General features: G+C 60.7%; 94 protein-coding genes and 6 pseudogenes. 53 read left to right on the top strand and 47 right to left on the bottom strand.

Annotation, left to right across the window (positions count from 1 at the left end; translation table 11 throughout):
* Positions 1-948 precede the first annotated feature (948 nt).
* The 3 genes from AB7535_RS26330 to AB7535_RS26320 form a co-directional block, all read right to left on the bottom strand.
* The gene (locus AB7535_RS26330) at positions 949-1,182 is read right to left on the bottom strand and encodes a YbdD/YjiX family protein (RefSeq protein ID WP_439035442.1); all 234 of its coding nucleotides are present in this window, start codon (positions 1,180-1,182) and stop codon (positions 949-951) included.
* Positions 1,175-3,262, bottom strand: coding sequence for a carbon starvation CstA family protein (locus tag AB7535_RS26325; RefSeq protein WP_354112641.1), 2,088 nt, complete (start codon positions 3,260-3,262; stop codon positions 1,175-1,177). The genes AB7535_RS26330 and AB7535_RS26325 overlap by 8 nt, the downstream gene beginning before the upstream one ends.
* 970 nt (positions 3,263-4,232) lie before the next feature.
* Positions 4,233-4,442, bottom strand: coding sequence for a hypothetical protein (locus tag AB7535_RS26320; protein WP_247458042.1), 210 nt, complete (start codon positions 4,440-4,442; stop codon positions 4,233-4,235).
* 182 nt (positions 4,443-4,624) lie between these two features.
* On the opposite strand from AB7535_RS26320, the gene AB7535_RS26315 reads away from it, so the two are divergent.
* Positions 4,625-5,047: a hypothetical protein gene (locus AB7535_RS26315; RefSeq protein WP_354112642.1), complete on the top strand. Its 423-nt coding sequence runs from the start codon at positions 4,625-4,627 to the stop codon at positions 5,045-5,047.
* A gap of 131 nt (positions 5,048-5,178) precedes the next feature.
* Complete coding sequence (locus AB7535_RS26310) at positions 5,179-6,120, top strand: IS110 family transposase (RefSeq protein WP_439035441.1); 942 nt, start codon at positions 5,179-5,181, stop codon at positions 6,118-6,120.
* A 321-nt stretch (positions 6,121-6,441) separates the two neighbouring features.
* Here the strand turns inward: AB7535_RS26310 and AB7535_RS26305 are convergent, their stop codons facing one another.
* From AB7535_RS26305 to AB7535_RS26285, 5 genes are all read right to left on the bottom strand, one after another.
* A complete protein-coding gene (locus AB7535_RS26305; RefSeq protein WP_247458040.1) occupies positions 6,442-6,843 on the bottom strand; it encodes a VOC family protein in 402 nt (133 codons plus the stop codon).
* A gap of 710 nt (positions 6,844-7,553) precedes the next feature.
* Positions 7,554-7,709, bottom strand: a complete 156-nt coding sequence (locus AB7535_RS26300) for a hypothetical protein (RefSeq protein ID WP_439037164.1) — start codon at positions 7,707-7,709, stop codon at positions 7,554-7,556.
* Between the two features lie 172 nt (positions 7,710-7,881).
* Complete coding sequence (locus AB7535_RS26295; protein ID WP_439035440.1) at positions 7,882-8,412, bottom strand: septal ring lytic transglycosylase RlpA family protein; 531 nt, start codon at positions 8,410-8,412, stop codon at positions 7,882-7,884.
* 283 nt (positions 8,413-8,695) lie between these two features.
* Positions 8,696-8,875 carry a helix-turn-helix domain-containing protein gene (locus tag AB7535_RS26290; RefSeq protein ID WP_439035439.1) on the bottom strand — a complete coding sequence of 60 codons (180 nt, stop codon included), beginning with the start codon at positions 8,873-8,875 and terminating at the stop codon, positions 8,696-8,698.
* Between the two features lie 80 nt (positions 8,876-8,955).
* Positions 8,956-9,165: a hypothetical protein gene (locus AB7535_RS26285; protein ID WP_439035438.1), complete on the bottom strand. Its 210-nt coding sequence runs from the start codon at positions 9,163-9,165 to the stop codon at positions 8,956-8,958.
* A 460-nt stretch (positions 9,166-9,625) separates the two neighbouring features.
* On the opposite strand from AB7535_RS26285, the gene AB7535_RS26280 reads away from it, so the two are divergent.
* Complete coding sequence (locus AB7535_RS26280; RefSeq protein ID WP_208088293.1) at positions 9,626-9,802, top strand: DUF2934 domain-containing protein; 177 nt, start codon at positions 9,626-9,628, stop codon at positions 9,800-9,802.
* Positions 9,803-9,854: 52 nt separating this feature from the next.
* Here AB7535_RS26280 and AB7535_RS26275 read toward each other — a convergent pair whose 3' ends face one another.
* The 3 genes from AB7535_RS26275 to AB7535_RS26265 form a co-directional block, all read right to left on the bottom strand.
* Entirely contained in the window at positions 9,855-10,235 is a 381-nt protein-coding gene (locus AB7535_RS26275) for a hypothetical protein (protein ID WP_208088292.1), read from the bottom strand.
* A gap of 245 nt (positions 10,236-10,480) precedes the next feature.
* The gene (locus AB7535_RS26270) at positions 10,481-10,786 is read right to left on the bottom strand and encodes a hypothetical protein (RefSeq protein ID WP_225005379.1); all 306 of its coding nucleotides are present in this window, start codon (positions 10,784-10,786) and stop codon (positions 10,481-10,483) included.
* Between the two features lie 79 nt (positions 10,787-10,865).
* On the bottom strand, positions 10,866-11,222 hold the full coding sequence (locus AB7535_RS26265) for a DUF1127 domain-containing protein (RefSeq protein WP_439035436.1): 357 nt from the start codon (positions 11,220-11,222) through the stop codon (positions 10,866-10,868).
* 171 nt (positions 11,223-11,393) lie between these two features.
* Here AB7535_RS26265 and AB7535_RS26260 point away from each other — a divergent pair.
* A pseudogene (locus AB7535_RS26260) lies at positions 11,394-11,912 on the top strand (winged helix-turn-helix domain-containing protein); the annotation flags it as partial.
* Positions 11,913-12,044: 132 nt separating this feature from the next.
* On the top strand, positions 12,045-13,022 hold the full coding sequence (locus AB7535_RS26255) for an ABC transporter substrate-binding protein (RefSeq protein WP_439037163.1): 978 nt from the start codon (positions 12,045-12,047) through the stop codon (positions 13,020-13,022).
* 372 nt (positions 13,023-13,394) lie between these two features.
* Here the strand turns inward: AB7535_RS26255 and AB7535_RS26250 are convergent, their stop codons facing one another.
* A complete protein-coding gene (locus AB7535_RS26250) occupies positions 13,395-14,618 on the bottom strand; it encodes a mannosyltransferase family protein (protein ID WP_439037162.1) in 1,224 nt (407 codons plus the stop codon).
* Positions 14,619-14,866: 248 nt separating this feature from the next.
* Between AB7535_RS26250 and AB7535_RS26245 the strand changes: the two genes are divergently transcribed.
* On the top strand, positions 14,867-15,262 hold the full coding sequence (locus AB7535_RS26245) for a hypothetical protein (protein WP_439037161.1): 396 nt from the start codon (positions 14,867-14,869) through the stop codon (positions 15,260-15,262).
* 281 nt (positions 15,263-15,543) lie between these two features.
* Positions 15,544-16,512, top strand: coding sequence for a c-type cytochrome (locus AB7535_RS26240; protein WP_439035434.1), 969 nt, complete (start codon positions 15,544-15,546; stop codon positions 16,510-16,512).
* A 1,768-nt stretch (positions 16,513-18,280) separates the two neighbouring features.
* On the opposite strand, the gene AB7535_RS26235 is transcribed toward AB7535_RS26240, so the two are convergent.
* Positions 18,281-18,490 (bottom strand): PRC-barrel domain-containing protein, encoded by a 210-nt coding sequence (locus AB7535_RS26235; protein ID WP_225005375.1) that lies wholly within the window; start codon positions 18,488-18,490, stop codon positions 18,281-18,283.
* An 857-nt stretch (positions 18,491-19,347) separates the two neighbouring features.
* Here AB7535_RS26235 and AB7535_RS26230 point away from each other — a divergent pair.
* Positions 19,348-20,067 (top strand): hypothetical protein, encoded by a 720-nt coding sequence (locus AB7535_RS26230; protein WP_439035433.1) that lies wholly within the window; start codon positions 19,348-19,350, stop codon positions 20,065-20,067.
* 210 nt (positions 20,068-20,277) lie between these two features.
* On the opposite strand, the gene AB7535_RS26225 is transcribed toward AB7535_RS26230, so the two are convergent.
* Positions 20,278-21,219 (bottom strand): GlxA family transcriptional regulator, encoded by a 942-nt coding sequence (locus AB7535_RS26225; RefSeq protein ID WP_208088285.1) that lies wholly within the window; start codon positions 21,217-21,219, stop codon positions 20,278-20,280.
* A 321-nt stretch (positions 21,220-21,540) separates the two neighbouring features.
* Here AB7535_RS26225 and AB7535_RS26220 point away from each other — a divergent pair, with 321 nt between their 5' ends.
* Both AB7535_RS26220 and AB7535_RS26215 read left to right on the top strand, forming a co-directional pair.
* The gene (locus tag AB7535_RS26220) at positions 21,541-22,386 is read left to right on the top strand and encodes a zinc-binding dehydrogenase (protein ID WP_439037160.1); all 846 of its coding nucleotides are present in this window, start codon (positions 21,541-21,543) and stop codon (positions 22,384-22,386) included.
* A 62-nt stretch (positions 22,387-22,448) separates the two neighbouring features.
* Positions 22,449-23,274: pseudogene (locus AB7535_RS26215) on the top strand (alpha/beta fold hydrolase).
* A gap of 90 nt (positions 23,275-23,364) precedes the next feature.
* Here the strand turns inward: AB7535_RS26215 and AB7535_RS26210 are convergent.
* Positions 23,365-24,228, bottom strand: a complete 864-nt coding sequence (locus tag AB7535_RS26210; RefSeq protein ID WP_208088282.1) for a LysR substrate-binding domain-containing protein — start codon at positions 24,226-24,228, stop codon at positions 23,365-23,367.
* A 99-nt stretch (positions 24,229-24,327) separates the two neighbouring features.
* On the opposite strand from AB7535_RS26210, the gene AB7535_RS26205 reads away from it, so the two are divergent.
* Together AB7535_RS26205 and AB7535_RS26200 are read left to right on the top strand one after the other, a co-directional pair.
* Positions 24,328-25,638 carry an aspartate aminotransferase family protein gene (locus AB7535_RS26205; protein WP_439035430.1) on the top strand — a complete coding sequence of 437 codons (1,311 nt, stop codon included), beginning with the start codon at positions 24,328-24,330 and terminating at the stop codon, positions 25,636-25,638.
* Positions 25,639-25,658: 20 nt separating this feature from the next.
* A complete protein-coding gene (locus AB7535_RS26200; protein ID WP_439037159.1) occupies positions 25,659-27,269 on the top strand; it encodes a gamma-glutamyltransferase family protein in 1,611 nt (536 codons plus the stop codon).
* Positions 27,270-27,369: 100 nt separating this feature from the next.
* Here the strand turns inward: AB7535_RS26200 and AB7535_RS26195 are convergent, their stop codons facing one another.
* Positions 27,370-28,155, bottom strand: coding sequence for an IclR family transcriptional regulator (locus AB7535_RS26195; protein WP_439035428.1), 786 nt, complete (start codon positions 28,153-28,155; stop codon positions 27,370-27,372).
* 108 nt (positions 28,156-28,263) lie between these two features.
* On the opposite strand from AB7535_RS26195, the gene AB7535_RS26190 reads away from it, so the two are divergent.
* The 3 genes from AB7535_RS26190 to AB7535_RS26180 are packed head-to-tail and all read left to right on the top strand — an operon-like array spanning position 28,264 to position 32,203.
* Positions 28,264-29,055 (top strand): enoyl-CoA hydratase/isomerase family protein, encoded by a 792-nt coding sequence (locus AB7535_RS26190; RefSeq protein ID WP_439035427.1) that lies wholly within the window; start codon positions 28,264-28,266, stop codon positions 29,053-29,055.
* A gap of 3 nt (positions 29,056-29,058) precedes the next feature.
* Positions 29,059-31,146, top strand: a complete 2,088-nt coding sequence (locus AB7535_RS26185; protein ID WP_439037158.1) for an acetate--CoA ligase family protein — start codon at positions 29,059-29,061, stop codon at positions 31,144-31,146.
* Positions 31,147-31,168: 22 nt separating this feature from the next.
* Complete coding sequence (locus tag AB7535_RS26180) at positions 31,169-32,203, top strand: tripartite tricarboxylate transporter substrate binding protein (RefSeq protein ID WP_439037157.1); 1,035 nt, start codon at positions 31,169-31,171, stop codon at positions 32,201-32,203.
* Here the strand turns inward: AB7535_RS26180 and AB7535_RS26175 are convergent.
* Both AB7535_RS26175 and AB7535_RS26170 read right to left on the bottom strand, forming a co-directional pair.
* Complete coding sequence (locus tag AB7535_RS26175) at positions 32,175-32,597, bottom strand: cobaltochelatase CobT-related protein (RefSeq protein ID WP_439035424.1); 423 nt, start codon at positions 32,595-32,597, stop codon at positions 32,175-32,177. The genes AB7535_RS26180 and AB7535_RS26175 overlap by 29 nt on opposite strands.
* A 163-nt stretch (positions 32,598-32,760) precedes the next feature.
* Positions 32,761-32,904: a hypothetical protein gene (locus AB7535_RS26170; protein WP_439035423.1), complete on the bottom strand. Its 144-nt coding sequence runs from the start codon at positions 32,902-32,904 to the stop codon at positions 32,761-32,763.
* A 6-nt stretch (positions 32,905-32,910) separates the two neighbouring features.
* Between AB7535_RS26170 and AB7535_RS26165 the strand changes: the two genes are divergently transcribed.
* Entirely contained in the window at positions 32,911-33,255 is a 345-nt protein-coding gene (locus AB7535_RS26165) for a hypothetical protein (RefSeq protein ID WP_439035422.1), read from the top strand.
* 149 nt (positions 33,256-33,404) lie between these two features.
* On the opposite strand, the pseudogene AB7535_RS26160 reads toward AB7535_RS26165, so the two are convergent.
* Positions 33,405-33,779, bottom strand: a pseudogene (locus tag AB7535_RS26160) (SOS response-associated peptidase family protein); the annotation flags it as partial.
* A 284-nt stretch (positions 33,780-34,063) separates the two neighbouring features.
* Here AB7535_RS26160 and AB7535_RS26155 point away from each other — a divergent pair.
* Positions 34,064-34,351, top strand: coding sequence for a hypothetical protein (locus AB7535_RS26155; RefSeq protein WP_439037156.1), 288 nt, complete (start codon positions 34,064-34,066; stop codon positions 34,349-34,351).
* Positions 34,352-34,554: 203 nt separating this feature from the next.
* Entirely contained in the window at positions 34,555-35,193 is a 639-nt protein-coding gene (locus AB7535_RS26150) for a hypothetical protein (protein WP_439037155.1), read from the top strand.
* Between the two features lie 520 nt (positions 35,194-35,713).
* Here AB7535_RS26150 and AB7535_RS26145 read toward each other — a convergent pair.
* The 4 genes from AB7535_RS26145 to AB7535_RS26130 form a co-directional block, all read right to left on the bottom strand.
* On the bottom strand, positions 35,714-35,953 hold the full coding sequence (locus AB7535_RS26145; RefSeq protein ID WP_439037372.1) for an ATP-dependent DNA ligase: 240 nt from the start codon (positions 35,951-35,953) through the stop codon (positions 35,714-35,716).
* A 32-nt stretch (positions 35,954-35,985) separates the two neighbouring features.
* Complete coding sequence (locus AB7535_RS26140) at positions 35,986-36,141, bottom strand: ATP-dependent DNA ligase (protein ID WP_439037154.1); 156 nt, start codon at positions 36,139-36,141, stop codon at positions 35,986-35,988.
* 1,061 nt (positions 36,142-37,202) lie between these two features.
* On the bottom strand, positions 37,203-37,364 hold the full coding sequence (locus tag AB7535_RS26135) for a DUF2934 domain-containing protein (RefSeq protein ID WP_439037153.1): 162 nt from the start codon (positions 37,362-37,364) through the stop codon (positions 37,203-37,205).
* 994 nt (positions 37,365-38,358) lie between these two features.
* Positions 38,359-39,477, bottom strand: coding sequence for an NAD(P)/FAD-dependent oxidoreductase (locus AB7535_RS26130; protein WP_439037371.1), 1,119 nt, complete (start codon positions 39,475-39,477; stop codon positions 38,359-38,361).
* Between the two features lie 394 nt (positions 39,478-39,871).
* Here AB7535_RS26130 and AB7535_RS26125 point away from each other — a divergent pair.
* Positions 39,872-40,471, top strand: a pseudogene (locus tag AB7535_RS26125) (SDR family NAD(P)-dependent oxidoreductase); the annotation flags it as partial.
* A 321-nt stretch (positions 40,472-40,792) separates the two neighbouring features.
* Here the strand turns inward: AB7535_RS26125 and AB7535_RS26120 are convergent.
* Together AB7535_RS26120 and AB7535_RS26115 are read right to left on the bottom strand one after the other, a co-directional pair.
* On the bottom strand, positions 40,793-41,149 hold the full coding sequence (locus tag AB7535_RS26120) for a PRC-barrel domain-containing protein (RefSeq protein ID WP_028160059.1): 357 nt from the start codon (positions 41,147-41,149) through the stop codon (positions 40,793-40,795).
* 219 nt (positions 41,150-41,368) lie between these two features.
* Complete coding sequence (locus AB7535_RS26115) at positions 41,369-42,253, bottom strand: hypothetical protein (RefSeq protein WP_439035421.1); 885 nt, start codon at positions 42,251-42,253, stop codon at positions 41,369-41,371.
* Between the two features lie 615 nt (positions 42,254-42,868).
* On the opposite strand from AB7535_RS26115, the gene AB7535_RS26110 reads away from it, so the two are divergent.
* A complete protein-coding gene (locus AB7535_RS26110; protein ID WP_439035420.1) occupies positions 42,869-43,264 on the top strand; it encodes a response regulator in 396 nt (131 codons plus the stop codon).
* 279 nt (positions 43,265-43,543) lie between these two features.
* Here AB7535_RS26110 and AB7535_RS26105 read toward each other — a convergent pair whose 3' ends face one another.
* Positions 43,544-43,951 (bottom strand): hypothetical protein, encoded by a 408-nt coding sequence (locus tag AB7535_RS26105; RefSeq protein ID WP_439035419.1) that lies wholly within the window; start codon positions 43,949-43,951, stop codon positions 43,544-43,546.
* A 754-nt stretch (positions 43,952-44,705) separates the two neighbouring features.
* Here AB7535_RS26105 and AB7535_RS26100 point away from each other — a divergent pair.
* From AB7535_RS26100 to AB7535_RS26085, 4 genes are all read left to right on the top strand, one after another.
* Positions 44,706-44,906, top strand: coding sequence for a hypothetical protein (locus tag AB7535_RS26100; RefSeq protein ID WP_354112643.1), 201 nt, complete (start codon positions 44,706-44,708; stop codon positions 44,904-44,906).
* Complete coding sequence (locus tag AB7535_RS26095; RefSeq protein WP_354112659.1) at positions 44,870-45,055, top strand: hypothetical protein; 186 nt, start codon at positions 44,870-44,872, stop codon at positions 45,053-45,055. The genes AB7535_RS26100 and AB7535_RS26095 overlap by 37 nt, the downstream gene beginning before the upstream one ends.
* Before the next feature lie 149 nt (positions 45,056-45,204).
* Positions 45,205-45,390: a hypothetical protein gene (locus AB7535_RS26090; protein ID WP_038934634.1), complete on the top strand. Its 186-nt coding sequence runs from the start codon at positions 45,205-45,207 to the stop codon at positions 45,388-45,390.
* Between the two features lie 948 nt (positions 45,391-46,338).
* Entirely contained in the window at positions 46,339-46,776 is a 438-nt protein-coding gene (locus tag AB7535_RS26085) for a YybH family protein (RefSeq protein ID WP_439035417.1), read from the top strand.
* Between the two features lie 173 nt (positions 46,777-46,949).
* On the opposite strand, the gene AB7535_RS26080 is transcribed toward AB7535_RS26085, so the two are convergent.
* The 4 genes from AB7535_RS26080 to AB7535_RS26065 form a co-directional block, all read right to left on the bottom strand.
* Positions 46,950-47,102, bottom strand: coding sequence for a hypothetical protein (locus AB7535_RS26080; protein ID WP_439035415.1), 153 nt, complete (start codon positions 47,100-47,102; stop codon positions 46,950-46,952).
* 315 nt (positions 47,103-47,417) lie between these two features.
* On the bottom strand, positions 47,418-47,591 hold the full coding sequence (locus AB7535_RS26075; protein ID WP_439037152.1) for a hypothetical protein: 174 nt from the start codon (positions 47,589-47,591) through the stop codon (positions 47,418-47,420).
* Between the two features lie 107 nt (positions 47,592-47,698).
* The gene (locus AB7535_RS26070; protein ID WP_439037151.1) at positions 47,699-47,929 is read right to left on the bottom strand and encodes a DUF6894 family protein; all 231 of its coding nucleotides are present in this window, start codon (positions 47,927-47,929) and stop codon (positions 47,699-47,701) included.
* Positions 47,930-48,272: 343 nt separating this feature from the next.
* A complete protein-coding gene (locus tag AB7535_RS26065) occupies positions 48,273-48,890 on the bottom strand; it encodes a LabA-like NYN domain-containing protein (RefSeq protein WP_439037150.1) in 618 nt (205 codons plus the stop codon).
* 124 nt (positions 48,891-49,014) lie between these two features.
* Here AB7535_RS26065 and AB7535_RS26060 point away from each other — a divergent pair, with 124 nt between their 5' ends.
* Positions 49,015-49,365 carry a hypothetical protein gene (locus AB7535_RS26060; protein ID WP_439037149.1) on the top strand — a complete coding sequence of 117 codons (351 nt, stop codon included), beginning with the start codon at positions 49,015-49,017 and terminating at the stop codon, positions 49,363-49,365.
* Positions 49,366-50,553: 1,188 nt separating this feature from the next.
* On the opposite strand, the gene AB7535_RS26055 is transcribed toward AB7535_RS26060, so the two are convergent.
* The 5 genes from AB7535_RS26055 to AB7535_RS26035 form a co-directional block, all read right to left on the bottom strand.
* Positions 50,554-50,766, bottom strand: coding sequence for a hypothetical protein (locus AB7535_RS26055; protein WP_439037148.1), 213 nt, complete (start codon positions 50,764-50,766; stop codon positions 50,554-50,556).
* A 322-nt stretch (positions 50,767-51,088) separates the two neighbouring features.
* Complete coding sequence (locus AB7535_RS26050; protein WP_439037370.1) at positions 51,089-52,285, bottom strand: MFS transporter; 1,197 nt, start codon at positions 52,283-52,285, stop codon at positions 51,089-51,091.
* A gap of 316 nt (positions 52,286-52,601) precedes the next feature.
* Positions 52,602-53,321 carry an SOS response-associated peptidase gene (locus AB7535_RS26045; RefSeq protein WP_439037147.1) on the bottom strand — a complete coding sequence of 240 codons (720 nt, stop codon included), beginning with the start codon at positions 53,319-53,321 and terminating at the stop codon, positions 52,602-52,604.
* 3 nt (positions 53,322-53,324) lie between these two features.
* On the bottom strand, positions 53,325-53,774 hold the full coding sequence (locus AB7535_RS26040) for a hypothetical protein (protein WP_439037146.1): 450 nt from the start codon (positions 53,772-53,774) through the stop codon (positions 53,325-53,327).
* Between the two features lie 30 nt (positions 53,775-53,804).
* Positions 53,805-54,173: a hypothetical protein gene (locus AB7535_RS26035; protein ID WP_439037145.1), complete on the bottom strand. Its 369-nt coding sequence runs from the start codon at positions 54,171-54,173 to the stop codon at positions 53,805-53,807.
* Between the two features lie 154 nt (positions 54,174-54,327).
* On the opposite strand from AB7535_RS26035, the gene AB7535_RS26030 reads away from it, so the two are divergent.
* Both AB7535_RS26030 and AB7535_RS26025 read left to right on the top strand, forming a co-directional pair.
* Positions 54,328-55,254, top strand: coding sequence for a non-homologous end joining protein Ku (locus AB7535_RS26030; protein ID WP_439037369.1), 927 nt, complete (start codon positions 54,328-54,330; stop codon positions 55,252-55,254).
* Positions 55,255-55,334: 80 nt separating this feature from the next.
* The gene (locus AB7535_RS26025) at positions 55,335-55,802 is read left to right on the top strand and encodes a metallophosphoesterase family protein (RefSeq protein WP_439037144.1); all 468 of its coding nucleotides are present in this window, start codon (positions 55,335-55,337) and stop codon (positions 55,800-55,802) included.
* Positions 55,803-55,897: 95 nt separating this feature from the next.
* Here AB7535_RS26025 and AB7535_RS26020 read toward each other — a convergent pair.
* The 3 genes and pseudogenes from AB7535_RS26020 to AB7535_RS26010 all read right to left on the bottom strand — a co-directional run.
* Positions 55,898-56,028, bottom strand: a pseudogene (locus AB7535_RS26020) (DNA polymerase IV); the annotation flags it as partial.
* Positions 56,029-56,105: 77 nt separating this feature from the next.
* The gene (locus tag AB7535_RS26015; RefSeq protein WP_283017360.1) at positions 56,106-56,741 is read right to left on the bottom strand and encodes a 2-hydroxychromene-2-carboxylate isomerase; all 636 of its coding nucleotides are present in this window, start codon (positions 56,739-56,741) and stop codon (positions 56,106-56,108) included.
* A gap of 18 nt (positions 56,742-56,759) precedes the next feature.
* A complete protein-coding gene (locus AB7535_RS26010; protein ID WP_439037143.1) occupies positions 56,760-57,491 on the bottom strand; it encodes a glutathione S-transferase family protein in 732 nt (243 codons plus the stop codon).
* Between the two features lie 215 nt (positions 57,492-57,706).
* Here AB7535_RS26010 and AB7535_RS26005 point away from each other — a divergent pair, with 215 nt between their 5' ends.
* Positions 57,707-58,957: a CaiB/BaiF CoA transferase family protein gene (locus AB7535_RS26005; RefSeq protein ID WP_439037142.1), complete on the top strand. Its 1,251-nt coding sequence runs from the start codon at positions 57,707-57,709 to the stop codon at positions 58,955-58,957.
* Here AB7535_RS26005 and AB7535_RS26000 read toward each other — a convergent pair.
* Entirely contained in the window at positions 58,954-59,925 is a 972-nt protein-coding gene (locus AB7535_RS26000) for a LysR substrate-binding domain-containing protein (RefSeq protein WP_283017357.1), read from the bottom strand. The genes AB7535_RS26005 and AB7535_RS26000 overlap by 4 nt on opposite strands.
* Positions 59,926-60,063: 138 nt before the next feature.
* Between AB7535_RS26000 and AB7535_RS25995 the strand changes: the two genes are divergently transcribed.
* The 5 genes from AB7535_RS25995 to AB7535_RS25975 all read left to right on the top strand — a co-directional run bounded on the left by AB7535_RS25995 (position 60,064) and on the right by AB7535_RS25975 (position 65,452).
* Entirely contained in the window at positions 60,064-61,347 is a 1,284-nt protein-coding gene (locus AB7535_RS25995; RefSeq protein ID WP_439037141.1) for a CaiB/BaiF CoA transferase family protein, read from the top strand.
* Between the two features lie 183 nt (positions 61,348-61,530).
* The gene (locus tag AB7535_RS25990) at positions 61,531-62,481 is read left to right on the top strand and encodes a tripartite tricarboxylate transporter substrate-binding protein (RefSeq protein WP_439037140.1); all 951 of its coding nucleotides are present in this window, start codon (positions 61,531-61,533) and stop codon (positions 62,479-62,481) included.
* Positions 62,482-62,572: 91 nt separating this feature from the next.
* A complete protein-coding gene (gene dctP, locus AB7535_RS25985; protein WP_441279802.1) occupies positions 62,573-63,595 on the top strand; it encodes a TRAP transporter substrate-binding protein DctP in 1,023 nt (340 codons plus the stop codon).
* Positions 63,585-64,175, top strand: coding sequence for a TRAP transporter small permease (locus AB7535_RS25980; protein ID WP_441279801.1), 591 nt, complete (start codon positions 63,585-63,587; stop codon positions 64,173-64,175). Before dctP ends, AB7535_RS25980 begins: the two co-directional genes overlap by 11 nt.
* Positions 64,175-65,452, top strand: a complete 1,278-nt coding sequence (locus tag AB7535_RS25975; protein ID WP_439037137.1) for a TRAP transporter large permease — start codon at positions 64,175-64,177, stop codon at positions 65,450-65,452. The genes AB7535_RS25980 and AB7535_RS25975 overlap by 1 nt, the downstream gene beginning before the upstream one ends.
* Positions 65,453-66,630: 1,178 nt before the next feature.
* On the opposite strand, the gene gor is transcribed toward AB7535_RS25975, so the two are convergent.
* Positions 66,631-67,998 carry a glutathione-disulfide reductase gene (gene gor, locus AB7535_RS25970; protein WP_439037136.1) on the bottom strand — a complete coding sequence of 456 codons (1,368 nt, stop codon included), beginning with the start codon at positions 67,996-67,998 and terminating at the stop codon, positions 66,631-66,633.
* 469 nt (positions 67,999-68,467) lie between these two features.
* Here gor and AB7535_RS25965 point away from each other — a divergent pair, with 469 nt between their 5' ends.
* The 3 genes from AB7535_RS25965 to AB7535_RS25955 all read left to right on the top strand — a co-directional run bounded on the left by AB7535_RS25965 (position 68,468) and on the right by AB7535_RS25955 (position 72,341).
* A complete protein-coding gene (locus AB7535_RS25965; RefSeq protein WP_354119693.1) occupies positions 68,468-69,706 on the top strand; it encodes an acyl-CoA dehydrogenase in 1,239 nt (412 codons plus the stop codon).
* 188 nt (positions 69,707-69,894) lie between these two features.
* Positions 69,895-71,550, top strand: a complete 1,656-nt coding sequence (locus AB7535_RS25960) for a thiamine pyrophosphate-binding protein (RefSeq protein ID WP_439037135.1) — start codon at positions 69,895-69,897, stop codon at positions 71,548-71,550.
* Positions 71,551-71,774: 224 nt separating this feature from the next.
* A complete protein-coding gene (locus AB7535_RS25955) occupies positions 71,775-72,341 on the top strand; it encodes an NAD(P)/FAD-dependent oxidoreductase (protein ID WP_439037134.1) in 567 nt (188 codons plus the stop codon).
* Here AB7535_RS25955 and AB7535_RS25950 read toward each other — a convergent pair.
* Entirely contained in the window at positions 72,319-73,188 is an 870-nt protein-coding gene (locus AB7535_RS25950) for a LysR family transcriptional regulator (RefSeq protein ID WP_439037133.1), read from the bottom strand. The two genes, AB7535_RS25955 and AB7535_RS25950, sit on opposite strands and share 23 nt — an antisense overlap.
* A 106-nt stretch (positions 73,189-73,294) precedes the next feature.
* Here AB7535_RS25950 and AB7535_RS25945 point away from each other — a divergent pair, with 106 nt between their 5' ends.
* Both AB7535_RS25945 and AB7535_RS25940 read left to right on the top strand, forming a co-directional pair.
* Positions 73,295-74,398: an HlyD family secretion protein gene (locus AB7535_RS25945; protein ID WP_439037132.1), complete on the top strand. Its 1,104-nt coding sequence runs from the start codon at positions 73,295-73,297 to the stop codon at positions 74,396-74,398.
* A 17-nt stretch (positions 74,399-74,415) separates the two neighbouring features.
* The gene (locus tag AB7535_RS25940) at positions 74,416-75,522 is read left to right on the top strand and encodes an FUSC family protein (protein ID WP_439037131.1); all 1,107 of its coding nucleotides are present in this window, start codon (positions 74,416-74,418) and stop codon (positions 75,520-75,522) included.
* A gap of 501 nt (positions 75,523-76,023) precedes the next feature.
* On the opposite strand, the gene AB7535_RS25935 is transcribed toward AB7535_RS25940, so the two are convergent.
* From AB7535_RS25935 to AB7535_RS25920, 4 genes are all read right to left on the bottom strand, one after another.
* Complete coding sequence (locus tag AB7535_RS25935; protein ID WP_439037368.1) at positions 76,024-77,685, bottom strand: thiamine pyrophosphate-binding protein; 1,662 nt, start codon at positions 77,683-77,685, stop codon at positions 76,024-76,026.
* A gap of 122 nt (positions 77,686-77,807) precedes the next feature.
* A complete protein-coding gene (locus AB7535_RS25930; protein WP_210192208.1) occupies positions 77,808-78,359 on the bottom strand; it encodes a UGSC family (seleno)protein in 552 nt (183 codons plus the stop codon).
* A gap of 21 nt (positions 78,360-78,380) precedes the next feature.
* Positions 78,381-79,505, bottom strand: coding sequence for a hypothetical protein (locus AB7535_RS25925; RefSeq protein WP_441279800.1), 1,125 nt, complete (start codon positions 79,503-79,505; stop codon positions 78,381-78,383).
* Positions 79,506-79,612: 107 nt separating this feature from the next.
* A complete protein-coding gene (locus AB7535_RS25920) occupies positions 79,613-80,524 on the bottom strand; it encodes a LysR family transcriptional regulator (protein WP_354119685.1) in 912 nt (303 codons plus the stop codon).
* Positions 80,525-80,625: 101 nt separating this feature from the next.
* Here AB7535_RS25920 and AB7535_RS25915 point away from each other — a divergent pair, with 101 nt between their 5' ends.
* From AB7535_RS25915 to AB7535_RS25895, 5 genes are all read left to right on the top strand, one after another.
* A complete protein-coding gene (locus AB7535_RS25915; RefSeq protein ID WP_439037129.1) occupies positions 80,626-81,843 on the top strand; it encodes an acyl-CoA dehydrogenase in 1,218 nt (405 codons plus the stop codon).
* Between the two features lie 7 nt (positions 81,844-81,850).
* The gene (locus tag AB7535_RS25910; RefSeq protein WP_439037128.1) at positions 81,851-83,260 is read left to right on the top strand and encodes a CaiB/BaiF CoA transferase family protein; all 1,410 of its coding nucleotides are present in this window, start codon (positions 81,851-81,853) and stop codon (positions 83,258-83,260) included.
* Positions 83,164-84,126: an ABC transporter substrate-binding protein gene (locus AB7535_RS25905; RefSeq protein WP_439037127.1), complete on the top strand. Its 963-nt coding sequence runs from the start codon at positions 83,164-83,166 to the stop codon at positions 84,124-84,126. Before AB7535_RS25910 ends, AB7535_RS25905 begins: the two co-directional genes overlap by 97 nt.
* A 575-nt stretch (positions 84,127-84,701) precedes the next feature.
* On the top strand, positions 84,702-85,484 hold the full coding sequence (locus AB7535_RS25900) for a 2-keto-4-pentenoate hydratase (RefSeq protein WP_439037126.1): 783 nt from the start codon (positions 84,702-84,704) through the stop codon (positions 85,482-85,484).
* 622 nt (positions 85,485-86,106) lie between these two features.
* Entirely contained in the window at positions 86,107-86,862 is a 756-nt protein-coding gene (locus tag AB7535_RS25895) for a response regulator (RefSeq protein WP_439037367.1), read from the top strand.
* 520 nt (positions 86,863-87,382) lie between these two features.
* On the opposite strand, the gene AB7535_RS25890 is transcribed toward AB7535_RS25895, so the two are convergent.
* Positions 87,383-89,941, bottom strand: coding sequence for an ATP-binding protein (locus tag AB7535_RS25890; RefSeq protein ID WP_439037125.1), 2,559 nt, complete (start codon positions 89,939-89,941; stop codon positions 87,383-87,385).
* Between the two features lie 603 nt (positions 89,942-90,544).
* Between AB7535_RS25890 and AB7535_RS25885 the strand changes: the two genes are divergently transcribed.
* The 5 genes from AB7535_RS25885 (at position 90,545) to AB7535_RS25865 (ending at position 95,426) form a co-directional block, all read left to right on the top strand.
* Positions 90,545-91,240, top strand: a complete 696-nt coding sequence (locus tag AB7535_RS25885; protein ID WP_439037366.1) for a response regulator — start codon at positions 90,545-90,547, stop codon at positions 91,238-91,240.
* A 92-nt stretch (positions 91,241-91,332) separates the two neighbouring features.
* Complete coding sequence (locus AB7535_RS25880) at positions 91,333-92,082, top strand: gluconate 2-dehydrogenase subunit 3 family protein (RefSeq protein WP_439037124.1); 750 nt, start codon at positions 91,333-91,335, stop codon at positions 92,080-92,082.
* Position 92,083: 1 nt separating this feature from the next.
* A complete protein-coding gene (locus tag AB7535_RS25875) occupies positions 92,084-93,862 on the top strand; it encodes a GMC family oxidoreductase (RefSeq protein WP_439037123.1) in 1,779 nt (592 codons plus the stop codon).
* Positions 93,863-93,944: 82 nt separating this feature from the next.
* A complete protein-coding gene (locus AB7535_RS25870; protein ID WP_223153872.1) occupies positions 93,945-95,105 on the top strand; it encodes a c-type cytochrome in 1,161 nt (386 codons plus the stop codon).
* Positions 95,106-95,174: 69 nt separating this feature from the next.
* Positions 95,175-95,426 (top strand): DUF6894 family protein, encoded by a 252-nt coding sequence (locus tag AB7535_RS25865; protein WP_071909879.1) that lies wholly within the window; start codon positions 95,175-95,177, stop codon positions 95,424-95,426.
* Here AB7535_RS25865 and AB7535_RS25860 read toward each other — a convergent pair.
* Positions 95,359-95,613, bottom strand: a pseudogene (locus AB7535_RS25860) (hypothetical protein); the annotation flags it as partial. The gene AB7535_RS25865 and the pseudogene AB7535_RS25860 sit on opposite strands and share 68 nt — an antisense overlap.
* Positions 95,614-96,170: 557 nt before the next feature.
* Between AB7535_RS25860 and AB7535_RS25855 the strand changes: the two are divergent.
* The 5 genes from AB7535_RS25855 (at position 96,171) to AB7535_RS25835 (ending at position 111,920) form a co-directional block, all read left to right on the top strand.
* Positions 96,171-105,173, top strand: coding sequence for a peroxidase family protein (locus AB7535_RS25855; protein WP_439037122.1), 9,003 nt, complete (start codon positions 96,171-96,173; stop codon positions 105,171-105,173).
* An 84-nt stretch (positions 105,174-105,257) separates the two neighbouring features.
* Complete coding sequence (locus AB7535_RS25850; RefSeq protein WP_063981733.1) at positions 105,258-107,015, top strand: type I secretion system permease/ATPase; 1,758 nt, start codon at positions 105,258-105,260, stop codon at positions 107,013-107,015.
* Positions 107,012-109,576 (top strand): calcium-binding protein, encoded by a 2,565-nt coding sequence (locus AB7535_RS25845; protein ID WP_439037121.1) that lies wholly within the window; start codon positions 107,012-107,014, stop codon positions 109,574-109,576. The genes AB7535_RS25850 and AB7535_RS25845 overlap by 4 nt, the downstream gene beginning before the upstream one ends.
* 9 nt (positions 109,577-109,585) lie before the next feature.
* Positions 109,586-110,941, top strand: a complete 1,356-nt coding sequence (locus AB7535_RS25840) for an HlyD family type I secretion periplasmic adaptor subunit (RefSeq protein ID WP_063981735.1) — start codon at positions 109,586-109,588, stop codon at positions 110,939-110,941.
* A 316-nt stretch (positions 110,942-111,257) separates the two neighbouring features.
* On the top strand, positions 111,258-111,920 hold the full coding sequence (locus AB7535_RS25835) for a LuxR C-terminal-related transcriptional regulator (protein ID WP_063981736.1): 663 nt from the start codon (positions 111,258-111,260) through the stop codon (positions 111,918-111,920).
* Positions 111,921-115,343 lie beyond the last annotated feature (3,423 nt).

Genomic DNA, 115,343 nt, shown 5'->3' with positions numbered 1-115,343 from the left:
CTGCTGGACGTGCGGAGGGGTGAGGGATTTTAGATCGCTTGCGGTTACTTCGCAGAGATACCTGAACCGCGCTCACCTCGAAGACCCGACGGGCGGATGCCCCTCGGCGGCGTTACTCCCCGAAATCGCCCGACAGGCCCGGTCCACCAGGAAAGACTACGAGAAAGGGTTGCGAAGCTACGTTGCGAGATTGGCCGCACTGCTTCCTGACGCAGATGCATCAGCGAGCCGCCGCCGTGCGACCGCCATCTTCGGCCTCATGGTGGGCACCCTTCAGTTCGCGCGGGCAGTGCCCAACGCTGCGCAGGCGGAGCAGATCCTGGAGGGCGGCGTTGAGGCCGCCTTGCGCTTGGCACGAGTTCCTTAGGAAGCCGGGAGAGGCTCAGCCTGGAGATCGTTATCCGCAAAAATCCGAGGTCAGCTTCTGGCCCCTTTGAGACATGCCGACGGCTACCGAGAATGTCTGCTTCTCGGGGGATTGTGTTGCAAAACTCGTTTCTAACTTGGGCAAGCTTGGCTTTTGAGTTTCGGCGTTTCTTTTGGTACGGGGTGCCGGCGGTTTCCATTTTACTTGTGGATTTCAGCACGCGACTGTCAGTTGTGGCGGGGGACGGCAGATTAGCTTGGCCACGGTCTGATCTCTATATTCCGCTCCCCCCCTCGGCGAACAAATTTTAGTTGTGTTCGTGTGTTCTTGCGACGCCGTATTGCGGTGTCACGCCGCTTTTGGCCCGGGGCTGAGCTGACTAGGCTTCAGAGCACCTTGAGGTAACTTTCCGGGAGATGAGCCGACAAAGCTAACGTCGGCCGCCGAGGGCGGCCATTGACCCAAAGCGGTCATGGCTGCTTGGTCCATCGATGCCCGCTTCTCAGGTCGGATCAAGTCATCAGAACCTTTTCCATACCCGCACGTCGGATGGCGGTCAGCTGCAGAAGTGTTGTCGGTCGTCAGCAGCAGCCTCTAAAGTGACCTTTCCCTATGGCATAGCGCGCTTGCTGACGTTCGCGAAAGAATTCCACATAGGTCATGATCGGCTGGTCGGGGTGCTTCTCTTGCCGGTGCGCAACATAGGTTTCATAATCGGGAACGCCGATCATGAGACGCGCAGTGCGCGTGCTCCAATAGCGGGCGGTTCGCATCGCGCTGGCGGACTGGTCGAACAAATTCTGCAGGTCAGGCATGGCTACCTCCCGCGGCTACACCAGCGAACTCTACTTCCATTGCGGTCGGCTGCGGATTGCCCAGTGCTCGCCAGATATTGATTAGACCGTAGATCACTGTCGCAACGACGACCAGCACGAATAAGGCTGCAAGCGTTGCATCGACGTAGTCGTTGAAGACGATCCGGCTCATCTCGCCAAGCGTTTTGGCCGGTGCCAGCAACTGACCTGCCGCGATCGCGTCGTCGTATTTGAGCGCGTGGCTGACGAACCCCACGTTCGGATTGGGGTTGAATACCTTTTCAAGCCCCGCGGTCGTCGTGCAGGCCACGAGCCACGCGGCGGGCACGATCGTCACCCACGCGAACCGCTCGCGCTTCATCTTGAACAGAACGACGGTGCACGTTGTCAACGCGATTGCCGCCAGCATCTGGTTGGCGGTGCCGAACAGAGGCCATAGCGTCCAGATGCCACCCAGTGGGTCGATCACGCCGACGTAAAGGAAATAGCCCCACAGCGCGCACGAAAGCGCCGAACCGATCAGGTTGTTGGTCCAAGATGCAGTTTCCTTGAACGCCGGGATAGCGTTGCCGACGAGATCCTGAATCATGAACCGGAGCACGCGCGTTCCGGCGTCGACCGTGGTGAGTATGAACAGGGCCTCGAAGAGGATCGCGAAGTGGTACCAGATGCCCATCAGGGCGCGGCCACCAAGGAACGACGACAGGATATGGGCCATGCCGACGGCAAGCGTTGGTGCGCCGCCGGTGCGCGACAGGATCGAGTTCTCTCCGACGTCCTTGGCCATTTGAGCAATCTCGTCCGGGGTCACCACGAATCCCCATGTCGAGATCACTTGCGCGGCTTGCTCAGCCGTGGTGCCGATTAGTCCTGCAGAGCTGTTCATCGCGAAATAGACGCCGGGATGGATGATGCTTGCGCCGATCATCGCCATGATCGCGACGAACGATTCCATCAACATTCCGCCGTAGCCGACGAGAGCGATCTGCTTTTCGTTCTCGATCATCTTCGGCGTCGTCCCTGACGCAATGAGAGCATGCCAACCGGAAACGGCGCCGCAGGCGATGGTAATGAACAGGAATGGGAACATGCCGCCGGCCCAAACCGGTCCGCTGCCGTCGGTGAATTTGGTGACGGCCGGCATCTGGAGATCGGGACGAACGATCATGATTCCGATTGCCAAAAGCGAGATGGTGCCGATCTTGAGGAATGTCGAAAGGTAATCGCGTGGCGCCAGAAGCAGCCAGATCGGCAACACGGATGCGACGAAACCGTATCCTATGATGATGAGCGCGAGCGTCTCTCCTTGCAGGTCGAAGTACACCGCAAGCTCGGGAGTCTCGGACACGGTCTTGCCATAGATCAGCGCTGCGAGAAGCAGCACACAGCCGACCAGTGACATCTCGCCGACCTTGCCCGGGCGGAAAAACCGGCCATAGACACCCATGAGAAGCGCGATCGGAATCGAGCAGAACACCGCGAAAGTTCCCCACGGACTGCCGATCAGTGCCTTGACGACAACGAGAGCGAGGACCGCAAGGACAATGACGCAGATCAGGAGAATGCCTACGCCTGCGATCGTGCCGGCCACTGGTCCCATCTCGGCACGCACGATGTCGCCGAGCGAGCGACCATCACGCCGCGTCGATAGAAACAGCACGGTCATGTCCTGGATCGCGCCTCCAAACACCGCGCCGGCGAGAATCCAGAGCACGCCCGGCATATAGCCCATTTGCGCGGCAAGCACCGGACCAACCAGTGGACCCGCGCCGGCGATCGCCGCGAAATGATGGCCGTAGAGCACGTACCGGTTGGTCGGAACGTAATCGAGACCGTCATTGTGGCGAACGGCAGGCGTCAGTCGCGTGCCATCGACCCCGAGCACCCGGTCCGCGACGAACAATCCATAAAACCGGTAGGCGATGAAATAGATGCAAATCGCGGCGACGACTAGCCACGCGGCGTTGACCGTTTCACCTCGATTGAGCGCCACGATCGCGAATGTCACGGCACCCAGAAGGGCGACCGCGATCCACAAGAGCTTCGTCTGGAGCCCATTGGAATTGTTGATGGCACTCATGGATGTCCTCCCGCACTGCAGGAAGCCCAACCAAACAAAATTCACCCTGGCGGGGACCTTGATCGAGGCAAGAGTGTATTGGCTGGGATCCTTCCTTTCCGTACACCAAGGTCAGGACTGGGTATTTCGCTAAGCTCAGAACTCACTATAGCTCCGCTTGACCCTATAATTCTAGGACTCGGTTTCTTCGCTGGGAAGGGTGGGATCGTGCGCAGAAGGTCTGTTGGCTGGGGTGACGAATGGGTGGTTGGCGCGTCACTGGCCGAGCGACAGCGATCCATACCGTTTTGGCTCTGCGCTTTATGATTACAATGCCCTGGTCCGCTTAGGCCGATCTGGGGAAGGGAGTCGGCCGAAGTCGGCTCCTGACCCATCTGCGACATCAGCGCGCATTTTTGCTGTAACGCACAATACCAGGACGGGACTTGGAGCATGTGCCGCATTCGGGGGCATCAAATTCCGCGAGGCATTTCTATTTCTTTTGGCCGGGCGCGAGGTTTGGCTGCCATACCGCCGCCTCGCCCTTTTGGCTTGGGGCGGGCGGCAATTGTCTTAGCCTTTTCTTCCTTAGGCTTATTCTTCTCCCGATTGCTTCTTTGTTCGCCCCTGGCCATGTCAGCATCCTTCGGTTGACGACAGGATGCCATCTCCGGGCGACTTTGGGCTGGATATTGTTAGCGAGCAAAGGGCTGTGTCCGAAATTGGCCATCGAGTCATTTCGGGGCGATGCAGATTTGGTAGCTATCGGGGCATAGCGGACGATAACCGGACTTGCCACCAGCCCAATCCCGTCGCGAATGACCCTAAACGGAAATCGGGCGTCGCCTGATCGGATTCACAAAATCCCGCTCAATGTGGTTTGCGACAAGGTGCGTGGTTTGGTCCCTAAATCGCGCGGGCCGTTCGCCACATGGGGTCAGGCTGAAGAACCCGGTGTCGCCTTCGAAGGATGTGCAGAGGACTCAGTCGTTCAGAGATGAGCACGCGGCAATAGCCATCCCATGATCTTCTGATACGGATCGCGACGACTGCGGACGAATGCGTTCTCGTTCTGCTGAGCGGCGGTCCTGGCGAATTCAGAAATCCCCTCGATAGACTGCCGTTTATCCTTCGGAAGCTTCGCCCATTGGCGAATGATCTTCCGGCGGGCTTCGCGTTCCTTTTCCCTTACGTTAGGCATCGGGACGCTCCTTGAAGAGGATTATTCCGGTCGACCTAGTATTGTTTGGGCTCACTAGAACTTCAACGTCCAATCGAGAACTCTTGGCCCCTCTGACCGTGCAGCGCTATACACGGGAGCGAGTCTCACATTGGCTTTGTAGGCCCGCCGCCCTAGAATTGCGGCGATCGCGGACGAGCGAAATGCGGTACGTTTGCGACGCGCCGAAGGGTAAGGCCTGGTTCCGTATCGAGACGGAAGGTGAAGCGGCGCATGAGTCGCGCCTGATGGGCCACACAGTCGAGAAATATTTCCGCAATGAGTGGGAGAAGGCAGTCCAGTCCTGGCGTCCGGAGCGGCCGGACGCGATCGAGCGCGACATCGGCCTCGAGGCCTATGTACAGCGAGAGATGCCGGTTTTCCTCACGCTCCGCGACAGGGAGGGCAATGCCCTGGCTACAGCGATGCTGCCTCCGGGTGGCAAGGATCGCGGCGGGTTCCGGATCATCATCGTTGCCGCATCCAATGCCGATCCTTATCCTGAGCAGGACGCGGCCATCGCTGCGCTGGGAACGCATTTCGGCCTCACACTCGATCGCCACCGCTGCTTCCCTTACGGCCGTTAAGAAGCCCGACAAGTATCGCCGCTTGATTGGAGCGATGTCGGCTCATGATGCTGTGGACGGCTCCTCCACCGGCACGAGCGTACCAAGGAGTGGGCGCTGTTTAAGGCTCCCAAGATTCGGAGGAGCAACCTATGCAGTCAATTTCGACAATCGGTCTGGATATCGCGAAGTCGGTCTTTCAAATGCATGGCGTTGATGCGGCCGGCCAGGTGGTCATACGCCGTCAGCTGAGGCGCCAGCACGTCCTGGCGTGTTTCCAGAGGCTACAGCCATGCCTGGTGGGGATCGAGGCCGGCGCCTCGTCGCACCATTGGTCCCGCGAGTTGCAGGCGCTCGGCCATACGGTGCGGTTGATGCCGCCGGTCTATGTGAAGCCCTACGTCAAGCGGCAGAAGAACGACACCACCGACGCGGAGGCGATTTGCGAGGCAGTCACGAGGCCAAACATGCGGTTCGTGCCGACCAAGACATCTGAGCAGCAGAGTTGCCTGATGCTTCATCGTGCGCGTCATCTGTTCGTTCGCCAGCAGACCGCCGTCATCAATTCGATCCGCGCGTATCTTGCCGAGTTCGGGATCGTCGCCCCCGTCGGGCGCAAGGGTGTCGAGCAGCTGCTTGAGGTCGTCACCGATACAGCCGATCACCGGCTCCCAGAGGTCGCACGAATGTGCCTCACTGCGCTGGGCAGCCAATTGCGCTCGCTGAAGGCCCAGATACTGGAGTTCGATCGCCGCATCATCGCTTGGCATCGGTCAAATGTGACGAGCAAGCAACTTGACGCGATCCCCGGTGTCGGTCCGGCGCTGGCAACAGCTCTAGTCGCAAGCATTGCTGATCCCAAGGTTTTCCGATCGGGACGGGACTTCTCGGCCTGGGTCGGGCTCGTGCCGAAGCAGAACTCGAGGCGGGGGCAAGAACAAGCTTGGCAGTATCAGCAAACAAGGCGATCGCTATTTGCACAGCTTGTTTACAGCCGGCGCGCTCGCGGTCATCCGCTATCGGTCGATCCGGCGATCAGGACAACCCACTTGGGCCATGGCATCATCGAATGCGTGCTTTTGACCGGGACCTGATCCGCGGAGGGCATTATGGCCAGCGGTCGCGTGAACCGCGCTAACAGGCCGAACACATGGCTGCTCCGACCAATACTGCGACGTGAAGATTCTTCTTGCCAACCCGGAGCCGTCCACACATGGCCCATCGCTCCCGTTGACGCGGTGCGGTTGCGTGTCGGTTGATAGGGGCAGACCGGAAATATGCGGCTGAGAGCCAAACCGACGCGATTGACCCGATGCAGACATCGAACAAACGTCACTTGATCGCGTCGTAGGTGCCCAACAGGGACATCTCGGGCAGCGAGATCTCTTTCATGCCTATTCCGTCATGCGGGCATGTTAGTTGCGCGGAATGGGTTGAAGCATGCTTACGCGGTTGCCCTCTGTGTCAAAGAACGAGACGTACTGGCCTACGCCTTGTATCGTCAAAGGCTCGCCCAGTATCGTGCCACCAGCGTCAGTCACTTGGCTCATCGCAGCGTGAATGTCATCGACTGCGATGACGAGGGAAGGGTATTGCGCCGGCCAATCGGGCTTCCTCGGAAAAAAGCCGCCATTGATCGCGCTTGGTCGCTTGGGGCCGCTCTCGTCCGTTTGGGTTGTCGTGGCAAGGACATAGTTGTCCATTTCCTCCCCGAGCATCTGTGTCTGCCAGCCAAATACGTTTTCATAGAACTTCGCCATGCGTTCGCGGTCGTCGTAGGGCATTTCGAAGTGAACCACAGAGTTCATACTGCTCATGATGGTCCTCCTTGCTAGTTGCTGCCGTTTTGTTCGCGAATTCCGTCTGGTTCACCGCTGTACAATTTTGGGAATTGGCAAGGTTCCGGATTCCGGAACTCTGTTCATTGCCCGGATGGACTAGGCGGAAGGTGGAGGGCGTAGCCCCCTTCACTTCGAGAACATGCGGCGAACGAAGGTGTTCCGCTGCGCGAACACAAGGTGTAGAGTTCCGTAGAACTTCGGTGGCCTGAAAGGGTTTAAGCAGAGCGAACTTGGTGACAGGTGGAAGTCATGAAGCGCTTCCGGTTCACACCGAATAGAACGCTCGGAGAGCAGCTCATCAAGGAAGCCAGACTAGCGAGAGAAAAGGCAGAGCGATTGCCGCAGGGTCCAGAGCAGGAGGACCTTTTGAGGACGGCCCGCGAAGCCGATGTCGCCGCCCATATCGAGGGATGGCTGAACTCACCCGGCTTGCAGCTACCGAAGTAAGGCGCTCGAATAGAGCATGCTTCATCCGTCCAGACCAAGGAAATAGCGAGCCCGCGTTGATACCCATCAGATGTATGCCCGGATAAGTTAACGTGCATGGACGCGCACGTTTATGTCGGCTTATCGAGCAACCTGCGCAGTCGGAGAAGGCGAAAGCGTTAGCGACCCTCGTCACCTATCTATCTGCACAAGCGATCCTGCCCCCATACTCCTCGAGTGGTCGAATGCTCGGTAGTGTCTCAGTTTGAAATCTCAGCGGCTTCGCGCTTTTTATAGGGTCGAGAAATGTCAATTGCCTCGATCGGCCGAAAGCTCTTAACCGCCTGCAAGTACGCCGCATTGGCGATATTTGCCGCGTTATGGTGTTGGTTCACCGCCATTTTCGGCTCGTTCATCGGCAAAGGCATCGGCGGGAGTCTTTCGCGGAAAATACTGGCGCGGCCATCGGAGCGCTTGTCGGTTTGGTAGTTTTCATTGGATTGCTTCAGCTAGAAGCCAGCGAGCAAAAAACCAACGAGGACTCATAAGGTCGCTCGCCAAATTACAAACTGAGACACCACCGAATGCTCACAACACCTCCGCATGAACCTGAGCCACGCCACGATCCGTAATACCCAAGCTCCGCGCCGCGGCCAACGAAAGGTCGAGGACACGACCGCGGACGAACGGACCGCGGTCATTGACTATGACGATGACGCTTCGGCTTCCGTGGGTGACGCGCAGCTTGGTACCGAAGGGCAGGCGGCGGTGCGCTGCTGTTAGCCGATTACGATCAAACGATGAACCGCTCGCTGTCTTGCCTTTGGCATAAGAATAGTAGGAGGCCGTGCCGGAGAAGACTCGATTCTGAGATTGAGCTCTTGAACGATCTTTCGAGGGCTCTTCCGAAGTCTGAGGTTGCGTTTGCTGTGTGATCGAAGGTTGCGTTTGCGTTTCGTCCTTCTTTGTCTGGTCGCTTCCTTCAGGAGCTGGCTCCGCGTGAGCTCTTGGAATGATGGACCACCTGTCATCGAAGTTTTGTCCGACAGCAGGAGTTGAGTAGATCGCCATCCAAGCTGGGATTGTTGCAATCGCGATCATTCTACAAAGAACTTGCATGATCGGCCTCACGCACAAATGAAACTGATGGACAATGCGAACTCATCGGCCTGTGTTCCTGCACGCGCATCCACGTGCAGAACAAAGGTGAATGCATACCGATGGTCCGATGGGTGGTTCCAGAGTGTTTAGACGCAGCGCACCAGGCAGCCATCGCTGCGACGCATCACGCCGTAGAAGCCGCAAAACCGAAGGCGCAAATCATATTCGCCTCCAGCAGTCGCTGCTTGGCTTCTACTCCGGTGGTGCAGTCTCTTTCGATCTCGAAATTGCTCAAGCTTCGCTATTGCATTGGCCGCCAGCACGCCCCGCTGGCGAGGTAGAGATCGATCACCTTCTGCGCCTTATCGACGCTCCAGCATAGCGCCTCGGCGATCTCCGGGGCCGTTGCGCCGGCCTCAGCCAGCAGCGTCGCGGCTGTGCCGCGGTTATCGTGGAAATTGGCCAGCGCGCTTTGACGCATTCGGCGTTCTTGCCGTTGGCTTCGGCCTCGACCTGGAAGGCCGCACGTTCATCGTCCTCGACGCCAAGAGCGGGAAGCGATCAACGGCGCGCCAATATATATCCAATCAGGAAGGCGATTCCGAGCGATGCGAGCGGAGCCTCGCGCGTTAGGTCGCTGACGATAGCCTTCCAGTGGCCAGGCGGCTCGCCGTCGCCGAGCCCCTGGCGGACATCGCGTGCGACCTCGCGGACCGTTTCGTTGGCGGCAGCGAAAGTTGAGGTTTGGGTTTGGGATGGCGTGTCAGTCATGGCGTCCTCCTCGAGCGACAATGAACCGTGGAGAGCCTGGTTCCTCCAGAACTGACGGGGTCTGCTGTGCCTTACCTGTGCGACAAGACGGCATGCTGTTCGTCTCAAGCTTTAGGAACGAGGCAATAACGCAACGTATTGTCAGAGGAAGTGGCGGGCGGAGCCTCGCAATGATCAGCGTGTCAAGGAAAGATCTGGAGCTGATAGCACTGCAGGAGATCCGGAGCTTTCCGGGAGGCGAATTGGTCATCGCGGTCGAAATCGAATGCGACGAAGGTTATCCGAACGGCATGAATTGGCGTTTGGACGTTACTGCGGCCGATAACGCCGACATAGATCGCATCGAGTATGCCGCTCGGACGACAACCGCAAGATTAAAACGTCGATACGTTTTCCGGCGGCACCGAAGATCGATCGCGAGAACTTCTAGAGCAAGGTTTGCGCAATAGGAGGAGCGACCATGCCAAACTTAAGTCAGGAAGACATTCGTATTCGTGCCTACGAGCTTTGGCGTGCTGCGGGCGAGCCAAGCGGGGACATGGAGACCTTCTGGTTTGAAGCCGAAAAACAGCTTCTGGCGGAACGGTCGCAACCAGATGAGCTTCCTCCCGGCATGACCGATAATTTGCCGGTATAAGAGCAATCAGGGCGCGTGGCGATTACGCCACGCGCCTTCGAGCAACGAGCCGTCAACGCTTGGCGGGCGGGCCGCTCTTGTTTCCCGGCAGACCTTTGATATTCGATGAGTCCTGTTGCTGGGTCGTCGTGTTCTGACCGACAGTACCTTTAGGAGAGGGGCCGCTTGTGCTACCCGGTGCTCCGGCAATTCCTGTTCCCGAATTTTGAGCGCTTGGTGCCGTCGTCGTAGAATCGGCGCGACCCGAGCTGCTGCCCGGCATCTGCGCTGCGGAACCTGGTCTGTCCTGTTCACCGACGTAACCCGACGCACCGGAGTTTTGAGTCTTGATGCCTTTATCGGCTTCGTTTTGCATGTTTGGCGAGGTCTGTTGAGCCACCACTGGCGTCAAGCCAACGGCAACAACGATTGCTGCAAGTGCGATGCGACGCATGAGTTCCTCCTTGGGTTGTTTCCTCAACAACGTGAGAAGGGCTCACTGGCTCCTAAGTTCTTTTTGATTCTTTGAAGGCCGATCGCATTCGCGCGCATTGCGAAGCGTTCGGGCCAACCCTCATTGATTGTGTCGCCCAAATCTGATCAGGGTGATGTTCTGTCCCGATACCCAGCCGTGATCGTCACAGTTGACGCACGTCGTGGTCGTGGCACCGGCCGCCGCCGGGTTACCCTCGCTGAACATCAGGCGACCCACTGCAATGGCAGCGCTAGCTGCATGTCGAAGCGCTTTGTGGCGTTAGCGGCGATGAAGTCTTGCAGCGCAGACGAGATCTTGGCGTCGGTGTCGGTTGCGCGCTGGGCCAATGCGTCGGCGACCCCGGAAGTCGCATCCCGCGACCACCCCTCGACCGCATTGAAGGATACAATTCGGACCGGATAGGCGTACTGGCCGGACCGGAGATTTTGCAGGATCGTCTCGAGGTCGGTGTCAGTCTCGTCGGTCTCGCGCCAGGCGCAACCGGCACGCGCGCCGAAGTCTTCAAGCACCAGATAAATGTCGCGGTCGAGGCGGTCAGCTGGCTCGGCCTGAACATCTCGGAGAGCATTCTAACACGCGCCGACGAGGTTATCGAATAAAGCCCGACTTAATCTGTCCGCTTCTGTCATTCCATTGACGTCCCTCGATGTCAGCTGTTGGCCTAGGCCCAACCTGGCCGTCCACCGTTGGCAGATATCGCAGCCATTCGCCGGATCGGATGCCCCCCGGGTCAATACCTCGGTGCGAGGCGACGTAGTCGATCTCGCCGCGCGTGGTGCCGATATCCATCAGTTCTCCGTCGCTTAGGTCGGACAAGGTGGCGCTCAATTTTTGGCGTTCGCGGCGCTCCTGAAAGGCATCCCAACATTTCGAGATGAAGCTGGTGACATGCCAGGTCGATACGGATGTCCATTCCAGCCACGTAGTGCCGTGCGTCGTGGTCATTCTGGTGTCTCCTGGACGGTGTTTTTCCCCCGACGGGAGAGTGCCGCGGGATTGGCGGGGACGCTTGACCGGCAGCTTACATTGTCCCAACCGGCGGCTTATTCTCGCGATTTTCGGCGAGGCCAAAGCGCTACCCGGTTATGGGAGCCCTCATCCAACGGGATTCGCATCTTGCGCTATCTCTTCGCGGAGTACGTATTCGACACGGACCGACGCGAGCTGCATCGCGGGGCGGACGTCGTCTCCGTCGCACCACAGGTATTTGACCTGATCGATTACCTGATCCGCAATAGGGAGCGAGTTGTCAGCACGGATGACCTCATCAAAGCCATTTGGAATGGGCGAAGCGTATCCGATGCGGCGCTGACAACCCGCTTAAACGCCGCCCGGATTGCAATTGGCGATTCTGGCGACGAACAACGCTTCATCAAGACACTACAGCGCAAGGGCTTTCGTTTCGTTGGAGCTGTTCGGGAAGCGAAGGAACCGGCAGGCGCAACAGTTGCCGACGATCAGGTAGAACTTCAAAAACTCGATCTTGCGCTCCCCGACAGACCTTCCATCGCCGTGCTGCCGTTTGAGAACATGAGCGGCGACCCTGAGCAGGAATATTTTGCGGAGGGCATGGTAGAGGAGATCATCACAGCGCTGTCGCGGTTTAAGTCTCTGTTTGTTATCGCACGTCAGGCTGAGGCTGGTAGTGACCGGTTGCGGGCATGCGCCTTCCCGCTTTGCGACGCAGCAAAGCATCTCACCGAGTACCACGACCCTTGAAATCTGATACTCTGCACTGCGTCCTCCTCAAGTTGCGATGAGGGTCGAATGAAGCGGCGAGAGTTTATAGCCGCTGCGGCGTTTCTCGCTTGGTCAGGGCGTTTGCGCGCGCAGGGTAGACGCCATCGACTTGGCTTTCTCGCCGTAGGTGACGGAGGCGGGCAGGCGCTCAATCAAGCCGAGCGGGCGTTGTTCGATGGATTGCGAAACAATGGCTGGATAGACGGAAGAAACCTGACTATTGACTATCGTTTTTCCCAACCCCCGGACCGACTGCCAGTTTCAATTGCCGATCTGATTGCTCTCCGTCCCGATGTGCTCGTCGTCGCGGCACCACAGGCAACCGAAGCCCTGAAATCGGCGACCACGACCATTCCCATTGTATTCGTAGCTGTGGCCGATCCCGTGGGACTCGGCCTCGTACAAAGCCTAGCGCGTCCGGGCGGCAACATAACGGGGCTTGCGACCTACGTGCCAGGAAGTTTCGTCGCAAAACGAATAGAAATCCTGCGGGAACTGGTGCCCGGTGCCTCGCAAATTGCGATCTTGGTCAATCCCGGCAACCCAATGCACAGGCTGTTGTTAGCCGATGAGGTACCAAGTACGGCGCGCAACCTCGGCGTGGCTCTGCCGATAGTTCAGGCGACCACGGCCGAGGAACTTGATGTTGCCTTTGCCTCGGCCGCAGCCCAGCGCGCGGATGCAATCATTGTTTTTGGCGATACTCTCACCGTTGTCGAGGCCCCCCGAGTTGTCGCGCTCGCGGCGAAACATCATCTGCCTGCGATTCATTTCTCCCGACAATTCGCTAGTGATGGATTGATCGTCTACGGCCCCGATATAGCCGATCTGTTCCGCCGCGCAGGAAGCTACGTCGATAAGATCCTCAAAGGCGCCAAGCCGTCTGATCTGCCGGTAGAGCAGCCGGTCAAATTCGACTTCGTGATCAACATGAAAATTGCCAACGCACTCGGTCTCAGCGTGCCGACCTTATTGCTCCTTCGCGCCGATGAGGTGATCGAATAGAGATGCTGTTTGCTGTGATTTCGACTTATAGGTCCCTAGCAGATATTGCCGCCTCGCGCGCCAAAGTCACCTTTTAGCTGAGTAACGAGTTAGGGCGAAGCCCGGCCCGGTCTTCGGAGACCGGGGCCGGGCTTCGCACCGGCCGGGGGGTATAAGGGGGGTGCGAAGCACATGAGTGCGAAGGGGTTCGAAGCAGTGCGAAGCGAGGGTGCGAAGGCTGCTTTCGGCAGGAGCGCGCTATCGGAAGCTTATCGAGATTTGTCCGCTGGTGACCCGGAGCGGACGTTAGATCTGAAAGATCTATTGCGGGGTACGCAGTGTGAAACTGGTCGCTGCGGCTAGGGAGATGTCGCCGTGAGCGCCTTGTAGCGATCAACCGATCCAAATTCTCCGAGCAAACAGGGCGGCGTTCATGAGCAAAGACGCACCGAAAAGTCCTATCACTCCTGCAAAAAGCCACTTCGGTCGCAATCCCAAATCAGCCAGCACTACAAAAAGTGGAAATGAGAGGAGATTAAATCGGCTCATTGAGACGAAGCCTGCCGGCCCACCGCTGAGTGTTAGATATGGCAACAACAGCACACCCATGGCAAACACTGTCCAAGTTGAGGGCAGTCGAGACCAACCCACAACAATCAGGACAAGGAACAACAATGTAAACCAGCTGGCTTGCCCCCATGGATTCCAGTCATTGAGCATCATTCGGGTGAAGGGTTCAAATTTGAGTGCTGCAATCAATCGTGTAGCCAAGGTCGTTCCTTGATGGAAAGCCGTCTGCCCATCTGAAAATGCAAACGGAGCCCCGAAAGAGCTCCAGAGATAAATCATGAACAGCCAGATACCCGATGTCGCGAGAAGGATGCATGGCAAGAGGGCAACAAGGAATGGCTTCTCATTGCGATTGCGCCACATCTCCCAGAGAAGGACCGGCAATAATACAATGCCCGTTGATCGGTCGGTAAGTGCCAAGCCTGCGAGCAGCGCTGCCGACAAATAATGTTTTCGTTTTAAAACAAGAAAAAACGAAACGATTAGAAGCAGTGCTAAGGATTCGGTATACCCGGCCGATAGCAAAACCGAAGCCGGAAAAAAGCTGAACAGCGCGATGGTGGCGAGAGCGAGTTGATCACCAGATTCTTCGCGAACCAGCTTGAAAAGAACGACGATAGCAAACAATCCTGCGACATTCGATACCAACAGCAAAGCATCCGCAGGCGTGAGGCCGCTAATCGTTGTCAGGCCCCATGCGAGAATGGGATACAGCGGGTAAAACACGATATTCTGTTGAATAGTCGGATCGCCGTTATACCGATAGCCTTCTGTGACGATCTTGAAATACCATTCCGAGTCCCATTGTAACAATTGGTGGTACCAGATCGGTCCCGCAGACCAGACATCGGCCCTCCCGATGGCCAGATATTTTTGAGAGAATACCAGCCCGAGCGCGACCACCACCCGCGAACAAGAAAATATCAAGATGGCCCAACAATAGGGAAGCCAAGAATGACTTTTCCAGTTCGGACATTGCATCTCCATGTCCATACTGTCGCTTGGTACAGGCCTAAGATCAATCGCCCTAGATGTATCGAAAACCATTCCACTTCCGGTTTTGGCCCTTAGCTGACTTCCGCTCTTGGCCTCGCACTGTCCGCTTTCGAGAGCTGAGCGAATAGCGTCGTGGAGCTGCCGAGGGCAGCCTTTGACCCTTAGCGGTCATGGCGCAACGCAGAACAGCGGATTGCCGCGCGCGACATCTTGCGCCTCCAATACCCCGACTCCCATGCCGCGATGTGGTATGCTTCCAACTGAATCTAGCGTGGTCCTGAGCCTCCTTGGAGGGCTGCATGAGACGGCGCGATTTCATCAGTCTTCTTGTTGGCGGTGCGGCGGTCGTATGGCCGCTCGCTGCGGGTGCACAGCAGATCCCCAATCGCAAGCGCCTTGCTATTTTCAGCCCAGCAGAGCCAAGCGCGGACTTGCGTGAGCATAGCAAAACCAAAGCTTGGCGAGCCTTATTCGCTGAGCTTCGGCGGTTGGGGCAGATAGAGGGACAAAACCTCGAGGTCGAACGTTACGGCCGAGAGCAGAACACGTCCGGCCTCCGAGGAGCAAAGCCCGGCGACATCCCGATCTACCAAGTCACCAAATTCGAGTTGTCCATTAATATCAAGACAGCCAAGCAGCTGGGGCTTTCCGTACCTCCTGCGCTCGTCGCGATTGCCGATACGGTCATTGAGTAAACAAGCAAAGCCCCGGTTGTGGCCCCATTGGGGGCATAACAACGAGTTGGGCTGATATCGGCTTTTGACCCAACTCAGACATACTTGGTGTCGTGCTTGACCGAATAGGGGGTAGTAAACGGTACCGCCTTTCGCGTCATGAATGACCCCGGTCGCGTCGAACCCGGCGGGGCTTCACAGCAACGCCGAGATCAAAACGTCGCAGCTGAATGGCTTGCCCGGAGTTCATGGGTGAGGCAAGCTCCCCATAGCTGCCGGCCCGGACACTCGGGGAACTGAAAATGAGGATTGTTCCCGCGCTGCTCTCGTCTGTGATCGTTTGTGGCTTACTCGCGATACGGATGGCAACCGCCGCAGACGGTCCTCCCGCTTGGGCCTATACGCCGAACAATCCCGACTACAAGCCTCCCGTCGATGACGGAAAGCCAGTTCGCGTGCCAGAGAGCACGGCCGGCTATACCTGGAGCCAGTTGCGTGATCGTTTTGTTGCGCCCATTTGGCACCCCAGCGATCACGGCGCGCTGCCGGACATCGTCGCGAACGGCCGCAAACCCGGTGTGTTCGCATGCGGATTTTGTCACCGCGCCACCGGGCCTGGTGGTCCGGAAAACGCGGACGTTGCAGGGCTGCCGAAGAGCTACATCATCCAGCAAATGGCCGACTACAAGAGCGGGGCGCGTAGTACAGCCCTCCCCGAGCGAATTCCGCCAAAGCTAATGATCGAGCTTTCCAAGCCGATCACTGACGCCGAAATCGAAGCCGCGGCAGCCTACTTTTCGGCCTTGCAGCCGCGCAAACGCATCAAGGTGGTCGAGAGCGACACCGCGCCAAAGACCTATGTGGCGGGTCTGCTTTGGGCGGCGGTGGAAACCAGCGAGCGCGAGCCGATCGGAGCGCGGATCGTGGAGATCCCCGACGATCTGCTCCGCTTCGAAAGCCGCGACCCTCGATCGACCTTCACAGCGTATGCACCAATCGGGAGCCTCGCCAAAGGCGAGGCGCTAGTCATGAAAGGTGGGTCGGGCAAAACGATCCAATGCGCGTTGTGCCATGGCGCGGACCTGAAAGGGCTTGGACCGCTGCCAAGCATTGCTGGTCGTTCACCGAGCTACATGTTCCGGCAGCTCTATGACTTCCAGCATGGCGCTCGAACGGGAGAATGGAGCCCGTTAATGGCCCAAATTGTAGCCAATCTCGACGAGCAGGACCTTCTCGCGATTGTCGCGTACCTCGCATCTCGCGATCCGTGAGCAGGCACGAAACCGCGCCACGCCACACCGGGACAAGGCCATGCTCAGGAGCATCGGGCCCAACTCCTGAATGTCGCATCGCTCTCTTCATAGAAGGGCGTATGAGGTCCGGTTCTGGCCCTTCGCGTCAGTTATCGCATCGCAGCGCCACGTCTGGAGTCGGGGGTAGATCGGAAGTGACCGGCGCACGGCCACAGCAACGCTCCTGACCCGGAACGGACATTCTAAGTGTTGAAAGTCGCGCCCCAAGAGTTTCACTAATTCAGCGGGTTGCAGGTATCAGCGCTGACAATGGCAATCGTTCTGACGCACACAGTGTCTTCGTTCCATTCAACGGAGCCATCGGCATTCTTCGAATGTGCGCGAAACATTTTCGCATCCCTGTAACTTGAGTTAATCGTGGGGCCTAATAGAAAGGTCGCGATATGGAACCGACCAGTCGAATATCGGACCACATTGATCATAAGGCCGCCCGGTCGATCTATGACGAGGTGGGTGACGGATTGCAACAGAACTTATCTCTCGAAGCCTCGCCTCTGCCACCCTACCTCGAACGTCTAGTCGATGAATTGCGCAAACAGGAGCGTCATCCAATTGATGGCGCCGCAGCGCCCGCTAACCGTTTCCTTCATGCGACGCGACGGGTAGTCGCGGCCGTCTGAGCGCGTAAAGAAGAAGCCGTCGCCGCGCTCAACCCGGCGGCTGCTTTTCCGCTAATCTTGTCGCTGAGGCGTTCCAGGCTTGGCCACGCCGGACGCCATCAGGACGTGCTTGCTCAGTGAACGGTCGAGCCGCGCTGCTTCCCCTGTTGGCCCATGAGCGAAGTGGCGAGATCTCAGATCCGGTTCAATGGCCACTACCGGATCTTGGCGTCGCTCCCGTTCCGGGTGCATACTAGTTCTATCACCGCACGGCACCGTGCCTTGATCGGTGGTGAGAACGCCAGTTGCGCTCCCTCCCAATTCACGCAGGGAAGGAGAGTGCCATGGGACGACACTCACAATCCCACATCGACGACAATCTGCACGTGGAACGAGCTCGCATCATAGCGGAAATCGAAAATACGCAGCCAGGACCGCAGCGCGATCTTCTAGAACGCAGACTGCGCCAGCTCGAAACCGCTTCTCATGTAGACGAATGGCTGACGTCCTCGGGTCTGCAACCCCCTGAGGAATAAGGCCGTCTCAGGCCGACCGAGCGCGAAGGGGGTCAGTAGATGCAGGGCATATCGAGCTTCGCATCATTCTAATGTGCAAGGACGAAACCGAAGCCAAGAAGCGCGCCAGATGCTTGGTAGATGGCTACGACGTAGAGCTATGGTGTCAAGATCGAAAGATTGCGGAATTTAAGAGTGAGTAAGGCCGCCCCAGTTGGCGGCCTTGCTCATCATTGTCGCCTGTTGGCCCATTGCCGACCTTATGCTCTGGCTCGGCGGTGTCGGTTCGTGAGGGGCAACCCGACATCGTTCAGAACAGCGGCCAGGTCTCGAAATGCCCCTAAGCGGGCTTCGCCTTAAGGCCGCCTCGGATGTCCGCGCCGCTCGCATCTCGCGCCGTCTGCGTTTGGAACCGAAACATTTTCTAGCCTGAATGATTTACTCCCCGGGCTTCGCAAGATGCGAGGCATTCATGGATCCTCTCTCGGCGAGCGACGTGTTCCTTACGGTCGCGATCATGAGCGTCACTTTCCTGACCGAGGTCGGGATTTTCATCTTGATTGGAATGTTCTGAAAGGAGCACGCGATCTGGGCAACGCGCAGCCGCGAGGTCTAGGACTCAGCAAACTTGATGGTTGAGACCGGCCATCTTCCATCATGACCAGCGATCGAAACGCGGAGCCCGTGCAGTTCATCCAGCCAAACGTGCTCGACCGTGCCTGCCTGTCCATCGGTAAGGACGACGGCCTTGCCGATCAACTCGGATCGCGCCTCACCGTACTCTCTCAAGATGTTTGATGCACGGAGCATCACTGGTGGCATTGCTCGTCCTGTTCGGCTGCGCCGTCTGTACTGTCCCGAGGCGGCTCACCGCCGAGGTTTGTCCCAGCGCTCGGCATTGGGAATGATTGATGGTGACTGCTCCTCCAATTCCCGGAGCCGGTCGATTTGCGTGCTGAGGCTCCCCGGTAGTTCCGGTTCTGCTTTCAGGAACGCGCGTAGTCTCCCTCCAATCTCTTCTACAATTGCTCGGCTGTGCTGGGGATCTATATCAATGCGGTTGTGCATAGGAAGCCTCAGTAAGAAAGCGCCAGCATCGGCGCAACCCCTCACGCAGCTCCCCGCTTGCGAGCGCGGCTGGCAATTCTGGAATGGAACCGGAGACCGCCGCTTTTGACTATCTGTGCGAGCGCTTGTTGTTGAGAACAGCGGGCCCCGCGTAGGAACCTTTGGCTATCCGCGACATGCGCCGTGTAGTTTAACGGCGAGCGACGGTCTCATGATTCCAAAGTATTGACGGAGCTTTCGTTCCCCGATTTCTGATCGCGACAGCGTCGGACGAAAGGGGGAACAATTACAGCGCCAAGCCGACGCATTGAGGGACTTGCCCACAACCGAGCAATCCGATGCTCGCATGTATCGAACCAGCCGCGCGTCAGTTGCTCAAGCGGTGCGTTTTCACGAATGAAACCGTTTTATTATTAACGGTCGACCGGGTCGAAACGGCATCGTACCAGCGTCTAAGGTAGCGCACTCGGCTTGCAGAGGCGTTTGGAAAGCCCGGCTCGCGGTCGTGTCTGGAATCAAGGCATCTAAGTCGTTCGGCAGGCTTGGCCGAGCATCTAGGCTCCCGCCACAAAGGCCGCGCGATCCCGCGTGGCTCTCGCAGGAGCGCACCAATGAAGCAACTCAAGGATTTTGCCATCGAAGCTCATGGGGGCCTCGATCGCTGGCGGCAATTCGAGCAGGTTTCCGCCGATCTCATACAGGGGGGCGCCCTGTGGTCCTTGAAGGGGCAGGCGCTCACCCTCGAGCAGACCAACGTCACGGTGGGTCTGAAGAAAGAGTGGGCTTCGCACGCCCCGTTCGGCGCCGGGAATCGACGCTCCCGCTTCGAGCCGGGCCGCGTCGCCCTGGAAGCTGCGAGCGGAACAGCTCTCGAAGAACTGCTTGAGCCGCGGGCAAGCTTCGCCGGCCACACGCTGCAAACGCCGTGGACGGAGCTGCAACTGGCTTACTTCGCCGGATGCGCCATGTGGACCTATTTGAACATGCCGTTCCTGCTTGCGTGGCCGGGCGTCGAAACCGAGGAACTGGAGCCCTGGCCGACCGATAGCGGCGACTGGCGCCGCCTCGCCGTACGGTTTCCCGGCGGGATCGCGACGCACAGCACCGTACAGACGCTCTATTTCGACGGCGAGGGGCTGCTGAAGCGCCACGACTATGACGTCGAGATCGCGGGCAACACGCCCGGCGCGCACATTATCGAAGACTATGCGGAAGTCTCGGGCATCAAATTCCCGACGAAGCGTCAGATCTATGCCCGTCAGCCGGACGGCAGCTTCAGCACCGAGCCGCTCGTCGTTTCGATCGATCTCTCCAACATCCGCCTTGGCTAGCCATGAGCCTTTTGGGGTTCGAACTCAACGGCGCAAGATCATCCGATGGAGTTCATGGCGGATGTTCCGCCGTGAACCTCCTCACGGGGCAATGGGGAGCGGAAGCCGATAGCCTTTGTCGCTGTTTGGCCAGTTCGGCGACGATCGTGTCCTGCAAGTCGGCCTCTACCTCGACCGCGAACTGGAAGCAGTGCTTCTTCGGGCCGCTGGCTAAAGCGTCGCGAGCGGTCCGGCGTCATTGCGGATGGCTCGCGGAACCTCTCCATGCACGCGGGCAAACGCCAGGCGCATCCGCTCCCGGTTCGCGAACCCCACCTCACGGGCGATGACCTCGATCGGCAACCGGCTCTGCTCCAGCATCAATTTCGCGGCTTCGACCCGCAGCGCTTCGACCGCCTTCGCCGGCGTGGTGCCCGTTTCTGACCGGAACAGTCGCGTGAACTGCCGGGGACTGAGGCATGCGGCCTCAGCAAGGTCATCAATCGTCAGGCTTTCGGCAAGGTTCTGACGCGCGTAGTTCAATGCGCGCTGAACCCTGTCTTCATTCGCGCCGAGATCCAGCAAGGTGGAATGCTGGGATTGTCCGCCGGAGCGGCGATGATACATGACCATGCCCTTTGCGACTGAACGGGCGATGTCGGACCCGTGGTCGCGCTCGATCATGCCCACGACGAGGTCCGTTCCCGCCGTCATGCCGGCTGACGTCCAAATCGGCCCATCCGCGATGAAGATCTTGTCCATATCGACCTCGCAGCTAGGGAAACGGTCCTGCAGCGCCTGCGCGTAACGCCAATGGGTCGTGGCGCGCCGGCCGTTCAGCAACCCGGAATCTCCCAGGACGAACGAGCCCAGGCAGATGGCGGCAACCCGCCGCGCGTCCCGGGCGGCGGCGCGAAGCAGCCGGACCAATCCCGGCGACGACGTCGGTATCTCAAGGCCCGCGGCGACGATCAGCGTGTCATAGGGCGCGCCGTCGAATGGGTCCGTCATGACCTGCATGCCGGCCCACGAGGCGACCAGCCCTCCTTCCTCCGAGAGGACGCGCACTTCGTAGAGCGTCTCGCCGGCTTGCTTGTTGGCCACGTCGAACGCCGCAACGGCCCCGAAGCAGACGGGTTGGAAATTCGGGCAAAGGACAAGGCCAATCTTCATGCTTTCTCCGTAACGGTTGCTACCCGCCTAGATGGTTGTTCCGGCGACGTTTCGCCATGTTCATGGCCGGAATGACGGCATCTACGTCCTGTCGGCTTCGGGAGGCCGCTGGTAGCGCTCTGATAGCTTTTCAGACGCTGGAGCTTTCATGTCGCACCATCCGACAACATACACCGCCGTCCAGGCCGTCGGGCCGGGACAGCTCGAACTGACGCAAAAGCCGCTTGTCGATCCCGCCCCGGGGCAGGTCCGCCTTCGCGTCGAGGCTTGCGGCGTCTGCCACTCCGACGCGGCGACGGTCGAAGAAGCCTTCCCAATCCAATGGCGCGCGTGCCGGGCCATGAGGCGGTAGGCGTGATCGATGCGGTCGGCAATAACGTCGAGGGCTGGACGCTCGGGCAGCGTGTCGGCGTCGGCTTCCTCGGGGGCAGTTGCGGACATTGTGCAGAGTGCCGCGGCGGCGATCTCGTCAACTGCCGGAACCAGGAGTTCACCGGCATTCATCATGATGGGGGCTACGCGCAATACATGCTCACGCGCGCCAGCGGCCTCGTGTCGATCCCCGATGGTCTCGCCTCGGAAGACGCTGCTCCGCTGCTCTGCGCGGGACTGACGACCTTCAGCGCGCTCCGCAACTCTCCCGCACGCGCCAGCGACCTCGTCGCCGTTATCGGCATCGGGGGCCTCGGACATCTGGCCGTGCAGTTCGCGCGGCGCATGGGCTTCGAGGTCGTGGCAATCGGACGCGGGCCGGACAAGGATGGCCTCGCCGGAAAGCTCGGCGCCCATCATTATATCGACAGCTCGACCGCCCCGGTTGCTTCGGCGTTGCAAGATCTGGGGGGCGCTCATCTTGTCGTCGTCACCGCGTCGGGCGGCAAGGCCGTGGCCGACGCGGTGAAGGGGCTTAGGCCGCGCGGCCGGATCATCGCACTCGGTGCATCTCCCGAACCCGTAGAGATCGCAACCTCGGACCTTCTGTTCGGCGGGCGCTCTGTCGAGGGCGCCTTGACCGGTGACCCGGCCACCGCCGAGGCCACATTGCGCTTCAGCTCGCTCGCCGGCGTCACTGCCATGATCGAGACGATGCCGCTGGAACGCGCGCCGGAAGCCTATCGCAAGATGATGGCGGGGAAAGCCCGCTTCCGCATCGTCCTCACCATGTAGATGCGCCGCCAATCATCCGGATCGACCTTGCCTCGGGCGAGGCAGCTCACAGAGGAACAATCATGTCACTCGAAACCGCAAGAACAGAATACTTGAACGTCGGCGACGTCCGCTTTGCCTTCAGGCGGCTTGGCCCAACGGTCGGGACACCGCTCATCCTGCTGCAGCACTTTACCGGGACGATGGATTCCTGGGATCCGGAAGTGATGAACAGCCTTGCCGAAACGCGGCCGGTCATTGCGTTCAACAACCTCGGCATCGGCACTTTCGACTGGCCGGACGCCCGACACGGTGGAACAGATGGCGGCCGATGCCGAGTCATTCGTGCGGGGCCTTGGTCTGTCGAAGATTGATCTTCTCGGCTTCTCCCTCGGCGGTATGCTCGCCCAAGTCCTCGCCGTGCAGTACCCCGACCTGATCGGCAAGGTCATCATCGCCGGCGCGGCACCACGGGGTGGCGAAGAACACCTTCTCGAAGTGGTCGACGACGCCTTCTCCCGAGGTGCGCCGGATGTGCGTCTGCCCTTGTTCTTCATGCCTTCCGAAGAAAGCCAGCGCGCCGGCCGTGCCTTCGTTGCCCGCGCAACGGCCCGCTCTGAAGGTCGTGATCCGGACAGCGGCGACGCTGTCAGCGAGCCTCAGGCGAGGGCAATCATCGGCTGGTGCGCGCGCAAGGATGAAGGCGACGCAACGCTACGCGCCATCGGGCAGCCGGCGCTCATCGTGCACGGCAGCGACGATACCATGTTTCCGAGCATTAACGCCTACAACATGTTCAAAGCGACGAAGAACGCGCAGCTCATCATCTATCCCGACTCGGGCCACGGCGCGCTGTTCCAATATCCGGCGAGGTTCGTCGCCCATTGCCGAACCTTCCTTGACGAGTGAGGTGAAGAAACAGATTCAGCAGCACGTGATCGAGGCCCATGACGATAAGCTCCTTCGGGACACCAGCGACGTCCTCTCCCGATACCCCTCTCAATCGATCTCTGCCTTGGTCTTCAGTCCGGGCAGCACGGTGCGAACGTGCTCGGCCAGCGTTGTCGACAACAAAGACGGCTTGGCCTCCGAGAATTCAAGCGCGATGCCGATCGTCGGAAGCAGAGGCAATCCGGCCGACACGACGTGAAGATCGAACGGAACGGCGGTTCGCGTCAGGACGCTGATCGCATGACCGGACCGCGCGATCGCGATCAGGCCGGCGAGACTGTTGCTGGCGTAAGCGACCCTGTAGCGCCGATTGACCGCGTTCATCGCGGCGCAGGCTGCGCGGTAGTCCAGACTCATCGGTGCTGCCAGGGCCAGAGGCAGGACGTCTTGCGTCAGTATTTTCGGTTCGGCCTCGTTCGCCACCCAGACGAAGCGCTCCTGGCGGATCACGTCGCTCGCACCGGCATCAGACAGCGAGACCAGCGCCATGTCGATCTGGCGCCGCGCCAGCATGGGGCGCAGCTCGGAGGTCGGGGCGCAGACCATGCGCAGTTCGACATTGGGATGGAGCGCGCAGAACCCCTTCAACAGCGCCGGCAGGAAGGCGATCGAATAGTCCTCCGGGCAGCCCAGGCTCAGCGTCCCCTTGAGCCCTTCACCGCTCATGTCGGCCAGAATCTCGTCGTGCTGCGCCAGCAGCGTCTCGGCGTGGGCGAGCAGTTTCTCGCCGGCCGCAGTCAGCCTCATTCCGGACCCGCTGCGGTGAAACAGCGGCTGCGTGATCGTCTCTTCCAGCCGTTGCATCTGCATGCTGAGCGCGGACTGCGTCCGGCCGATTTGCAGGGCGGCCAGACTGATGGAACCGACCCGGGCCACGATGATGAAATTTCTCAGAAGGGTGAGATCCAGCATCCGTATCAGTCAGATTGATATCCAGGTTGAATTATATCAATTAGCCTGAAGCCAAATCATTGGCTAGAGGTCTGGCATCCCGAATGAAGGTGGCTTGTCATGACCTTGAATAGCGATCCCGATTTCTGGGCTTCCGCCAACACGCATCTGACCCGCTACGGCCCGAGTTTCGAACCCGTCATTATCGAGCGGGCGGCCGGCAGTTTCGTGTACGACGCCGATGGACGAGCCATCCTCGATTTCACCTCGGGTCAGATGAGTGCCGTGCTAGGGCACACGCATCCCGACATCGTCGCAACCGTCGCGCGGCAAATGGGTGCGGTCGCTCATCTCTTCAGCGGCATGCTCTCGCGCCCGGTGGTGAATTTGGCCGAGCGCCTCGCCGCGCTTGCTCCCGGCCTCGAGCGCGTGCAGTTGCTGACGACAGGTGCGGAAGCCAACGAAGCGGCGATCCGAATGGCGAAGCTCGTCACCGGCAGGCACGAGATCGTTGCCTTCGCGCAAAGCTGGCACGGCATGACCGGCGCTGCGGCATCAGCGACCTACAGCGCGGGCCGGCGCGGTTACGGGCCGGCTGCGGCTGGATCGTTCGTCATTCCCGCGCCAAACGCTTATCGGCCACGTTTCAAGACCGCCGATGGCAGCAACGACTGGCAGACCGAGCTGGACGATGCGTTCGCGTTGATCGACAGCCAGTCGACCGGCAATCTGGCGGCCTTCATCGCCGAGCCGATCCTGTCTAGCGGCGGCATTCTGGAGCTGCCGCTCGGCTATCTCGCCGCACTGAAGCGAAAATGTGAACAGCGCGGCATGCTGCTGATCCTCGACGAGGCCCAGACCGGAATTGGCCGCACCGGGCAGATGTTTGCCTTCGAGCGCGACGGCGTGGTGCCGGACATTCTCACGCTGTCGAAGACGCTCGGCGCGGGCCTGCCGCTCGCCGCGGTTATGACGACCCAGGCCATCGAGCAGGCCGCGTTCGAGCGCGGCTTTCTATTCTACACCACGCATGTCTCCGATCCGCTGCCCGCCGCGGTCGGCGTGACGGTGCTCGACGTGGTCGCGCGCGACGGGCTGGTCGCGCAGGCGACCGCCAGGGGCAACAGGCTCCGGGATGGATTGCTGTCGTTGCAACAAAGGTTCGAATGCGTCGGCGACGTCAGAGGCCGCGGGCTTCTGCTCGGTCTTGAAATCGTCGTCGACCGGCAGTCGAAGGCGCCGGGCTTCGAACTCGGCGCGCGGATCATGGAGGAAACCATGCGCCGTGGTCTCAGCATGAATATCGTCAAGCTGCCCAGCATGGGCGGGGTGTTCCGAATCGCGCCGCCGCTCACGGTGTCCGAGGCCGAAATCGATCGCGGTCTTGAGATCATGTCGGAGGCGATCCAGGCAGCGGCGAGCGGTCGTTGATCGCGGGGAAGCCTGAACAGGTGCAACTCGCCAGGACATATGGGCGTCCGACGCTGTTCTCGCGGCACGGCATGGTCGCTGCCGCGCATCCGCTTGCGGCGCAGGCTGGTGCACGGCTCCTGATCCAGGGCGGCAACGCTTTCGATGCGGCCGTTGCCACCGCGGCCGCCCTCAATGTGGTCGAACCGTTCATGTCGGGCCTTGCCGGGTTTGGACTGGCCACGATCTGGGTCGCAAGCGAGAAGCGCGTTCGCGTGCTCGACTTCGCGCCGCCGACGCCCGCGAGCTTCCCGGTCGGCAGATACACCAGCCGCCTCGAGCTCGAGCGCGGCGCGCAGGCGGCCTCAACGCCCGGAAATCTCGCGGGCTGGTGTGAGCTGCTCTCGCGCTTTGGACGCAAATCGCTTCCCGATGTCCTGGCTCCGGCGATGACGCTGGCGCGCGACGGCTTTGCTCTTTCGGATTTCGGTCGCGATGAGATCAACGAGCAAGTGCCGCTGCTCGAGCCCTGGCCGGAGTTACACAGCGCGCTGGTCAAGAACTACCTGCCGGACGGCATACCGGTGAAGCTCGGCAGCATCATCCCTCAGCCTGAACTCGCGCGGACGCTTGCGGAGATCTCCGAATTGGGGCCGGAGCATCTGTATGGCGGCAAGCTCGGCCGGCGGATCATAGACTATCTCCGTACGCTCGGCGGCAGCCTGACACTGGCCGATTTCGCTTCCGTCAAGCCGCATTGGCTCGATCCCCTGACCGTGTCGTATCGAGGGCTCGAGCTTCACGTCCCGGCGTCGCAATGCGGCGGTTTCCAACTGGCTCTGACCCTCAAAATTCTTGAAGGTTACGACCTTGGGCGCCTGCCGAAGGACGGCGCGGATCATCTCGACACGGTCTATCGCGCGATCCGTCTTGCAGCCGGCGAGCGGATCGCACACGGCAATCTGGGACTGGATCAAGCAGCCGGCGCCTTGTCCGACACGGTGATCGCGCGGTTGCGGCAGCGCGTGAGCGACGGCCAGCCGATCACTGGCCCCACCGAGCAATGGATGCCGCAAGATCGTGCCGATCCCGGGCATACCACCTCGTTCTCGATCGCAGACGCCGAGGGCAATCTGATCTGCATCACGCAGAGTCTCGGCAGCCCGTTCGGCAGCGGCGTTGTGGTGCCCGGGACCGGCGTTTGCCTCAACAATCATCTCCATTGGGCTGATGTGCAGCCGGGAAGCCCCAACCTGGCCAAACCAGGCGACGCATTGCCGGTGACCATGGCGCCATCGCTCGCGACGCGGAGCAACCGTCCGGTGCTCGCGCTGGGTACGCCCGGCAGCTACGGCATCCCGCAAACCCAGGCTCAGGCTTTCGTGCAGTATGTCGAGTTCGGCCTTCCGCTGCAGCAGGCTATCGAGGCGCCGCGTGCGCGGCTTTGGGATGGCCGCTTCATTCAAGCGGAGAACCGCATCGCGCCGGAGACGATCGCCGAACTGAAAGGCCGCGGCCACGAGATCGAGATCCTGGACACCGGGTGGACCATGCTTTGCGGCGGCATGCAGGCCATCGCGCTCGATCCGGAAACCGGAGTGATGACGGGTGCCGCCGATCCGAGGCGGGACGGGTATGTCGTCGCCCTGTGAACGGGACGCAATCAGAAGGGAAATTCGCTTTTTGATTTTTCGCTCGACGGCCGGAGGAGCCCCGGAGATGCGATAGCGCCCCTCTTCGTCGGCCATCGCGTCATTCGGATTCACGACCCGCCAGCGCCTCCTTGCACTTGGCTGCGAAGGCGTTGAGGTACGAGCCGATCTCGCTCGCCAGTGCATCGGACCGATCGACATTTTGCAGGCTCATGTTCAGTGCGTAGACCGGAAGCCCGTCGAGCACGATGGGCGTTGCGACGGCAAGAACGGCAGGCTGCCACGACACCGCGCAATAGCCGTCGCGTTCGACGGAGCTGATCGATGTCCTGACGTCCGCAAGCAGCGCCTTCGTGGCCGCATCGCTGCGCCGTTTGAACAGTCTTAGCAATCGCTCGCGCTCGGCCCCGGCAATGCCGGCCAGATAGGCACGACCGAGCGACGTCAACTCCATCGGCACCTGCTGCCCGGCGACCACGTTGCGCAGCGCCGCGCGGGGGCTGTAGCGGATCGATTCGAGGTAGACCATCATGGTTCGATCCGCGGTCGCAAGCCCCACGTTGAGCCGGCGCTTCGCCGATTCTGCCCGCATCATCGCGCCGATCGCGTTGAGCACGGGTGATGCTGTCCGCATCGCGTGACCGATACCGATGACGGACGCGGCCAGGCGGTAGGCCCTTTCGGTGCGGACCTGGTCGAGCATCCCGGAATTGACCAGCGTTCGTGTCAGCCGGCTGACCGTCGATCGCGGCAATCCGGTTCGTTCCGCAATCTCGCCGTTGCCCAGCGTGTCGACGCCGGGCCGGAAAGCCCGAAGGATTTCGATGCCCCTTTCGAGCGACCGGTTGCCATCAACCCCGCCCGCATATCTGCGCGCCCGCACCACATCCAGAGCCTCCCGCGGCATTTCCACTCAGTGGAATTAGGGGGATGTTCCGGAGGTTGCAAGCCGCTATAGGCACCGGGAAGAAGAACTCCAACCACGGAGCTTGCCATGTCCTATCAGCTCATCGAGTTTTCCGTCGACGCCGGTGTCGCGACGATCGCATTCAACCGGCCGGAACGGCGCAATGCCATGAGCGACGACATGCGCACCGAGTTCGTCAGTGCGCTCGAAACCGTCTCCCGCGACAGGGCGATCAAGGCCCTGGTGCTGACCGGGCGCGGCAACGCCTTCTGCGCCGGCGGCGATATCAGCGGAATGAAGCGCCGGCTAGAAGCGCCGCAGGGCGAAGTCGCATTCAACGGATGGAGCCGTCAGCAGGGCGTGCACCACGTGCAGTCGTTCCTGCTGGGCCTGCCGAAACCGACGATTGCCGCCGTCAACGGCGCCGCGGCGGGCCTCGGTGCGGACACCGCGCTTGGCTGCGACTTCGTCATGGCAACGGAACGATCGAAATTCACCTGGTCCTACATCAAGCGAGGCCTGATACCCGACGGCGGCGGCCTGTATTTCCTGCCTCGCCGGGTCGGGCTTGCGAAGGCAAAGGAGCTGATTTTCACCGGGCGCGTCGTCGAGGCCGATGAAGCGCTCTCGCTCGGCATCGTCGATCGCAAGGTGGCCTCGACCGAGCTGCTGCCGGCGGCGCAGGCCTGGGCGGCCGAATTGGCTCAGGGGTCTCCCACCGCGCTCGCGCTGGGCAAAAAGATCCTGAACGAGACCTTCGAGCACTCCGCACATGACATTTTCAGTCTCGGCAGCCAGGCGCAGGCCATCTGCTACACCAGCGCGGAGCATCGGGACGCCGTGACGGCGTTCCTCGCCCAATCCTCGTCGAAGGATTGAGCGATGGATGCCATCGAACGCCTGATCCGACCGCGCAGCGTCGCAATCATCGGCGCATCGGCGGACCCAAGCAAGACGGCGGGGCGGCCGGTCTCTTATCTCCAGAAGCACGGCTTTGCGGGTAAGATTTATCCCGTCAATCCGAAGGTCGCGGAAATCGGCGGTCTGGCCTGCTACGCCGACGTCGCTTCGCTGCCCGGCGTGCCCGATGTCGGCATTGTCCTGCTCGGTGCGGAGCGCGCGCATATCGCGGTGCGCGAATTGTCGGAGCGGGGAGCTGCCGCGGCAATCGTTCTTGCCAGCGGCTTCACCGAAACCGGGGCGGAAGGCGCCGAGCGCCAGAAGCAGCTCATGGAGGCCGCAGGATCCATGCGCATTCTCGGGCCGAACACGATCGGCCTAGTGAATCTCACCAACAGTATCGTGCTCTCGGCATCCGGCGCGCTGGCGATGGATCACTTCCCGACCGGCGCGATCGGACTGGTCTCGCAAAGCGGAGGCATTCTCGGCGCCTTGTTGTCGCGCGCCGCCGCGCGCGGGGTAGGGCTGTCCAAGCTGGTGTCGACCAGCAACGAAGCCGATCTCGAGCTCGCTGATTTCATCGACTTTTTTGCCGACGACAGCGCGACCAGGGTCATTGCGCTCTATATCGAGGCGATCCGCAATCCGGCTCGCTTTCGCCAGGCGGTCCTCAAGGCGCGACGCGCCGGCAAACCCGTCGTCGCCTTCAAGATCGGGCGATCGGAGGCGGGTGCACAGGCGGCCGTCTCGCACACCGGGGCGCTTGCGGGCTCCGACCGCATGTACGACGCCTTGTTCGGGCAGCTCGGCGTGATCCGCGCCAAGACGTTCGATGACCTGCTCGACATTCCCGCGGCCCTTGCGGCGGGACGGAAGCTGTCCGGCAGGCGTGTGGCGATCCTGACCTCGACCGGCGGCGCCGGCACAATCGTGTCCGACAGTCTCGGCGTCGCCGGCTTTGCGACACCCGCTCCCGACACTGAGACGGCCGCGCAATTGCGCGCCTTGCAGTCGGGATCGCACGCCACGCTCGATCGCAATCCGATCGACGTGACCTTGGCCGGTCTGCAGCCGGATCTGCTTCGCGCCGCAATCCGCATCCTGCTCGCAAGTCCCTCCTACGACGCACTGACCATCATTGTCGGCTCGTCAGCCGTGGGATCGCCGACTCTGATGGCCGATGCCATCCACGACTGCCTGCCGATGAGTGACAAGCCCGTCATTGCCTATGTGAGTCCCTACGCGCCCGACGTGGTCTCCGTCCTCACCCGGCGAGGCGTCCCGGCCTATACGTCCGCCGAGAGCTGCGCCGCTGCGCTCGATGGGCTCTTGCAGGCGAAAATGCCGGAACAGGTCCAGACATCCGGCTCGATCGAGCCGACGGCCGATATCAGCGACTTCCCGGCGGGATCGCTGGACGAGGCACAGGCCAAGGCCCTGTTCGCCCGTTTCGGCGTTCCGATCGTGGCGGAGAAGGTGGTCGCAACATCAGGCGAAGCGGAACAGGCGGCGCGCGACCTCGGTGGCCGGGTCGTGCTCAAGATTCTCTCGCGCGAGATTGCGCACAAAAGCGATGTCGGCGGCGTCGCGGTCAACCTGACCGCCGAGACGATTGGCGGCCGCCTGAGCGTGATGGCGGAGGAGGTCGCGGCCAGGACCGGGAAGCGAGCCGAACGGTTTCTGGTTCAGGAGATGATCTCAGGCGGCGTTGAAATCATTCTCGGGATGTATCGCGATCCCCTGGGCACCGCGATCCTTCTCGGTATGGGCGGCGTCACCGCCGAACTGTTCAAGGACACGACGATGCGTCTGCTTCCACCCGAAGGCGGCCTCGGTCTGTCCGAGGCTAGAGCGATGGCGCGCGATCTCGTCGCTTGGCCGCTGCTGGACGGTTTTCGGGGCCGGCCAAAGTGCGATGTAGAAGCGCTCGCAGGAACGATCGTCGCTTTCTCGCGCATGGTTGCGCAGCTCGGCGACCGCCTCGTCGAGGCTGAAATCAACCCGGTGTTTGTACTGCCGGCGGGCCAGGGCGTGAGGGCGGCAGACGGATTGGTTGTTCTCAATGTCTGAACAAAATCGGATGGAGTTCCAGATGGCCATTGGCGAAATCATCAATCACGACGGCGTTCGCGGGAAGGGTTTCGCCGCGCGGCGCTGGCTGAACCTCGCCATCCTCGCCTGTGCCGCCTTGCCGGTGGTCGCGGGACTGGGAGTGGCGCCGGCGCGCGCCGAATATCCCGAAAAGATCGTCAAGATCGTGGTGCCCTTCGCAGCCGGTGGCGGGACCGACATCATCGCGCGAACGACAGCGCAGGACATCCAGGCGGATCTCGGCAAATCCGTCATCATCGAGAACAAGCCGGGCGCCGGGACCATCGTCGGAACCCAGACTGTGGCCACGAGCGAGCCCGACGGCTATTCGTTGCTGATGGCGACCTTCGCACACGCGGTCAACCCGAGCCTGTACAACAAGCTGCCGTTCGATCCGCACAAGGATTTCGCGGCGGTCTCGCTGATCGCGCGGTCGTTCAATATCGTCGTCGTCAATCCGGCATCCAAGATCAACTCGATCTCCGATCTGATCGCCGAGGCCAAGGCGAATCCGGGCAAGCTCAATTACGGTACGTTCGGCACCGGCACTTCGGCTCATCTCGCCGGCGAACTGTTCAATGCGATGGCGAAGGTCAAGATGACGGCGGTGCCCTACAAGGGCGCGGCGCCTGCGATCAGCGATCTCCTCGGTGGGCAGATCGACGTGATGTTCACCACCGTGGCAAGCGCGGCCTCGCTGGTGGCCGCGGGCCAGCTCCGCGCGCTTGCTGTCACATCCGCCGAGCGTTCGGCCGCGTTTCCGCAGTTGCCGACCGTCGCCGAGGCGGGGGTGCCCGGCTATGCTGCAGAGTCGTGGTACGGATTGTACGCTCCGGCCAAGACACCCGCTCCCGTGATTGCACGCTTGAATCAGGCGGTGGCAAAGGCCGTTCAGTCCGGTGGTTTCAAGCAACTCGAGGCGAACGAAGGCCTCATCATGGTTGGGGGCTCTCCGGAAGGGCTCGATCGCTACGTCCGGCAGGAAGAGGACCGCTGGCGCAAGCTGGTCAAGGACGCGAACATCGAGGTGCAATAAGTAGCCGGTTGATGAGCTGAATCAGTGTGCTCTCCAACTCTTCAGGAGAGCTGATGGTGATGCCTTCCTTGTAATACGGCTCGACCGGATGGCCGATGCCTATCGCCGCAAGTCTGATGTCGCCGGCCTGCTCGATCTCGCCGGTGACGCGACGCAAATGGTGGTTCAGATAGCCGTCGCCATTCGCTTGCAATGTGGAATCGTCGACCGGCGCACCGTCGGACAGCACGATCAGATGTTTCCGCCTTTCTTCGCGCCGGCGTAAACGCCACGCGGCCCATTCGATGGCCTCGCCGTCGATATTGACGAGGTCTGGCCGCAGCATCGCGGCGCAGTGTCGCGCGCTCAACGTCTCGCCGGCGCCGCAATAGATGATGTGCAGCAGGTCGTTCAATCGCCCGGGATGGGGGCGGCTGGCGGTCGCTCAGCCATTTTTTCCGGCTCCGGCCGCCCTTCCAGCGCGCGGTCGTGAAACCGAATCGGCTTTCGGCGGATCGGGCGCACGCTCGTCGCTGTGCGCCCGCAAGGGAACCGGCTGGTCGGTTCTCGACCCGTCGTCAGAGCGGGTCGCGGATCAACGGCGCGGTGGAGCAATGGATGCCGCCGCCGCCGAGCGCGACCTTGTCGTAAGCGACGACGCGGGTGGTCACGCCGGCCTTGGCGAATTTCTCCATGGTCCGCGGCGAAATTCCTTCGGGCACGATCACGTGCCCGGGACGAACCGCAAGGCAATTGATCACCCAATTCTGGTCGTCGGGGCAGACCTCGATCTGGCGGATCTTTTACTGGAAGGCGAGGAACCGCTGCGTCGCGAGAAGAACGCTGACAGTACCATTCAGGTCTCCCGTGGCTTTTTTGCGTGTCCTCATTGTAGCGAGACCTTTTTGCATCGCATTTGGCGTTTCAATGGCTGGAAGTGGTGGGAAGACCTCCGGCACATGGTCACTGAACACGGCATGAAGGTCGATGCGGAATTTGAGAAATTCATAGCGAAAGAAATCAAATGGTCGGCGCAAAAGACGGTGAAACTCGAGAAGCCTCCCGGGCGGTGAGCGAAGTTTCACACTCGGCCGACGATAAAAGGAGCGGGTATCGCAGTGAGGCGAAGCAAGGGCTGCGACGAAGATCCACGCGCGCAAGTGACCAGTTTACCAGTTCCCAGAACAAACACGCAGCGACAGCGTGTTCCCGAACTGTATAGTCAGTTAGCTTTGTATGGAATTGCGAAGGGTCCCTCCACGGCATGGTCCTTTCGGAGATTGTCTTCCTTGTCAGCGCCACGCATGACGATCTGGAGCGCATTATCCGGCAGCGGTCGCTGCAATGGCTTGGCCTCATCCCACGGCGCGCGCATCCAAACGTCGCGCTCCTCGTCGGTCGTCAGGATCACCGGCATCGCCTTGGGATGGATCGGCTCAACCACCGCGTTGGGCGATGTCGTGAGAAACCCGTAGACCTGATGCGGCCCCGGCACCGGCTTCGACTTCGTGCCGCGATCACCGCTGAACGTCGTCCAGATGCCAGCGATGGCGAACAGCAGACGCTGCTCATTCAGTACGAACCAGACCGCATCCTTTTACGCTGATGCCGCAAGCCCAAGTCTTATGGCGATTGGCATACGCTTCGGCTATTAGCCGCTCCGACCGTGGTCTCGGTTGCCTTAGTGCGTTGACATAAATCAATGGTCGTTGGGCGATCCTGCCGCTTGCTACAACCCCACCGACGACCATTTGGATCGACTACCCGCACGCGAGCGGTCGGCGGAGCGGGACGGCTCCGACGCTCTCCCCCTAAACCCCGCGTCGGAGCCGTCTCGTCTTTGTGTGAGATTACCAATGCTGCAGATCACAGGAGATCGAAATGGAGCAGATTTTGATAAACCTTGTTGCAGGAGCGCTTGGCGGCGTTGGCGCAGGCAAGTCATCGCCGACATTTGATCTTGGGACCGCTGGTAACATCATTTCTGGTCTGGTCGGAGGCGGGGTTCTCGGGCAGGTCGTGACGTTGTTACTGCCATCGGTCGTAGCCGCAGCCCAGTCGGGTAATCTGACTGTCGGCGGCGTTATCTCGCAAGTAGTTGCCGGCGGCGCTGGCGGAGCCATACTCACTGCGCTCATTGGTGCAATCAAGAACAAAGCTGCTGCCTGACGGTCGGTGTCCCGGATGGCGAAAGGGGATTGCGGTGGTGGCGGATGCCCCAGCGCATCATGCTCAACTTGCGCCCGATGTCGGTCTTGCGCACCGCCGGAGCCGGATAATCAGGAAACACGCCGGGCATCTGCCGCCAAAATCCCAAAGTGCCCTCGATCAGACCGTGCTAAGAAACACTTGCAATCTGCAGGAGACACCCCATGGGCTATTCTGTCGTAGATCTTGGTCCGATGCAGCCACAAGGAATAAGCAATCGAGGCGACGTCATCCTGACGGGCTCCGGGTTGAACCCGCCAAACTTTGTCCGCCTCGTGGACGGCACTCTCATCACTCTTCCATCTGAGATCATAGCTGTACGGGCCATCAACAACGATCGCGTTGTCCTCGCCCTCGTGCAGGGCTCCACCGCGCGGGAGTACTCGCTTTACAATCTTGAAACGAATACGACCGAGCCGATCGCAATTCCGGGTTATCCCACAATTGTACAGCCGGCGCTGAACAATTCCGGCGATGTGGTGGGAACAGCGGCAAAGAGCCTGAACGTCTCGGATGATATGAGAGGTTTTATCTTCAACCGCAACACCCAGGCGGTTACTTGGGTGTTGCCAACGCTACCGTCGCAACCACCCTTCCTTGAATTGAAAGATATCAACGATCTTGGTCACGCGATCGGAGTTCAAGGGTGGGTACTAGGCTTCGATCAGCTCGAAGTGCCCGTCTTTTACGATGGTGCAAATCTGCGCGCGGTGGCAAATCCCACCTTCATGTCCAATGGAATTCGCATCACCAACGACGACAAGCTGTGGGTTTGGTTTTTTGGTCGGGGCGGCCCGAAGTAGAGGCAATTTACGATGCCACCACCGACACACTCACGCCATTCTCAAATGGCCGCATTGTTGACCTCAATGCTAACGGTCAAATCTTGTTGGAGCACGAATTTAACTACTATCTTCAAAGCGGAGGGTTTATCACAGCAGTAAGCGATCTTTTCCCGTCCGGATCCGGTTGGAGTCCAGACTTTGCAATTCAAATGAATGATTCCGGGGCAATTGTCGGCTGGGGTGAACTACATACCAACGCTGGTTCCTCCGCCGGACATGGATTCTTGTTGAGCCCCCCCACCTCTCCGAATTCCGCGCGGCAAGCGGGACGATATTATCGCGATCATCCTCTGGGGCGTGATCAACTGCGGTCCCGGGGTAGCAATAATTGGGGGACATTTAGTCCGAATTCCACCTCACGGACCGCTGAACGAACTTATGGCCACACTGCCTGAAGCCCTTCGCAACGAGCTGACGCCCGTGATCAAGGATGCGCATTTCAGGGAACCCACCGACGTGCGAGATTTTCGCAGACGGGTCACGTCTGTAATCTCAAGCTACTCGCGCCGTACATTCGGTCGCTCATGAGGGCGGTCTTGCGCATCGTCAATGGCAGCTGGCGCAGGTCCTCGCCGCCAAGCGCGAGGATGTCGAACGCATAGAGCTGAACCTCGTGATCATGCTTGCGCGAGTGCAGGGCGTTGAAGTCCGAGGCGCCGTCGACGCCGAGCACCACGGCCTCGCCGTCGATGGCGAATTGCTGCTCGCGGTTGTTCAGCGCAGCCTCGACGATCCAGGGGTATCGCTTGGTCAGTCGTGCCCGTTGCGGGTGAAGAGCCGCACGGTCTTGCCCTGGCGCTCGACGCGCAGGCGATAGCCGTCATATTTGATTTCGTGAATCCAGTCAGGCCCGGCCGGCACCACCTTGGCGGCGGTCGGCAGGCAGAATTCGAAAGCGGTAAGCATGGTGTGGAGATAGAGATCGTCGTTCTCATAAGAAAGGGTCGCCTCGTAACGGCCCCGCCCGAAGTCTGAGCATTCCGGTTAAAAACCAGGTGCGAGCAATGCCAGCCCCGGGATGAAAACTGCTAAGGATACAAACCCCGTTGATCCGGCCGTCGCAGCCGCCGTCGCCGATGCCGCGGACGGCGTAGGCGGGGCGGTGCTCACTAGCGTCAGCTTGTGAGCTTACAGCGGACGCCGTGCTGCTTGGTCGTGATGGCCGCTTATGAACCGGAACGGACATTCTGAGTGTTGAAAGTCGCGCCCCAAGAGTTTCACTAACTCGGCGGGTTGTAGGTATCAGCGCTGAGAATGGCAATCGGCCGACGCACAGTGTCTTCGTTCCATTCAATGAAGCCATCGGCATTCTTCGAAGGTGCGCGAAACATTTTCGCATCCCTGTAACTTGAGTTAATCGTGGGGCCTAATCGAAAGGTCGCGATATGGAACCGACCAGCAGAATATCGGACCACATCGATCATCAGACTGCCCGGTCGATCTGTGACGAGGTGGGTGACAGATTGCAACAGAACTTATCTCTCGAAGCCTGGCCTCTGCCGCCGTACCTCGAACGTCTAGTCGATGAATTGCGCAAACAGGAACGTCATCCAATTGATGGCGTCGCAGCGCCCGCTAACCGTTTCCTTCATGCGTCGCGACGGGTAGTCGCCGCCGTCTGAGTGCGTAAAGAAGAAGCCGTCGCCGCGCTCAACCCGGCGGCGGCTTTTCCGCTAATCTTGTCGCTGAGGCATTCCAGGCTTGGCCGCACCGGACGCTATTCAGTTAACGACCAAGCCGCGCTGCTTCCCCTGTTGGCCCTAAGCTGACGTTTTTGGGACCGTTGGCGCGAGGTGGGCTTATGACCCAACTCGGACATTTGCGCGAGACGGGGTGGCGGCGAATAAATGCGACGCGCGTACGTTCGAGTAACCCACCTCAGCGCATGGTCGGAGCATGCTCCCGCTTGGCTAACGCCAGAGCACGGTGAACTAAGATTGGAGCGCTGCCAAAGGGCGACAGCGGAATTAAATGTCGGCCCCCTTGTTGGGGGCACCACGCTCTTCTGCGCCCTGTAATTCCTTCTGCGCTTGGTCCCAGAACTCGTCTTGGCGTCCTTCGGGTTTGCCCGACTGCTCCCACAGCTCAAACGCGCGTTTCCGTATCTGCTCCTCGGTTGGGTGGGCCATCACGAAATCTCCCAGAGCGCAGGTCCTGCTTTGGACAGGAGGCACAAAGGGCAGGACCGCCGGGCCAATTTTATCCCAACGAGCCAATTCGAGCTTCGGAGAGTCGTTCCTTGTTTTCAGGTATGCCGCCGCCCGATCTTCCTCGTCTCGCCACGTGCCTTGTCGGCCGGATCATCCGCCAAGGCCCATAGCAGCCGTATCCCGGCCGATGGCCCGAAGTCGGCTTCTGACCCCGGCAGACGTTTGCTGGGCTAACTTTTGTTCTGGCGTCGCTCTGGTTCCGGGTGCACACTGGTTCCCTCACCGCTCGGCACCGTGCTTTGATCGGTGATGAGAACGCCGGTTGCGCTCCCGCCCAATTCACGCAGGGAAAGGAGAGTGCCATGGGACGACGCCCACGATCCCACATTGGCGACAATCTGAACGTGGAAAGAACCCGCATCATAGCGGAATTGGAAAATACGCCGCCAGGACCGCGGCGTGATCTCCTAGAACGCAAACTGCGGCAGCACGAAACCGCTTCTCATATAGACGGGTGGCTAACGTCGCCGGGCCTACAACCCCCGGAGGAATAAGGCCGTCTCAGGCCAACCGAGGAATCGATCAATGAATTCGACTCATCGAACGATTTGAAAACGCGAGTGTATGCATGAACGGAACACGCAGTAACTCAAAATACGGGCTTCAAGCATTGGACGGGCAGCAGAAACAAGAGCACCGCGCATATATTATGGGCCTCGACGGACATATCGAGCTTCGCATCGATCTATTGTGCGAGGACGAAATCGAAGCCAAGAAGCGCGCCAGATCCTTAGCTGACGGTTGCGACGTAGAACTATGGTGTTAAGATCGAAAGATTGCGGAATTCAAGAGTGAGTAAGGCCGCCTCAGTTGGCGGCCGCTTTCGTGCTCATCATCCTGCTACGTCACCTTCTGGCCCGTCGCTTGCGTGAATGCGGTGCAGCCGGCCTGTCCTCACGCCCAGCTCTAGTCTTCAGCCGACGATGTCACGGTCGATCGCAAAATCATCAAGTAGGAGTGAAGTGCCTCCCGAAAGCAGGGTGGCGATCAGCTCTGCCGCGAGAAAGCTGAATGTGATGCCATTCCCGCCGTAGCCGAAAGCAGCAAAGACATTCTTGCAACCAGGGACTCTCCCAATCAGGGGTAGCCCGTCACTGGTGGTATCGAAGGCGCCCGACCAGTTGAAGGCCACATCGCCGGATGCCTGCGGCCAAAGCGCTTTCAGATATGCCCTGAGCGCCTTCACCTTGTCCGGCGTCGCTGCATCGCGGGCGTGTGGCTGAATGAGCGTGTCATCATCCTCACCACCCACGATGATCCGGCCGTCCGTTGTCGTACGCGCATAATGATAGTTCTGAGACGCCTCCCAGATCAGTGCTTGCTCAGGCCAGAGATTGTGTGGCTGCGGGACCGTTGCGATCGCCCAACTGGACGCTGGTTTTTGGGCTCTGGGTCGCACAATGTCCGGCATCACATAACCGGTCGCAAGCACCACGTCGCGCGCCTCAACCGACAGTCCGGCCTCAAGACCGACAGTTACGCCTGATGCGCTGCCGTCAAACGCAATCGCATCGGCTTTGAGCAGACGAGCGCCGCGCTTGACAGAAATGCCGAGCAGGCCGCGCGTCAGTCGCACGGGATCGGCGTCGGCTGCATCGCTTGACAGGATCGCGGCAGCCCGGCCGACCGTGAAACGCTGCAGCAATCCGGCATAGTCGAGCAAGTGTGACGGCAAATCGGCGCGGGACCTGACTGCATATTCGTCGTTGATGAGTTTTGGACTATCGCCCATGGCAAGATAGAGCGAAAGACGCGGCCGCATCTCGCAGGGAATTCCATAATGCGCGACGAGCGACATCAATGCCCGCGTTGCACCGTGGCTCGCGCGATAGCAGCGAATTGCCTTTTCAAAACCGTAGAGCTGCGTGAGTTCGAGAAGCGGACGGTCGATTTCCCACAGCAGCATCGCCGTGCTTGCAACCGTGCTACCGAGGCTCGGCAGCTCACGATCGATCACCACCACTTGCCGGCCCTGCCGGGTCAGGCGTTCAGCGACCAGAGCGGCGGTGATGCCGGCGCCAACGATCAGCACATCGCAGCGGAAACTCTCGGTCACAGGCTTGATGTTCGGGGGTGGTAGATTGGCCCACGGCGAATATGGGCTTCGCAGGTCGTCCTGTTCGATGTTGTCATCTCTAAAGATAGGACGCTCCCACAAACGCTCGGGCACCGTAAGGGCAACTCATCAAAGGTTGTGGCGTTCCCTACGTGACGGCGCAGCTGAGGGATTGTGGACCTCAAATGGGATCCGGCGCCCTCGTTTAGCAACGATACTCCGCTCCGCTGGTTGAAACTGCAAAGTCGCGGAGCCCTTCATGGCACATCGAGACAAGACTTCCGTATCCCGCCGGCAAATCGTCCGCGCGGCGAGCGCGACGCTCGCCGCGGCTTCGCTGGCATCTTCAACAGCGAAAGGAAACACTGATATGGCCGAGCAGGACCTGGTCGATCCCGTCACCCGCTATCCGAAGCCACCATTCAAGAAGCAGTCACAGCCCTGGCCCGGCCTCGCCGGCAAGATGGAGCCGCGTCCCGATCACGGCGAGACCAGCTACAAGGGCTCCGGGCGGCTCGCCGGCCGCAAGGCGCTGATCACAGGCGGCGATTCCGGCGTGGGCCGCGCGGCCGCGATCGCATATGCACGCGAAGGCGCCGATGTCGCCATCAACTATCTGCCCGCGGAAGAGCCCGACGCACAGGAGGTCATCGCCCTGATCAAGAAGGAAGGCCGTACCGGCCTTGCGCTTCCCGGCGACCTCAAGGAGGAAGCCTTCTGCAAGAAGCTGGTCGAGCAGGCTATGCAGGGCCTCGGCGGTCTCGACATCATCGTCAACAACGCCGCTCGTCAACAGACGCGCACCTCCATCCTCGACGTCTCGTCGGAGGATTTCGACGCGACCATGAAAACCAACATCTACGCACCGTTCTGGATCATCAAGGCAGCACTGCCGCATCTGAAGCCCGGCTCTTGCATCATCGGCACGACGTCCGAGCAGGCTTACGATCCCTCACCCGATCTCTACGAGATCACGGGTAGACCGGGGTCGTGTTCTCGAGAATGTTCGGCGATCTTCCATCCGCCGATGCCGCCGGCAACCTGACGTCGGTGACCAGAACGTCGACAACCGGCCGCCCGCACCACGCCAATGCCTCTGCGCCATGCGCCGCGTAGTCGTATCCTTCCTCTCGCCAAGTTTCCACGACGAGCTCGCGTATGAGGCGTCGTCCTCGACGACGAGCATCGCACTGGCGGCTCCTTCAACTGACGGGTGGAGCGCTTCTGCCGACAGCAGGCGCGTTGTCCGCCGCGGCAGGCCCGCTCTCGCAAGCGGGCTCGCCGGTAACCGTCAGAACCCGGAATAGTAGTCGTTCACCGCTCTCGCGCGTCCCGGGTCGTTCCAGTCCCAGGCATTGTCGTTGCCGTACTTCGGCGCGCCCTGAAGCCTGTCGGCGGTAAGATTGGTCCGGTAGCCGCCGAGACCTGTGTCGTACTTCAGCGATTGCCAGGGCAGGGGGTAGTGGTCGTCCCCGATGCCGAGGAAGCCACCGAAGCCGAGAACCGCGTACGACACTTGGCCGCTGACCTTGTCGATCATGACGCGCTCGATCGAACCGATCTTCTGGGCGTCGGACCCATAGACCGCTGTGCCTTCGACCTTGTCGCTACCGATCAACGTACCTGTTTCACGCCTCTCCGTTTCCATCGTCATCTCCTCCTAAAAGACACTGACGCACGACAACTGTGATCGAGAGGCACTCGTTCCTACGTTTTAAAGGTCGGCGGGAGAGCTATGGAAAAGCGAGCGGCGCGGCAAAAACTGAGCTCGTACTTCGCGCGTCGCGATGAAATTCACCACCCCGACAACCGGCGCAGCACAGGGTCACAGGATTTCCAGCCTGTGACCCTGTGCGGCAAAATGAGGTTAAGGTAGTGGCCGGGGATCCGCGACGCGGCTTTTGTGCCATCGATTGGAATGAGCCATCCACTCGGAAATCGGCTCGCCATCGCGATGCCGGCCCCCAGCTTCTGCGCCAGCCCAAGCCGCCGCGGCCCCGAACAGCAACGCTGCAGCCGCCGAGAAAGCGATGATGATGCTCGCCGCGCGAGCCCTCGAGATCGCGCCCTTTGCATTTGCCAACGTCGTATCCACCCGCCTTTCAGCGTCCGATGCTGCAAGCCCGGTCACTGCCGTGACCTGCTGAACTAGATAAGTGCGATCTTCTGGGAGGACGCCGCTGTGACTCGAAGCAGTTGCTAGAATTCGCGCGGCTTCAGCACGCTCACCCGTCAGATCAACGTTCGGCGGCCGCCGGGGCGCACGGAAGAGATGATCAAGCTCGTAACTTAGGACCGACGGTTCGGTCGCGGACGGCGGTTGAGTCGCTGCGGACGGGCGGTTTGCAGCACCCGCTATCAGCGCGGTCAGAACAGCTCCGATTAAGACTGCGAGCGCCCAGGCAGCGACACCATGCAGTCCGTCACGCGTCTCGATGTCATCGGTTGCGGAAGCGTAGGGCGGCCGTACGCGCCCGGCAAAATAACCGCCGCAGCCAAAACTGATGAGGGACTGAAAGATGAGGTAAACGCCCGAGAGCAGCCATAGCGCGACGGAAGCATCTCTCCAGGTCGGCGCAGCGGAGGCCATGCCCAGTCCGAGTGCTGTTCCAAAGGAGATGAGTATCAGGGACAAGGCCGTAGCGACGAATGCTCCAACAACGATGGGTGTCCACTGCAAACCCCAGGGCCTGGTTAGGTTGGATGCGGTGACTGTCTCGGCTTCAATCCCGGAGAGCGTTTCAATGGCCATGGCGTCTACCGGAGACCGAGTAGAGACAAAATGAACATGACGATGACGATCAGGCCAACGAGATAGATGATGCCATTCATGCGAAGTCCTCCTCTTCGCCACTTCAATGCCAGGCGTGCGTGAGGGTTCCTCTATCCAGACGTTTCCCGCCAGGTCGCACACCCGCGCGACCCCGGTCGTAAAAGAACAGCCGCGTTGCCGGGGCAAGGCAACGCGGCTGGGAAGCAAATCCCCGGAGGAGCCAGGCTTACTTCCTGTTGCTTTTGGGGCCGCCCTGATCGCTGCCGGGACCAGAGCCGCCCTGGCCGGACGCGTCTCGGATGCGCAGGCATTGCCGTATCTCGGAATTGGTTATGCGCGTCCGGAGTTTGCCGAATTTTCCCAGTAACTCGGGAACTTTCGGCTTGTGTGCACTTTGTAACGTCCAGTGCTCGTGTGCCCGGGGAGACTTTTGACTAAATGCCACCGATCGTCATGGTGATTGAAGACGACGATGCGATCCAAGGCCTTGTCGAAGATCCAGAAACCCTTTGCGCCGCCGCAGCTTACGACTGCGGTCTCTCAGCCTCTTAACGGGCTCTCGGTGGCCGGTGCGAGCAGGGATTGAGGCAAGACATGACGCAAGCATCGATATTCCTTGTCGAAGATGAAGCGCTCATTCGAATGATGCTTGTCGAGATGGTTGAGGAATTGGGGCACAGAGTCATCGCCGAGGCGGGAAGCGTAGATCAAGCGCGAGCTCTTGCAGAACTTGAGGGCTATGATCTCGCGATCCTCGACATCAATTTGCAAGGCATCAACGTGCAGCCAGTTGCCGAGGTAGTGAGGGGCCGGGGGCTGCCCTTCTTTTTCTTGAGCGGTTACGGAAGTGCAGGTCTGCCCGACGGATTTGAAAAAATGCCTGTCCTCGTCAAACCCTGTACGCCGGTTGCGCTCAAGCACACAATCGATGCAGTCCTACTGAATGGAGAGCCTGAAAAAACGCAAGACAAGCCTCGGGGAGCAGCGTAAATCTTTAGCGCCTAAGGACGGCATGCCGCCCAAGTCGTTCAGGGCACGAGGTCTGGCATAAAGCTTATGCCGGGCCTCGTTCTGAACTGTCACAAGACGCCTCAGTGTCGCCAGCCGTCCTTGTCGACCTCCACCCGAAAGCCTTCCGGCATGCGCGGCACTTCACCTTCGCCAGCAGCATTGCAGGCCGGGCAGGGTGCGCCGGCGCCGCCACAGCTGCAGGCGCGCGGGCCGTCCCAGGGGCGGTCCGGGTGGTTCTCGCAAACCCAGCCGAGATCGTCACAGTTGACGCACGTCGTGGCCGTGGCGCCGGCTGCCGCCCGGCTTATTCTCGCTGGACATCAGGCGACCCCGCTGCATGTCGAAGCGCCTTGTGGCGTTGGCGGCGATGAAGTCTTGCAGCGCAGGTGAGATCTCGGCGTCGATGTCGGCTGCGCGCTGGGCCAGTGCGTCGGCGACTTCGGAAGTAGCTTTCCGCGACCACCCCTTGACGGGATTGAAGGATACAATTCGGACCGGATAGGCGTACTGGCCGGACAGGAGATTTTGCAGGATGATATCGAGGTCGGTGTCAGCCTCGTCGGTCTCGCGCCAGGCGCAACCGGCACGCGCGCCAAAGTCTTCAAGCACCAGATAGATGTCGCGGTCGAGGCGGTCGGCCGGTACGATCGAGGGCGAGGAACGCATACGCTACTCCGATACAAGGCGAAGAGAACGACCCGGGCTGCGGGGGGACGGGCCGCAGGATCTGTCTTAAGACGGCGCCTGTGGCTTCTCATTCGGCACCTTCCGTTCGCCGCCGCATTGTCCGCGATGGGCGACGCTGATTTTGTGAGATATCTGCGCCAAGCGCAGAATTGCCTGGATGAGGCTGAGAAGGCGACGCGAGACGCCGACAAAGAGGCCTGGCTGAAGCTTGGGGAAGAATGGATGGAGATGGCGCGCAAGGCTCAAAGGCAGAGGCCGCGCGAGCAGTAGGCTCGGCGGGAGGGCGACAAAGTTCAATTCCGGGAACTGAATCTCTTTGGGACCGTTATGAGTCGTCGCTAGCCTACTCAAGGAGGCCGCTGTGCCGGAGCGCCGTAGAGTGAAACAAACCCGCTCCCTTGAAGAACGAATGGCCGATCAGGCCGCCGAACTCAAAGAACGGGCTCACCAGTTGCCCGCTGGGGCGGAGCGTGAAGCCCTGCTTAAGCGAGCCGGGATTGCCGAGACGGGCTCGCATCTAAGCGATTGGCTGCGTTCGCCGGGCCTGCAGCGGCCCAACTAGGACTTTCAGTTTGACACTTTGACACTGGCCTGTTTCCGACCTCAGCCGACCTTCCGAACCATCGCGACCAAATGAGCTTTTCAAGCTTTTCTTAATGACGGCCCTGGGCGGAAGTGGCTAAAATTGTGGGTGCAAACCCTACGGTTAGGACCCGTATGCACGAGGCCAGTCATGAAGCACCGTCGCCGGTTCAAGCAAACCCAATCCCTCGAAGAGCGCCTTGCCCAGGAAGCCGAACGCCTAAGAGAGCAAGCTAAGAAGCTCCCGCACGGTTCTGAGCGCGAAACCCTCCTACGCAAAGCCCGCCAAGCAGAGACCGGCTCGCATATGAGCGAGTGGTTGAGATCGCCCGGGCTGCAGCCGCCAACCTGATTGCTCTCGACATGAGCGAGAAGGAGCTACCCAAGAAGCTTACTGCTCAAAAGGAGCAGGAGTGGCTAAAGGAGCTGCGCAAGATGATCGGCGAGGACATTGAGGGGCTGCGCGAGCTCATCTGTAAATTTCGCCAGAAGCTGCATTGAGGCCGCCTCAGTTGGCGACCTCTCCGATGGCTCGAATATCTGCGAATAGCTCAGGTGCCCCGGGTTGCAGCCGGCAAGTGGGCGCTGACAGGGCGCCTAATGCTGTGGTAAAATCAGCCGAAGGGAAAGTACGCGCGGCGGGGCGTGCCATGCGGGACTATCAAGCGCAATTAGAAAAGCTGCGGACCGACGCGGCCGAGTGCAAGCTCATTAGCGATCTTGCCACTGACAAAGCCAAGCGCGACTTGTTCGAGAGGCTGGCCAACCATCTCACGGTTCTTGCCGATCAGGTCGAGGCGGCCATGCTCGAACGCAAGGTCCGTGACGGAACTTAAACTGGCCCAATCTGCATAGACGCTCGTTCCGGTTAAGCGCATGGTCCCGTCTCAAGATCGCGAGGATCAGCATGACCGAGCGGCTTATTCAGGCGGGCATAGTCACCGTAGGCAGCGTCAACGCTGGCCTTATCATTTGGTTGATTCTGGAGTTTTGAAGCCGCCTTTTGGCAGCTTCTAGGCTAGAGCCGACCAAATAAAACTTCGGAACAGTTGTTCACTTTGATACTTAGGAACATCGACACGGCCGCGATGATTCGATGCTCCAAATGATTTTGATAATGGCAGGGCTTGGTAGTGCGCTGATTGCCACCATCGTCATCCTGCTCGAGTGGCGCGCCTTGGTCGGGTACTGGCGCCTCAAGAGGCGGCCGCCCGCAAATATCTCAATCGATGCAAAGTAAAGGCCGCCTCAGTTGGCGGCCTCTTTTTAGGGCGTGTACTCATAAATCCGCGATGTCCGCATATTCGCCAACAGCGGCGCACAAGCCGACATTTCACGAAGGTCCGCTAAGGGCCAAAAAGGCGAATTACACCGGGACCAGCGCAGTGATTTCCGGTCTAGGCAATATGTGCGCGGTCGCTCTCTCCCATTTGTCAACGTGGTTGACGGTAATTGCCCGGAATTGCTCTTCCGCGAACTATTGGATGGAGTCTTCCGGCAACCAGCCATGGTGCATGTGCCTGCGCAAAACTGGTCGTGGCGGTTGAAGTTCGCGCGGGTGCGACCGGCTGCATTAGCGGTGTCATGACGCGCGATATGGACTCCCGAGGTGAACGGCGCCGTTGAAGTTACCATCGCCTGCACCTCTTCCGTAATGAACCAATGGCCGGCCACAGTGCGACCGGCGACGGTGTCGTCAAGCTGGCGGATTGCAGCCGCGGCCGACGATCGTAGTGATGATCTAATCAATCGGGAAAGGCGTTATCCTACAGAGGGAGTATCCTATGAAGTTGGCTCCAACATCAGCACTAGTCATTTGTCTGCTCGGCGCGCCGGGAATTTCGTTGGCCGCGGACGCCAAGGGGGACGTGGAGAAGGCTTACGCCGCTTGGGATGCCGCATTCAATAAGCACGACGAGAAAGCCATCGGCGCCTCCTATGCCGCGACGGCAAAATTGATGCCACCCACACATCAGGTCGCGTCGGGTCCGGCCGAGATCGAGAAGTTCTTTGCCGGACTCTTCGCGAGCGGTGTGACGGATCACAAGTTGGAGATGATCGACGCCGGCGGAGACGACAAGGTTGTCTTCGGCACAGCCAAGTGGAGCGCCACGGGTAAAGACAAGGAGGGCAAGCCGTCTCCCTTCAGTGGTTTAGCGACGCACGTCTTCGAACGCCAAGCCGACGGATCGCTCAAATTGAGGCTGCAAACATTCAACTAAGGCGGTCGAAGCTTAATCGGTCCGGCGAGGCGGTCTTACTGGACACCCAAAAGGGCTACTTGTCCCCGGTGTAAGATATGTTCGGGTTGGGTCAAAACCGGCAATACTCTGGTTGAGGAGAATTCTGCTAAAATTCCAAAAGCCGACTTCGGTGCCTTTTATGAGTACACGCCCTAGCCGGTGTGCAATTTGCCAGTCAGCAGATATTCACCGGGCGGCGTCAACTTCACGTAAGTGCCGCTCTCGTGCTTCGACAGCCAGCCGCGCTCGATCGCGAATTTGAACCCGGCGCCGAACCCGCTTCCACTGCCCTTCAGCTTGAACAAGAAGGGCGCGTTGATCCTCTCGATATAGATGTGGCCGTCCTGGACGGCCTCGACGTTGGCTGCGAGCTCGACGAGCTTGCACGCCGGCGCTGATCGAGGCGAGCGGATTGCGCAGATCGTGACGCTCGGTTAAGTCTGCGATATCAGCCGAGATGGCGTGGTCGGATGAGTTCGGCTGCCAGTGTGCGGGGATGCCGTGTGAGTGTCAGGGCGATCTAATGAGATTGATGTACCCGACACCTCTCAAGTCATAGCGCAATCACCCACACCGAAAACGCAATGAGCGCCGTGAGGATGATCGCCGCTACATGACCGTCACTTCTCTTTCCGAACGCCCTTATACTTCACAGCGCTCTTCTTGACGGCCATGAACTGCCCGCCCTTCTTGTTGCGCTTGGTCGAGGTCTTCGTGAGCGGGTTCTTGAGCTGTGTGCGCTTCTTCTCCGCGCCCTTGCGACCATTGTCGCCGATCGGTTTGTTGACTGCCATCACGTCCTCCAGTGCACGGTAAGACACAAAGCAGGCTGATGGTTCCAAACTGAAAGAACAAGTCTGGCTAGGCTGGCTTTGCACCCAAGGCCTAAGCGCTTCTGCTACTACTTCGGCTTTTCGGCACTAATGCGCAGAGTGTAAAGCGGGTTCTGAAACTCGTCGACGACCTGCATGCGCCAGTCCTCATGCGGGCGCAACGAACCATCGAGGCCTTGTAAAATCTGTCCCGCTGTCACCGTTGCCTCTCGCCAAGCCGCATGCTTGTCCGGCAACTCTTCACCCTCGCGGTCTAGTTCAGTTTGACCATGATGAACATGAAAGTAATACCTTGGCATAAAATCCTCACATGCCGCTTCTCAAGGTCGGAGAGACGGCCCGGGCTCGGGGGCAAGTAGATCGGGGCCGCTCCGCCAGCATCGGCGGCGATGCTTGGCAGGTTCTCAATTGGCCTATGGTGCTAGTTGTTCCGCGCCGTTCGGTGCAACCGCAGATTCGTCGTCGGTCGCCGGCAGGCATGCGACGCTGGCAGCATATTTTGCGTCTCGGAGGGGAAGCCGATGCGCCTGGCATTGCCGTATCTCGGAATTGGTTTATGCGCGTCGCTGACTGCTTGGATGTCGGTGATGCTGTTCTGTTGAAGTGGTTCTGCCGCAAATTCATCGATGCGGGCGACCCTTACTAGCCAGGAGGGTCGTTTCCTTTCGGCTCTTGTAAGAGTTTCGGCATCCGTCCACGCGGTTCGCGATCACGTGGGGCAGGGCGCTCGGATGGGACGCGGCCAAGCTTCGACTGCAGCTCGACGAGATCGGTAAAGACGTCGGCCTGGCGGCGCAGCTCGTCGGCGATCATCGGCGGCTGGCTGGCGATAGTGGAAATCACCGTGACTCGCACGCCGCGGCGCTGCACGGCTTCGACCAGAGAGCGGAAGTCGCCATCGCCCGAGAACAGCACCATCTGGTCGATGTGTTCGGCGAGCTCCATGGCGTCCACCGTGAGCTCGATATCCATGTTGCCCTTGATCTTGCGGCGGCCGGATGCATCGACAAACTCTTTAGTCGCCTTGGTGACGACCGTGAACCCGTTGTAGTCCAACCAATCGAGCAGGGGACGCATCGAGGAAAACTCCTGATCCTCGATGACTGCGGTGTAGTAGAATGACCGAAACAGTTTCCCGCGGCTCTGAAATTCCTCCAGCAGGCGTTTGTAATCGATGTCGAAGCCCAGAGTTTTCGCCGTCGCGTAGAGATTGGCCCCATCGATGAAAAGCGCAATCTTGTTAGTCGAAGCGGATGACATGACTTGCGGGCTTTCCAGAGAGCCGATTTAGGTCTTCCGATAGACCAGCAATTGAACGAAGGACTACGAGACGCAGGAAAAATAATTTAAGCTTCAAGCAATCGCATGGCGAGGAGGAACTCCGTTGCCACCAAAGAAGTTAGCCCATTTAAAATTCTTGAGTAATGTGGCTATTTTAGGTGGTCGTTTTTGGAGTATGCGTCTCATGAGCGATGTGGATTTTCCTGTCTTTGATAGTTCGATCACACGGCGCGGGCGCGGCTGGCGTTGGTGTGTTTCTGGCGAAGCGGGTAAAATCGTCCTGCAGGGTACTGAGCGCAGCCGACCAGCGGCACAGTATATGGCTGCACGAGCGACTTTTTTGCTGCTCCTCACCGCGCCGTACTGGAGACCCAGCAATGTGCTGCTTCCGGTTGACGGATACCCGGTTAAGCCAATTCCCACCGTGCGCCCGAACTCAACTGGCCTGAGATAGCCAAAGGTCGAGTGCGCTTGGATGCTCTCGGACTCTCGACGACGGGAGAAGGCTCTCCATCGCGGTGTTCATGAGAGTGCTCTTAGATCTACCATTGCAAGGACCAATTCGTTGATTAGAAAAACCGCCTCCGGTGCGTAAGCGCTTGGAGTTTTTGCGTCTGCGAGAACGAACGACGCCGGCAGCGGTATCACGTCGTACTCAAATGCCACCCCTCGGGGTTATTCTCCTCGAACCGTTTCTGCGGCGTCGTGGACGAAGACGTCATTGATCCCTCTTCAGCTTGCAGGGTATTTGGAACGGATCGGACTTCCTGCGGGTTAAGCGCGACAACCTGGGAGTTTGCCGTGAAACTAATCCTACTATTAGCAACCGGTTTGGTTGTCTCTATTGCTGCTGCGTCGGCGCAGCCCGCCGGCTCACCAAGCGGACGTGGGGCGGTCAATGGTGATCCGGCAGCCAGCTCGACGGCGCCGAGCAGAGACCCGCGTGGCACCACCGGCATGTCGCCTGGTTCGAGTAGCGGAAGTGGTACGTCCACTTCTGGTGGCAAAGACGACAATGGAGATCAGGGTCGAGACAAAATGCCGGACAGCAACAAGACGGTCCGGCCCGAGAACCAGCAGCCGGCAAAGCCGCACTAGCGCTAAAGTTCTCGCGTGGATCGACTCTCATCGAAGTTTTGGCGTCGCAATTCGGAAGGAGCAAGCGACCTCAGCTTGGGAAGGGTGATGAGCCGAGCCCGCTTGAGCTTCGGAACGGAGGCGAATCCAACCGACGCTCAGCGAGGGTAGGCGGCATCCATTCCCACGCATGGTCCGCTTGTGAACAACGCCGCGGCGATGCTAGCGCTCGTGCTTTACGTCTCGTGAATGTCCTCCGTCTTGCGCGAAGGGCCTTACGCTGAAAGCTACCGAATTTCGATAGGCTTCGGTATTTCAACGGGGGTGTGCTTGGCGTCACCCAAAACTATGTTGCCGCGCTCTGAGCGAGTCTGGAAATGACTGGCCGCCGCAACAAGGTCAATCCGCCTATCCTCATCTGCCAAGAATGTAGGCGACCGATGGTGTATCTCGCTACACTTCCGAAGATTGCTAGCCTGCCCGCTGTACACACTTACTTGTGTCTACCATGCCAGCGGGTCGATAGCATTACGTTGAAGTAGGGCCGACGCAGGCATCTTTTAAGCTAGCTGTCCTGGCACCGAATGCCGAAATTGTCGCAGATCAACGCAAAGGCTTCCTTCGCCTTTGCATCCTCAAAGCAGAAGCGAGTGCCGATGTCTGCGCGATCGGTCCACCACCCCAATTTGCTGCCCTTCGCAATGCGAGCAGCCTCTCCGCGCAGCAAATCCAACCGTTTTCCAGCCGCGTGAACGACTAAGCAATTTTCCTTTGTCATGAATGCGGTCCTCAAAAATGAAGCAACGACACCATTTTGATTCCGAAAAAAAAGGAAAATAGTGTGGCGGCTGGGGTGCTAGAACGAAGGCCGCACCAGGGGGACTGCTGCGACCTCATTCTCGAAAAAATTCGGGTGAAATGATCTAAGTGAAATATGCAGCCATCCCCGGTGATCAACAACCTACCGCAGCTCGGTCGCAGCGCAATGTCAGCTAGGTCACACCTGGAAACCTATTTAATGCGCAGGCACGACTTGCTCTGAAGCCCTTCGCATAGGCAGTCTGGACTGCTTCGTCGCGCGCTCCTCGTCATGACAATCCCTAATAATTCTTGACGGCCGGGCTAAACACCAGCCACAGCGCGATTGACACCAGCCCAAAGCAGCCGAGCAGCAGGAAGGTCGGGCCGTAGCCGATCCATTGCGCGATCCAGCCGCCGAGTGCGGGACTGAGGCTTGCGCCGATCCCCTGCACGGTGATCACGGCTCCCTGGCCGAGATTGATGCGGCCGCTGCCGTTGAGCGAGCGCGCGACCATGCCCGGGACAGCGACAGTCTGCAGTCCGGTCCCGATGCCGTCGAGCACCTGCATTGGTACAACACCCCACCATCCCATGACGAAGAAAGCGAGCACGCCGCGAACAGGCAGCATCGTGAAAGAGACCAGCAGCACTGGCCAGTAGTTGCGCTTGCCCGCGACTTGCATGCCGACTAGCGATGTCGCGATCATCACGCCCTGCGCGATCACCACCGTGATTGCTACGAAGCTCGGACCGTCGGCCTGTGCTTCTGCGACGGCCGCAAGGCCATAGAGCGGGACGATCGCGGCGTTGCCGAGATGGAAGATTGCGAGCGCCAGCGCAAGCACGAGCAGCGGCTTGTGCTTGAACAGGATGGACAGACCACTCGGCGGGCTATCCGGATCGTCCTCCTTGCCGCCGCGCGCGGCGCGATCGTCGATCGCCTTGGCCGGGATCATCAATACGCAAGCCACCGCGATGGCGCCAAAAATCGCGGCGAGTACGAACACGGTCACGTAGCCGAATTTGTAACCGAGATAGCCCGACAGCGCCGCGCCGACCATGTTGCCGGCATGGTTGAATGCCTGGTTGCGTCCGTTCAGCGCATTAAAGCCTTTTTGATTAGCGATGCCGAGCGTGATGCCGGTTACTGCCGGCACAATCGCGGCACTCGCCAGCGATTGCGCAACCTGCGAGAACGTCACCGCCCAGAAATTCTGTGAGATCAGGATGATTGCGGATGCCAGAACGACACAGATGCCGGGGATGACGACCCACAGCCGCTTGTTGCGGCTAGAATCGATGAAGCCGCCGATCGGTGTCGTTACCAGCATGCCCGCGACATTGCCGATCGTCATCGCGGTGCCGATCAATCCGGTGGCCCAACCACGCTCCTGCAGGAATACGCCCACGAACGGCCCGATGCCCGACTGCATGTCGGCCATGAAAAAGTTGACGGCGTAGAGGGGCCAGATGCGGGAAGGGGAGCGCGATATCATAGAGAGGCCGAGCGTGAAGCTGCCGATCGAATAGAGTCTCGCGCAAGCGGACATGGCCCGCCGATGGCCGGAGCGGACTGGAAAATAACCTGTGCCCATCATGTTAGTTCCGCCGACCTTGGCGATTAGAGTGCAACGACGTCACCTCGCTAATGCCTCGCGCTCATTTCTGGATCTCTGCCATGCCTCTCTGGACCTGCGCGGACCCTCCCATGCGCGGTCCGTTTCCCGGCGAGAGGTTAGCTTATGGCGGCGAGCTCGAGGAGCTTCCGCGCGGCGGCCTTGGGTCCGGCGTTGGGACGTTCCCCGACGAGTTTTATATTGCGGCCAAATCTTCTTTCACGCCACGTGCCACGATTCGCAACGCGCCGTCTGCAAGCGGACGCTGAAGTTCTTTGGCTTCATCCCAAGGCGCCTTCATCCAAGTCTCAACTTCGCCCGGCGTGGTCAAAACAACGGGCATCGCTTTCGGGTGGGCGGCGTATACCTCGGCGTTTGGCTCGGTGGTGAGAAATCCATAGAGGTCGTTGGTTGTCTCGCCTTCCTTGACCTTTCGCACCGAGGTCCAGTTTGCCCAGATGCCGGCGAAGCAGGCGAGCGGGCGGGTTTCGTCGAGCGCGAACCAGATGTCGCCGCCTTCGGCTTTGTTGAACTCGCTGAAGCTGGTGAACGGCACCAGACAGCGATTGTCCGGCCCGAGCCAGCGCTTCCAGTGGCCGCTATTTGTGTTGCGAATGTTGGTCGTGCCGCTGTCCGGCTCCATGCGGAGCAACTCCTTGAAGTCCACCGTTTTGCCCTTGGCCTCGAGTTTCTGGGCACGTTTCTTTGTCGCCTCCATAAGAGCCTTCGAGGACGAAGGCATTCCCCATCGCGCCATCACGATCTCGCGTCCGTCCGGGGCATTGCGGACGATCGGCGCTGGGTAGTCCGGGAAGATGCCCGGCATCGTCGGCAGGTTTCCGACGCGGCTGTTCAGCGCCCCGAACAACCGGCGGATCGCATCTACGTTCTTGGTCATCGAATAGAGATTGCACAAAGGTCAAGTCTCCGAAGCGGCTTGGCGGGCGCGCGGCGTCAGTTGCAGAAGCGTGGCGGAGGGCCGTCGGCCGGCCTTAGCACATTTGCTGCAGCGGAGACGGCTGGCGAGGTCGTGGACCAGCGTGGTGGGCGGATGGCGCAGTGCCGCCAGATCGACGCCTCGTCGAGACTTGCACCGCGGGCACTCGATCTCGAGCCAGGCGTAACCGCCGTTGATGGCCTGATCGACGGTCGGCGATGGGTCGATCGACCCGCCGTCAGCCCACATCCTTTCGTTCCACGATTCGCAGAGCAGCTTGTCGGCCTGTCGGATGAGGGCCTCGCCCTTGGCGCGGGCTTCGGCAGACTGGCCCGCGAGAATCGTCGTCATCGTGCGCGCCCTTCCCAATTCCTTGGTGAGCGCCTTGCGGTCGCCGCCGCTGAGGGGCGTCGGGTGATGCTTCGGTGCCATGGCAGCATGTTCCCCGCCGCGCCCCGGCGACTACTCGAACGAAGGCCAGCAGCCGTCTTCCTCGTGGCGCCCGGTCCGCTGCGTGCAGGTATTGTCCAAGAGCCGCCGCCCGACACCCTTCCAGAGTGCCTCACGACCATAAAGGCGGACGGCATCGACCTTCTGAATCTCGACGACCCTGCCGCAGCGCCGGCACCCCACCCTCAGAATATGTTGAGGAATCTGGCTCAGTCGCAGCGCCCCTTCGGAGGGGCCAGACCTGCTCTCTACCCGAGGGTCGTCCAGAAGCGCCTGCCAGTATTCCGGCGGCAGATCAGCTTCCGGAGCCAATCCGGGCTCCCGAGGCACGTTTCTCCCGACAAGAGCGGCCATCTTATCCATCTCCTTCGGGTTCGGCATGCGCCAGCTCGCGGCCTCAATAGAACATAACAGGAACAAAAGAGTCGATAGCCGGCGGGAAAAATATCCTCGTGGGAGCCCGTCCACGCTGTCGGAACCATGCCCTCCCGTTCGTCTTGAATCCGAGCCGTCCCGAACTGGAGTTCTGCGTACCATGGCCCCGCGCGCCAACTGGAAAGGCTTCTTGCGTCTGTCGCTTGTCACCTGTCCGGTGGCTCTCTACCCGGCGACATCTGAATCCGAGAAGATCTCCTTCAATCAGCTCAATCGAGCGACCGGTCACCGGATCAAATACTTGAAGGTCGACGCCGATACCGGTGACGAGGTCGCGAACGAGGACATCGTCAAGGGCTACGAACTCGACAAGGGACAGTACATCGAGGTCACCAAGGAGGAACTCGATGAACTGGCGTTGGAGTCGACCCGGACCATCGAAATCGATGAGTTCGTCGACAGGTCCGATATCGACCCGCGCTACTTGATCCGACCCTACTATCTGACGCCGGATGGCAAGATCGGCCACGACGCCTTCGCAGTGATCCGCGAGACCATCCGCGAAATGGACAAAGTCGCGATCGGCCGAGTCGTGCTGACAAACCGCGAGCACATCATCGCCCTCGAACCTATGGATAAGGGGCTCGTTGGCACGCTGCTCCGCTATCCATATGAGGTGCGCAATGAGCAGGAGTATTTCGACGAGATCCAGGACGTCAAAGTCACCAAGGACATGCTCGATCTCGCAAGGCACATCGTCAACCAGAAGACCGGCACGTTCGACCCAGGGAAATTCGAAGATCACTACGAGACCGCGCTGGTCGACCTGATCAACCAGAAGCGCGCAGGCAAGACCAGCCGCCCGAAGGAACGGCCCAAAGGCGAAAACGTGGTCGATCTGATGGAGGCGCTGCGGCAGAGCGTCGGTCGGGAGGCTGCGCCGGCGAAGGCAGCAAAGCCCGCCAAGAAGCCGCGCAAGGCGGCGGCGGGCCAGACAGAGATGCTGATGACGATCCAAGGCAAGAAGCCGGTGAAGGAAGCAGCGGCGAAGAAACCCGTGACGGGCCAGCGGCGGAAGTCGGCTTAGGCGGTTGATGTCCGGGGCACCGCGGTGCATCAGGAAGCCGCGGCCCAACGCGCGATAAAGTGCTTCAACCGGACGGTTCGATGACCTTCACCATCGGCATCATCTCGGATACGCACGGCCTGCTCAGGCCGGAGGCTCTTCGCATGCTGGCCCATGTCGACCACATCATTCACGGCGGCGACATCGGTGATCCCGAGATCATCACCGCGCTGCGGAGAATTGCCCCCGTCACGGCGATCAGAGGAAACGTGGATACGGGCGAGTGGGCCACCGAATTTGCCGAAACCGAGTTCGTGCGGCTCGCCGGACGGCTGTTCTACGTTCTGCACGACCTCAACACCTTGCAGGTCGATCCCGTAGCTCAGGGCATCGATGTCATTGTTTCGGGCCACTCCCACGTGCCGAAGATCAATACCGTAGACGGCTTGCTCTACCTGAATCCCGGCAGTGCTGGGCGCCGACGCTTCAAGCTACCGATCACGCTTGCGCGCCTCGAAATCGCTCCCGACGGTCTGAAACCAATCATCCACGATCTGGATGTTGGATAGGCCGCGCCGCCGCACGTCCAGTCAGGCAAAGCTTTCGGAGCCGTTTCGGCCACTGAGCCACAGGCCGCATCCATAGGCAGCGCCAGATGGGGATCGAGCTGAGGCTCGACATCGTCGTTCACCAGCGTTTGCAGCGATGACAGCGACACGCCCAGAAGGCGAACCGACTTCGGGAAGGGCATCTCGGCCTGCAGCAGGCTATCGCCAAACTCTCCAAGTTGTCCCGGCTCGGCCGCGCAGAAGAGGATCGTCCCACAGGAACTGTCTGGACGCGACGATGGTCGTTCATTGGAGCGTATTGGATCACACCGCCGCTTGGGATGTTGATCGTCGAGCGCGAGGAGGCGTGGGCGAGGTTAGCTCGTCGTCAATGAACTCCATGCGATCCTTACCCCAGAACATTTGCTCTCCGACAAAGAAGGTCGGCACGCCAAACACGCCGCGTTCAAGTCCCCGGTCGGTTTCTGCGATTAGTTCGTCCTTGATCTCATCGCTCTCGACCAATCGCTCAAATTCAGCCGGATCTACGCCCAGCTCGACAGCGATCGGCGTGAGCCCGGCAAGCTCCCCGACGGACGCGTCGTTTCGCTCCCAATAGGCCGCAAAGATCTTCTCCATGAATTCCCATTCCTTGCCCAGGCGGCGCATCGCAAGCGCACCTCGCAAAGCCGGACTCGTCTTCATCGGGAATTTCGTAGGCATTTGGAAAGGCAGATTGTAGCGCCTGGCCCACCTCATCAGATCGATTTTGCGTGAGCGCAGCTTGACTTTTGGTTCCTCCATCAGGACGTAATTCTGTTTTCGAAAGACGTATCCGAGATTAAAGGGGTGGGGTACCACCGTTGCATCGTGCTTCTTCGCGACAGGCTTGATCAGATGGAGGGCAAAATAGCTGTTGGTGCTACCGAGGTCCCAATAGAATTCAATGATCTTTCCCACGAGGGTGTCTCCGCTTGCTTATCTTATCGCTTTATCGTCTGAGGAGATCTCAGACCCGGCGAACTGTTTGTTTCCAAAGAGATTGTCCCACGCAGCTCCTGTCGGCGGCTTCTTGTTCTTTTCAAACCGTTCCTTCAGTACCGCCAGACCGCGTTGCACAGCAGGTCGCGCCCGGACTGCGCTGTACCACCGCTGTACCGAGGGATAGCTCTCGAGCTCCTGCCCCTGAAACTTGTGGGATCGCAGCCATGGATAAGTCGCCATATCGGCTAAGGAGTATTCGCCGGCGAGGTACTCGCTTTCTGAGAGTCGCCGTTCCAGAACGCGGTACAGCCGCGCCGCTTCAGAGGTAAAGCGATCTACGGCGTAGGGAATTTTTTCCTTCGCGTACTCTCTGAAGTGGTGCGCCTGGCCAAGCATCGGTGCCATACTCGCGGCCTGGAATGAGAGCCACTGCAGCACCTCGTAACGTTCCTTCATGTTGGCCGGCATAAAGCGGAAGCCGCTTTTTTCAGCCAGATACATCATGATCGCGGCAGACTCGAACAGCGCGTATGGTGTTCCGTCCGGGCCGCTTGGGTCGACGATCGCCGGAATCTTGTTGTTCGGGCTGATCTTCAGGAATTCCGCGTTGAACTGCTCCCCCTTGCCGATATGCACGGCTTCAACTTCATAGGGAAGTCCGAGCTCTTCGAGCAGAATCGAGATCTTGTACCCGTTTGGGGTCGGCCAGAAATAGAGCTTGATCAATCCAGGCTCCTCCATTCGTGTTCTGCCGGCACGTTAGGCACCAGGATTGTCACAGTCCAAGACGATGAACGACATAATTCAGTCGTGAAACAACTTGGCGACGTGCGGTCCGACAGGTCGCAAGTCGTCTTGATCAAGTTGCCGTCCGTATTGGACCAGGCTGCGGTCGCGACCTATGCCTAGGCATTCACATGCTGCGAACGGGAGCGCTAGAAATGACCACGAGCGGTGCCTTGCCAATGCTTTCGGGCCTCAAGGTCATTGACATCACGCAGTTCGTCGCCGGCCCGACTGCATCGCGCGTCCTTGCGGAGCTGGGGGCGGACGTCATCAAGGTGGAACTTGCGCCCTACGGCGATCGATCGCGTGTCCAGGGTGTGAAGCCAAAGGAGGCGCCCGAGAACGCAGCTCCTTACAGCACGTACTTTTTTCAGCATAACCATTCCAAGCGCGGAATCGCGCTGGATTTCAAGAACGAGCGCGCACGGGAGATTTTGAAGGGCATGATCTCAAAGGCTGATGTTCTCGTTGAGAACTTCAGCCCAGGTGTGATGGCCCGCGCAGGGTTGTCATATGAGGAGCTCAAGAGGCTGAACCCTGGTTTGGTAATGTGCTCCATTTCTTTCGCTGGTCAGACTGGCGAATTGAGCGAGAAGCCCGGATATGACTACATCGGACAGGCATACGCCGGGGTCACGGGGATGATCGGCGAGGCCGATGGCAGTCCGGCCCTGGTCACCATGGCTATTGGGGATGTGTCAACGGGAATGTCGGCTGCGTTGGCAATTGTCACGGCGCTGTTCCACCGCGAGCGGACCGGCGAGGGGCAGCATGTCGAGAGCTCCCTGCTGGACACCTACTTCCACATGCATGAAGCAAGCATTCCAAGAGTGTCGAAACTAGGCAATGAATATGTTCAGCGGCGCACGGGATCACAGCATCCGGACGGCGGTCCCACGGGCATCTTCAGATGTGGAGACGGCAAGTACATAACCTTGATGTCTCTGGCGCATCAGTGGCCGCAGCTGGTTCAGGCTCTTGAATTGCCCGAGCTGCTGGACGATCCCCGCTTTGCGAGCGCGAGTGCCAGGCGAAAGAACAATGATCAACTAAAGGATATTCTTGAAGGCTGGCTTGCGTCGGTCGGTCCACGCGACGAATGTCTTAAGAGGTTGGAAAAGCGCCGGATCCCTGTCGCGCCGGTGCTGGATCTGAATGACGTGATCGAGCTCGATCATCTGAAGTCACGGAAGACAGTGCGAACGGCAATTGACCCCCTGTTGGGCGAGTTCAAAATACCTGGAATGCCTGTCCGTTTTTCGGGCTGGCAACCCCCATCGCGTCTCGCGGCGGCGCGGCTTGGCGAGCACAACGCCGACGTGCTTCGGGAATATGGCCTGTCGGACGACGAGATTGCCGACCTGCATGACAAGAAGATCTTTGTCAGGGATAAAGCGCTCGGCTAACGAGGCCTGCGTGTACGCCGGACCTTTCCGATGGCTTCCGTGGCGTCGCCACCCGACGCGGGGGCCGATGTCTTTGGCCTCAGCCGTGAAGCTTGCTGGAACAGGTGCCGAACGAGAGAAGACCGGTCGTCCCAGCGTTTGGCGAGCCAGACCGCGGTCTGAGCCTTGGGATCCCGGAGCGGTAAAAACTTGAGGCCGTCCAGTGAAAGTCGCCTGAGGGATTCGGGCAAGACCGAAATACCCATTCCCGCCGCGACCAGGCCCATCATCGTCGGCGTTGCATTTGCCTCCTGCACTACGTTTGGAGTGAAGCCGGCGTCCCTGCATAAGTCGACTATCTTTTGATAGAGCCCGCTGCCGATTGATTTAGCGTAAAGCACCATCGGCTCTGGCGCCAGGTCGGCCACGGACAGGTCGTCCTGCCTTGAGGCCAACGGATGGTCCAGTCGCATGACGGCCATCAGTCGTTCGCGTGCAATCTCGATCGACTGGATCGAGGCTGGCCTGGGCTGCAGTGGCCGGACAAAGCCGAGGTCGAGGCGACCATCAAGAATTGCGTCCACCTGCTGATAAGTTGGCATCTCCTGAAGGACGAGGTCGACGTCAGCGTGCTTCGTTCGGAAGTCGAAAATGAGCTTCTGAAACCCTTCGACGAACGGTGCAGATCCGAAAAAGCCGATCTTGACCTCGCCCAGCTGACCGCGATGGATCCGCTCGGCGCGCACCGCCGCGTTCTCCACGCGTTCGAGGACTTCATGGGCTTCTTTCAGGAAGAGCTTGCCGGCATTCGTCAGTTCTACGCGTCTGTTCGATCGCTCGAAAAGGCGGGCGCCTATCTCCCGCTCCAGCGCCAGAATCTGCTGGCTCAGCGGGGGCTGCGAGATACCGAGACGGTTTGCTGCTTTACCGAAATGAAGGTCTTCGGCAACCGCGACAAAATAGCGTAAGTGCCTCAATTCGATGTTCATCCGAACAACGTATCAGAAAAATCAGTATCCCAAAGGAGGATACAGCATTCGTTGTACATATCGAACGTGAGCTAATTGGTATTGGACGCTTGAGGACCCTCTCGCGAAAGTGACCGCGTTGTGTTTGAGGGGTGAGCAGTGGTCTCCGAAGAAAGGCTTTCCAACGCGTCGAGCGTTGCCGAAGGAAAGAAGCCGCCCATTCTTCGCGGCGTTCGCGTCCTCGATCTCAGCCGGTTCTTGTCCGGGCCGCAAGCTACCCTGTTCCTGGCCGGAATGGGCGCGGAGGTCATCAAGATTGACGAGCCGCGGGGAGGGGACCCGACCTTCACGGCGCCTCCATATTTCGGACCTCACGGGGTCGCGCTCGACCGTCGGTCATCGGAGGATCTCGGAATCGCCTATCTGAAGAGAGCGCGAGGGAAGAAGTCGATAAGTCTGGACCTCAAAAGTGCCGAGGGCCGCGAGGTCTTCCTTAAGCTCGTTCGAGAAGCCGACGTACTCGTGGAGAATTTCAAGGTCGGGGTCACAGCGCGGCTTAACATTGAGTACGAGACGCTTCGCGCCACCAATCCTCGGCTGATCTACTGCTCGATCACTGGTTATGGATCCACCGGGCCTGAGCGCCACCGCAAGGCGTTCGATTTGATGGTGCAGGCTGCAACCGGCATGATGAGCATCACGGGCGATCCTGCCGGACAGCCGAGCAAGACCGGTGCATCCTTGTCCGACGGCATTGCGGGAACATTCGCTCTAGCCGGCATTCTTGGTGCCCTCTACCAAAGGCACGAAACGGGTCTGGGGCAATTCATCGATGTGTCGATGGCGGACTGCCTGCTTTCCCTCATTTTCGACGAGCCCTTCGACTGTTATGGCGATCTCGGGCTCGCCCATCGCCAGGGCAACCGCATCGCAAGGTTCTCGCCGTTCAACACGTATCGAGCGGCGGACGGGGCGATAGCCATCGGCGCCGGAACAGGCGCCGACTGGACCAGGCTGTTGAAGACCATGCAGCGCGAGGACCTTCTTGGTGTGCCCGAATTCATGGATCCAGGTTGGCGTATCGAGAATAACGCGCGGGTTGATGCGGTCGTAGGACATTGGGCGGCATGTCTTCCAGTTGACGAGATCATCAGGCTCCTGGACGAGGCAGACATTACATGCGGTCCGATCAGGACCATTGAGGATGTAGTCGCCTGGGATCAGTTGCGGGTGCGAGGCATGCTGAAGCCGGTTCGCAATCCACATGTGCCGGGAGCCGAAGGCCCGCTCGCCGCGGGGTTCCCCCTGAAATTCAGCGAAGCGGATGCTACGCACGACCCGCGCGTGCCGGTGCCGCGCGAGCACAACGCCGAAATCTACGAAGGGCTCCTTAAGTTGTCGAGGGAGCAACTTGCAGGATTAACCAGGGCGGGGATCGTCTAGTTCAGGATCGACAACGCCGAAGAAGTTGAGAACAAAAGTCGAAAGGGGAAGCGCATGGCGAGATCGATATCGGACCCGGAAAATTGCTTCTCAAAGGCAGCTCGGCGGGTTCTCGCCCCAGGTGGATCTATGCCGTCGACGCGATGTCAGCAACAGGGATATTGGAGCGGGATATTGAGGATAATGCCCTCGGCGCTCGTATCATTGTGCCTCGTCGTGGAGGCGGCCGCTGCGCAATCATATCCGAGCCGCCCGATTACAATGATAGTCCCTTATGCGGCAGGGGGACCAACGGACACCGTTGCGCGAGTTGTCGCCGACGCGATGGGCCGCGATCTGGGACAACGAGTAATCGTCGAGAACGTCGCTGGGGCAGGAGGCACTATCGGGACGACGAGGGCGGCAAGATCCGACTCGGGCGGATACACGCTGCTTCTCAATCATATCGGAATGGCAACCGCGCCGACCCTCTATCCCGGATCCATCGATCCACTTGCATCTTTCGAATTCGTTGGACTGGTTGCAGATGTGCCGATGACGATTGTGGCCCGACGGTCGTTTCCTCCGAACTCGCTGAAGGAGTTGATTGACTACACTGCCGAGCAAGGGGAAAAGATTACGTACGCGCATGCGGGAGCCGGAACGGCATCGCATATCTGCGGCGTCCTGTTTGCATCTGAAACGGGAGCCCGGCCGATCACCATTCCTTATAAGGGGACCGGACCCGCAATGATCGACCTGCTCGGTGGACAAGTCGATTTCATGTGCGATCAAACGACCAATACGACCAATCAGATTCAGTCGGGAGAGATCAAAGCTTATGCAGTGACCACCTCACGTCGGATACCCGCCTTGTCCAACGTTCCGACCGTCACCGAAGCAGGCCTCGCCAAGATGGAACTGACGGTATGGCATGGAATCTACGCTCCCAGGGGAACGCCACCCGAGGTGACACAAAGGCTCACATCGGCGCTAAAGACTGCTCTCCTCGCCAGTACTGTTGTCGAGCGATTTCGCCAGCTCAGCGCGCTCCCGGTTCTTGCGGAGAACGCTTCACCGGATGCCCTCAAGGCGAAGCTTACAGCGGAGATCCAGCGCTGGAAGCCCATGCTCGATAAAGAGGCGGCTAGATGACGGACAGGTGCGCCGCAGGGCCTTGGCGGGTCGTCTAGCGCCGCTCAAACGACGAATAAAAACGTAACCAAAGACGCAAGAGGAAACATAAGTGATCACGCGAAGAGGTTTCGCGGTCGGGATAGCTGCGGCCGCAATTTCATCCCCGTTTGTCCAATCTGCACGAGGGTCCGATGCTCAACGGCTGAGATGCTCTCTCGACTCGCCGTTGCACCACGCGAGGACGAGGGCGATCACCGACTTCTTTCAGTCTCTCGAGATGCGCTCAGAAGGGCGGATTAAAGGCGAGGTATTTCACAGTGGCCAGCTGTTCTCCGATGCAGATGTTGCCAAGGCATTGGTACAAGGGCAAGTCGAGATGGCCGTTCCAGGCACATGGATCTTGACCTCGGTTCTTTCGGATGCAGATTTCCTGAACCTCCCCTCGCTCTATGGGCGCGACATCGGCGCGATACATCGTCTCGTCGACGGTAAGGCCGGAGAGAATCTCAATCGGCAGATCGGAAAGAAACTCAGGTCGGAGGTCGTAGGCCAATGGTTGGATCTTGGATTCTTTAACTGGTACACGACGCGGCGCCCGCTGAGCTCTCTCGCATCGTTGAATGGTGCCAAGATCCGTAACTCCGGCGGCGTGGGTCAGGCCTGGCGTGCCCGGTTCGTTGGGGCAATTCCGAATACGACGCCGCTCCCGAACGTGCCGCTCGCGTTGTCTCAGGGAACTTTCGACGGTATTGCGACAACGAACGAGACTGTCGCCAGCATGAAGCTGTGGGATGCCGGGATCCGCTTTGCGCTCGAGGACCATCAGTTCCTCGGCGTTTACGTTCCCATCGTGAGCAACGCCTTTGTCGATAAACTCTCGGCTGCGGATAGAGAACTATTCAAGACCGTGTGGGCGGAAAAGATAGGGCAATATCGTACCGATATGGCCGAAGCCCAGGCTGCGGCCCACGAAACGCTTGTCAAGAACGGCGTTTCCATTGTTACGCCGTCCACAGCGGACAACGATGCCGTGCGTGCGAAGATGATGGAGCATCACAGCGAAGTAGCCGCCGCATTGAAGATTTCGCCGGAAGTTCTCCAACTCGTTATGGCCGAAATCAATGAAAAGTAGTCGTGATTGGGGTGCGTTGGCTCGCGTCGAAAAATGGTGCAGCTGGCTGGAGCAGGTGGTTGTCGGGGTGCTGGGACTGGCCGCTCTGGCGTTCTGCGTCGTCCAGGTGATCGGTCGTTACGTCACTCCGCACCACGCCATGTCCTACGCCGAGGAGGCGATCGTATATCTCCTCGTGTGGGCGGTCATGATTACCTCGAGCCAGCTGGTCCGGCGCAACGCGCATGTGAGATCAGATCTCGTGTTGCGTCTGCTTTCGCAGGGGCAGCAACGCGTGCTCGAGATATTTAACTGTGTCGTCGCGCTGTTATTCCTGATCGGTCTCTCCTGGTTTGGATGGCAGGTGGTGGAGACATCCCTGCTGCTCGACGAACGCAGCTCGAGCGTGCTGCAATTCCCCATGTGGGTTTACTATGCAGCTCTGCCCACCGCGGGCGTGCTGATGACGGTCAGATATCTGGTGCGGCTGGTCACTTTCCTGTTCTTCTACGAGAGCTCGCTCCTGAGCGCTGGACATATCCCCCAGCATGAATCCACTCTGCTTGCCGGCGACGGCGAAATCCAAGCGGTTCGAACCTGATGCCCGTCGCTGTATTCTTCGTCACGTTTTTCGGCCTGCTCGCGTCTGGTCTTCCGATCTTTCTGGTCCTCGGCATCTGCGCGGCTGCTCTATTCGCGATTTCGTCTCAGCCGCTGATCGGAACGGCGCAGCTGATCGTGGATCATCTGAACTCGCCAACCTTGATGTCGCTCCCATTGTTCGTGATGGCCGCGACATTCATGCGGGTGGGAGGTGTCGCGCAGGCGTTGGTCAACCTTGCGGTGGCGTGGTTGGGGGGATTTCGGGGGTCACTCGGAATCGTTACGGTCGTTTCGTGCACGCTCTTTGCCGCTATCTGCGGATCGAGCGTCGCAACGGCGCTGGCTATGGGAACGATCCTGCTACCCGCGATGATCGAGCGCGGTTATCCGCGGTCGTTTGCTCTGGGCGTAATCGGCGCCTCGGGGACAATCGGAATTGTGGTACCGCCAAGCCTCGCGCTGATTCTTTACGGGATCGTCGCAGACCAATCCGTACCTCGGCTGTTCGTGGCGGGAATTTTGCCGGGCCTGCTGCAGGCTGCGGCCTTTATTCTCTGGGTCATGTATGACGCCAGGCGTCGCAATTTTCCAACAGAGCCGGCCATACCCTTTCGGGACCGGGTCCGAATGACCCTTCACGCCGTTCCCGCACTGACGATGCCGGCGATCGTCGTGGTGGGCATCTATGGTGGCCTCGTGACAGTTACGGAAGCAGCCGCCTTGTCCGCGGTGACGGCCATGGCCGTTTCGCTCCTCTACTATCGGGGGTTTCGTTGGGATCAGACTCTTTCAGTGGTCGCGGAGGCGATGCGTAGTGCAGCTGCGATCATGTTGATCGTCGCCAGTGCGTTGGCTTTCGGTCATTGGGTAGCGGAATCGGGCCTGCCTGACCGGTTGGTTACCTTCACCCTTTCCAAAGGATTGTCGACCTGGGAGTTTCTACTGGTCATAAACCTCCTGCTGCTCGTGCTTGGATGCTTTCTCGAGGTGATGGCGACGCTCTTGCTCATTCTGCCAATACTGGCTCCCGTGCTGAAGCCGTTGGGTGTGGACCCGATCCATTTTGCGATCATTTTTACCCACAATATGGAGATCGGACTGATTCATCCTCCGGTCGGACTTAATCTATTTGTGCTGGCGACGATCTCAAACGCTCCGGTCGGCGAGGTGATCAGGGGAATATTGCCATTCCTGATCCTTTTGTTGATTGTTCTTGCGATTATCACCTACCTTCCGTCCTTAACGATGTTCTTGCCCAACTACATATTTGGTTGAGGACGGGTGCTGGAGCGGTAGCAGGGACTTGCCAGCTACAATGCAGAGGACGGCACGTGACCGTGGTGCGGCGGCAGGGCTCTCTATAGAGTCGTGGTGTGGAACGGGTTTTGCTCGAGCTGTGGACGTCTCATTGCGGCATCGCATGGATCGGGCTGCCCGGGCAGCATGGATATTGCCTCGGCTCTCTGGTTGTGTCGCAACCCGACGACGCGAACTCAACGATTCCAAGTTCGGCGGCAGGCCGGACTGGCCATCCATTGATCGCATCATCTATCCGATTGTTTCGCCAGGTTTCCGAGTTAAGCGGGAAGGGCGGTAGAGTTAGCGCAAAGCAGGAACGAGCTTATTCGCGCTTACGCCTTACCAGCTACATCGGTCACGCGCTGACCGCAGCGAAAGTGTCAGCACTGCAAGACTGGTCCAGACCCTGGGATTAACTGGACATTCGGCGCTTGCGGCTCTGCTTACGAGTTCGTCGCGGATAACGGTTCGTCGACTGCCACATCCCGACACCTGTCCGAGCCTCCCATTCTTCGTCGAACGCACGGTTACCTGCGCATGTACGCGGCTATCCCGCTTTTCGCCGGCACATCGTCTTCGGCCAGAGTGGGGGCTCTGGATGGGCGTGAAGCGTGGCAGGCAGTTCGACTGCTCCGCGCGCCTTCGGACTTCACTTCAATCGCCTGGCAAGTCCCAACGCATTCGGGTGTGCTGAACTCATCGCGGAATGCCTGTCCGTGCCGAACGTCCAGGTGATGGCTCAGGCAGTCTTCCAGCCTATCGAACATGAGTTAACGCGTATTGGACTGTTGATGCGGCCAGGGTGACAGTGATGCCACGTTCTGACGTCGATGCCATCGTTTACGCAACGCAGCTCAACCGCGCGCAATGTGGATCAGCTCAGCAACTCATAATCGGAATGCTGGCTTTATCCTCGACAACGTGGGCGCCGGGAAGGCCGCAATAGAGGCCGTCGCCCTTCGGGCGAGCTCAGTGTTCCTCCCTGGCTCTGTGTTCCTCCCTGACTGTCCCGCCTCTGAAGAGGCGGGACTTTTTTTCAACAGTACCGCGTCCATAAGGCCATGACATCATCCAGGGGCGGTCAAAGAGCTGAGGGAATGCCCTCGGCTCTTCTTCTGCACGACACCTATTCCGGAGTTCGGCCCGAATGCTGATCAGTGGGTCGCGACCGGTGTACGTATCGTGACCAACTCCTCCGCTGCCGTGGGGTGCACGGCGAAGGTGGCGTCAAAATCAACCTTGGTCGCATTCATTTTCACCGCAATTGCGATCCCCTGAATGATTTCGGCGGCGTTGTCACCAACGATGTGACAACCGAGCACGCGGTCGCTCACACCGTCGACCACGAGCTTCATCAGCACGCGGGTGTCGCGGCCGGACATCGTCGCCTTGATCGGGCGAAAGTCGGTCTTGTAGATGTCGACGCGGCCGAACTGCGCCCGTGCCTGTTCCTCCGTGAGGCCGACGGTGCCGACCTCGGGCTGCGAGAACACTGCGCTCGGGATCGACGCATGATCGACCTGCACGGGCCGCTTGCCGAACACGGTATCGGCGAAGGCATGACCCTCGCGGATCGCGACCGGGGTCAGATTGGTGCGGTGGGTGACATCGCCGACCGCATAGATGTTGTCGACCGAAGTCTTCGACCAGTCATCGACTTGGATTCCGCAATTGGCTGGATTGATGGCGACGCCGGCGGCCTCGAGCCCAAGATGGGCGACATTGGGATGCCGGCCGATCGCGAACAGCACCTGGTCGGAGGCGATGCTCGAACCATCAGACAGATGCGTGGTGAGGTCACGGCCGTGCTTGTCGACCTTCGCCACCGTGCAGCCGGTGATGATGGTGATGCCCTTCTTCTCCATCTCGGCGCGCACATGCTTGCGCACGTCCTCGTCGAAGCCGCGGAGGATGTTCTCGCCGCGGTAAATCACGGTCACATCGGAGCCATAGCCATTGAAGATGCCGGCGAATTCCAGCGCGATGTAGCCGCCGCCCTGAATCACGATCCGCTTGGGCAACTCCTTGAGGTGAAACGCCTCGTTCGACGAGATCACGTGCTCGATGCCGGGAACGGCCGGTCCATGATTGGGCGCGCCGCCAGTCGCGATCAAGATGTACTTCGCGGTGACCTTCTTGCCGGTGGTGAGGCGGACCGTGTGTGAATCCTCTAGCACCGCGCGGGTCTTTACGATCGTGACGCCGGACTTCTCGACATTGTTGGTGTAGGCGAGCTCGAGGCGAGCGATCTCCTTGTCCTTGTTGGCGATCAGAGTCGTCCAGTCGAACGAGACCTGACGAATGGTCCAGCCAAAACCTGCGGCATCCTCGATCTCGTCAAGGACATGACTGCCGATCACGAACAGCTTCTTCGGCACGCAGCCGCGGATCACACAAGTGCCGCCTATGCGGTACTCTTCGGCGATCATAACCCTGGCACCATAGCCGGCGGCGACGCGGGCGGCGCGTACCCCGCCGGATCCACCGCCAATGACGAACAAATCGGTATCGAAATCAACCATGAGAATCTCCAGCGTTGAGTGAAGATGGCCTCCGGATCAAGTGATCGAATTTCCGGAGACATTGTTTTGACGGACCTCGGAGTGTCAGGTCGCTCCGAAATTGCCTCCGAGAGGGAAGTCGAATGCAAACCCGCAAATCCGGTCACCGCGCCACAATTGTTGAGGCAAGCGACGGCACCTGGGGGCGTGAGCGAAGACGCGAATGGCGTTGCCAAGAATCATGACCTCGTCAGGCTTGTCCGCGCGGCGCTATGGCCGAGACGCGTTAGTCCAGGACGGGCGGTAACTCGATGAAGATGACTTGCTAAAAGCCAGAAATCTAAGTCGTTAGACGTCTGAAATGTGTCTTTGATCGTCTTGGAATGCCGGTGCTGCCTGGCCTACGGTTCATCCTACAGAGAACGGTATCGGCAGTTCGCATAGCGATGTCGAGCTGGATTGCATCTAGCCAATAGCAGAGAAGCAGAAAATGGACCGACCCTCGCGACTGGGACATTCGTTGTCTGAGGCTGGTGCCGGGCTCGAGGTCAGGTCGCACATTCAGTGGGATGACCCGTTCCTGCTTGAGCGGCAGCTCACTGAAGACGAGCGAATGATCCGCGACACCGCGCGGGCGTATGCGCAGGAAAAGCTGCTACCTCGTGTAACCGAGGCCTATCTGGACGAGAACACTGATCGGGAGATATTCCGGGAGATGGGGGAGCTAGGGTTAATCGGTGTCACATTTCCGGAAGAGTATTGTTGTGCCGATGCCGGATATGTGTCCTACGGGCTGGTGGCTCGCGAGATCGAGCGTGTCGATTCCGGCTATCGCTCGATGAACAGTGTGCAGTCGTCGCTCGTGATGTATCCGATCTATGCCTATGGCAACGAGTTTCAACGAACCAAGTATCTCCCGAGGCTCGCGACGGGTGAATGGGTCGGATGCTTTGGTCTGACCGAGCCCGACGCGGGATCCGATCCGGGCGGGATGAAGACGCGTGCCGAAAAAGTCTCGGATGGCTACCGGCTGATCGGCTCGAAAATGTGGATCTCGAACTCTCCCATCGCGGATGTCTTCGTCGTCTGGGCGAAGTCGGCGGCTCACGACAATCAGATTCGCGGGTTTATCCTCGAGAAGGGGATGGCGGGCCTTTCAGCACCGAAGATCAAGGGCAAGCTCTCGCTTCGTGCCTCGATTACAGGCGAGATCGTCATGGACGGCGTGGTGGTTCCTGAATGCGCGCTTTTGCCCAACGTCTCCGGTCTCAAGGGGCCTTTCGGCTGTCTCAACCGGGCGCGCTACGGCATCTCGTGGGGTGCGATGGGGGCTGCGGAAGACTGCTTTCATCGTGCGAGGCAATACGTCCTTGACCGCAAACAGTTCGGCCGGCCGCTCGCGGCCACTCAACTGGTGCAGAAGAAACTCGCCGATATGCAAACTGAAATTGCGTTAGGTTTGCAGGCGTCCTTGCAGGTGGGGCGCCTGATGGATTCGGGCCAGATGGCCCCGGAGATGATCTCCATTGTCAAACGCAACAATTGCGGCAAGGCACTCGACATTGCGCGCGTTGCCCGCGACATGCACGGTGGCAACGGGATCTCCAGCGAATTCCAGGTCATGCGTCATGCCCAGAATCTGGAGACGGTGAACACCTACGAAGGCACCCACGACGTGCATGCGCTCATTCTGGGGCGCGCTATCACAGGTCTTCAGGCCTTTTCGTGAAAAGCCTGACGGGACCGTCTGCTAACCATTTGGGATCTGAAGGATGACACCAGGCAAACGGGAGATAGCTAGCGAAAGCGTGTCGGGTAAGCCAGCGAGCGTCTAAACCGTGTGGCGCTGCTCGCGTTGCACCAAAAATTATCACCTCGGCGTCCTTTCCGGTGATTAAACGAGGGGAGAAGCTCGTCATGAAGAATACGTTACGCGGCGCGGATGTTGTTGCACAGTCGCTGCAGCGTTTGGGTTGCAAAAGAATATTCACCCTATCGGGCAACCATATCATGTCGGTCTTCGACGCGGTTCTGGAGACGGACATCGAATTGGTACATGTCAGACATGAAGCGGCGGCAGTCCACATGGCTGACGGATGGGGACGCCTTACCGGGACTCCTGGCATCGCAATGGTAACCGGCGGCCCGGGACATGTGAACGCTGTAGGAGCTCTTTTCGCAACGCGCGCGGCGGAGTCGCCGATGGTGCTGCTCTCAGGGCACGCTGCCACGTGGGAACTGGGGCGAGGTGGCTTCCAGGAGCTTCGACAGGCAGAAATGGCCGCGCCGGTCACCAAAGCCTCGTGGACCGCAACGTCCACAGCTACGCTCGGCCAGGACATCGCAAGGGCGATACGGATTGCAAGGGAGGGCCGGCCTGGCCCGGTACATATCAGTGTGCCTTCCGACCTGCTTGATGAGGTGATAGACGCGAGCGCGATCTCATGGCCGCAAGTGCAAGCAGAAGTGGCGGCGCCAGACCTTCCGCCGGCAATCGCCGACAGCGTGATCGCTGCCATCCACTCGGCCAGACGACCGATCATCTTTGCGCCACCTCAACTCTCGAACGCTGGCGGTCGGGCTCTTCTTTCCGATCTGGAGGCGGCAACAAATGCGCCAGTCGTCATACTGGAAAGTCCACGAGGGCTTGCCGATGCCGGTCTCGGCGCCTTTCAGGACTTGATCACCAAAGTCGATCTGGTGGTGCTCCTGGGTAAAGCGCTTGACTTTACTACGCGTTGGGCAGCCGCGCCCGACTATCGGAGCGATGTGCGCTTGATCGCCATCGACCCCGAGGCGGCGCTGGCGGAGCGCGCCATGAAGGAAGCAGGCGATCGGCTCATCGTCGGGTGCGTGGCGGACGCCAAACTCGCAGCAAGGACGATTATCGCACGGGCCGCATTCTCGGAGCCTCGCGGCAAGGAGTGGCTCAGGGAAGCTCGCGCGGCGATCGACAATCGGCCCGCTGAATGGGCTTCCGTCGTTTCCTCGAAGCCGGGCCGGTTGCATCCGGCGGAGCTTTTACGCACGTTGCGACCTTACGTCGAACGCTGCGATGATGCAGTCCTCGTCTGCGACGGCGGCGAGATCGGTCAGTGGGCGCAGAGCATCCTGCCGTTGCGCCAGAGAATGATTAATGGAGTGTCCGGGTCGATCGGAAGTTCGCTGTCACTGGCTCTATCGGCCCGCTACTTTGAACAGAACGCGCCAATATTCGTCGTACTCGGCGACGGAACGATCGGCTTCCATCTGGCAGAGTTTGAGACCGCAGTCAGGCGGAGTTTGCCGTTTGTTGCCATAGTAGGCAATGACGCGTGTTGGAATGCCGAGAGCCAGATTCAATTCAGAACTTACGGCGCTGACCGAATGCATGGTTGCGATCTGACGCCCGCACGCTACGACCTTGTTGTGGCAGCGCTAGGTGGTCATGGAGAATTCGTGGAACGAATGGAGGACCTGGCCGCTGCAATCGAGCGCGCGCTTGAGAGCGGCAAACCCGCTTGCATCAACGTCATGATCGAAAGCGTAGGGGCGCCGAATATTCGATTGACTGAGAACGATCGGCTGCGTTGAGACGCCTTCATCGCCGCTGGAAATGTCAGTGCCCGAATTGGCGGAACGGTACATTGCCTGTTGATGACGGGCAGCTATTCAACCGCGAGCGGTGCATGTCCCTTTCGTGATCCGGGTGGGCTCGTAAGGTCCTATGCACGACACTTGGAAAGGGCACGGGGGCCACTTTGTCGTCGGCGACGCCATGACCTTGCGGCAATCGGGCGCCGGTTGACGCAGGACAATTGCAGGCAGGAAATGTCGTAGTCGCGCTTGGCCCGTGGTCACCCGAGCTCTTGAAGTGGTTCGGATATCGTTTGTCCATGCTACGAAAGAGCGGCTATCACAGGCATTTCACAACCGAAGGCACACTCAATCTTCCTTTGGCTGACGTGGCGAGCGCTGCCTTGATGGCTCCAATGAAGGCCGGTCTCCGGATTGCCACTGGAGCTGAGCTTGTTGAATTCGGCTCATGTGCGACACCCGTCCAGCTTCAGCGTGCAGAAGCAGGCGCACGCGAAATTCTGCCATTGGGACAGCCCATCGAGCATGAACCCTGGCATGGATACCGGCCTTGCCCTCCGGATATGCTGCCAGTGATCAGGCGGGCTCCCCGGCATCGGGGGATGTGGTTTAACATCGGTCACGGCCACCAGGGGTTTACGCTGGGGCTGACAACCGCAGAACTCCTGGCTGAGCTCTTCGCCGGAACACCACGAGACGTGGATCTATTGGAAAAACTCTCCCCGAGGAGGTTGCCTGGCCTTTCTTTGCCGGGGCAGACCTGCTTCACGCCACCGCCTGGGCAATGAAGTTGCGGACGATCTTCGAGGTCTCGCCACGCCGGAACGCCAGAGCCAAGCGCGCGATTGGAGCGTCCCCTTTGACCTCGCGATAGGTGACGCCAGTTACATGAAGCTGGCGCATTGACGCCGGCACGAGCGAAAAGCCAAGCTCAGCTGCCACCAGGCTGACGACAGAGCTGATCTGCGGCGCGGACTGCCCGAGGGTTGGCTCGAAGCCCGCCCGCCGACAGACCGCGATGACTGTGTCAACCCAGGCCGATCCGCGCGGCGTCAGAATGAGCGGATCCCCCTTCAGCCTGATAAGATCGATTTCAGTCGACTTCGCCACCGGATGGCTTGCGGGCAATACGACGAGCATCGGCTCGTTGGAGAGACGCCGAAACTGTAGATCGTCCTCGCCCTCATCGGGGCGCAGGAACACCGCGTCCAGCTCTCCTTCCCGAAGGCCCGCAAGGAGGCGGGATGTGCTTGCTTCCTCCAGCGTCAGATCCACATCGGGATAAGCTCGGCGAAACGATCGGATTGTCGAGGTAACAACGGGATTAAATGGTGCCGAGTTGGTAAAGCCGACCCGCAGCGAACCGATTTGACCCCGCGCAGCCCTCTGCGCGGCGCGAATGGAGCGCTCCGCCTGCACCGGAATGACCCGCACGTTTTCCAGAAACGCGCGCCCTGCCGCTGTCAGTTCAGCACCCTGCGGAATGCGATGAAAGAGCGCAGCCCCGACTTCGGCCTCAAGATCCTTGATCTGCTGGCTCAACGGCGGCTGCCCGATTCCAACGCGCGCAGCGGCGCGTGTGAAGTTTTGCTCCTCGGCGACCGCGAGGAAATAACGGATGTGGCGAAGTTCCATGTCAGTGCCAAAAGCTATCGAGATCGTTCTTCCTATATATTTGACCTCGCGACGACTGAAATCAAATATCCATCATCCGGAGCCCGATTGACCTGGACGATCGAAATTGGATCAGAGCGTAAATATCAGCCTGAACGGCAAGTCCATCCCTGAGCCGGCGGTCAGGAACAAAGAGCCAGATATTCCGGTTGCTGCACCTCCGCTGTCCGCGACACCCGAGCTCGATCGATCGCCCGTCTTGTCGCGGCGCCAGCGCGCCTTGCTGTTCCTCCTTGCCATTGCAGCGACTGTTCTGGCCTGGTGGATATCCAGCTATCTGTTCGCCTACACGGACGACGCATACGTCACGTCGGATGTCGTATCGATCACGCCGGAAGTCACGGGTCCGATCGCAGCGGTTTTTGTGAAGGACAACGAATGGGTGGAGCGCGGAACGCTCCTCTTTTCCATCGATCCGGTTCCGTTCAGATTGGCCGTAGAGCAAGCGCGCGCGGAGGAGGCGCGAACTGAGGCTCAGCTGCCGGTCGACCGGGCGCAGTTGCAGGTTCTGCAGGCGCAGAAGGAAGCGGCGGGTGCTGCCGAGAGGCTCGCCGCGGCAAACCTCCGCCGTGACACGCCGCTTGCCCAGTCCGGTACGATCTCCGCGCAGGCCCTCGACACGACTCGTACCACCGAGGAGCAGAGCGCGGCCCAGCAACATGCTGCCGAAGCTGCCTTGCAGAAGGAGAACGAGACTCTCAGCCTGGATAAGGCTGCCGTCTCATCGGCCCACGCTGCACGTCTTCTCGCCGAATGGCGCTTGGGCCGCACCAAAGTCGTGGCGCCCGTTGATGGTTTCGTGACGCATCTTGCCATTCAAACTGGCGACATGGTTTCCACGAGCCAGGCAGCGGTTGCGATCGTCGATGGAAACGCCTGGCGCGTCGTTGCCAATTACAAGGAATATTATCTACGACACCTCCATCCCGGCGGCCTCGCCTGGATCTGGCTTGACAGCCATCCCTGGCATCTTTATCGCGCGCGCATCCAAGGTCTGGCGCACGGCATTAGTCGCCAGCAAGGAAGCGAGACACTAGTCCCTTACGTATCTCCAACGGTGAACTGGATTCGCCTGCAACGACGGATTCCAGTTCGATTCACGCTGCTCGAATCTCCCGGGCGCGACCAATTTTTCATGGGTGTCGACGCCCGCGTCCTGGTCATCTACTGATTGGGAGAATCCCGACGATGCTGCTCCTGATATCGGCCCTGCGACCCATACCGCGAGCCCTGGCGCGTGAGCTCAAATCGCTCGAGCTTCGCGGCCCGCGCGCCAGAGAGGCAGCAAAACGTGTGCTGTCGGTGTTGGTCGCTGTCGCAACGTCATCCGTTCTCAACCTTGATGATCTCTCCTGGGCAGCGTTCAGCGGCTACATGGTGATGCGTGGCAGCATCGTCGAGACGTTCCGGCGGGGACTCATGCGCATCATTGGCACTGCTGGTGGAGCACTGCTCGGACTTTTGGTGGCGCCCGGAACTGCGAATGACCCTTTGCTCTTGATGGTTTTCCTCCTCCTTGTGTCATGGATCGGTACCTTTCAGTCGCTTGCGACCAACTACAGTTACGCGTGGCTGTTCTTTGGCCTTACCGCCGGGATGGTAACCACCGAGGCGCTCGCCTCGCCAGACTTTGTCGTGCATTTCGCAGCCACGCGGGTGGCGGAGATTACGGTCGGAACGTGCACATGCCTTGTCGTTGCAAGCCTGTATTCGGATACGTCGGACCGCAGGGAAGAACATGCTCAAGACAGGCTCTGGTGCGGACGCCTGCATGATTGGTTGAATGAGAATTGGCTGCGAGGCCATTGGCTGCTGCTCGAGCACAGTACGCGCGCGGCGCTGGCCGTCGCTCTGCTTCCATTCGTCTGGCGGTGGTTCGGCATTGAGGAATTCTCACAAACTGCGGTCACATCATACGTCGTCATGATCGTCCCATCGGCCGCGGTGGGGAAACGCCGATACGCCACGATCTACGAGAGGATAGCCCACAGGACGCTCGGCTGCCTGCTTGGTAGCGCGGCCGCTCTTGTCTCTATTGGCCTGTTCGGCACAGGACTGCCGGTAACCGTGCTCACGCTCGCAGCCGGCGTCTGGATCGGCTACCAGATCCAGACAGGAAAGGAGATCAACTATCTCGGAACGCAGTTCACGCTCGGGCTTCTCATCACCCTTGTTCAGGGACCAGCTCCGATCACAGATATTACCCCCGGGCTGGAGCGTCTGGTTGGAATCGTGATCGGCTCCGCCGTGCTGTGTCTGACGACCCTCGTTTGGCCTTTGGTTCAAGACCAGTAGCATCTCGGCGGAGACTAGCCGCTTTCTTCCCGATCTCGGCCGACCATTCGTCGTATGGTCGTCAAGTGGCCGGACATCGCGAATGCGATCGTGGATCACCGCATTTCATATCAAGACCGGCCACGCCTCGATCGGATTCGGCGCAGCGGCGCCGCAAGACTGCGGGGCTCATCTATGGGGCCTTCGATGAGGGTTTGGATCTCGATGCCTTCATCTACGCGGGTGCTGATTCCGGACGCGCTGCGACTACACGGGATTGTGCTTCTGACCGATTGTGCCAGGTCCGCGTCACCGCCGGTACAAGGGGCGGGATGAGACTGAGGTCGATGCACTCGTCATCTCCCTCGATCGCAATCAGTGCTCGAGCTGGTGCAGGTCAGCAAGCCGATCAAATAATGCTGCGGCGAATGGGTCTGGAACTGGCGCATCGGGTGATGTCGCCGTGTCGGGGCACCGCGGACTCTCGCGAGTCCGTCAGCTCGGCAGCTTTAGGGGCACGGCCTAGATTGCGCCATCCACGATGACTTCTATGAGCTCCGGTCCGCGTCGTTCGATCGCCGAAGCCAGAATGCTCCGAAATTGATCGCCTTCGCTGACGCGAGTGGCGCGAACACCCAACGACCGGGCGAGACCCGTGAAGTCGACGGATGGCTCGCGGAAATCCATGCCGACAAAATGGTTGGTTCCATGGAACGCCTGCAGGCGCTGCTTGATGATCCGGTATCCTCCATTGTTTAAGAGCACAACGGTGAGTGGCAGGTTGTGGTGCGCGGCCGTCCAGAGCGATTGTATCGAATACATCGCGCTTCCGTCTCCCGAATAGCAGACCACTGGTCTCTCGGGATTTGCGAGACTGGCTCCGACAGAAGCTGGAAGTCCCCATCCGATGCCTCCGGAGGCCATTTGGTGGTAGCCGTATCGGTCGCGGTGACGTTTCAAGGCCGCCATGTAGCGCGACGACGTCAGGCCTTCGTCGACCAGGATCGCGTTTGCGGGGAGGGCATCGACAACCTGAAGTGCCAACCAGTCGGGATCGATCGGAACGGCGTCCTTTCGTCGCGAGATGTCCTGTACAAGCCTGTCGCGGTTCGCCGACCAGTTCACTGACTTCAGGCTTTCGATACGATCTGAAGCAAGCGTGGCCAGAGGTACCCCTCCCGTTACCTCGATCGCGGGCACAAGAACGCGCAGGGTTTCTCGCACGTCGGCTTTCAGGGCGATCTCGGCTGGGAAGTTCTTCGCAAGATCGTTATCAACCAGGCCAATTTGGATAATCGGCATTCCGCGAGGCAGAGGTTCGTGCGCGCTGTGGACCGACATCCGAACCGGGTCCGAACCGAGCACGATCAGCAGATCATGCGCTCCAAGTATCTTGGTAGTCTGCTGCTGATCGCGCGGCAACGCTCCCATAAAGCAAGGGTGGTCAGAAAGGAAATGGGCGCCATAGGCGATGGTCTGCTGATAGACCGGGCAGCCAAGTCGCGATGCGAACAGGGCGGCTTCGTCGAGAGCATCACTCTTCACGATCTCGTCGCCGACCACGACGACCGGGCGGTGCGCCGATAGTATCCGTTGAACAAGCGCGTCCAGCGCCTCCCTGGAGGGGGCAACCCGTGTATCGACGCGCGTTGACTGACCGGGCTCGATGTGGGTCTCCGCATTGAGGATATCACCAGGTAGCGAAATGAAGACCGGTCCGGTAGGCGGCGTCGTGGCGATCTTGGCTGCGCGGCGCACGATACGCGGAAGATCTTCGAGTCGCGTCACCTCTATTGCCCATTTGACGAGAGGTTCGGCCATCTGGACCAGCGGACCGTAGAGAAGCGGCTCCATGAGCCCATGCCCCTGTTCCTGCTGTCCCGCGGTCAGGATCATTGGCGTACCGGTGAACCTGGCATTGTATAGCGAACCCATGGCGTTGCCGAGGCCGGGGGCGACGTGAACGTTGCAGGCAACCAGTTGCCCCGAGGCCCGGCTAAAACCGTCGGCCATCGCGACGACCAGACTTTCCTGCATCGCCATCACATAGGTCAGCTCCGGATGGTCCTTCAGCGCATGCATGACCGGCAATTCGGTGGTTCCCGGATTGCCGAACAGATGCGTAATTCCTTCATCCTTCAGCAGGGACAGGAAGGCGGAGCGACCGGTCGTGCGATTCATGATCCTGGTTCTTTCTGTTCATGGCCTGCCGCAATGCGTCGTCATCATCAGAGATCGGTGGGTGGCAGGCGGAAAAGAGCCCCGGCTTTTTCAAGACGGGGCCCAAGTCTGGGAGGAAAGACGTGTTACTTGCCGAGCCAGACTTTTGGGGCCTGCAAGGCGACCTGAGCGGCGCGGGACTCGACCTCTGCCTGGGTGATCGAGCTGACAGGATGATCGATGACAACAGGGATCAGTCCTTGCATGCCGAGCGCCGTACGCGTGAGCTCGGTCTCGCGTTCGAACTCGGTCGTGATGATGGCGGCCGCCGGAATGCCGAGCTTCTCGAGGGCGACGGAATCCCGGATACAGCAGGAGCAGCAGGAGCCACAGTCACCGATCGCGGTCAGGACGAGATCGTTGTTCGCGGCGATCTCGGCGATCATTTCCGGCGCCGCATCCTTCGAGAAGCTGTGCTTCACGTAGTAGTTCACCTTGGCGAAATTCACGCTCTTCTCGAGGGCGGCGGTTGACGTGCGCAGGATCTTGTTCGCGTTCCACTTTGAATTGTCCAGGATCGCAAGCCGGAGACCGTCAAGCTTCTTCGCCCGGGCGGCGATCGGCGTATTCGCGGACTCCACGATGCCGCGAGGATCGAACACGCGAACCGAATTGGCGTCTGTTACCTTCATCAACATTTCAATTTCCTCCTTCTCGTTTTACAGCGCGCACACGCCGTCGGTGCAGCCGTCGTCTACCGGACCCGACGCGGGATTGATGGGCTTGAGGACCGGCGTGCTCATGTGGCCCCAGCCGGGAATGAATGCAGAGAAACGACCGGCGTGCCCACCCATGATGAACAGGTGGATGTTGTCGGCCGAAGGGACGATCGGGATGCGGCTGTCGGGATCCCGCTTCAGCCACCTGGGCAGGTTGCGGTTGTAGACCTGGCCGTAGCGATGATCGCGGGAGATTGCCCTGAAGGCGTTGCCAGAGTTCATCCAGAGATAATGGCGGATGTCAGAGCGGGTCCAGCCCGCCTTGGCGATCGTCCTGGCATGCTCGAGACCCAGTACGACTGTGCAGTGTCCACCCAGAACCGCGGAGTTGGAGGCGATCGTGCTCATCGCCGAGCACATCGTATCCAGAATGCCCTCCGGGTCGTTGCATTGGTGGTCGGTGACGCTGTGTGGCGCTTCGGCCGCGATCGCGAATACGGTCGAATCCGTGGGGCTGAACCCATGCTCGACGTGATACGGCGCGAATGGGCTGTCGGTCTCGTTCTCCGCAACGCAGTAACTATACTTGCCCGGATGGCCGAGCGTGCTCTTGTCGAAATCCGGCGGCCAGCCGCCGCCGACGTTCAGCATGATCAGGCGGACGGCCCGGCCAATCGTCGCATTGGCGCGATTGCCGGATCCGAAGACATTGGGACCGCCGTTCATCCCGACCTCGGCCGCGAGCGGTCCGTTGACGACGATGAGCGGCGACGCGACGTGGGTGGTCGCCTGGACGCCGTTCAGGTTGAAAGCACGGTCGGTGAGCGCCAGCATGGCAGCGCGGACAATGGAAGCATATTCGGGACGGCAACCCGCCATCACCATGTTGATCGCGAGGATCTCCCGTGTGAGAGCACCCCAGCGCGGCGCGACCTTGCATTCGACAAATTGGGGATCGCCGCCCAGGGCGGCTACGACCGCATCGATCTTGTCCTGGGTGGGAGGAACGACGGGAAGGCCATCAGACCAGCCGCGTTCGAAGTAAAGCTCGATGAGATCAGTGCTGGTCGGGACGGTCTCGACGGCAGCGGATGCGCTGCCCTGTTCCACTGTCTGAAGTGCCATTTTCTCGCTCCGGCTGTTTCAACCCGGAGCTCACCCTAGGCTCAATCCATTCTATGCCAAGAAAATCCTGATAGCCATGATTGATACGAGATCAGTATAAATGAGCGCTACGGCTTGTTCCAGGACGACCGCAGGAGTGACATCAATCCGGCCGCAGCGGGAGACAGTTCCCTTTCCCTGAGGGTTATGACCCCAAGGTCGCGTGCGAGAGGCCGTCCTCGAACGGGCACGGCGCTCAGCTCCTTTCCGAGAAAGCTTGCAACTCCGCTCTTCGGAGCAATGGCAAGCCCGATCCCCGCTCTCACGAAGCCGAGCATCGTGGCGAACTGGGATACCGTGACGACGTGGTTCAAGGTTAGTCCGATCGACGAAGCCGCGCTGTCGATGACACGCCTCGTTCTGGAATCGCTCGGAAGCGAGACCAGGGGCGCACCTTTCAAGTCGGACAGAGCAAGGCTCTTCTTCTTCGCCAGTTCGTGATGGCGCGGAAGTACGACCGTGAACTCCTCCTTGCCGAGCGGGACTGACATGAATGGATCCGGAAGATCATCGAGATAAGTGATGCCGAAGTCCGCGGCACCGCTGCGCACGTCTTCCATGACCGCGCCATGAACACCATCCCGGACATGCAGTTCGATACCTGGATGGTCGAGACGATATGCTGAAACGAGTCCCGGCAGCTTTCCGTTCGCGACCGACATGATGCTTGAGATGATGACCTGACCTCTCCTCTGGTCGGACAGCTCACGCATGCTGCGGATGGTGATCTTCAAATCGTTCAGCATACGTGCCGCGACGCCGACAAACTCCTTGCCCGCGGCAGTAATCTGCACCGAGCGAGTGCTGCGATCGAACAGCTTGAGTCCGAGCACTTCCTCTACGTGCTTGACCGTGCGCGTGACGGCGGGCTGGGAGGTCTTCAACAGCGCAGCCGCAGCAATGAAGCTGCCGTATTCGGCAAGCGCCAAAACCGTCTCAAGTTGACGCGAGGTGAGATCGGGGAGGCCGGAGCTGCTCATTTGATTTATGCCTGTTTTGCAATTATCGATGGTATCAGAATTTCATTGATATAACCACCCATTCGTTGGACCGTCGTCGCACCAGCAGCTTGGAGCGATAGATGGGTCAATTGGAACGAGCACCGCGTCCAAGCACGTCCTATCCCCAATTTCGATGGGACGATGCTTTCCTGCTTGAGCAGCAGCTCATGGAAGCCGAGCGGATGATCCGGGATACGGCGCGCGCCTATGCCCAGGAAAAGTTGTTGCCGCGCGCAACCGAGGCCTACCTCAATGAAGAGACGGACCGCGAGATCTTTCGCGAGATGGGTGAACTCGGCCTGATCGGCGTCACCTTCCCGGAGGAGTACGGCTGCGCAGATGCGGGCTACGTGTCGTATGGCTTGGTGGCGCGCGAGATCGAGCGGGTGGACTCAGGCTATCGCTCGATGAACAGCGTCCAGTCCTCACTCGTGATGTACCCGATCTATGCGTACGGCGACGATGCGCAACGGAAGAAGTTCCTGCCGAAACTTGCCTCGGGCGAGTGGGTCGGCTGCTTCGGGCTGACGGAACCTGACGCGGGATCCGATCCGGGCGGGATGAAGACGCGTGCCGAAAAAGTCTCGGATGGCTACCGGCTGATCGGCTCGAAAATGTGGATCTCGAACTCTCCCATCGCGGATGTCTTCGTCGTCTGGGCGAAGTCGGCGGCTCACGACAATCAGATTCGCGGGTTTATCCTCGAGAAGGGGATGGCGGGCCTTTCAGCACCGAAGATCAAGGGCAAGCTCTCGCTTCGTGCCTCGATTACAGGCGAGATCGTCATGGACGGCGTGGTGGTTCCTGAATGCGCGCTTTTGCCCAACGTCTCCGGTCTCAAGGGGCCTTTCGGCTGTCTCAACCGGGCGCGCTACGGCATCTCGTGGGGTGCGATGGGGGCTGCGGAAGACTGCTTTCATCGTGCGAGGCAATACGTCCTTGACCGCAAACAGTTCGGCCGGCCGCTCGCGGCCACTCAACTGGTGCAGAAGAAACTCGCCGATATGCAAACTGAAATTGCGTTAGGTTTGCAGGCGTCCTTGCAGGTGGGGCGCCTGATGGATTCGGGCCAGATGGCCCCGGAGATGATCTCCATTGTCAAACGCAACAATTGCGGCAAGGCACTCGACATTGCGCGCGTTGCCCGCGACATGCACGGTGGCAACGGGATCTCCAGCGAATTCCAGGTCATGCGTCACGCCCAGAATCTGGAGACGGTGAACACCTACGAAGGCACCCACGACGTGCATGCGCTCATTCTGGGGCGCGCTATCACCGGCATCCAGGCATTTTCGTGAGGCGACCATGAAACCGTGCCTGAGCGGGTTGCGTGTTCTCGATCTGAGCCGAATTCTCGCCGGTCCATGGGCAACCCAGCTGCTCGCTGATCTCGGCGCGGAGGTCATCAAGATCGAACGACCGGGCGAGGGGGACGATACTCGCGGCTGGGGGCCGCCTTTCGTCACGGGGGACGGCGAGGATGATCATTTCAGTGCCTATTATCTCGCGGCAAATCGGGGCAAGAAGTCGGTCTGCATCGACTTCAGCAAACCGGAAGGACGCCAGATCGTCTGCACGCTGGCGCGATCTTGCGATGTGGTGGTCGAAAACTTCAAGGTCGGTGGCCTGAAGCGGCTCGGACTTGATTACGAAGCCCTCTCACAGATCAATCCGAAACTGATCTATTGTTCAATCTCCGGCTTCGGGCAGACGGGCCCGTACAAGGACAAGCCCGGCTACGATCTGCTGGTGCAGGCCATGGGCGGGCTCATGAGCATCACCGGCGCGGCCGACGGTGAGCCAATGAAGGTCGGGGTCGCCGTCGCAGACATCTTCACGGGGCTGTATGCGACGGTTGCGATCCTTGCGGCCCTTAACGAGCGCCGGACCAGCGACGTAGGTCAGCATATTGATCTTGCGCTTCTCGACGTCCAGATCGCGACACTCGCCAATCAGGGAATGAACTTCCTGGCTTCCGGCAAGGCGCCGGCGCGGCACGGCAACGCTCATCCAAACATCGTGCCGTATCAGGCCTTCGCCACATCCGACGGCCACATCGTTGTCGCAGTCGGCAACGACGCACAGTTCGCACGCCTTGTGACAATTCTCGGTGTCCCCGAACTCTCCAGGGATCCGCGTTTCCAAAGAAACGCGGATCGGGTGAGAAATCGCAAAGAGCTGATCGCGATCGTGGCCGGCAAGATTCGGTCGTGGGCGAAGATGGAGCTTCTCCAGGCTCTCGATGACGAGAAGATCCCGGCCGGGCCGATCAACGAAATGCACGAAGTGTTTTCTGACCCGCACGTCGTGGCGCGGGGCCTCGTCGTGGAACAGAGCCTGTTCGCCGGAGGGCCGTCGACGAGAATGATCGGCAATCCGATCCGGTTCTCGCGGACCCCGATCGAGTACGGCCAGGCGCCGCCGCGACTCGGATCTCACACCACCGAAGTCGTACAGGGCGATCTCGCGATGCCGGAGTCCGAACTCAACCGGTTGGTGGAGCAGGGGATCATCTCAAGCAGCAGCGCCCGTACCCACCAGAGAAGCGAAAGCGTAGACATTAGAAATAGGGAAACATGCCAAGGAATAAAATTTCGCGTCGCAAGGCGTTTCGCGCTATGGCCGGCGCGATGGCGCTGCCAGCCCTCGCAAGAGCCCAGTCGGCCGCCGAAGTTCGCGCCATTATCCAGTATGGCGTCTCGTATCTCCCGTTGATGTTGATCGAGGAGGAGAAGCTTCTCGGCGCTGCTCTTGCCGAGCAGGGGGAGCCGCGCGCCGAGTTGAAGCTCCAGAGGGTTAGCGGCGCGACGGCCGTCAACGAGGGACTCCTCGCTGGGACAGCGGACGTGGGCGTGATGGGAGTCCCATCGCTGCTGATCATCGCAGAGAAGACACGTGGTGGCGTCAAGGGACTGGCCAGTTGCTCGTCGTTCCCCATGGTGCTCAACACGGTCGTCGACCGGATAAAGACGATTGCGGACTTCTCCCCGCAAGACCGCATTGCAACGCCGGCCAACACCTCGCCCCAGAATCTCTGCCTTCGCATGGCCGCGGAGAAGTTTTTGGGCGATCCGAAGAAGCTGGACACCAATGTTGTGGCGCTGCCGCATCCGGATGCGATGTCCGCCATGCTGGCGGGCACCGAAGTGTCGGCCCACTTCACCAACGCGCCATTTGCCCAGTTTGAAGCTGACGACAAGCGGGTGCACAGGGTGTTGAGCTCCGAGGATATCCTCGGCAAGTCATCGACCTTCGTTCTGCTCGCGGCGAACGCACGCTTCGTCGACAGGAATCCGAAGGTCTCATTGGCGATGGTGACCGCCATGGACGCCGCGATGAACCGGATCAAGGAAGATCCCGCCAGGGCGGCGGCGCTTTATCTCAGGCTCGAGCCATCGAAATCCATGAACGTGGAGTACGTCGAACGCATCCTGCGGGATCCCGAGAATGTGTTCAGCGTGTCGCCCGGCGGCGTAATGACATACGCGGAATTCATGCAGAGAACCGGCCAGATCAAGTCAAGGCCGGCCAAATGGCAGGACATTTTCTTTCCGTTCATCCAGGAAAGACAGGGGAACTGACGTCCAACGCCGGTGCCAGAGGGCCCGAGAGCATCGGCAAGCTCTTCGCTGTCGCGATTTCAAATCCCAATTCCGTTTCGGTCCTTAAGAGCGATATTGGGCTGTGACGTTTCGATCCAATACCGACGATGGTTCGATCGAGATCGATCGCGACGTGTGAAATCGTTTCGCCAAGTCGTCTCACATCTGAAGTATGTCTTTGATCGTCTTGGACTGCGAGGATGGGTCGACCTATCGTCTCTATCAAGAAGGGAGAACGACTCTTGGTCAGTCTCCAGTCGGGCCGATACCGAGCAGCTGCTTCGATCTTGGACCGGCAGTCCGGGTTGTTGTACTGACCGGCCGGGAAGCCGCCGCCAAACGGTCGGCCGCTCTGGCGCCCACCTGCCGAGGATCGAGCTTCTACAACATCGACCGGAGTCTGTGGGACCGCCGCTTTACGTGGACGGTATGCTTCTCACCTGCCTTCGCGCGAATCTGAGCAGACCTGGAGAGCTCGCCGACGGACGCTTACAGACCTGCAAGCACCTCCGGTCCCGACGGCGAAGGCGACTTCTTTGGCACAAGGGTAGACCATGGACATGTCACGGCAACACGAACTCGCTGTCCTTCTCGCGAAGCTCCGCCGCGAGGGACGACAGCAGAGTGGCCTGGACGAGAGCCTTGTTCCTCCTGATAAGGAGACGGCGTACCGGATCGCCCGAATGGTGGAAGAAGCGCTCGGTTGGGAGGTTGCGGGCTGGAAGATCGCGGCGATGAACAGAAGGCTGCAACAACAGTTGCGGACGGACGCGCCCATCTACGGGCGCGTCTTCGGCACTCTTAAGTCGTCGCCGGCGACGGTCGAACACGCAAGGCAGTGCAGTCCGATTCCGGAGGTCGAATACCAGGCCCGCCTGGGTGCAGACCTTCCGCCGCGAGAGAAGCCTTACTCGATGGAGGAAGTGATGGAGGTCGTTGTCTCCCTGCATCCAGGCATCGAACTTTCGGAATGCCGCTTTGTGCATGATGGCGCCTTTCCGCCGCTGACGGCGATCCTCGCCGATGGTGCGGGCTCGGGCGCCATCGTCTTCGGACCTCCGATCGAAGATTGGCGCAGGCGAGACGTAGCAAATCAGGAGGTCGTCCTCACGTGCAACGGCACGCAGCGCCGGAAGGGGATTGCAGCGGAAGCGCTGGATCATCCCATGGTGCCACTGACATGGCTCGCGAACGAACTGTCGCGTACTGGAATTGGCCTGAAGGCCAGCCAGATGATCAGCACCGGTACGCTAACGGGCATGCTACGGCCGAAGCCAGGCGAGACCTACGTGGCCGACTTCGGCCCGTTCAACAAGGTGGCGGTGACCTATGCGTGACCATCCCGATCCAAATCACCGATGACGAGCAGAGGTCTTCCGTGAGGCCTACAGCAAGATCGCCTTTCTTCGCTAGGTCCAGGCACTGTCCCGAACGGGGCGCAGTTCAACGTCAGTGCTAAAAGCTACCAAGGAAGAGCCCCAAAGATATTGGACGGCGCGTTTGTCGGGATCAAATATCAATTATCCAGCGCCAGTTGACCTCGACCAATGAGATTGAACCTGAATTCGAGTGCCCAGCCTGAAACGCAAGTCCTTGTGCCGATGCATGGGGACCCGATCGCCGATATTACCCCTGGGCTGGAGCGTACACTTGGCATCGCCATCGGCTCCCGACAGCATCGCCCGCCCAATCAACGTTGCGAACGCGCAGCCCAACAATCAAGGGGGCGACCGTCAATCCCATCTTCACCTGGGTACGCCTGGCCCAACGCATTCCGATTCGCATCCATATCGATGAAGTTCCCACGGGCATTGTGCTTACGGCTGGCATGACTGCGGCAGTACAAGTTGAGCCGCGCAGCGGCCGGCCGATAGGTTCGCTGGGCGTAGAATGCTCTAGCAATTACGCCTGCTGCGCTCCGGTCAGAGCGCCATCGATCCTTTGAAGGGGCAGTTCGACGTGGCGGCAAGAAAATGTGATGATCAGCCGAGGACCGAGAACATCGGCCACATCATCGTGGTCGACGATGATCCGGAGATACGCCAGATGCTGACCCGATACCTCGAAGATTACTTTGTGTCGGTGAAAGCTGCGTCAAGCCGGGCCGAATTGACCCGTCATCTTGAATGCTCCGAGCCCGGCCTGATCATTCTCGATCTCCGGCTCGGTCAGGACGATGGTCTGGATATCCTGAGGGACATTCGTTCGGATTCGGATATTCCGGTCATTATCATCACCGGCCATCATCCCGACGAAATCGACCGGATCGTCGGCCTGGAGCTCGGTGCGGATGACTATCTCCTGAAGCCGTTCAGCCTGCGAGAATTGCTTGCTCGCATTCGCGCGGTGCTGCGACGTCAGGAAATGGGACAAGCCGACCGGATCCGCCATCCAGAGCGGGGAGGATATAGATTTCATGGCTGGCGACTCGAGCGTCGCAGACGCAGGCTCGTCGACGCCAACGAAAAGTCGGTTGCTTTGAGCAAGGGCGAGTATGCGCTGTTGCTGGCTTTTCTTGAGTCACCGCAGCGATCGCTTTCGCGCGAGTATCTGCTGCGGGCGACACGGGTCCATGAGGATATTTTCGATCGCAGTATTGACGTGCAGATCTTGCGGTTGCGGCGGAAGCTGGAAGTCGATCCGGACGCGCCGCGGGTAATCCAGACCGAGCGCGGCGTCGGTTATGTTTTCGCGCTGCCAGTCGGGCGTTTCTAAAGCATAGTTATGGCGTTGACTTGCGCTGGTGCTATCGTCGCGCCGGCTATTTTTGTGGACAAGATCCTTAGGGGCACACCCGGGCTGATGGGGTTTGCACCTCTACAAGCCAAGACGATCGAATGTAATGATATCGAGACCGCGCTAGAGGCGTGGGATTGGCTCAGACGAAGCCGAGTTGGTTCGATTTGAGATCGATGACACGCCCCATGCCATCCAAGCATGTTACGAACGCGTGGTTAGATGGCACGCAGCGCGTGTCGCGGGGGATATGGAGCGAAGGCAATAGTGGTAAACCTTGCAGGAATCCATCCTCGCTTCAGACGCAAACTTGGTTTTGCCGGTATTGCGGCTAAGCTGCTCTCCGCTATGCCCAGAAAGACCCAGCCTCGTAGAGTTGGTTTTCGTTTAGCCAGAGGAGTGCCTGACGAAGACTCAATGGGACCAGTCGCTCCCTACCAAGAGGCGGTGGGGCTCCATCTGTTAGATAGAGCATAAAGCCATCCGGTCGGGCAAGAGATCATGCTTCGTGCAAGGTTGAGCGGACACGTCTCGCGAGGTCGGCTAAGCTGAAGGGCTTGTCGATAACAGGAAATTCGCCAACGGCATCATTTCGTTGCAGCATGCCCTCGGCGTAACCCGAGGTGAGCAGGATCTTGATATCCTTGCGTAGCCGCCTCGCTTCGCGGGCTAGCTCAATGCCGTTTATTCCGTTTGGCATCACGATATCGCTGAACAGAAGTTCGAACGGTTGGTCACTCTGGAGGGTCCGAAGCGCTTCTGCGCCATTGTGGGCACAGGAAACCTGATAGCCGAATGTGGACAGCATTGCCGAAGTGACGTTCAGGAGATCATCGTTGTCTTCGACGACTAAAACTCTCTCCGAGCCCGCGGGCAGTGCGTGCGTCTCGGTGGCATGCGGTTTGGTGTCGCGCTCCCGTCTGCTTGCAGGCAGATATAGCGTGATCGTGGTACCTGCTCCCGGTGCACTCTGCACAGCTATATGTCCTCCGGATTGTCGGACAAAGCCATAGACCATGCTGAGCCCGAGCCCCGTACCCTTACCAAGCTCTTTGGTCGTGAAGAAAGGCTCAAACACCCGATCCTGCACTTCGCGAGGCATTCCGCTGCCGTTATCTGTGACGGACAGGCGAACGTACGATCCTGGAGAACATTCAGGCATGCCCAATTCCACCACAGTGTTCTGCGTCTCGATGCGGAGAACACCTCTTTCTGCCATGGCGTCCCGAGCATTCAGGGCGAGGTTAAGCAGAGCGGTCTCCAGCAGAGCAGGATCGACATGGCACAGCCACAGCTTCTCATCCGTCTGCAGCCGGACTTCGCAGCCGTCCCCGACCGCCTGTTGAATGAGCCCTTGAAACTCGAAAATGAGCTCGTTTGCATCGACCAACTCCGGCCTTAGTGCCTGTCGCCGCGAGAAGGCGAGTAGTTGGGCCGTCAGCTTTGCACCCCGATCAGTAGCGCGTCGCGCGGCCTCGGCACACCGACCGATTGTGCCAGGATCCGTCGTGCTTTCGATGAGCTCAAGGTTCGCGGAAATGACGGTAAGGAGGTTATTGAAGTCATGAGCAACGCCGCCGGTAAGCTGGCCGACCGACTCCATCTTTTGACTCTGATGGAGTTGCTCTTCCATCGAACGCCGTGCCTCAAGGGCGTGCTTGTGTTCGGTGATATCCCGTAGGAAGACCGCCAAGCCCTGACTCGATGGGAACGCGCTTATTGTGTACCAGATTTGAGTGCGTTGACAAAACGTCTCGAGAAAGATCGGTCGTTGCTCCGACGCCGCCTCACGAATTTGCTTCAGGACGACGAGATCGGCGGTGGCGGGAAAGGCTTCCGCAAGGGGCAGGCCGATGACATCTCGGTCATGGGCCAGTCGCAGCTTGGCAGGTCCGTTGAGATAACTCACCGACCAGTCTCGATCGACTATGATCACGCCGTCGGTGGTACTCTCGAAGATCATCGTGATCCGAGCTGCATCTTCCTCTGCTTTCTCCTTTGCTTCGGACAATTCATGCTCACGCTGGTCCAGCGCGTCTGCCATCGTATTGAATGCCTCGGCCACTCTTGCTATTTCTGACGTACCGTGGATGTCCACACGCTGGTCGAATTTGCCGAAGCGCCATTGATTGGCGGCATCGACGAGCTTCCCGAGCGGGCGATGGATAAATCGACGGGCGCTTAACGATGTCAGGATTAGAACCAGTGCCGTGCTCAGCACGATCTGAAGGATCCCCCTCTGAGTACCGCGTTGGATCTCGGCGAATGCCCGGGCCTTGTCCAGGCCAAAGCCGATGAGAAGCCCTCCGGAAACATCTTTCAGCGTCGAGTAGCCCACGATCCGTTCAACGCCATCGCGGTCAACGAGATCGGCCGTGGTGCGATCGTTGCGGCTTAGATCATGGTCGCTAGCCATCTTGCGGCCGACAAACCGGGCATTGTCGGGGTAGTGGGCAAGGTATGTGCCATTCCGGTCGACGACGGCAAGCGCGGCACCAGGCGGAACATTCCGCCGATTGAGGGAGTCGGCCAGCCAATCCAGGCCGAGAGCGGCTATAACGACACCGCCGACGCGGTCATCTTCGCCGAAGAACGGCAGGGCGAAATGAAGGACGTTCCGGCCGGTCTGGCGGCCAATCGCGAACTGGCCGACTGTAAATTCACCGGTTCTCAGGACATCCGCAAAGTAGGGTCTACCTGCCGCGGTCGAGGGCTTGTGGTCGTCGGTTGCATCGCAGAACGAGTTGCCATTTCTGTCGACCACGATGAAACTGATGAACCCCGGATATCGTTGCTTAATCTTGGTGAGGTAAGCATTGCATCCCGCAGCGTCCTTTGCCTTTATCGCAGGAAGTTCCGACAAGGCAATCAGCGCCTGGTGAATTCCCTGGACGATCTGCCGTTGCTCAGCAGCGGCGAGTTCGGCGAGGTTGAGAGCCTGACCCTGCACCTCAATCTGGCGGGTTCGACGCAGGTCGAATTCATTGTAGATCAGAAGCGCGATCGCGGGCAGCAACGCGACAACGATCAGCACATGTAACCGCAGCAGGAGAGTCACCTCTCATCGTGCTCCATCCTGGCGTCCGGGCTAGTTGAAAACAATGTCGCATCTGTCTGGGTCGACGGCCCAACGGTGTCGCTGACGCATCCGTTGTCCCATCCGCTCTGCGTCATCACAGCTACGCCTGTCCCGCTTCATGCAAGCCTCCTTGGTATTTATTGCAAAATCGCTACGCCGTGTTACGGCTCTGTTTCAGTCTTGGAAAACCCGGTTACGCGGGCAACGGGCCCCCGGATCCAGCAAATCTCTGAATCGATGCTGGCAGTCTCGTGGTTGACCGTGCTTCGGCGAGCAGATCGCGCGCTCACCCCGGTCCCTGAAGGGTAGCGATTGGAACTACTTCGGTCGATGAGGTGACGCGGGCTCCGATTCGACATGAAAATGTCATGCGCGTGTCATGTGCAAACTAGCCAAGGTGCCAGAAGGGTGCGTGTGGAATGTCCTTGTCGCTGCGCGTCCTAGTGAGTGCTCCGGAGCGCACTTCTAGATGCAGCAGAACTGTCGGCTGCTCGAGCCAACATCTATATGGCTCGTACACGAATTGGATTCTTGGCGAGCAGCCCACAAGCAAGAGAGCAAGCATGAGCGTCCGCGAAGGCACTGCACTCATCAGAACAGACACGGCGCAAATGCTCGTCCCCACCAGTTCTCCTTATCGACGGCGATCCCGGTATTCGGCGGTCACTGGCCAGCTTCTTCGAGGCGCACAACATGCCGGTCCGTGCTGTCCCAGACTGGCGCACGAGCCGCCAGGATTTCGAGGCAAGCAATCTAAGCCTGATCGTCCTTGATCTGCCATTGGGAGGCGATGATCGCCTCCGGCCTTTGCGCGAGATACGATCCCGCTCCGACCTGCCGATTATCGTGACGACCGATCATCAATGCGACGAGAGTGATCGCGTAATCGCGCTGGAAATGGGAGCCGATGACCACCTGGCAAAGCCATTCGGCATGAGGGCGACTTCAACGTCGTTTTCTGTGCGCATACCGGAGGCGACAACTTCCAGCGACACGCCTTCATGCATTGGTGTGGCCGACGCGCAAGCGAGCCGGGCAGGGCAGTCATTTTCGGGATTGGTTTGCGGTAACCTCTGTACCCTCTGCGGTCGGGCATCGTGTCTTTTCGGAATATCATGCGCTTCGTGGAATACGCGATCGATGGACCACTGTAGAATTCGGGAGCACCGCTCGAGAGATCGCGGGTATTCACGGATAATTGCTGTCGATCATGATCGATGGATGCGGGTCATAAGCGACATACGGCGTTTCACTTCCGTTCGGGTTTTGGCCGAATGACGGTTGCGTTGCTCGCGCAAAATGGTGTTCGCGGGCGATTGGCCGTCTCCGAACTGTCATTGACAGCGTAGTCGACCGATAAGGAAGAACAAATGAGACAGGCGAAGCCCGCAACAATCGCCCTGCGGCGCAGGGAGTTCCTTGCCGGAACGGCCATGCTGCTGTTCAGCGCGACGACCGTCAAAGCGGCCACGATCGCGGGGAGGTTGCCCTGGGTTCCCAATGCAGGAAATCCCCCGCCGCCAATCAAGGTCGGACCGTGGGAGTTCTTCAACGGCGAAGAAGGCAGAGCCATGGAGGCACTCGTTGATTGCATCATCCCGCCGGATCCGGAGACGCCGGGCGGCAAGGATGCCGGCTGCGCCGTGTTCATCGACCGGCAGCTGGCTGGGCCTTACGGCCGGCAGGAGGGATTGTATGTGCGCCCACCGTTTCAGGCCGGCCTGAAGAATCAGGGCCATCAGTCGGCGAACGGTCCGGCACAGGATTATCGGGACGGTCTCGCTGCATTCGATCGTGCGTGCAAGCAGCACAGTGGTGGAAAGCCCTTCGCCGAGCTCTCCGGCGACGACAGGATCGCGCTTCTGAAGGCGGTCGACAAGGGCGAGCTCAAGCTCGACGGCGTCGACGGCAAGGCGTTCTTCACGCAACTCGTCAAGGACGCCCAGATGGGATTTTTCGCGGACCCGATCTATGGCGGGAACCGCGACATGGTCGCGTGGAAGATGATCGGCTATCCGGGCGCGCGCTACAACTATCTCGATTGGGTGAACCGCCACAACGAGCGCTTTCCGCTGCCGCCGGTTGGCATGACCGGCAACGCGCAATGGACGAGGTCGTAGCATGTCCCGAAGGCTTCCCAGGAAAAACGTTGTCATCGTCGGTTTCGGCTGGACCGGCGCGATCATGGCTAATGAGCTGACCGACGAGGGGCTCGAGGTCATCGCTTTCGAGCGCGGTCCATGGCGCGACGCGCCGACGGATTTTCCGCCGGGCTACATGCAGGACGAACTTCGTTATCGCATCCGGCACGAGCTGTTCCTGCGTCCGGACCAGCTGACGTTCACGTTCCGCAACAAGATGGACCAGACGGCGCTGCCGATCCGGAGCTGGGGCGCGTTCATGCCGCCGAACGGCGTCGGCGGCGGGGGCGTGCACTGGAATGCCGAAATGTGGCGGTTTCTCCCATCGGATTTCGTGCTGAAGACACATCTGACCGAACGCTATGGCGCGGCGTTCCTGCCCCCGGATATGACGATCCAGGATTGGGGCGTGACCTATGACGAGCTCGAGCCGCATTACGATCGCTTTGAATATCTGTGCGGCACGTCGGGGACGGCCGGAAATCTGAGCGGCAAGATCATGGACGGCGGCAATCCGTTCGAAGGGCCGCGGTCCCGTCCTTATCCGACCCCGGCGCAGGCCCAGCCGTTCAGCCATACGCTGTTCGGGAAAGCCGCGCGCGAGCTCGGCTACAAGCCGTTCCCGCAGCCTTCGGGCAATCTCTCGCAAGCCTATACGAACCCGCTGGGCATGCGCCTTGGCCCCTGCACCTATTGTGGCTTCTGCGAGTGGTTTGGCTGCGGCAATTATTCCAAGGCCAGCCCGCAAACAACCATCCTGCCGCATCTCATTCGAAAATCGAACTTCAGCCTCCGCGACAATTCAGAGGTTGTTAGGATCAATGTCGATCGTTCAGGCAAGCGCGCTACCGGCGTGACATTCGTGGACTCGAGCGGCGAAGAATGGGAGCAGCAGGCCGACCTCGTGATCCTGTCGGCTTACACGATGTTCAACGTGCAGCTTCTTCTGCATTCGCAAATCGGGCAGCCCTACGACCCCGTCACCAACACTGGGGTCGTCGGCCGAAACTACACCCACCAGACGATCTCGTCGGTCAATGGCTTCTTCGACAACAAGAAGTTCAACTTCAACCCGTTCATCGCATCGGGTTCGATCGGGATGTGTATCGACGAGTTCAACGGCGACAATTTCGATCACGGGCCGCATGGTTTCGTCGGCGGCGGCTATGTCGGCCAGGTGCAGACAGGTGCTCGTCCGATCGAAAGCACCCTGGTGCCGCCGGGAACGCCGGCATGGGGCGCCGACTGGAAGAAGGCGGTGAAGGACAATTATCTCAGCACGGTCAAGCCCGGCACCGGTGTGCATGGCAGCTTCTACGCCTACCGCGACATCTACCTGGATCTCGACCCCGCCTATAAGGACCGGTTCGGGCGTCCGCTGATGCGGATCACGATGGATCTCAAGGAGAACGAGATCAAGCAGAACAAGTTTCTCACCGACAAGTTCGCCGAGATCATCAAGGCGATGGGCGCTGAAAAGCTCGCCGTGCAGTATCGGACCGCGCCATACGACATAACGACCTACCAGACGACGCATCTCAACGGCGGTGCGATCATGGGGGCCGATCCCAAGACAAGCGTCCTCAACAAATACCTGCAGAGCTGGGATGTCCCGAATCTGTTCGTGATGGGGGCAAGCGCCTTTCCGCAGAACGCCGGCTACAACCCGACGCTCACGGTCGGCGCGCTCGCTTATTGGTCGGCGGCCGCGATCCGGAACCAGTACCTTAAGAATCCCGGAAGGCTGGTCGATGCGTAGGATTCCCCGCGTACGCACGCTCGTTTGGGCAGTGCTCGTTTCGGCGTCGCTGGCTGGCCGCGCGCATGCCGGCTCCGCAAACATGCAAGAGTTCACCCAGATCGAACGCGGGCGCTATCTGTCGATCCTGTCGGACTGTGCCGGCTGCCATACGGTTCCCGGCGGCAAGCCGTTTTCGGGCGGGCGGCCGATCGAAACGCCGTTCGGCAACATCATATCGCCCAATGTCACGCCCGATCTGGAAACGGGCATTGGAGCCTGGAGCGACGATCAATTCGATGCCGCGGTGAGAAAGGGTATCGGACGAACCGGCGCGCATCTCTATCCGGCCATGCCTTACAATGCGTACACCCGGATGTCGCGTGACGATGTGATGGCGATCCGGGCTTATCTGACTTCGCTGGAGCCGGTCCGAAATTCGCGCAACGCGGATACGCTTCCGTTTCCATTCAATATCCGCTCAACGATGATCGTGTGGAACGCGCTCTACTTCACGGCAGGTGAATACAAGCCGGAACCGACCAAATCCGCCGAATGGAATCGCGGCAAGTTCATCGTCGACGGGCCGGCGCATTGCGGAGCCTGTCACACGCCGAAGACGCTGCTCGGAGGCGATCGAACCGATCAATATCTGCAGGGAGCAAATCTCCAGGGCTGGTCGGCGCCTGACATCACCAACAACCGGCGGACAGGACTGGGCAGTTGGACGGCAGACGATGTCGCGCTCTACCTCAAGACGGGGCACAATCGCGCTACCGCTGCGACAGGGCCGATGGCGGAGGCCGTCGAGCTGTCGACGTCCAGGATGAAGGATGAGGATACGAAGGCTATTGCGACGTATCTGAAATCATTGCCGGGCAACAAGGATGAGGCGAGGCTTGCCCCGGTGGGTGCGAACGTGATGGCGGCCGGAGGCGCGATCTACCGGGACCAATGCTCCGCCTGCCACGGGATCGAAGGCAAGGGCGTTCCCCACCTGTTTCCCGCCCTCGCAGAGTCCACGATGGTGCGCTCGAATGATCCCACAACGGCAATCCGAATCGTGCTCCGCGGTGCGCGAAGTGTAGGTACGATGGCCGAGCCGACGGCGCCCGGGATGCCCTCCTACGGATGGCAGCTCGATGACCGCGAGATCGCGGCGGTCCTCAGCTATATCAGAAACAGTTGGGGGGCGGCGACTGCCCCGATCGACGCAAAGGACGTGACGCGCGTTCGGTCCGACACGGCGTCGCGCAACGATTGAGCTGACCGATCTCGGATTCGCCGGCCTATTAAAGTGGTAGGCGGAGTCCGTGCTGGTTCTGGCCTGATCATGCAGTTCGAGCTCGCACCACGTTTCTTTCACGCGTCCCGCTCCAACGCGAAGAAAGTGTTCCTCGATCACCACGGCGCCGTGGTGAACGATCTCGCTGAGGTGCGCGTTCACGCGACCCCGCTCGTGCGATCCTTCACCAACGAGCGCAGCCTCGAGGATTGGCGTCACTGGGTGCTGCATGTCAGCGACGACCAGGGCGATGGGCTCTTCGTCGTCCCTTTCGTCCTCGTGCTCGGCAAACGGCATTGAGGTCAGCATGCGCGCAACACGATGGGCGACAGTACCGCTTCACCGAAAGGTGAACGACGTCGCCAGAGAACGCGATTACCGCGGCGACTTCCTCGGGTTCGCACACGCGGCCTAACGGGATCCGCTCGGCGAACTTCGCCAGCAGCTTCTTGTCATCCATCATGTCTTCCGTCATGCCCGTACGCGTCGGGCTGGGACAGAGTCATCGCCTTCAGGAGCCGGAAATTCCCATATACATCGATGCCCTGTTGGCGGATCAGCACCGATCTGCGGGTTAGAAGGGCCGATGTTAGGATCAGCGAACTTCCGGGTCCTCACGATTGACACGACGCGAAGAAGTCGCCGGCCTGGAGCGCTCTTGACGCTTGCGATGCGGTGCTCCGGCAGTCCTCGGCCCAGCATTGCATGTTCCGCACGCCATGATGCCCGATCGATGTGACGGCTTCTCCGATCGGGCGCGGCCAAGTCTCCCGAAAACATCCGGAAAACACCGCTTCACCCGCCGCGCCGAGGCGCTGGCGAAGCGAGGATGGTCGTCCGCCGATCGGACCAAGGTCCTACGACCATGGTCGGCCGAAGCGCCAGACCTCGGTCCCACGAGGTCGTTGGACCTTGTACCCTGTCCCGTTGTTCACAGAAAAATCTAACCTGAGCCCATAGGAGCCATCCGACGCGGACGGCTCGCAAAAATTTCAACGGCTCGGCCGCCGCGGCGGACCGTGCGCCACAACAGGTGAGGCCGCCATGGTTGCGTACATCAGGAGCGATCTGGATTTCATTCTCGCGCAGATCAAGGTCGCGGAGAAGCACGCCGCCTATATCGTCAATCCGCTCGACCCGAACGCCGCGCCGCTCTACGGAGCCGGTCTGGCCGGCCAGGTCGGCTCGGTCCCGTCCTACAACCTCAGCATCGGTCTTCGTACCGTCGACGGACAGAACAACAACCTGCTGCCCGGCCAGGAGAAGTGGGGCGCCGCGGACATGCCGTTCCCCGAACTGCTGGATCCGACCTTCAGGCCCGCGGAAAACGTACCGGGCAATTTCCTGCCGCCGGGCGCGCCCGCCGTGCCGACGTCTTACGCGCCGTCCAACAACCCGGGTTCGATGGTGTTCGATTCGAGCCTGCGCACCATCTCTAACCTGATCGTCGATCAGACGCTCGCGAACCCGGCGGCGATCATGAAGGGCCTGCAGTCCGGCGGGATCGTCGAGGCCACGCTGGCTAACGTCGCCCTCGTGCAAGATATCTACAACGCCTTCAAACCCGCGCTCGACGCCGAGTATCAGGCCCGCGTGGTGATGCAGAACGCCAAGGCGGCGGCGAACCAGCTGAGCGACGGCGACGAGTCCACCGTTCCCGGCGCGGCCGAACAGGCGGCGATCGACGCCTTCGCGGCGGCCACGGCGGTGCACAACGACATGCTCAACGATCTGGCGGTGGCGCGCGCGGTCCGCGATGCGGGCCTCGAGCCGTTCGGGATCACAATGGACGGCGACAACGTCCAGGTCGTCAACGTCTCTCCGGACGTCGGCCTGTCGGCCCCGTTCAACTCCTGGTTCACTCTGTTCGGCCAGTTCTTCGATCACGGTCTGGATCTCGTCAACAAGGGCGGCAGCGGCACCGTGTTCGTTCCGCTCCAGCCGGACGATCCGCTGTACGTGCCGGGTAGCCCGACCAACTTCATGGTCCTGACCCGCGCCACCGTCAGCCCGGGCGCCGACGGCGTCATGGGGACGGCCGACGACGTGCGTCCCGTCAACACCACGACGCCGTTTGTCGACCAGAACCAGACCTATACGTCGCATGCCTCCCACCAGGTTTTCCTGCGCCAGTACGCGCTCGACGCCAACGGCGTCCCGCACGCTACCGGCCAGCTGATCGAGGGCGGCGGAGACCAGCCGGGCGGCATGGCCACCTGGGGCGAGGTCAAGGAACAGGCCAAGATGCTTGGCATCCTACTGACCGACCAGGACGTCGGCGCGGTGCCGCTGCTTCGCACCGACCCGTACGGCAACTTCATTCCGAATGCCGCGGGCTTCGCCCAGGTGATCACCGGCGTCGGCGCCGACGGCATTCCGAACACTGCGGACGACATCGTCATCTCCGGCACCTCGACGGCGCCGGTCAGCGTCGCCACCGCGATCCGTATCAACGCCGCCTTCCTTGCCGACATCGCGCACGACGCCGTGCCGAACGGCATCGCCGACGGCGACATTGAAATCGGGCTGCTCAACCCCGGCAACAACCCGGCGGTCTACGACAACGAACTGCTGGACGCCCACTTCATCGCCGGCGACGGCCGCGCCAACGAGAACATCGGCCTGACCGCGGTCCACCACATCTTCCACTCCGAGCACAACCGGCTGGTCGAGCACACCAAAGAGATCGTCCTGGCCTCGAACGACCTGGCCTTCCTCAACGAATGGCTGGCCGTCGACCTCGCCGCACTGCCGACGACGCCCGCTCAGATCGCCGCCCTCGTCTGGGATGGCGAACGCCTGTTCCAGGCCGCCAAGTTCGGCACCGAGATGCAATACCAACATCTCGTCTTCGAGGACTTCGCCCGCAAGGTGCAGCCCAACATCGACTTCTTCGTCGTGCCGGACGGATACCACGCCGACATCAATCCGAGCATTGTCGCCGAATTCGCGCACGTGGTCTACCGCTTCGGCCACTCAATGCTGACCGAGACGATCGACCGGCTCGACCCGACCTTCACTAACGACCAGATCGGGCTCATCGAGGCCTTCCTCAACCCGATCGAATTCGACTCGGGCCACACCGTCGCGGACAGCGTCGCCGCCGGCAACATCATCCGCGGCATGACGCGGCAGGTCGGCAACGAGATCGACGAGTTCGTCACCAGCGCGCTGCGCAACAATCTGCTCGGGTTGCCGCTCGATCTGGCTACCATCAACCTGGCCCGCGGCCGCGATGCCGGCGTGCCGTCATTGAACGCTGCGCGCCGCGACTTCTTTGAGGCAAGCAGCCACGCCGAAGAGCTGCGGCCCTACGCGAGCTGGGTCGACTTCGCGAGCCACCTCAAGAACGAGGCTTCGATTATCAACTTCGTCGCCGCCTACGGAACGCACACGCTGATCACCGGCGAGACGACGGTCGAAGGCAAGCGCGACGCGGCCATGGCGCTGATCTTCGGCACCAGCTTCGGCGACGTCGTCGTTCCGACCGACCCGGCCGAGCTCGCGGCATTCAATGCCGACCGCATAGCCTTCCTCAACGCGACCGGCATCTACGCCGGCGGCTCGCTGGGCGGCCTCGAGAACGTCGATCTCTGGATCGGCGGTCTCGCCGAGAAGGTCATGCCGTTCGGCGGCATGCTGGGCTCTACCTTCAACTTCGTGTTCGAGGTTCAGCTCGAAAAGCTGCAGGACGGCGACCGCTTCTACTACCTGCAGCGGCTCGACGGGCTGCATCTGTTGTCAGAGATGGAGAACAACACCTTCGCCAAGGTAATCGGCCTCAATGCCGACGCCGGCCATCTGCCTTCGGACGTGTTCTCCACGCCCGGCCTCATCCTCGAAGTCGACCAGACCCGGCAGTGGAATCCGGGGCTCGATTCGGCCGATCCGACCGGTGGCACGATCCTGACCCCGCTGGTCCTGCGCGACAACCCGGCGACCGATGGAGCCGAAGCGAACTACCTGCGCTATACCGGCGCCGACCACGTCCTGTTGGGCGGTACCGACCAGGCCGACACGCTGATCGCCAGCGAGGGTGACGATACCCTCTATGGCGACGCCGGCAACGACCGCATGGAGGGCGGCGCCGGCAACGACCAGTACATCGGCGGCGACGGTGACGACATCATCACCGACCAGTTCGGCGACGACATCATGCGCACCGGCCGCGGCCACGACGCGGTCAACGCCGGCCAGGGCGTCGACCTGATCGTCGCCGACGAGGGCAATGACTTCATCGTGCTCGGCGCCGACAGTCTCGATGAGGCCTTCGGCGGGGTCGGCAACGACTTCGTTCTCGGCAGCAAGACCACCGAGCAGACGCTTGGCGGCGAAGGTGACGACTGGATCGAGATCGGCGCCTGGACCGGCGCGGTCGGCGACAATTTCGACGACCAGTTCCAGCTCGATGCCGTCAAGGGCCACGACGTGTTCCACGGGGACGGCGGCTTCGACGAATTCATTGGCGAAGGCGGCGACGATATCTGGTTCGGCAGCCTTGGTCGCGGCAAGTTCGACGGCATGTCCGGCTACGACTGGACGACCTACGCCAACATGAATCTGGCGGTCGACGTCGACCTCAACCGGGTGATCCTGCCCGGTCTGCCGGTGCTTCCGGGCAACGCGGCGCTCGACAGTTTCACCCAGGTCGAAGGCGCGTCCGGATCGGCCCACAATGACGTCATCCGCGGTTCCGACGTCACCGCCGACCTCGTGCCGACCGAAGGCTTCCGCGGCAGTGCCCTGGATGCCGAGGGCATCGCCCTCATCACGGGCCTGCAGGCGCTTCTCGCCGGCGCGGGACCGTCCTCGTTCGATGCCAACGGCAGCTTCGTCGGCGGCAACATCCTGCTCGGCGGTGCCGGCAGCGACCTCATCGAAGGCCGCGGCGGCGACGATATCCTCGACGGCGACCGATGGCTGCGGGTGCGCATCGCGGTGATGTCCGACTTCGACGAGAACGGCCCGGTCGGCAACACCGTGCTCGAGTTCCACGACAGCATGACGACTCTGGTCCAGAAAGTGTTCTCGGGTCAGATCAATCCCGGCCAGCTCAAGATCGTCCGCGACATCGTCTCCGACGGCGCGGCGGCATCGGACATCGACACCGCAGTCTACTCCGACGTCCGCGCCAACTATTCGTTCTCGGCGCGCGCCGACGGCACCCTCGTGGTCTCCAACACCGGCGGCCTCGATCCGCTCGAGGGCACCGACCTGCTGCGCAACATGGAGAGGTTGCAGTTTTCCGACGGCACTCTCGGTATCGTCGTAGGCACCCCGTTCAGCGACAATGGCCTCGCACCGCAGGGCCCGCCGTCCGACAACCGTCCCGTGCTGAACGGTTCGGCGACCGACGACATCATCGTCGGCCTTGCCGGAGCCGACGTGCTCAACGGTCTCGGCGGCAACGACATCCTGGTCGGCGGCCCAGGCTCCGCCACGGGAACGATTGCCGACAACTTCAATTCGGGCGGCTATTCCGGCAACGATGGTAACGCTGCAAACTTCGCCGGAAACTGGACGGAAAACGACAACAACAGCGCCACGAGCGGCGACATCGAAATCGATGGCAATCGCCTTCGTTTCAACGAGACCGTCGATGGCGGCGAAACCATCGAACGCTCGATGAACCTGGCGGGGGCTACGGCCGCAACGCTGTCCTTCAGCTACGAGGATGACAATCTCGGCGTGGGCCAGAGTGTCATCGTCGAGGCCCGCAACAGCGGCAGCGGCACCTGGGAAGTTCTCGGCACGCTCGGCAGCACCACCGCGACAGGCAACGGCAATTTCAGCGCGACGCTGACCGCTGCCCAGATCGGCGCGAACTCGGGAATCCGCTTCCGGACAACCGGCGACGGCAACAACTGGGACAACGGTGACAATTTCTACGTCGATAACCTGACGATCACGATCGTCAGAGCCGGCATCAACGGCGGCGTTGACACCCTCAACGGCGGTCTCGGCAACGACACCTACGCGTTCGGGCTCGGCGACGGCAACGACCTCATCAACGAAGCTGTCAATGCCGCCAGCGGCGGCACCGCCGACCGCATCTCGATCCAGGCTCCGAACGCGGTCGACGCGTCCGGTCAGCCCATCATCGACCCGGTGACCCTGCTTCCGGTACCGACGATCACCGCGTTGGACGCCTTCGACAGCAGCACCGCGACCCAGACCGGCGACCTGGTCATCAATTACAGCCTACCGACCGGGCCTACGGGCTCCGTCGCCCAGTCCATCACGGTGGCAGGCCACTTCACCGGCAACAACGCGCAGACCGGCGTCGAACGCATCAACTTCAACGGCGCGACTTTCGCCGGCTATGCGCTCGGCGCGGAGGATTACTTCATCAGCCGCTCCGATCCGGCCGACCGGGCAGGCGGCGACGTCGACATGTCGCTGAATGCGGTGACCAACACTCAGGCCAACTTCGTGGTGGGCGAGCAGGGCGTCGACGACGAGATCACTGGCGGCGGCCTCAACGACCTGATCTTCGGCGGCACCGGCAACGACGACCTCGTCGGCGGGCTCGGCGACGACCTCCTGGTCGGCGGTGCGGGCAACGACGATCTCGACGCCCGGCTGAACCTCGCTGGTGACGACTTCGAAGGCGCCGTCGGCGCCGACACGATGGTCGGCGGTGCGGGCAACGACACCTACGGCATCGACGATCTGCTCGATGTCGCGATCGAGGCCCAGGACGAGGGCACCGACACCGTCGAGACCTTCCTGGCCGAGCTTTCCATCGCGAACATGGCCAACGTCGAGAACCTCACCTACCGCGGCGTCGACGCCGACCAGTTCATCGGCACCGGCAACGCCGGCAACAACGTCATCACCGGCGGCGATCTGGCCGACACGCTGAGCGGTCTGGCGGGCAACGACACCCTGAACGGCGGTCTGGGCAACGATACGCTCGACGGCGGCGACGGCAACGATACCCTCAACGGCGGCGACGACGTCGACACGCTGACAGGTGGGCTCGGGGCCGACACCCTCAACGGCGGAGCCGGGGCCGACGTCATGGCCGGCGGCGCCGACAACGACATCTACGTCGTCGACGATGCCGCCGACGTGGTGACCGAACTTGCGGCCGGCGGCACCGACACGGTGCAGTCCTCGGTCTCATACACAGTCGGGGCCGAAGTCGAGAACCTGACGCTGACCGGAGGCGACGCCATCAACGGCAATGGCAACGCGCAGGCCAACACCATCGCCGGCAACGGCGCCAACAACCAGATCTTCGGCGGTGGCGGCAACGACACCATCGATGCCGGCAACGGTACCGACCTGGTCGACGGCGGTACTGGCGACGATACGCTGAGCGGAGGCACCGGCGGCGATACCGACACCATTATCGGCGGCGCCGGCAGCGACACCATCAACGTCAGCGATGGCAACGACGTGGTGGTCTACAACGCCGCCGGGTTCGGTGCCGATACCATCACCGGCTTCGACTCGACCGCGGCCGGGGGCCAGGACCTGATCAACCTCAGCGCCCTCGGCATCACGGCCGCCAACCTGGCGACGCGTGTTGTCGAGACCCAGGTGGGCGCCAATACCGTGCTCACGGTCAGGGATGCGTCCCTGGCGACGATCGGTACCATCCAGGTCAACAACACGACGACGGCCGCGATCGACGCGTCCGACTACGTCCTTGCGCAGGCCGCGCCGGCGCCGTTCGGCACGGCGAGCGCCAACGCCGACGTCATCACCGGCAACGGCGGTGCCAACCTCATCGACGGCCTCGGCGGCAACGATACGCTGAGCGGCGGCGGTGGCGACGATGTCATCCTCGGCGGCGAGGGCGCGGATACCCTCAACGGCGACGACGGCAACGACACGTTGACCGGTGGCACCGGCAGCAACAACGGCGCTTACGTCGACAGCTTCGGAGCCGCGTCGTATTCGAACAGCAACGGCACGCTCGCGTTCACGGGAAACTGGACCGAAGGCGGCGGCGAGACGACCAGCCCGACAGCAGGCGACATCTCGATCACCGGCGGCCGCCTTCAGTTCAATCAGGGCGTCGATGGCGGCGAGACGATCGAGCGCGCCGTCAACCTCGCCGGCGCGACCGCGGCGACGGTGTCGTTCACCTACGAGGACGACAATCTCAACGGCGGCCAGACCGTCATCGTCGAGGCACGGAATGTCAACACCAACGCCTGGGGGGTCTTGACCGGCGGAACGCTGGGAGGCGGTGCCAACGGCACCTTCAACTTCAGCGCCGCCCTGACGCCCGCCCAGATCGGCTCGAACTCGGCCATCCGCTTCCGGACTACCGGCGACGGCAACAACTGGGACAATGGCGACAACTTCTACGTCGACAATTTCACGGTCAACGTCACCGCGCCGGGCCTCAACGCCGGGGCAGACACGGTCAACGGCGGTGCGGGAGACGACACCATTGTCTGGAACGCCAATGCGACGGCGGTCCCGACCGATGGCCGCGACATCGTCAATGGCGGCACCGAAGGCACCGCGGGCGACACCTTCGTCATCAATGGCAACACCTCCAGCGAGGCCTACACGATCTATACGTTGGCCGCCTGGGATGCCGTTGCCGGCAACGACATCGCGAGCTTCGGCGGGCGTACGCCGGAAATCGTCGTCACAAGAGGCGGTTCGGCCTTCGCCAACGTGATCGCGGAACTGAGCGAGATCGAGGAGATCCGCATCAACGGCATCGAACCGACTGGAGCGACGGGCGGCGCGGGAGCAGGCGATACGTTCACGGTCGTCGGCGACTTCACCGCGACCAGCCTGCGCCTCAACACCATCACGATCGATAGCGACGAGGGCGACGACACGATCGACATTTCGGCCCTCACCTCGGCCCATCGCATCGTGTTCAAGTCCAACGGCGGCAACGATACCATCATCGGCGCCCTCCAGGCCGAGGACGTGATCGAGCTTCCGGAAGGGGCGGATCCGGCGACCTACCACCTGGTCGAGAACCAGGACGGCACCAAGACCATCTCGAACGGAACCCATTCGGTCACCTTCTCGGGCATGGTGCCGCCCCAGTTCGAACCCAATGAGCCGGACGAGGACGACGAGGAAGAAACCGAAACGCCGAACGAGGATGACGAGGCGCCAACGGCGGGCGGTGACGACGAAGAAGAGACCGAGACCGCAACCGACGGCGTGGTCCGGAACGGCACGGCGCAGTCCGATACGCTGGTGGGCACACCCGGCGACGACAGCATCGTCGCCTTCGCAGGAGACGACATCGCCGTCGGCCATGCTGGCGCCGATGCGATCTCGGCCGGCGAGGGGGCCGACTTCGTCAACGGCGGTGCTGGCCGGGACGTGATCTTCGCTGGCGCGGGCGACGACCACGTGTTCGCCGGAGCCGACGCGGACATCGTCTACGGCGATGCCGGGGCGGACCGCATCTTCGGCGATCAGGGCGACGACCTGATCAACGCCGGTGCGGGCGACGACACCGTGTTCGGCGGGGCCGGCAACGACCTGATCGTGGCCGAGATTGGCGATGGCAACGACGCCTATTTCGGCGACGAAGGCGCCGGTGGGTCGGGCACCGACACGCTCGACATGTCAGCGGCGAGCACGGCCGTCACCGTCAACCTGGGTTCCGGCCCGCTCGCGAACGGCAGCGCCTCGAGCTCGCAGACCGGCAACGACACGCTGTGGGGCATCGAGAATGTCACCACCGGCTCCGGCAACGACGTCATCGTCGCCGGCACCGCCGCCAACGTGATGAAAGGAGGGCTCGGCGACGACACCTTCCGCTTCAGCTCGGTGGAAGCGGCCAAGGGCGACACCATCGTCGGCTTCGAGCCGGGAGACCGCATCGACCTCAGCGGCATCGACGCGAACTACGCCGTCGACGGCAACCAGAGCTTCACACTGGTTTCCGATGCCGCGTTCACCGCGGCCGGGCAGCTCGCGGTGAGCTACGAGACTCACAACGGTCAGGAATTCACCGTCATCCAGGGCAACGTCGACGGCAACGCCGCCGCCGACTTCAAGATCGAGATCGCGGGCCACCAGAACCTCGGCTCCAACGTCACGCTCTAGCCTCACGACCCTATGCCGGAACGGGAGACCATCTTTCCGTTCCGGCCAGATTTCTGTTCCTCGCACCTGAGGGCATCCAAACAAATGGCTAAACCGAAAGAGCTCACACCCGCGAAGCGCCGGCGCCTGGCCGAGCTGACAAGGGGCTTCCGCAGCATCGTCCTGTTTCTGTTCGTGGTCTCCGGCATGATCAACGTGCTGGCGCTCACCGGCTCCGTCTACATGATGCAGATCTACGACCGCGCGCTGACCAGCGGCAGCATCCCCACCCTGGTGATGCTCTCGGTGCTCGCGATCGGGCTCTATCTATTCCAGGGTGCCTTCGACGTCGTCCGCTCCCAGGTGCTGGTGCGGGTTGGCGCCCGGATCGACCGCAAGATCGCGCCGCTGGCGCATCGCGTCGCCATCGACATGCCGCGTTTCGGCTTCTCCACCTCCGAAGCGCTGGAGCGCGGGCGGGACGTCGACACCGTCCGTGGCTTCCTCGGCAGCCAGGGCCCCTCGGCGTTGTTCGACCTGCCCTGGATGCCGATCTATCTGGCCTTCATCTACTTCCTTCATCCGATGCTCGGCGCGTTGACCTTCGCGGGCGCGCTCGTCCTCGTCGTGCTCACCGTGGTCAGCGAAGTCATGACCCGCCGTCTCATCGTGTCCACGCGCAAGGCGGCGACGGAACGCAACGGCATCGCCGACTGCAACGCGCGCAACGCCGAGGTGCTCAAGGCGATGGGCTTCGCAGGCCGCGCCGTCGGCCGCTTCAACGAGGCCAATGCCGAGCATCTCGATCTGCAGACGAAGGCCAACGACATCACCGGCGGGTTCGCCGCGGTTTCGCGTGTGCTACGCATGGTGCTGCAGTCGGCCCTGTTGGGGCTCGGCGCCTACCTCACCATCAAGGGTGAGCTTTCGGCTGGCGCCATCATCGCGGTCTCGGTCGCCTCGGCGCGCGCGCTGGCCCCCGTCGATCTCGCGATCGGCAACTGGAAGGCCTTCATCGCCGCGCGGATGGCCTACCAACGGCTGCGCGAGACCGTCATCGCGCTCGCCTCCGCCGACGAGCCGATGCGGCTGCCCGATCCGACCGCCCGTCTCTCCGTCGAGAAGATCACCGTGGCGGTCCCCGGGACCGGACAGGTGGTGCTGAGCGAAGTCGCCTTCGAGCTCGAGGCCGGCCAGGCGCTCGGCATCATCGGCCCCAGCGCCGGCGGCAAGACCACGCTGGTGCGCGCGCTGACCGGCATCTGGCCGGCGCTGCGCGGCAGCGTGCGGCTCGACGGCGCCGACCTGACCCAGTGGCGCGAGGACGACCTCGGCAGGCACATCGGCTATCTCCCCCAGGAGGTCGCGCTGATGGACACCACCATGGAGGAGAACATCTGTCGCCTCGAGCGCCAGCCCGACTCCCGCAAGGTGATCGCGGCCGCCAAGGCGGCCGGCGTCCACGAGATGATCGTCAGGCTGCCGGAGGGCTATCGCACCAGGTTGGGGCCGCAGGGCTGCGCGCTTTCCGCAGGTCAACGCCAGCGCATCGCGCTGGCGCGCGCGCTTTACGGCAATCCCTTCATGGTGGTGATGGACGAGCCCAACTCCAATCTCGACGGCGAGGGTGAGGCGGCGCTCACCGCGGCGATCGAGGGCATCCGCGCTCGCGGCGGCGTCGCCATCGTGATCGCGCACCGCCCGAGCGCGCTGGTGGCGGTCGATCTCGTCGCCATCGTCCAGGCCGGCCGCATGGTCGCCTTCGGCAAGAAGCAGGACATCATGACTCCTGTCCTGCAGCCTTCCGCGCTAACCCCGGCCGGCACGATTCCCGTAGAAGCCCAAATGCGGAGGCCTGCATGATCAACGTCCAGGCCACCCGCAAGTCCACCGTCGAGACTGCCCCCGGCCGCGAGGACTACGAAGAGAAGCAGGATCGCAGCCGCCGCTTCGTGCCGCTGATCTTCTTGCTCATCGTCGGATCCTGCACAGCCTACCTCAAGAGCTTCCTGCCAATGAAGCTGGGGGCCAGCGAGGACCGTGAAAAGGTCCGCGGCTCGGGCGAGGAGGAGAACCTGAAGGAGGACGCGCTCGCGGCGGCCGAGGAGCCCGCGGAGGAGCAGCCTGAGCCGCCCCGGTCGTCGGGCTGGACCGAGGAGGGCAGGATCGTCGCGCACGCCGAGGAGGAGCGCGCCGTAGGCGGCGGTGCGACCGATTTCAGCGCCCAGGCGCGCACCGACAAGCCCGAGCTGAACAACAAGGGGTCCGGCGCGAGTCCGAAGGTCGCCAACGACAACCACCGGCCTCGCCAGGAGGACTCCGGCTCCGGTGGTGGCAGTGGCGGTGGCGGAGGAGGTGGCGGCGGAGGAGGTGGCGGCGGCGACAGACCGCGCGATCCGCCGGCGCCGGATCACCGCAACCGCGCGCCCCGCGTCTCCGGCGCGGTGCATCTTCCCGACGTGGTGGCCTGCCACGGTCTGGCGATATCGATGGCGGCGCTGCTGGCCGGCGCCACCGATCCGGACGGCGACAATCTGACCGTGGTCGGCATCTTCTCCTCCTCCGGCTCCCTGGCCCGCACCGAGGACGGCTGGGAATTCGACCGCGCGCCGAACATGCTCGGCGAGGTCAAGCTGACCTACGCGATCAGCGACGGCTCCCACATCGTCATGCAGACAGCCTACTTCAATGTGGTTGAGGCGCCGCCCATCGTCGGGACCGAGAGCGACGACATCCTGCTCGGCACACAGTGCGCCGAAACCATCGCGGGACTCGGCGGAGACGACAACATCGACGCCAGAGGCGGCAACGACCGGATCTCGGGTGGGGCCGGCGACGACCATATTTTGGCGGGCGCGGGCCACGACGTGGTCTATGCGGGCGACGGCAACGACACCGTGTTCGCGGGCACGGGCAACGACGTGGTGTTCGGCGGCACCGGCGACGACCGTCTGTGGGGCGACGAAGGCGACGACACCCTGCTGGGTGAGGAGGGAGACGACCACCTCGACGGCGGCGCGGGCCGCGACATTTTGCTGGCGGGAGCCGGCGACGACACCCTTGAGGGCGGTGACGGCCACGACCATCTCGACGGCGGCGAGGGCGCCGACCGGATGTCCGGCGGGAGCGGCAACGACATCATCGCCGACGGCGGCGGAAACGACGTCGCCACCGGCGGCGCGGGCAACGATATCGTAATGGCGGCCGCCGATGCCGCGGACGACGGCTTCGCCGGCGGCGCCGGCGTAGACACGCTGGACTATTCATCGGCCACGCGTTCGATCAGGGTGGATCTGGGCTCGGGTACCGCCTCCGGCACTGACATCGGCAACGACGCGATCGCGGAGTTCGAGATCGTCATCGGCGGCGCGGGCGACGATACCCTCACGGCCGCTGGATCGGCTTCGGCCTCGATCGACGGCGGCGGCGGAAACGACGTCGTGGCCGGGGGCGCCGGCGACGACACGCTGACCGGCGGGACTGGCAACGACACGATCTCGGACGGCGGCGGATCTGATACGGTCGCCGGCGAGGCCGGAAACGATCTGGTTCTCGCTGGGGCCGATGCCGCGGACGACAGCCTCGACGGCGGTGCCGGGACCGACACCCTCGACTATTCCTCGGCCATCAAGAAGATCGCCGTGAATCTCGCCTCGGGCCGAGCCTTCGGTGAGGATATCGGAGAGGACGCGATCGCAGAGTTCGAGATTGTCGTCGGCGGCGCGGGCGACGACGTCATGACGGGGAGTGCGGGAGCCGACACTCTCGCCGGCGGGGCCGGCAACGACATCATCGCCGACGGCGGCGGAGCCGACAAGGTGGACGGCGGCAGCGGCGACGACGTCGTGCTGGCGTCGGCCGACGGCACCGACGACGCCTATGATGGCAATTCGGGTCAGGACACCCTCGACTATTCGTCGACCACCGTCACCGTCACGATCGATCTGCGCAGCGGCACCGCCGTGGGACGTGAGATCGGCAAGGACCTGATCGATGGCTTCGAGGTGATCATCGCGGGCTCCGGTGACGACGTGATCATCGCCGGCAGCGGCGCGGTGGTCCTGACCGGCGGCGCCGGCGATGACTGCTTTCAGTTCCAGCGCGGTGATGACGGCGCTCAGCAGCAGGACGTGGTCAAGAAGATCACCGACTTCACAATCGGCGACAAGATCGTGGCCGCGACCTATCAGATTACGATCAAGGAAGGCTGCGACGCCGAGGAGCAAGTCGCTGACCTGTTTGAACAGATCTACCTCGACGAGAACCACGGCGGCCACAATCGCCAAGTGCGCTTCCGCTTCGAGGAACTCGCCGAGGGCAAGTACACCGCCATCGACGTCGATTACGGCAACGACGACGCAGACGGCATGACGATCGAAGTCGCCGGTCACCACCATCTGCAATTCTCGTCGATTCATTCCTGAGGTGAAGCCATGAAGCATGTCGCTGCATCTGAATTCGCCCGCTTGGAGCATCCGGCTATCGACGCGCCCCGCGAACGGCCGTTGCGGCTGTGGCCGCGCATCGTCGCCGGCCTCGTGCTGAGCGCGCTACTGGTCGCCGGTTGCGGCGGCTGGGCCGCCTGGGCGATGTTGGAGGGCGCGGTGGTCGCCGCCGGAACGGTCAAGGTCGACCAGAACCTCAAGGAGGTGCAGCACCGCGACGGCGGCATCGTCAAGACACTGTCGGTGCGCCAGGGCGACCAGGTTCGCGAAGGCCAGGTGCTGGCGACCCTCGATGACGTCCAGATCAAGGCCGAGCATCTGATCGTGCGCGCGCAGCTGGTCGAGGCGCTCGGGCGCCGCGCCCGCCTGGTGGCCGAACGCGACAACCTGACGTCCGTCGAGTTTCCCGGCGACATGCACGCGTTATTCCCTTCGACCGCCGGATCGGTGATCCACGGCGAGGCCCGTCTGTTCGCCGGCAACAAGACCGCGCGCGACAGCCAGAAGGAACAGCTCGAGCTCAGCATCGCCCAAACCGGCGAGGAGATCAGGGGCATGGCGGCCCGCCTCGCCGCCAAGGAGGAGGAAGGTAAGCTCGTCGGTGCCGAGCGCGAGAAGCTGCAGTCGCTCTTCGAGCGCAAGATCGTCGAGTACCAGCGCGTTTATACCTCCCAGCGCGACTACGCCCGCATCATGGGCGAGCAGGGCGAGATCCAGGCGAGCATCGCGCGCGCCAAGGTGAGGACCAGCGAGATCCGCGTGCAGATCATCGCCGTGGACCAGAACGCCTCGACCGAGGCCCAGAAGGACCTGCGCACAGTGGAGGCGCGCATCGCCGAGCTTCAGGAGCGCAAGCTCGCCGTCGAGGACCGGCTGTCGCGCACCGAGATACGTTCCCCGGCGTCCGGCTACATCAACGAACTGTTTGCCTACACGGTGGGCGGCGTCATCACCCCGGCGGCCAAGATCGCCACCGTGGTGCCGGAGAACGCCGACCTCAAGTTCGAGATTCGCATCTCGCCGGCCGACATCGACCAGGTGAGGGTTGGACAGCCGGCGCGCATCCGCCTCTCCGCCTTCAACCGCGCCACCACGCCGGAGCTGAAGGGCAAGGTCGCGATGGTGTCGCCGGCCTCGGCCCGGGATCCGTCCAACGGCCAGGAGCACTACATCGCCCACGTCCGCCTGCTTCCGGCCGAGGCGGACCTGATCCAGCACAAGGGACTGAAGCTCGTTCCCGGCATGCCGGCGGAGGTCTTCGTCTCGACCCAGGAGCGCACCGCGGCCTCCTATCTGGCCAAGCCCGTCATCGACCAGATGACACGCGCCTTTCGGGAGCGCTGAGGCATGACGAATTTCCCCGCCGACACACCGAGGAGGGCATCGACGCCGAGGTGGCCGCCGGGGTTCCTTACGTTAACCTTTCAGCGAAGGGGAGCGTCGGGAGCCGCGAACCGGCGACATTCGGCGGGGTTTCGGAGGCCTTCCGGCCCAGCACCGCAGCCCGGGCATCTTGCCACACCTCCGGAATATCCAAGGACGGATTCCACGAATTGGTATTTTCTTTCGGGCTCGGGGATTTTTCTTTCCTCGTGAATGCCTTGGAACCGTCGTTCTCCACCGGCGGAAGTTTTAATGATGGCTCTTTTGGGTGGGTTTGATGAGCGATATTACGATCGCGATTGTCGAGGACCAGCCTTTGATGATGACGGCCCTCACGACCTTTCTTTCGGCGTCGACCGATTTCAAGATCGTCGCCTTCGGCGTCACCGCCGCCGACATGATCCGGCTGGCCCGTTTCCATGTCCCCAGGCTGATGATTCTGAGCCCCTCCGTCCCCGACGAGACCTACGACGCCATCCGCACGATCCGCAACGTCCTGCCTGCGATCAAGATCGTCGCCTACACCTCCCAGCACGGCGTCGACCATGCCGTCCGGGCGCTCGACGCCGGCGCTCACGGCTACGTCCTCAAGCGCTCCTCGGCCGACGAGTTGATGGCCGCCGTCCGGGCCGTGCTGAAGGATGAGACCTATATTACCCAGGGCTTTGCGGTCCGGGTGATCGACGCGCTCCGCAACACCGACGTCCGCCACCGCGTCGCCGAGGCCATCAAGCTCAGTCAGCGCGAGGGGCAGATTGTCCGGCTGCTGCTGCGTGGCATGACGAACAAGGAAATCGCCGCGACGCTTCGCATCACCGAGAAGACGGTCAAGCACTACATGACCGAGCTGATGCAGAAGATGCAAGCCAGGAACAGGGTCGAGGTCATCATCGCCGCCCAGAGGATGTCCGAGTACCGACTCCAGTCGCTCGACGCCTGAAACAGGAAAAGGATTCGCGCTGCCCGCTCCGGCCGGTTTAGTCCTTCGCCCGAATCCTGTTCGTATCGCTCCCGGCAGCGGACACCTACCCTGCAGCGTCGGAACCGGAAATTCCGGGCCGAAGAAGGCGATATGCGCCGACAAGACCGAGCCCGATCGGAGATCCCGTTTTTCGTCTGGAAAACGGGATCTCTCTCTCGTATCGATCAAACTGCAGAAGTCTCGTTTGCTGGAGAAATAACGCGTTCGGTCCTGGTCGGGTTGCTTCTCCCAGGGGTGCAGGTTCGAGCCCTGCCACTCCTGCCAGCTATCTGAGGTTCAGAACTAAATCAGAAGCAGGGCGAAGCTCGGATCGCGCCCGATGCTCGTGCGGTGAGCCCTTGATCCGGATGATGCTCTGCGGAAGGCGATCGAGCCTCGTCAAGTCGAGTGTGGCGTGCCGACATCTTGACCTTTCCAGTCTCACAGTCCGCGACGAATGGTGTTGATGAGAGAAGTATCGCCATCCAGGAACGCACGATCGATCATCGCAGGTCTCGACCCCAAGTACGAGGCCGCCAATGCCTCAGCGACCCGTCCCAGAACGCACATTGGTGCCGTTGGCCTCGCTAGCCTCAACAGGTCGGCGGGTGCTTTCAGCTAGCCGTCTCGACAGGGAATGCCGAAGTTGTCGCAAGTAAGCGCGAAGGCCTCCTTCGCCTTCGCGTCCTCAAAGCAAAAGCGCGAGCCGACATCTGCGCGATCGATCCACCAATCCATCTTGCTGTCCTTTGCAATGCGGGAGGCTTCTCCGCGCAGGAGATCAAGCTGTCGTCCCGCGACTCGGACAATCAGGCAATTTTCCTTGGTCATAAATGCGGTCCTCGAAATGAAGTAACGGCTCAAATTCAGTCCGACGAAGATGAAAATCTTGTGGCGATTGGTGCGGGAACAAGCGGCCGACGGCTTTTGCTATGCTGCCGACGTGATGTCGTCAAAGTGGATGTGCCAGCAATCGTTGCGGTGCGGATCGCGCCGGCGGGTGAGGACGGGCATAGGCGCATTTAAGCGGGGCTGGCAAGGTGCGGCGACCCGGATTGGCCGCGCCCGCTACTGGTCGAGCGGCCCCTTCCAATCTGTAAAGTCGTATACGGCCCACCATCGATGCAGTGTCTGCCCGCACGCTTTGCAATCGAAGCGCCCGCTTGCCACGACCGGCCGCCTTATTTGGATAGCACTGTGAAGCGCCCCGCAAAACAAGCAACTAAAAAAGACGCGCATCGGTCATCGATCCCCGGTCGAAGTGCACCCCGTGCGTTGGGCCAACTGGGGCGCCATAGTAAAAAGGGCAGTTTGTATCTTGGCAATTCAGGCCAAATATTTGTGAGTTCGCGCCAACGAGGGTCCTTGGTCGCGATGCCGGCGCGGTGGGCCCAGGGTGCAGTGAGTGCACACAATTCACAAAGGACCCGGCTGGGCCGGGTCCCCATTGCACGCCACTCGCGTCGGTGACTTGTGAGTTCAGAGGCCAAAGGACCAACCGATTGCGAGACGCTGGCTCACTGGCGAATCAGGACTGCAATTTGTCGACACAATTGAGGCCAACGACGGTCGTCCCCGAGCATCTCAAGCTCGGCACTACGCGGCAGTCACGGCCATGGCAGCGATCCTCACGGCTTATCCCTTCGGCGGCTGCAATTCTCCGGCAAACCACCTCGCGACCTCGGGCGACGTGATCGGATCGGCTTCCTCGCAATGCAAGCATGTCGGCCGGAGTGGGCCCTTGCCATCCGGTCGCGCTATCAGGACCAGCGGCTTGCCGCAACGCGCACAATTTAAGGTTTTAGACATCCCGCCCATCGCCTCATTATGGCGCGTGGAACCGGAGAGTCCAGATATTGATGGCGAGCTCCGCGACTGACATGCACACAAATTCGCGAACGCCTCATCAGGCTACCGCATCGTCCAGCCAGAGTTCGAGCAGCGCGCGATCTGCGTCGCATCCCCTCGGCCGCCGAGAGCACCCGCGCGCGCGCAGGCGCGGCTCTCTCGGCGGAAGCTTCTTTCTTCTTTGGGCTTGGCGACTGCAATAGCCGCGTTCCCGACCATGCTGATGGTCCCTGACGCGGAGGCGCAGACCGCTGGCATGGAAAGGCGTCAAGATCGACGTGAGGGGCGACGCGAGCGCCGCGAGGATCGCCGTGAAGCGCGCCAAGTGCGGCGCGGAGTTACGACGGAGCCAGGAGTTACGACGGGGACCGCTAAGTAGCTCGGCTGGAGCGTAGTGGGTCGATAGGTCCTCACCTCCGCTCATCGTCCCGGTGCAGCGCTTGCAGTAGCTCCAGCCTATGCGGCCCTGCCACGAAACCGAATGTGAAGTCCGCTTTCGGGAGGCGGAGCAGACGAATTGTGCTCCAAGCGAGTTCTTCGGATTTTGACCCGGAGCGGTCATCGCCGTGTCAGAATTCGCCGTATCACACAACACCGATGCCGTCCCAAGACGGTAAGGCCTCGGTCCCATTCCGGGGGCGCATTTGAAGTTGGTGCCTATTGATCCAGATCAACGGCGAGACGCAAGGCGGCATGTCACGTTGCGTTTGATCATCGCCCGACAGGGAGAGAACAACATGGCAAGAAATGCCAAGCTTCTTGGATTGATCGTGACTGCTGCGCTCTTCACGGCAGCTCCGTTGTCGCTCCATTACTCACCTGCGAAAGTGCTATCCGTATCCCTTGAACGTGCTGAAGCGCGAGTTGGGCGACCACTGACACCGATGAGCGTAGCAGGCGTTAATCGCAGGGTGCATCGGCGAGCTTACTATGGCGCAGCGGCGGGAGCGGCGGCTTACGGAGCGTATGGCTACCGCAGGGCTTGTGGATACGCTCCCTATCCGCCCTGCTATTGAACCTCTCGGCATGTCCGCTTCTGAGCCGCTGCCGGGGGACAAGCGGACATCAAGCACTCCGACCAACTAGATCAGCCCATTGCCGCGCTGCTTGATCGCCCACAGCCGGTAGGCTTCGTCCTCGTAGGGATCGTCCGCCGTCGGCGACGGGATCAGCTTCGCGCCTTCCCGGCGGAAGTGATCGAGACCACGCCCGAGCGCCTTGCGAAGATCTCGGCGCGCGCGCCAAGCTTACAGCCCATCGTGTGCCTCATCGCCGCTCCGCCGTCGCCGCTCTTTGCGCCTCCACGTTCGGATTGAACGGAGCTGCGCGAGGTCGTCCGGGTCCTGTGAGACGTGTAGAAACGCGGGGACCGCGCGACGCCGGGAGGTCTGGATATTTGCTGCGAGAAAATCCGTGGTTGCAGTTGCAGGCGAAGGCGAACGTCCGCCATGGCCTGACAGCGACGAATTTTCGCTCCGTATGAAAATGACGATGGGTCCAAGAGGAGACATTTCGAGGCGACCGATTGGTTGCTATATTCGGGCTTTGTACGTC

The sequence above is a fragment of the Bradyrhizobium sp. 956_D2_N1_4 genome (assembly GCF_052076025.1).
In the GTDB taxonomy this organism is placed as follows: domain Bacteria; phylum Pseudomonadota; class Alphaproteobacteria; order Rhizobiales; family Xanthobacteraceae; genus Bradyrhizobium; species Bradyrhizobium barranii.
Note: the sequence above shows the minus strand (reverse complement) of the source record. Positions and strands in the feature narration are given on the sequence as shown.

Coding starts and splice junctions, on each gene's coding strand:
- AB7535_RS26330 (WP_439035442.1), bottom strand. CDS start 1,182: ATGCCTGACCTGCAGAATTTGTTCGACCAGTCCGCCAGCGCGATGCGA.
- AB7535_RS26325 (WP_354112641.1), bottom strand. CDS start 3,262: ATGAGTGCCATCAACAATTCCAATGGGCTCCAGACGAAGCTCTTGTGG.
- AB7535_RS26320 (WP_247458042.1), bottom strand. CDS start 4,442: ATGCCTAACGTAAGGGAAAAGGAACGCGAAGCCCGCCGGAAGATCATT.
- AB7535_RS26315 (WP_354112642.1), top strand. CDS start 4,625: ATGCGGTACGTTTGCGACGCGCCGAAGGGTAAGGCCTGGTTCCGTATC.
- AB7535_RS26310 (WP_439035441.1), top strand. CDS start 5,179: ATGCAGTCAATTTCGACAATCGGTCTGGATATCGCGAAGTCGGTCTTT.
- AB7535_RS26305 (WP_247458040.1), bottom strand. CDS start 6,843: ATGAGCAGTATGAACTCTGTGGTTCACTTCGAAATGCCCTACGACGAC.
- AB7535_RS26300 (WP_439037164.1), bottom strand. CDS start 7,709: ATGAACGAGCCGAAAATGGCGGTGAACCAACACCATAACGCGGCAAAT.
- AB7535_RS26295 (WP_439035440.1), bottom strand. CDS start 8,412: ATGCAAGTTCTTTGTAGAATGATCGCGATTGCAACAATCCCAGCTTGG.
- AB7535_RS26290 (WP_439035439.1), bottom strand. CDS start 8,875: ATGCGTCAAAGCGCGCTGGCCAATTTCCACGATAACCGCGGCACAGCC.
- AB7535_RS26285 (WP_439035438.1), bottom strand. CDS start 9,165: ATGACTGACACGCCATCCCAAACCCAAACCTCAACTTTCGCTGCCGCC.
- AB7535_RS26280 (WP_208088293.1), top strand. CDS start 9,626: ATGCCAAACTTAAGTCAGGAAGACATTCGTATTCGTGCCTACGAGCTT.
- AB7535_RS26275 (WP_208088292.1), bottom strand. CDS start 10,235: ATGCGTCGCATCGCACTTGCAGCAATCGTTGTTGCCGTTGGCTTGACG.
- AB7535_RS26265 (WP_439035436.1), bottom strand. CDS start 11,222: ATGACCACGACGCACGGCACTACGTGGCTGGAATGGACATCCGTATCG.
- AB7535_RS26255 (WP_439037163.1), top strand. CDS start 12,045: ATGAAGCGGCGAGAGTTTATAGCCGCTGCGGCGTTTCTCGCTTGGTCA.
- AB7535_RS26250 (WP_439037162.1), bottom strand. CDS start 14,618: ATGGTTTTCGATACATCTAGGGCGATTGATCTTAGGCCTGTACCAAGC.
- AB7535_RS26245 (WP_439037161.1), top strand. CDS start 14,867: ATGAGACGGCGCGATTTCATCAGTCTTCTTGTTGGCGGTGCGGCGGTC.
- AB7535_RS26240 (WP_439035434.1), top strand. CDS start 15,544: ATGAGGATTGTTCCCGCGCTGCTCTCGTCTGTGATCGTTTGTGGCTTA.
- AB7535_RS26235 (WP_225005375.1), bottom strand. CDS start 18,490: ATGCCACCAGTGATGCTCCGTGCATCAAACATCTTGAGAGAGTACGGT.
- AB7535_RS26230 (WP_439035433.1), top strand. CDS start 19,348: ATGAAGCAACTCAAGGATTTTGCCATCGAAGCTCATGGGGGCCTCGAT.
- AB7535_RS26225 (WP_208088285.1), bottom strand. CDS start 21,219: ATGAAGATTGGCCTTGTCCTTTGCCCGAATTTCCAACCCGTCTGCTTC.
- AB7535_RS26220 (WP_439037160.1), top strand. CDS start 21,541: ATGGCGCGCGTGCCGGGCCATGAGGCGGTAGGCGTGATCGATGCGGTC.
- AB7535_RS26210 (WP_208088282.1), bottom strand. CDS start 24,228: ATGCTGGATCTCACCCTTCTGAGAAATTTCATCATCGTGGCCCGGGTC.
- AB7535_RS26205 (WP_439035430.1), top strand. CDS start 24,328: ATGACCTTGAATAGCGATCCCGATTTCTGGGCTTCCGCCAACACGCAT.
- AB7535_RS26190 (WP_439035427.1), top strand. CDS start 28,264: ATGTCCTATCAGCTCATCGAGTTTTCCGTCGACGCCGGTGTCGCGACG.
- AB7535_RS26185 (WP_439037158.1), top strand. CDS start 29,059: ATGGATGCCATCGAACGCCTGATCCGACCGCGCAGCGTCGCAATCATC.
- AB7535_RS26180 (WP_439037157.1), top strand. CDS start 31,169: ATGGCCATTGGCGAAATCATCAATCACGACGGCGTTCGCGGGAAGGGT.
- AB7535_RS26155 (WP_439037156.1), top strand. CDS start 34,064: ATGGAGCAGATTTTGATAAACCTTGTTGCAGGAGCGCTTGGCGGCGTT.
- AB7535_RS26150 (WP_439037155.1), top strand. CDS start 34,555: ATGGGCTATTCTGTCGTAGATCTTGGTCCGATGCAGCCACAAGGAATA.
- AB7535_RS26140 (WP_439037154.1), bottom strand. CDS start 36,141: ATGCTTACCGCTTTCGAATTCTGCCTGCCGACCGCCGCCAAGGTGGTG.
- AB7535_RS26135 (WP_439037153.1), bottom strand. CDS start 37,364: ATGGCCCACCCAACCGAGGAGCAGATACGGAAACGCGCGTTTGAGCTG.
- AB7535_RS26120 (WP_028160059.1), bottom strand. CDS start 41,149: ATGGAAACGGAGAGGCGTGAAACAGGTACGTTGATCGGTAGCGACAAG.
- AB7535_RS26115 (WP_439035421.1), bottom strand. CDS start 42,253: ATGGCCATTGAAACGCTCTCCGGGATTGAAGCCGAGACAGTCACCGCA.
- AB7535_RS26110 (WP_439035420.1), top strand. CDS start 42,869: ATGACGCAAGCATCGATATTCCTTGTCGAAGATGAAGCGCTCATTCGA.
- AB7535_RS26105 (WP_439035419.1), bottom strand. CDS start 43,951: ATGCGTTCCTCGCCCTCGATCGTACCGGCCGACCGCCTCGACCGCGAC.
- AB7535_RS26100 (WP_354112643.1), top strand. CDS start 44,706: ATGAAGCACCGTCGCCGGTTCAAGCAAACCCAATCCCTCGAAGAGCGC.
- AB7535_RS26090 (WP_038934634.1), top strand. CDS start 45,205: ATGCGGGACTATCAAGCGCAATTAGAAAAGCTGCGGACCGACGCGGCC.
- AB7535_RS26085 (WP_439035417.1), top strand. CDS start 46,339: ATGAAGTTGGCTCCAACATCAGCACTAGTCATTTGTCTGCTCGGCGCG.
- AB7535_RS26075 (WP_439037152.1), bottom strand. CDS start 47,591: ATGGCAGTCAACAAACCGATCGGCGACAATGGTCGCAAGGGCGCGGAG.
- AB7535_RS26070 (WP_439037151.1), bottom strand. CDS start 47,929: ATGCCAAGGTATTACTTTCATGTTCATCATGGTCAAACTGAACTAGAC.
- AB7535_RS26065 (WP_439037150.1), bottom strand. CDS start 48,890: ATGTCATCCGCTTCGACTAACAAGATTGCGCTTTTCATCGATGGGGCC.
- AB7535_RS26055 (WP_439037148.1), bottom strand. CDS start 50,766: ATGACAAAGGAAAATTGCTTAGTCGTTCACGCGGCTGGAAAACGGTTG.
- AB7535_RS26050 (WP_439037370.1), bottom strand. CDS start 52,285: ATGATATCGCGCTCCCCTTCCCGCATCTGGCCCCTCTACGCCGTCAAC.
- AB7535_RS26040 (WP_439037146.1), bottom strand. CDS start 53,774: ATGGCACCGAAGCATCACCCGACGCCCCTCAGCGGCGGCGACCGCAAG.
- AB7535_RS26035 (WP_439037145.1), bottom strand. CDS start 54,173: ATGCCGAACCCGAAGGAGATGGATAAGATGGCCGCTCTTGTCGGGAGA.
- AB7535_RS26030 (WP_439037369.1), top strand. CDS start 54,328: ATGGCCCCGCGCGCCAACTGGAAAGGCTTCTTGCGTCTGTCGCTTGTC.
- AB7535_RS26025 (WP_439037144.1), top strand. CDS start 55,335: ATGACCTTCACCATCGGCATCATCTCGGATACGCACGGCCTGCTCAGG.
- AB7535_RS26005 (WP_439037142.1), top strand. CDS start 57,707: ATGACCACGAGCGGTGCCTTGCCAATGCTTTCGGGCCTCAAGGTCATT.
- AB7535_RS26000 (WP_283017357.1), bottom strand. CDS start 59,925: ATGAACATCGAATTGAGGCACTTACGCTATTTTGTCGCGGTTGCCGAA.
- AB7535_RS25990 (WP_439037140.1), top strand. CDS start 61,531: ATGCCCTCGGCGCTCGTATCATTGTGCCTCGTCGTGGAGGCGGCCGCT.
- AB7535_RS25980 (WP_441279801.1), top strand. CDS start 63,585: ATGAAAAGTAGTCGTGATTGGGGTGCGTTGGCTCGCGTCGAAAAATGG.
- AB7535_RS25975 (WP_439037137.1), top strand. CDS start 64,175: ATGCCCGTCGCTGTATTCTTCGTCACGTTTTTCGGCCTGCTCGCGTCT.
- gor (WP_439037136.1), bottom strand. CDS start 67,998: ATGGTTGATTTCGATACCGATTTGTTCGTCATTGGCGGTGGATCCGGC.
- AB7535_RS25965 (WP_354119693.1), top strand. CDS start 68,468: ATGGACCGACCCTCGCGACTGGGACATTCGTTGTCTGAGGCTGGTGCC.
- AB7535_RS25960 (WP_439037135.1), top strand. CDS start 69,895: ATGAAGAATACGTTACGCGGCGCGGATGTTGTTGCACAGTCGCTGCAG.
- AB7535_RS25950 (WP_439037133.1), bottom strand. CDS start 73,188: ATGGAACTTCGCCACATCCGTTATTTCCTCGCGGTCGCCGAGGAGCAA.
- AB7535_RS25940 (WP_439037131.1), top strand. CDS start 74,416: ATGCTGCTCCTGATATCGGCCCTGCGACCCATACCGCGAGCCCTGGCG.
- AB7535_RS25930 (WP_210192208.1), bottom strand. CDS start 78,359: ATGTTGATGAAGGTAACAGACGCCAATTCGGTTCGCGTGTTCGATCCT.
- AB7535_RS25925 (WP_441279800.1), bottom strand. CDS start 79,505: ATGGCACTTCAGACAGTGGAACAGGGCAGCGCATCCGCTGCCGTCGAG.
- AB7535_RS25920 (WP_354119685.1), bottom strand. CDS start 80,524: ATGAGCAGCTCCGGCCTCCCCGATCTCACCTCGCGTCAACTTGAGACG.
- AB7535_RS25915 (WP_439037129.1), top strand. CDS start 80,626: ATGGGTCAATTGGAACGAGCACCGCGTCCAAGCACGTCCTATCCCCAA.
- AB7535_RS25910 (WP_439037128.1), top strand. CDS start 81,851: ATGAAACCGTGCCTGAGCGGGTTGCGTGTTCTCGATCTGAGCCGAATT.
- AB7535_RS25905 (WP_439037127.1), top strand. CDS start 83,164: ATGGCCGGCGCGATGGCGCTGCCAGCCCTCGCAAGAGCCCAGTCGGCC.
- AB7535_RS25900 (WP_439037126.1), top strand. CDS start 84,702: ATGGACATGTCACGGCAACACGAACTCGCTGTCCTTCTCGCGAAGCTC.
- AB7535_RS25880 (WP_439037124.1), top strand. CDS start 91,333: ATGAGACAGGCGAAGCCCGCAACAATCGCCCTGCGGCGCAGGGAGTTC.
- AB7535_RS25875 (WP_439037123.1), top strand. CDS start 92,084: ATGTCCCGAAGGCTTCCCAGGAAAAACGTTGTCATCGTCGGTTTCGGC.
- AB7535_RS25870 (WP_223153872.1), top strand. CDS start 93,945: ATGCAAGAGTTCACCCAGATCGAACGCGGGCGCTATCTGTCGATCCTG.
- AB7535_RS25865 (WP_071909879.1), top strand. CDS start 95,175: ATGCAGTTCGAGCTCGCACCACGTTTCTTTCACGCGTCCCGCTCCAAC.
- AB7535_RS25855 (WP_439037122.1), top strand. CDS start 96,171: ATGGTTGCGTACATCAGGAGCGATCTGGATTTCATTCTCGCGCAGATC.
- AB7535_RS25850 (WP_063981733.1), top strand. CDS start 105,258: ATGGCTAAACCGAAAGAGCTCACACCCGCGAAGCGCCGGCGCCTGGCC.
- AB7535_RS25845 (WP_439037121.1), top strand. CDS start 107,012: ATGATCAACGTCCAGGCCACCCGCAAGTCCACCGTCGAGACTGCCCCC.
- AB7535_RS25840 (WP_063981735.1), top strand. CDS start 109,586: ATGAAGCATGTCGCTGCATCTGAATTCGCCCGCTTGGAGCATCCGGCT.
- AB7535_RS25835 (WP_063981736.1), top strand. CDS start 111,258: ATGAGCGATATTACGATCGCGATTGTCGAGGACCAGCCTTTGATGATG.